Origin of the sequence: Pseudomonas sp. Je.1.5.c (assembly GCF_051129895.1) — a bacterium.
Lineage (GTDB): Bacteria > Pseudomonadota > Gammaproteobacteria > Pseudomonadales > Pseudomonadaceae > Aquipseudomonas > Aquipseudomonas urmiensis.
In genome coordinates, this window is the sequence record NZ_JBCPSP010000001.1 from 169,088 (window position 1) to 277,035 (window position 107,948).

The following is a 107,948-nucleotide window of genomic DNA, read 5'->3' on the forward strand; positions in this document are numbered from 1 at the left end:
ACCACGCACCCTGGAGTACGGCGCCGGACATTACTTGGTGCAGGCGCTGTCGGTGCCGTTCATGTGCGAGACCTTCGCTACCGCTGAGGCGCCGTTACTAGGGGTGGCCGTCGATATCGATCGTGGCGTGCTCAGCGAGTTGGTGCAGAACATGGGCCTTGCCCCCGATGCCGCAGTCGAGGCGCAGACGCCCCAGTCGATGACCTCGGCAGCACTGGACGCGCCGATGCGCGAGAGCGTCGAGCGCTTGCTGCAGTGCCTGCAGGATCCACTGGACGCCAGGGTGCTGGGGCCGGCACGGGTGCGCGAGGTGCTCTATACCGCCTTGCGCGGCCCCCAGGCCGGCGTGCTGCGAGCCTTGGTCGAGCAACAAGGACATTTCGCCCGGATTGGCGCGGCGCTGGCTTATCTGCGTGAGCACTACGCCGAGCCGTTGAGCGTGGAGGCGTTGGCCAGTTGCGCCAACATGAGCGTGTCGACCTTCCATGAGCACTTCAAGCGCTGCACCGACATGGCGCCGATGCAGTACCTCAAACGCCTGCGCCTGCTCAAGGCCCAGCAAATGCTGATCGGCGAAGGCCTGGGCGTGGCGCAGACCGCGCACCGGGTGGGGTACCAGAGCACCTCGCAGTTCAGCCGCGAGTACAAGCGCCAGTTTGCCCATAGCCCAGGCGATGCGCAGCCTTACCAGAGCCTTCCGGTCTAAGTAGCCAATGGGGGCCGCTTTGCAGCCCTTCGCAGCGCAGGCGAGCCCAATCCCACAGGGTTCACTCCCTGATGTTCCGCGTAGTACCTGTAGGAGCGGGCTTGCCCGCGAAGGGCAGCAAAGCGGCCCCATAGCATCACCTTTAGTGGACAAACCAAGCCATGCAACCAATGCATTTGCCCTTTGCCGCGAACCCATGGCATAGATGCGGGTCTGCCTTTACATGTCCGCTTTGCGCCATCGAGGAGTTTCGTGCATGAGCAAGTCCCCCTACGTCCCGCCCAAGGTCTGGCGCAACGACGCAGCCTCCGGCGGTCAGTTCGCCAGTATCAACCGCCCGGTTGCCGGCGCCACCCATGACAAAGCGCTACCGGTAGGTAAACAACCCTTGCAGCTGTATTCGCTAGCAACGCCCAATGGCGTCAAGGCCACCATCTTGCTCGAAGAGTTGCTGGCGCTGGGGCACAGCGGAGCTGAGTACGATGCCTGGCTGATCCGCATCGGCGACGGCGAGCAGTTCTCCAGTGGCTTCGTCGAGGTCAACCCCAACTCCAAGATCCCTGCCCTGCTCGATCGCAGTGTCGAGCCTGCAATCCGCGTGTTCGAGTCTGGTTCGATCCTGGTTTACCTGGCCGAGAAGTTCGGCGCGTTTCTGCCCAAGGCGCCTGCCGCGCGTACCGAAACGCTGAACTGGCTGTTCTGGCAGATGGGCGCCGCGCCCTACCTGGGCGGTGGTTTCGGCCACTTCTATGTGTATGCGCCGGAGAAAATCGAATACGCCATCAACCGCTTTACCATGGAAGCCAAACGGCAACTGGACGTGCTCGACCGGCGCCTGGCCGAGAGCCGCTACCTGGGTGGCAATGAGTACAGCATCGCCGACATCGCCGTGTGGCCGTGGTATGGCCAACTGGTGCGCGGCAACTTGTATGACGCCGCTGAGTTTCTCGCGGTGCAGGAATACCCTAATGTGCAGCGCTGGGCTGAGGAGATCGCCCAGCGCCCCGCGGTCCAGCGTGGCACCCGGGTCAATCGCACCTGGGGTGATGAGGCGAGCCAAGTGCCAGAGCGGCATTCGGCGGCGGATCTGGATTGACCCAAGTGGGGCCGCCAGACAGCGGCCCCACCCAGCGCGTTAGCCCACCAGATGCAGGAAATGCATATGCCGTTCGAAGTGATCGAGAATGTCCCCGATCACTTCATCCTTCGACCAGCCCATCACATCATGATCCTGACCGCCCTCGCGCAGGTGGACTTCGGCGCGGAAGTACTTGCACTCATCGCCCGGCGCATCGCTGCTGACGAAGCTGGGCATGGCATAGGCCTGCGGACGAATCTGGTAGACGAAGGTGTCGTCACTCGGGCCGACCTTGAGCGTCACACTGCCCTCCTCACCCTGCTCCACGCTGCACTCATAGCCCTGGCGCCGCCATTCTTCGGCCACCGCTTCACAGGCCGGCAATCCGACTTCGGTAATGAAGCGCGAGACATGCGCACGACGCGGGAACATCGCCAGCGTGCGCAGGCGCCGCTGCCAGTTACCGGCAGCACGTGAAGCGGTCGGCGAGATGGCCAGCGCTTGATAGCGCAAGTTGCGTTTGGTCGCATCGAGCTTGAGCGCCTTGAGCAAGCCACGGGTGCTGCACAGCAAGGCGATGGTGAACGGCAAGGCACTGGCGATGGTCGCTGTCTGCAACGCCTTCAGGCCATCGGCAAGCAGCAGTGCGATCGCCACCAGGCCCATGCTCGACGCCCAGAAGATGCGCTGGCGAATCGGCGTATTCTCCTGACCGCCCGAGGCGAGCATGTCGACCACCATGGCCCCGGTGTCGGCGGAGGTGACGAAGAACACCACCACCATGATCACTGCCAGGGTGCTGATCACACTGGCGAACGGAAAGTGCTCAAGGAAGGCGAACAGCGCCAGCGAGGTGTCCTTGTTCACCGCCATGGCCAAGTCGTTCAGCCCCTCGTTGAGGATCATATGGATCGCGGTATTGCCGAACACCGTCATCCACAGCAGGGTGAATGCGGTCGGCACCAGCAGCACGCCGGTGACGAATTCGCGGATCGTGCGGCCCCGGGAGATGCGCGCGATGAACAGCCCGACGAAGGGCGACCAGGCCAGCCACCAGCCCCAGTAGAACAGGGTCCAGCCGCCGATCCAGTCCGTCGGCTGGTAGGCATACAGGTTAAGCGTACGGGTGACGATCTCACCCAGGTAGCTGCCGGTGTTCTGCACGAAGGTCTGCAAGATCAGCACAGTCGGCCCCAGCAGCATCACCATCAGCAACAGCAGCACCGCCAAACCCAGGTTGAGCTCGGAAAGCCGGCGAATGCCCTTGTCCAGCCCCGACATCACCGACAAGGTGGCGAGCAAGGTAGTACCGATGATCAGCCCGATCTGGATCGGCGTCGACACCGGCACGCCGAACAACGCATTGAGCCCGGTGTTGATCTGCGCCACGCCAAAGCCCAGCGAAGTGGCCACGCCAAACACCGTGCCGATGATGGCGAAGATATCCACGGCATGACCGATGGGCCCGTAGATACGCTCACCAATCAGCGGGTACAGCGCCGAACGCAAGGTCAGTGGCAAACCCTGGCGGTAGCTGAAGTAGGCCAGGATCAACGCCACGATGGCGTAGATCGCCCAGGCATGCAGGCCCCAGTGGAAGAAGGTGATGCGCATGGCTTCACCGGCGGCCTGCACCGTGCCGCCCTCACCCATCGGCGGATTGAGAAAATGCATCACAGGCTCGGCCACGCCAAAGAACATCAAGCCGATGCCCATGCCGGCAGAAAACAGCATGGCGAACCAGGTGGTGCTGCTGTAATCGGGGGTGCTGTGGTCGGGCCCAAGCTTGATATCGCCATAGCGGCTGATGCCGAGGAACACCACCGTGCCGAGAATGACCGCCACCGCCAGGATGTAGAACCAGCTGACATTGCCGATGATCCACCCCTGGACCTGGGCGAACAGGTTCTGTGCATGCGCTTGAAACACGCTGGCATACAGCACCAGCACCAGCAACAGCACGGCGGAAACCCAGAAAACCGGTGGGTTGATCGTGGACTTGGGGGTCTTGTCTGGCGGTATCGACATCGATGGCAGGCTCCAACGGGGCGCTTCATGCGCACTTTATTCACAAACAAGGGTAAATCCTGACGAGAATTACCGACGTAGTCTGTAGGAAAAAGGCCAGCTGTCTGGCTTTCTACCTACTCTCCGAACACGTTTGCCTGACAGGGTTCGCCGACAAGACTGCCGCGCTGCAAAAATGCTTTTCCCCCGCGCAAGCCTGCGTCGGCTGTGGGCTTCTTGTACACTCGCCTCACTAGCCCCCACCTGTACATTTTGGTGACAGCATGATCGAGGTAACCGAGGTTTCCATTGCCGAGCTGCGCGACGCGCTCACGACTGGCCGTACCACGGCCGTCGAACTCGTCAAGGCCTACCTGGCCCGCATCGACGCCTACGACGGCGCCGACACCGCCACCGCGCTGAACGCGGTGGTGGTACGCAACCCTGAAGCACTCCAGGAGGCCGAGGCCTCCGACGCCCGGCGCGCCCGAGGTGAAAGCCTCGGCCCGCTCGATGGCATTCCCTACACGGCCAAGGACAGCTACCTGGTCAAAGGCCTGACCGCTGCCTCCGGTAGCCCGGCATTCGCCGAGCTGGTCGCCCAGCGCGACGCCTTCACCATCGAGCGCCTGCGCGCGGCCGGCGCCATCTGCCTGGGCAAGACCAACATGCCACCGATGGCCAACGGCGGCATGCAGCGTGGCGTCTATGGCCGCGCCGAAAGCCCGTACAACGCCGCCTACCTTACCGCGCCATTCGCCTCCGGCTCGTCCAACGGGGCCGGCACCGCTACCGCCGCCAGCTTCTCGGCCTTCGGCCTGGCTGAAGAAACCTGGTCCAGCGGTCGTGGCCCTGCTTCGAACAACGGCCTGTGCGCCTATACCCCGTCGCGCGGGGTGATCTCGGTGCGCGGCAACTGGCCGCTGACGCCGACCATGGATGTGGTGGTGCCGTATGCGCGGACCATGAGCGATCTGCTGGAGATCCTCGATGTCGTGGTCGCCGACGATGCCGAAAAACGCGGCGACCTGTGGCGCCTGCAACCTTGGGTGCCGATCCCTGCGGCATCCTCGGTTCGTCCGGCTTGCTACCTCGACCTGGCGGTCGATGCCAGCTCGCTCAAGGGCAAGCGTTTCGGTGTGCCACGCATGTACATCAATGCCGATGAACTGGCAGGCACCTCGGAAAAACCGGGTATCGGCGGCCCGACCGGCCAGCGTATCAACACCCGGGCCAGCGTCATCGACCTCTGGCAGCAAGCGCGCCTGGCCCTTGAGGCCGCTGGCGCCGAAGTGGTCGAGGTGGACTTCCCGCTGGTCTCCAACTGCGAAGGCGACCGTCCCGGTGCACCGACCGTGTACAACCGCGGCATCGTTTCCAAGGCGTTCCTCCACGATGAGCTGTGGGAGCTGTCCGGTTGGGCCTTCGACGATTTCCTGCGGGCTAACGATGACCCCAAGCTCAACCGCCTGGCCGATGTCGATGGGCCGAAGATCTTCCCCCACGATCCCGGCACCCTGCCCAACCGCGAAGATGACTTGGCCGCCGGCATGGACGAGTACGTCAACATGGCCAAGCGCGGCCTGAAAAGCTGGGATCAGATCGCGACCGTCCCGGACGGCCTGCGCGGCCTGGAGCAGACCCGCAAGCTCGACCTGGAAGACTGGATGGACAACCTCGGCCTGCATGCCGTGCTGTTCCCCACCGTGGCCGACGTGGGTCCTGCGGATGCCGACGTCAATCCTGCGTCGGCGGACATCGCCTGGAGTAACGGCATCTGGGTGGCCAACGGCAACCTGGCGATCCGTCACCTGGGCGTGCCTACTGTCACCGTGCCGATGGGCGTGATGGCTGATATCGGCATGCCGGTGGGGCTGACCTTTGCCGGCCGGGCTTATGATGACTCGGCCCTACTGAGCTTCGCCGCCGCCTTCGAGTCGACCGGGTCACGTCGCATCGTGCCGCCGCGCACCCCTGCGCTGGGCTGATTTCGCGTCGTTCTTTTCGCGGGCAAGCCCGCTCCCACAGGGTCTCCACCGCTCTTCAGGCTTGGGGTACCTGTAGGAGCGGGCTTGCCCGCAATAACGCCGGTACTGTTAGCCTCGTTGACTCACCTCTCAAAATTCAACAAACTGTATAAAAATAACATTTTGTTGAATAACTTATGTCCGTCACTCACCTCCAACGCGAACGCCAACTGGTCCTGTCTACGCTCAAGGCTGCTATCGCCGCGATCGGCAGCGTTGCCGGGCGCAACATGGAGATTCTCCTGCACGACCTCGACCAGCCCGAGCAATCGGTGGTGGCAATCGTCAATGGCCACCTTTCCGAACGCGCCGTCGGCAGCCCGATTCTCGCTGCACCCGAGCAGGATCAAGGCTTCCAGGCGCTGATGCGCGCCGCGCACACGCCAGGCTGCGAGCCGGTAGTCCTGCCTGATTATCCCACCACCCTCAAAGGCCGCAGCCTGCGCAGCGCCACCGCTATCCTGCGCGACAGCGAAGGGCATCCGTTCGCCAGCCTGTGCGTCAATGTCGACCACAGTGGCCTGGATGCCGCCCTTGAGTTCCTCCGGCAACTGCAGCCATTGGGCGCGGATCAGGTCTTAAGCACGCCCCTGCCAGCTGACGATCCAGCCGACATGAGCGTGCTGATGGCCGAGATCATTGCCAACGCGCTGCAGTCCTGCGGTCACGCCCGGATGAACAAACAGGCCAAGGTCGAGGCCGTGCGGGTGATGCAAGAGCGCGGTCTGTTCATCGTCAAAGGCGGCGTGGAAAAAGCCGCCGCAGCGCTCGGTGTGACCCGCTACACCGTTTACAACTACCTTGAGCAATTGCGTGGCGAAACCTCGTCCGCTGCTCGTGACGACTGACTTCACGGAGACCGCCATGCCCTTGCACATCCACACCCCGCTGTTTGAATCACGCCCCCTGTCGCTGGCTGCTGGCCGCTCGGTCTGGCTCAAGCTCGATGCCTTGCAGCCTTGCGGCTCGTTCAAGCTGCGCGGGGTGGGCCACGCCTGTGAAGTCCACCACGCTCGTGGCGCGCGCCACTTTGTCTCCTCCTCAGGCGGCAACGCTGGCCTGGCAGTGGCCTATGCCGGGCGTCTGCTGGGCGTACCGGTGACCGTGGTGGTGCCAGAAACCACCACCGAACGCGCTAAGGAGCTGCTGCGCCTGGAAGATGCCAAAGTGCTGGTACATGGCGGCTCCTGGCAGGAGGCCAACGAACTGGCGCAAACCTTGATCGGGCCGAACGACGCCTTCATCCATCCGTTCGACGATCCACTGCTGTGGGCCGGCCACGCGAGCATGATCGATGAAGTTGCCCAGGCGGGATTCAAGCCCGATGCGCTGGTGTTGTCGGTCGGCGGCGGTGGTTTGCTCAGCGGCGTCGTCGAGGGGCTCAAGCGCAATGGCTGGCAGGATGTGCCGGTGCTGGCAGTCGAAACCCAAGGTGCCGCCTCATTGCACGCTGCGGCGCAGGCTGGGCACACAGTAGCGCTAGAGCGGATCGCGTCGGTGGCTACCTCGCTTGGCGCCAAACGTGTAGCGGAACAGGCGATGGAGTGCCTGCGCACTCACCCAGTCGAGAGTCATCTGGTCAGTGACCGCGAAGCGCTGCAGGCCTGCGAGCGGTTCTTGCTCGATCACCGGCTGCTGGTAGAGCCCGCCTGTGGGGCGGCGCTGGCGTTGGCCTATAACGCTCAAGCTTTGGCCAACTATAAGCAGGTGATGGTCGTGGTGTGTGGCGGTGCTACCGCGACCTTGGAACAGATCCAGGCTTGGCTGGCGGCGTGTCCTGACTGATGTCATGGCTGCACTGGCCTCTTCGCGGGCAAGCCCGCTGCTAAAGGGTCCGCGTGGACTTGGAGGTTGTATTGCTCTGACTCAACGCCGGCCATAAACGCTAGGGCGAAGCCTGTGGGAGTGGGCTTGCCCAGGCAAAAAAAGCCCGTGCCAGGCACGGGCAAAACAACACCACCGCACAATCGGTTAGCCGCCAGCGGGTGTTTAGTGATCCATCTCATCCTTGGTGATCTTGCCGGTGTGCGGATCGACATGGAAGTCATACTTCATGCCATCGGCCTTCATCCCCTCACCTTCCCAATGGCCATCGTCGGCCTCGATCTTGGTGATCTGCGTGTAGCCCGCAGCCTTGAGGCTGGCTTCGGCCTGATCCTTGGTGACCTTCCAGTCAGCGCCAGGCTGGTCAGCCCAGGCCGCACTCGCGCCGAGTGCGCCAACCAAGGCAACGCCTGTGAACAGTCGAGTCAGTGCTTTCATCGTGAACGTCCTTTTTGCGTGAAGGTACAAGGTGCGACTGGAGATTTTCGACGAAGGTTCATTCTTTGCACCGGTCGGATTCTCACGGCTCAGGCCGGTGCCACGATTAGGAAGGTCACATTGCTCTGCTCCACTGCTGGCACCGCAGTAGCAATGTGTTACGCAACTCAGACGAAATGCGTCTTCGACCCTTTCGATATGCGGCGCGGGAAGGCACAATGCGTGTCCTTTTTTTGGCCGGCCTGGCCGGGGGCCTTTAAATGATCAAGACGCCGTATTACCTCATCGACAAACAGAAGCTGCTGGGCAACCTGGAGAAGATCGCCTACGTGCGCGAAAACTCCGGGGCCAAGGCCCTGCTGGCACTCAAGTGCTTCGCCACCTGGTCGGTGTTCGACCTGATGCAGCAGTACATGGACGGCACCACTTCGTCCTCGCTCTACGAGCTCAAGCTCGGCCGCGAAAAGTTCGCCGGCGAAACCCACGCCTACAGCGTGGCCTGGGCCGACGATGAAATCGAAGACATGCTGGTCAACTGCGACAAGATCATCTTCAACTCGATCGGCCAGCTGCAGCGCTTTGCCGAGCAGTCCGAAGGCAAGGTCCGCGGCTTGCGCGTCAACCCGCAGGTGAGCAGCTCCGACTACCTGCTGGCCGACCCCGCGCGGCCGTTCAGCCGCCTCGGCGAGTGGGACCCGGAGAAGATCGAGAAGGTCATCGGGCAGATCTCCGGCTTCATGTTCCACAACAACTGCGAGAACGGCGACTTCAGCCTGTTCGACAAGATGCTGGCGCACATCGAAGAGCGCTTCGGCCATCTGCTGCACAAGGTCGAGTGGGTCAGCCTGGGCGGCGGTATCCACTTCACGGGCGCCGACTACGCGCTGGATGAGTTCTGCGCGCGCCTGAAGGGCTTCTCCGAGAAATACGGCGTGCAGGTCTACCTGGAGCCGGGCGAAGCCGCCATCACCCAGAGCGCCTCGCTCGAAGTGACCGTGCTCGACACCCTGTTCAACGGCAAGAACCTGGCCGTGGTCGACAGCTCGATCGAAGCGCACATGCTCGACCTGCTGATCTACCGCCTCGACGCCAAGATGGCCCCCAACGATGGCGAGCACACCTACATGGTCTGCGGCAAATCGTGCCTGGCCGGCGACATCTTCGGCGAGTACCAATTCGAGCGTCCGCTGGCCATCGGCGATCGCCTGTCGTTCGTTGACGCGGCCGGCTACACCATGGTCAAGAAAAACTGGTTCAACGGTCTGAAGATGCCGTCCATCGTGGTCAAGCAACTCGACGGCAGCGTCGAAGTGGTGCGCGAGTTCGGTTTTGAAGACTACGTTTCGAGCCTGTCGTAAGACAGGCCATTTAGTAAGGAGCAAGGGATAAATTGAAGAAGAACGTTCTTATCATTGGTGCAGGAGGTGTCGCCAAGGTGGTGGCCCACAAGTGCGCGCAGCATAACGACGAACTCGGTCGTATTGCCATTGCGTCGCGGAACATCTCCAAATGCCAGGCCATCATCGACAGCGTCAAGGCCAAGGGTAGCCTCAAGGTACCCGCCGACATCCAGGCCTTCTCGCTCAATGCACTCGATGTCGAGGCGACCAAAGCGCTGATCCGCGAAACCGAATCGCAGATCGTGATCAACGTGGGTTCCGCCTTCCTCAACATGTCGGTGCTGCGTGCCTGCATCGATACCGGTGTCGCCTACCTTGACACCGCCATTCACGAAGAACCGGGCAAGATCTGCGAGACTCCGCCCTGGTACGGCAACTACGAGTGGAAACACCTCGAAGAGTGCCAAGACAAGAACATTACCGCCATTCTCGGCGTCGGTTTCGACCCGGGTGTGGTGAACAGCTATGCCGCATTGGCACAGCAGCAGTATTTCGACCAGATCGACTCGATCGACATCCTCGACGTCAATGCCGGTTCCCATGGCAAGTACTTCGCCACCAACTTCGACCCGGAAATCAACTTCCGCGAGTTTACCGGTCAAGTCTGGAGCTGGCAGAACAGCCAATGGACCAGCAACACCATGTTCGAGGTCAAGCGCACCGACGACTTGCCGGTAGTAGGTTCGCAGAACCTGTACCTGACCGGTCATGACGAAGTGCACTCGCTGTCGAAGAACCTGGGCGTTGCCAACGTGCGTTTCTGGATGAGCTTCGGCGAGCACTACATCAATGTGTTTACCGTGCTGAAGAACCTCGGCCTGCTCTCCGAGCAACCGGTCAAGACCGCCGAAGGCCTGGAAGTGGTGCCACTGAAAGTGGTCAAGGCCGTGCTGCCTGACCCCTCCTCGCTGGCCCCGGGCTACACCGGCAAGACCTGCATCGGTGACCTGGTCAAGGGCACCAAGGATGGCCAGCCGCGCGAAGTGTTCATCTACAACGTAGCTGACCACGAAGAAGCCTACGCCGAGACCGACAGTCAGGGTATCTCCTACACCGCCGGCGTTCCGCCAGTGGCGGCGGCCCTGCTGGTCGCGCGCGGTCAGTGGGACGTGCAGCGCATGGTCAACGTCGAGGAGCTGCCAGCTGAGCCGTTCCTCAAGGCGTTGGACGTGATGGGCCTGCCAACCCGCGTCAAAGATGAAAAAGGCGATCGTCCTTGGGACGCGCAAGCCTAAGCAGCACACTGAAGGGGCGCCATCATGGCGCCCCTTCTGCATCTCCCTTGCGCTTACTTGCGCGCCTCCAGGATCAAGTTGAACGGCGTCTGCGTCGCACGCCGGAACTGCTTGAAGCCTGCCTCCTCGAACACCGCCCTGAGCCGCGCCTCGCCCGCTTGCGCACCCAATCCAAGGCCCACTTCCTGGGATAGCGAGTTCGGCGTGCAGATGAACGTGGAGGCTGCATAGAACAAGCGCCCGACCGGGTTGATATTGCCGTCCAGGGTATCTTCGGCGTAGGGCTCGACCAGCATCACCGTGCCGTTCTCCTTGAGCGCGTGATAGGCGTGGCGCGCCGCGCCCACCGGGTCGCCCATGTCATGCAGGCAGTCAAAGAAGCACACCAGATCGTGATCATGGCCTGGATAGTCCTTGGCAGTGGCCTGCTCGAACGCGACATGCTGTTCAAGCCCCGCCTCTTTGGCCCGCTCCCGGGCGGTGAGGATCGAAGGCGCGTGGTAGTCATAGCCGACAAAGCGCGAGGCGGGAAACGCCTGGGCCATGACCAGGGTCGAGGCGCCGTGGCCACAACCGATATCGGCCACCTTCGCGCCTTTCTCAAGCTTACTGACTACCCCCTCGAGTGCCGGTAGCCACTCAGCCACCAGGAACGTGCGATAACCCGGCCGGAAGAAACGTTCGGTGCCGCTGAACATGCACGGGTGATGATCGCCCCAGGCCAGGCCACCGTCACCACGCATGGCGCTCACCAGCTTGTCCTTGTCATGAAACAGCGCCGCCACCACCGCTGCCCCGCCCGCCATGTACACGGGTGAGTCTTCGATGGCCAGGGCCAAGGCGTGTTCCTCTGGCAGCAGGAAAGTCCCGTTGTCGTGGCGCATGTAGCCGGATGCAGCCTGGGCATTGAGCCACTCGCGCACCAGGCGTGGGTGGCAGCCGGTCTTTTGCGCCAGTGCCTGGGGCGTGACCGGCTGGCTGTCGGCCATGGCCCGATACAGCCCCAGCTCATCGCCAAGAATGACATTGGCCAGCGTTGCCGCCGCGCCCATGTCGCCGACCAGCTTGCCCATGAAGTCTTGCAGCTTTGCCTCATCCATGACCTGACCTCCTCTACGCGAAGGCCACCGTCAGCCAGGGAGCACCCACTGCGCGCGGCTACGGGCGGTGGTCGGATCGATAATGGCGACTGTTGCCGGGTGCTGTGCAACAGCCCAAGGCTTTAAGTCTAGCCCTCGGCTTGTGCGACCGGGCGGTTGCCGGATAGACGCGCTGGGCGGCCTGCGCTATCTTCGCGCCGCTGCGCGCCCACTTGCCACTTCCAACCGACCAGGCGCAGCAAAGGACTGCCTTCAATGCCCCAGCTGTCGCAAAGCCGCCTCGTCGCCGTGCTCATCGGTGTAGCCTTCGTCATCTTCGATCAATGGATCAAATTGCTCGCACTGGTCGCCCTCAAGGCGCAGAGCTACAGCTTCGGTAACAGCGTCGCCTGGATGGATGTGAGCCTGAGCCTCAACCCGGGTGCGTTTCTGAGCCTGGGCGCCAACCTTGCCCCCGGTTTGAAGCAACTGATTTTCGTTGTTGCCGTCGGCGTGGTGTGCTGCTGGGCTATCGGCTGGGCCCTGTCGCGCTGGACACGCGCACCGCTCAAGGCGGTGTCGGTGTATTTCATCGCCCTGGGTGGGATATCGAACTTGATCGACCGCGTCGCCCGCGACGGCCACGTGGTCGACTACCTGGTGCTCAATCTCGGGTCGCTGCACACCGGCGTATTCAACCTCGCCGACATCGCCATCATGGCCGGCGCGGTGGTATTGGCGGTGGATGGGCTGACGAAACCGAGCAAGGCCAAGGTTTAGATAGGACTGCATTAGCTAGAGAGTTCGGCTGTCATGAACCAACTGCAGGTCACCGCCGTGCTGCTGGTTCAGCAGACTCAATCAGTCAGTTCCCCCGCGCTTATCCAGGCTCTCAACCAACGCTTTGGCCAGTGCCTTGTCGGAGAACGGGTTCTGCCCAGTGATCAGCTCGCGGTCGACCACCACGTGGGGCGTCCAGGCGTTGGCGTAGTTCATCTGGCCTCCCGCCCCAGCCATGGCGTTGGCCGGGTAGAACAACAACCGTTGATCCTTCAGCGAGCCTTCGAAGACCTGTTCCTCGGGGTCGGAGAAAATGGTCATGCGATAACCCTGGTAGATCCAGTTACTGGCCGCTGGTTTATCGCCGCGAGCCAACGCTGCCTGGTAGCTGGCAGGGTCCTGCTGGGCAGACAACAGCGCAATCGGTCCGTGGCAGATGGCCGCGGTTGGCTTGCCCGCTTGATGGAAATGACGCAACAGCGCGCCAACATCGGGGTTATTGGCCAGATCAATCAACGGCGCATGGCCACCTGGAATGAACAGCCCCGCGTAACGATGCAAATCCCCAGCAAGCACTTCTTTGACTGACAGGGTGTCTTTGATCCCAGGCAGGCTGTCCACCAGCTTGCCGATACGCTGCATTTCTGCGGCGTCACCGCCAAAGTACTGCGGGTCGACCGAGCGTACATCGACGCTGGGCGCATTACCCTTGGGCGTGACCAACACCAGCGTGTAACCGGCCTTTAACAACTGGTCGGCTGGTACGCCGAATTCGTTGAGGTAATAACCGGTGGAGTACTGCTTGGCGTGTTGCAACGGCAGTTGATTTTCGCTGGACAGCAGCACCAGCACTTCGCCCTTGGGCGCGGCGGCGGCGCCACCGGCAAACAGCGCACCGGCAATAGCCAGCGCCAGAGTAGAGGTCTTGTTCATCAGTCTTCCCAGATTCAGGCGAAAGGAGCGGTGTCCAGTGGACGAGCCAGATGGACTTGCGGGGCCCTAACCAGCCAGTCGGCGACAGTGGCGCGATAAGCCTGATAGTGAGCGCTCTGCCGGTGCGCCTCGATGGCAGCGTGGTCGGTGTACAGCTCGAACAGCTCGAACGCCACTTCATCGCCCTCTCGAACGAACAGGTCGTAGCGCAGATTGCCGGGCTCGGCGCGCGAATCGGCAACCAATGAACGCAGGGCTTGCTCTAGCGCATCGCGATGCTCGGGTTTGGGGCAGATGGTGGCAAAAATGCTGATAGGCATGGGGCCTCCTAGTGAGTGGTAACGATCAGTGGGCCTATGCTAACCAGCGCGCTATGATTCGATAATTCGAAAGCGCTTATGCCTGCGATCCAAAAAATGAATATCACTCACAAAGATCTCAATCTATTGCTGGTATTCCACGTGCTCTATCAAGAGCGCAATGCCACCCTGGCCGCCGAGCGCATGGCCCTCAGCCAACCGGCGCTAAGCCATAAGCTCAACAAACTGCGGCATCAGTTCGGCGACCCCTTGTTCGTGCGCGCGCCACGCGGCCTGACGCCGACACCCCGGGCTCACGAGATGGCGCCGCAAGTGCAGCGTCTGGTTGAGGATCTACAGGGTTTCTATGAACGCTGCGACGGCCAGGACTTCCTCACCCGCCCTGCCCGCCTGCATCTGTACAGCACCGACTACATGGAGCAGACGCTACTACCTCGGTTGCTGCCGATCATCCGCAGCCAGGCGCCCAACCTGGTGTTGATCACCCACAACACGCGTGGCCAACTGCCACGCGAAGCCCTGGAAAAAGGCACCTGCGACCTGGCCATCGCCGGCTTCTACACCGACTTGCCGGACACTTTCCACCAGCAGCGCCTGCTCAGCGAAGACTTCGTGGTGCTGGCCGCACGCAGCAACCCACGCCTTGGCGCAGGCATGAGCCTGGAAGCGTTCCTTGCTTGCGAGCATCTGCTGACCACCCTGACCGGTGATCTCGACGGCCTGGTCGACCGCGCGCTGCGCGCTGAAGGGCGCAGCCGGCGGGTGGTGGCCGGGCTGTCCAGCTTCCTGGCGCCGGCCCGCTTGATACGCGGCACCGATCTACTCCTTACCTGCCTGCGGGCAGTGGCGGTCGAAGCCGTCGAGCGTGATCCAGAGCTGTGCATTTACCCCATGCCCTTGCCGTTGCCAACAATCGAGCTCATGCAGATCTGGCACGAACGCACCCACACCGACCCATTACGCAAATGGTTCCGCCAGCAAGTGTGGGAGGTGGCCGCTCAGGCCTGATACTCGACTGCGGGCAAAGCCGGGTGCCGACTTGCCCGCAACAAGCTAACGATCAGGGCGTGGCCACGGGCGTTGGCGCACTACTCGGCACCGCCAGTTGCAGTACCTCGTTGGTATAGGCCCACTCTTTCTCGACCATGTCTGGGTGGTCGTTCAACCGCGTGCCATAGGATGGGATGATCTCACGCAGTTTGGTCTGCCAGGCCGGCGAGGCCATTTTGTCCTTGAACACCCGCTGCATCAGATCGAGCATGATCGGCGGTGCCGTCGAGGCGCCCGGCGAGGCACCGAGCAAGCCGGCGATGCTGCCATCCTTGGCGGCGACCACTTCGGTACCCAGCTTCAGCACACCGCCCTGATCCTTGTCCTTCTTGATGATCTGCACACGCTGGCCTGCCTGCCACAGGCGCCAGTCTTCCTGCTTGGCGTTGGGGAAGTAGGTCTTGAGCGCGTCAAACCGATCAGCATCCGATTGCAGCACTTGGCCGATCAGGTATTGCACCAGATCGAACTCGCGCACCCCTACCCGTACCATCGGCCAGACGTTATGGGTAGACATGCTGGCAAACAGGTCCAGGAGCGACCCTTCCTTGAGAAACTTGGTGGAGAACGTGGCGAACGGCCCGAACAGAATCACCTGCTTGCCATCGAGCACGCGGGTGTCCAGGTGCGGCACCGACATCGGCGGCGCACCGGTCGAGGCGATACCGTAGGCCTTGGCCATGTGCCGCTTGGCGATGGCCGGGTTGTCAGTCACCAGGAACGAGCCGCCGACCGGAAAACCTGCGTAATCCTTGGCCTCATCGATGCCGGCTTTTTGCAGCAGCGGCAGCGCCGCACCACCTGCACCGATGAACAAGAACTTGGTATCCGTGGCCGATTTGCTGCCGTCCTTGAGGTTCTTGTACTCGACGTGCCAAGAGCCATCGTCGTTACGGCTGATGTCCTCCACTTCGGTCGACAGCTTCAAGTCGAAATTCGGTCGAGTTTGTAGGTAGCCGACGTACTGGCGGGTGATCTCGCCGAAATTCACATCAGTGCCGATCGGCGTCCAGGTCACCGCCAATTTCTGATTCGGATCACGCCCTTCCATCATCAACGGCACCCACTTCTTGATCTGCTCCGGGTCCTCGGAGTACTGCATGGGGCGGAACAGCGGGCTGGCCTGCAGCGCCTCGTAACGCCGTTTCAAGAAGCGGATGTTGTCATCGCCCCAGACGAAGCTCATGTGCGGGGTGGAATTGATGAACGAGCGCGGGTTCTTCAGCACCCCGCTCTTGACCTGCCAGGCCAGAAACTGCCGGGTGATCTGGAACGACTCATTGATCTCGATGGCCTTGGAGATGTCGATCTTGCCGTCTTTCTCCGGTGTGTAGTTAAGCTCGGCCAATGCCGAGTGACCGGTGCCGGCGTTGTTCCAGCCGTTGGAGCTTTCCTCGGCGACTTTGTCCAGGCGCTCGACCATCTGCATCGACCAACCCGGTTCCAGTTCATTGAGCCAGATGGCCAAGGTCGAGCTCATGATGCCGCCACCCACCAGCAACACATCGACCCGCTTGGTCTCTGCCGCCTGGGCATTGAATAGGCCGCAGGCCATGACCAGGCTGGCCAACGCCAATTTCGACTTGATCGTGATGTTCATGTCCTCTCCCACGAGGCGCAGCGGGCCTCGATCTGTTCTGCGTGCTTCTCCATGCCCTGCTCCGTCACATTTAGCCTGGAATCAAGCTTAGCTGAGCAATTCACTCGGGCATCATTTGCAGCCCCCGGAACCTGTAGCGGGCTTGCCCCCGATTGCGCACTATCAGGCAACGTTGCCGGCCCTGCAGACGCTATCGCGGGACCTGCGTCTTTCAGCGTTAAGCGAACACAGACGACAACAGGCACTTGCATCCAACCCCTTCTGCAAATACTGTATGAATATTCAGTATTTTGAGTAGACCCCATGCAACTCATCGCCAAACTCGGCATCCTCGCCGACGCTGCCAAATACGACGCCTCGTGCGCCAGCAGCGGTGCGCCCAAGCGCAGCTCGCGTGGCCGCGAGGGGCTTGGCGCCACCGATGGCATGGGCATCTGCCACAGCTACACCCCCGATGGCCGCTGCGTCTCGTTGCTCAAGGTACTGCTGACCAATTTCTGTCTGTACGACTGCCAATACTGCGTCAACCGCCGCTCCAGCAACGTCCCGCGAGCGCGCTTCAGCCCTGAGGAGGTGGTGCGCCTTACCCTGGATTTCTACCGGCGCAACTGCATCAGCGGCCTGTTTCTCAGCTCCGGCATCATCCGCTCGGCCGACTACACCATGGAGCAATTGATCGAGGTGGCGCGCCTGCTACGTGAGGAGCACGAGTTCCGAGGCTACATCCACCTCAAGACCATTCCCGATGCCGACCCCCTGCTGATCGAACAAGCCGGCCGCCTGGCCGACCGGCTCAGCGTCAATGTCGAACTGCCTACCGACGCCAGCCTCAAACGCCTGGCTCCGGAAAAGCACGCCCATACCATCCGCCAGGCCATGGGCACCATCCAGCAAGGCCAGCTGGCAGTAGCTGGCGAACCTCGTGCACCGCGCTTCACCCCGGCGGGACAAAGCACCCAAGTGATCGTCGGCGCCGACGACACCGATGACCGCACCCTGCTGGGCAATGCCGAATCGCTGTACCAGGGCTATGGCCTCAAGCGCGTTTATTACTCGGCCTTCAGCCCGATACCCGACAGCCCCAACAGCGTGCCGTTGGCAGCCCCGCCGCTGCTGCGCGAGCACCGCCTGTACCAGGCCGACTTCCTGATGCGCGGCTATGGCTACAAGGCCGGCGAGCTACTGAGCCAGGCAGGCAACCTGGATCTGGACATCGACCCCAAGCTTGCCTGGGCCTTGGCCAACCGAGAGGTATTCCCGCTTGATGTGAACCGCGCCGAACCTGCGCTGTTGGCGCGCATCCCCGGCATCGGTCTGCGCAGCGTGCAGCGGCTGGTGGCGCTGCGCCGGGAACGGCGCATCCGCTATGACGACCTGATCCAGCTGCGGTGTGTGCTGGACAAGGCTCGCCCATTCATCGTCACCAGTGACTACCGCCCGGCTCAAGCCGAGCTGCGCAGCGGCCTGTTGCGCGCACGCCTGCGCGAACCGCAGGCCCCGGTGCAGATGGGGCTGTGGGGATGATCGCGCTCGATTGCGACAACCATTTTGCCCTGTGGCGCGAACAGGCGCGCACGCTGCTCAGCCACGGCATCGACCCCGCCCAGGTCAGCTGGGCACAAGGTCCGATCGACGATTTGCTCGCCGTGCCGAGGCCATTACCAGAAGGCCGTGGGCCATTCCAAGCGAAAGTACCGGCGGCCCTGTTGAGCCAGCTGGAGCAAGCGGGCCGCTACCACGGCGAGCAGCGCTGGAACCTGCTCTATGAGGTGCTCTGGCGGGTTGCCCACGGCGACCGCACTGCCATGCTCGCAGGTGATCGCCTAGGTAGCGAACTGCACCGGCGGATCAAGCAGGTCAGCCGCGAAGCCCACCACCTGCACGCCTTCGTGCGTTTCGTACCGCTTCCAGCACTGCTCGCCGAGCAGCTGCAGCTTGACCTGGTCGCCTACCATGAACCGGCGCACGACATCCTCGAAAGTGCCAGCAGCCACTTCGCCGATCGCCTCGGCCGCCAGCGCTGGCTGATCGCAACCGATCGCGACGCTGTGCGCTTCGATGGGCAAACCCTGGATTACCGTCGTCAGTGCCCAGAGCAGTGGCGCCAATGGGCGCAGCACGCCGAAGATCCCGGCGCAGAGCTGTGGCGCACCTACTACCGACACACCTTCAACCCGGCCCGGCTCAACCCTGATGCCCTGCGCCTGCACATGCCGGGCAGGTTCTGGCGGCACTTGCCCGAGGGCATGCTGATCCCGCAACTGATGGGCCAGGCTCGCCAAGGCAAGCAGCGCGATGGCCAGGCGCTGGAAGTGGCGCAGCAAGCTGGCAAGCGGATTGCCAAGGCTCGCGATTAGGCCTGCGGCCAACCTTCTCCTGCGCTTTCCCAGCCTTCGCCTGCAAATGTGAAAATTTCCTAAAAAATTGTAGGAAACCAGTCTTTTTTCCTGCGACAAATCCTGACACACTGATTGCTAATCATTCTCAGACGCAGAATTATTTGCTCTTTCAACCCGTCAGGAACCGCTGCTCATGTCGCGCCCTTCTTCGCAACGCCGCTTCAGCCCCTCACGCAATCTACTGGCCATGGCCATCTGTATGGCGACCGTCGCTCCGGCGCTGGCCGAGGAAGCCGACCAGCCTAAGGATCAGGCGCAATCCAATGGTGCGGTAATGGAGCTCGGCGCTACCGAGGTCAGCTCTACCGGTCTGGGCAGCACGACAGAAGGAACGACCTCCTACACCACCGGCGCCATGGCGACTGCAACCAAATTGCCCTTGAGCCTGCGCGAGACCCCACAAGCGGTGACCGTGATCACCCGTCAGCGCATGGACGACCAGGCCATGACCAGCATCAACGATGTGGTCAAGTACAGCCCCGGCCTGTTCCTCAGCCAATCCAGCGGCCCAGGTCGCCAGACGTATTCGGCGCGCGGCTTTGATATCGATAACCTGATGTATGACGGTATCCCCAGCAACTATCAGGGCTGGACAGTCGGCGCCCAGCCGAACCTGGCAATGTTCGACCGGGTGGAAGTAGTGCGTGGCGCAACCGGCCTGGTTACCGGTAGCGGCAACCCCTCGGCAGCGATCAACCTGGTCCGCAAGCGCCCGCTGGCCGAACAGAAAGTCACCCTGACCGGGGCTGCCGGCACTTGGGACAACTACCGCGGCGAGATCGACGCCTCCAGCCCGCTCAACGACAGCGGCACCCTGCGCGGACGAGTGGTCGCCTCTTATCGTGACGCCAACGGTTTCGTCGACAGCATGGAGGAAAGCCATGGCCTGTTCTATGCGATCACTGAAGCGGACCTGAGCGACGACACCACCCTGACGCTGGGTTTCTCCAACCAGAAAGACAAGACCAATTACTTCTGGGGCGCGTCGATGGTCGGCCTGGACGGCCACCACCTGGATTTGCCGCGCTCGTACAACCCAGGCACTGACTGGGAAAACAAAGACCAGGAAATCAACACAGTGTTCGCCGAGGTGCGCCAGCGCCTGGCCAACGACTGGAAACTGCAGGTCAATGCCACCTATAGCGAGCAGGATGCGCTGTTCTCCGGTTCCTATCAGTCGCGCTGGGCCGCCGACCAGTCGCTGCAAAGAACCGTCTACCAGTCTGGCCAGGAAGAAAACCAGGCCGGCCTGGACGCGTTCGCCAGCGGCCCATTCCAAGCCTTTGGTCGCAGCCACGAACTGGTGGTGGGTGCGAGCAAACGCATCTATGACATGACCACCAACAACTACAGCCCCTACAACATGTTCTGGCCGCTCAATGGGCCGAAGCCGAACTTCGTCCACACCGACAACACGCGTGAAGTCACCACCCAGGATGCGGTCTACATGAGCACCCGCCTGAGCCTGGCCGACCCGCTGAAACTGATCCTCGGTGGGCGCCTGGACTGGTACGACTACGACAACCGTGACGACTCCGACGCCAGCTACAAGGTGACCCGCAACGTCACCCGCTATGCCGGCCTGATCTACGATCTGGACGAGCATCACTCGGTGTATGTCAGCTACAGCGACATCTTCAACCCGCAGAGCTCCAAGGACGTCTCCGGCACGCCGGTCAAGCCGATCGTGGGCAAGAACTACGAGGTCGGCATCAAGGGTGAGTACTTCGACGGCGCCCTGAACGCAAGCTTGGCGGTGTTCCGCATCGACCAGGAAAACCGAGCCGTACAAGTCGACGTACCGTGCCCACAACTGGCGTGCTACGAGGCCTCCGGTGAGGTTCGCAGCCAGGGTATCGAGTTGGAGCTGCAGGGCGCACTGACCGAGAACTGGCAGGTCGGCGCCGGTTACACCTATGCCCGCGCGCACACCACCAAGGATGAAAAAAGCCCGGAGAAGGTCAACAAGCAGCTCACCACCGACTTGCCCGAGCGCATGTTCAAGCTCTCGACTGTCTACCGCTTCCAGGGCCCGCTGGAAAAACTGCGCGTCGGCGGCAACGTCTACTGGCAGAGCCGCATGTACAACGACATCGCGCTTAGCGACGGCAGCAACTACCGCTTGATCCAGGGCGCCTATGCCGTCACTGACGTGATGGCCGGCTACCAGGTCAACCAGCACCTGGACCTGCAACTCAATGCCAACAACATCTTCGATCGCAAATACTACTCGTCGATCTCCTCTTCCTGGCAGTACGGCGGCGACACTTATGGCGCCCCACGCAACATGATGCTGACGGCCAAATACAGCTTCTAAGTCATCGCCCCTATCCATTCTGCGCAGGGACGCGCACCTCACCCTCCTCGCTTTGCTCCGCTATCGCTGACCTTTGTCAGCCCACGCGCCCATCACCCTTGATCTGCTGTTAGTACGTCTGAGCCTCGCTTGGCGCACGCCTCAACGGCGGGCTATCGGAATCCACACCTCGACGTAACCGGTCTCACGCCCCGGATCAAAGTCAGGGCTGTAGGCCTCGAACTCAGGCGCATCGGCAAAGCGGTAGTCTGACGCTGGCAGCCACTGATTGAAAATGGTGAACATCGTCTGGTGGATCATCGAAATGTGGCCTTGATGGCGAAACACCGCATAGTCCTGCGGCGCCACCTTGAATGAGCGAAATGACGCTGGCAGCCCATCGATGCGCGACACTTCGATACCGGCGATGTACTCAAAGCTGCCATCCTCCCCAGGGTTGCAGCACAGCCCATAGCACCAACGCCCTACCTGGCCGGGCACCTGGTCCATGTACGGATCGAACGCCTGCCACAGGCCGACGATGCCCTCGTTCTTGTCGAAGGTAAATCGCCCACCTACGCCTGCGATAACCCACTCGCCACGACGCTCGAAACGCGGCTCGGGCAACTCGATCAATTTCAGTTGTTTCATTCTCAGCGGCTCAACCAGGGAAAGGTCATTGTCGGGCTGCTCGCGAACCTGTTTCGGCGTGACGCCAAATTGCTCGCAGAACGCACGGGTGAAGGCTTCGTGGGAGCCATAGCCTGCCGTCAACGCCACCTGCAAGATGTCCGGCTGACCGTTACGCAGCGCCAGGGCCGCGTCGCTAAGCCGACGGGCACGGATGTAGCGCATCACCGGCCAACCGGTGGTCAGCGAGAAATAACGCGACAGGGCGAACGGCGACAGGTCGAAGCGCTGGGCAACCCGGCCCAGGTCGAGCTCCGACTGCAACTCCGACTCGATGAACCACAGGATATTTTCGATACTGCGCATGACGATGCTCCTCCAAAGCAGCGCCGACAGTAGCAAATGTCTGGGGTGGGGATTTGATCGTTCTTGCGCGTTCAACGACCTGCCGACTTTGTACGACGCAGCACGCGACGCTCCTACACGATCGATGCGTGCTGCGCAGATCGTGTAGAAGCGGGCTTGCCCCGCGATAGCGCCACAACTGACCCAACAAGCGCTGGCTTTCAGGTAAACAGCCGCTGCACAAACGCCAGGCGCTTCTTGTATGAACGCCGCGCCTCCAACGCCTGCTCAAGCGTCACCTCAACGAACCGCGCCTGCTGGTTGGGCTGCATCTGGCCGATCAAATCCAGGTCAGCACTGATCACCGTGCCAATCATCGCGTAACCGCCACCGGATACCGCATCCCGGTGCAGGATGATCGGCTCCAAGCCTGCCGGTACCTGGATCGAACCAATCGGGTAGCAACTGTCGACGATATTAGAAGGATCGGAGCCCGCGCCAAAAGGTTGCTCGCGCGGCTGGAAACTCAACGCGCTACCGCCCTTGAAGCGATAGCCGATTCGGTCCGCCTCGGACCCCACCGTCCAGGCATCGCTGAAGAAATCGCGCGCGGCCGTCGCCGTCAAGCGGTCGTAGTACAGACCGGGCACCACCCGCAGCAGCACCTCCCCGCCCAGACTCTGCCGCAGGGCCATCGGCAGGCTGGCACCTGCGCGGCTTTTACCGCTGGCCACACCCACCGGCAACAGGTCGCCCGCCACCAGCTTGCGCCCCTGCCACCCCCCCAGCGCGCCCAACCCGTAGGTGGAGCGACTGCCCAGCACCTGCGGGACATCGATGCCACCGGCCACCGCCAGATAGGCGCGCGCGCCGGCGCGGGGGAAGTCAAAGCGCAACACCTGCCCGGCGCGGACCTTGAACGCCGTGTCCGGATACTGCTCCACCCCGTCCCGGCGCACCGGCATCTGCGCGCCGCACACCGCCACCAGGGCATCGGCCTGGAACTCCAGCTCCGGCCCCACCAGGGTGCATTCCAGCCCGGCTGCGCCGGCCGGGTTGCCGACCAGTTGGTTAGCCGCGCGCAGCGCATATTGATCGAGCGCACCCGATGGCGGGATCCCCAGGTGGTAGTAGCCTTCACGGCCCAGGTCCTGCACCGAGGTGGCCAGGCCAGGCTTGAGTACCTTGATCATGCCAATGCCTCCTGCAGCGACTGGGGATAGCCAACCGGGTCGGCTAAAAAAGCATCCAGGGAGAATTCCACCGAACGGATGCGCAGAGTGAACCGGCCGCTTTCAACCTCATCCACAGCCTGGTCATAGGCATCGCGGTCAATTGGTTTGAACTGGACGATATCGCCCGGCCGGAAGAACACCATGTGTTCCTTGAGGTAATCCAACTGCTGCTGCGGATCGTAGATCGGCGCGGGGGTTACGCCGAACATCTGATAGCCACCTGCCCCGCGCACTGAGTAGATGCAGCCAAAGCACCCGCCATGGCCCAGGGTCAGCTTCGGCGTGTCGGTCCGTGGACGCAAATACTTGGGCACTTGCAGCTGACGTTCACGCTCGACCATCTGGAACATGAACGGCAAGCCGGCAACGAAGCCGACCATCGACACGAACCACGGCGCACCGCTGTGGGCGGCAATGAACGCCTCGACATCGGCCAGGCCATTGATCCGCGCCGCGTACTCAAGGTCGGTGGCGTCTGGGTCCTGATGCCGGTCGCGAAAACGCATCAGCGTTTCATGGGTCCAGGGATCGTTGTACAGCACCGGGATCTCGATGATCCGCGTGTGCAACGAGCGCTCGGCGACGGCCTCGGCCTCCGCGCCCTGCACCGCTTCGAGCAGCGCCTGCGGGGCGATGCGATCAGGATCGAAGCGGATCTGGAACGAGGCGTTGGCCAGGCACACATCGAGCACCCCATCCAGTTGCAGGCGCTCGACCGCGCGGGTCACGGCCATGCCTTTGAAGAAGGCCTCCAGCGACATGCTGTCGCTGACCTCGGCAAACAGGTGTTCGTCGGCGCCAAAGCTGTAGCGGATCGGCGCGTTCATTTCGCGCCTCCGGGGCGAGGCAGTGGAATGATGAAAGCATGCTCGGCCATGACTGTTCCTCTTGGAATACTTGTAGAAAGGCAGGCAAAAACAACGCTGCGGACCCTGGTCTGTATGCGCCAGGTGCCCGTTGACGTCAGCGCGGCGCGCGCACGCTGATCCCCGCAGCATCCAGGGCCTTGCGTGTGGCCTCGACCAGCTGCAGGGCGCCTGGGGTATCGCTATGCAGGCAAATGGAATCGAAGCTGATCGGCAGGTCCTGGCCATCGACCGTACGCACTACCCCCTCTTGGCAGGCCCGCAAGACCCGCTCGGCGACATGGCTTGGCTCATAGCCGCGAACGTTCCGGGTAAACACGATCGAGCCGCTCAGGTCATATTCGCGGTCGGCATAGAACTCGCGAATCACTGGCTGGCCAAGCGTTTGGGCAATGCGGCAGATCACCGAGCCGGGCATGCAGTACAGCAGCAGTTCAGGCTCCAGCCGCTGCAGGTTTTCAACCAGCAAGCGTGCAGCCTCTTCATCGCGCGCCAAGTGCATGTACAGCGCGCCATGGGGCTTGACGTGCTGCAAGGCCACGCCTTGGGCGCGAGCGATCTCGCGCAGGGCGCCAAGCTGGTAGAGCATGTCATCGACCAGTTCCTGCGCCGGGGCATTGATGTGCCGACGGCCAAAGCCGACCAGGTCGCGAAAGCCTGGGTGAGCACCGATAGCCACGCCCAACGCCTTGGCCCGCTCCACCGTACGGCGCATGGTGCCGGGGTCGCCGGCATGAAAACCGGTGGCGATGTTGGCCGAACTGATGAAGGCCATCAGCTCATGGTCGACGCCATCGCCGATGGTCCAGGGGCCAAAGCCCTCGCCCATGTCCGAGTTGAAATCCACGACCTGCATTGTGCGCTCTCCTACGGTGCCTGCTTGTGGGTTGCTGCAGCCCACGTTAAATTCCCCAGCACCCCTTGGGAAGATCTATAAACAGATAGGCTGTCTTCTGAAAAACAGATACCCATTACCGGAGCCTGCATGTCGCTGACCTTGCGCCAGGTGCGCTATTTCGTTGCCACCGCCGAGATCGGCCAGATCTCCCAGGCGGCGCTGCACCTGAACATTTCCCAGTCGGCGGTGACCACCGCGATCAAGGAGCTGGAGGCCATGCTCGGCGCGCTGCTGTTCCAGCGCTCGGCCCAAGGCATGAGCCTGACCGACGCTGGCCGGCATTTTCTCAACCGCGCCTACGTGATCCTGCGCAGCGTCGACGATGCGCTGAACAGCCCGCTGCCGGATGTACGCGCCAGCGGTCTGCTGCGCCTGGCAGCGAGCTACACGGTCATTGGTTACTTTCTGCCGCATCACTTGCAACGCCTGGAGCACTGGCACCCCGATGTGCTGATCGAGGTTCATGAACAGGAGCGCAGCGCCATCGAGCAGGGGTTGCTCGAAGGTCGCTTCGACATGGCCGTGGTATTGACCGCCAACCTTACCCACCCGGATATCGTTTCCGAGACGCTGTTCAACTCCGAACGCCGACTGTGGCTGCCCAGCCATCACCCGCTGTGCGAACGCTCGGCGGTGAGCCTGGCCGATGTCGCCCAGCAACCCTACATCCTGCTTACGGTCGATGAAGCCGAACAAAGCGCGATGCGGTATTGGCAACAGGCTGGGCAGCAACCAGATGTGCGCGTGCGCACAAGCTCGGTCGAGGCGGTGCGCAGCATGGTTGCCAATGGCAGCGGCGTGGCGATTCTGTCGGATCTGGTGCACCGTCCGTGGTCGTTGGAAGGCAAGCGCATCGAGACCGTGACCATCAGCGATCAGGTCACGCCCATGAGCGTTGGCCTGGCCTGGCATCGCGAGCGCGAATTAAGCCCGGCGATGCAGGCGCTGCGCAGCTACTTCCATGCAGCGTTCATGGCGCCGCAGCAGCATTTGGCTCGACGCTAAGCGGGGCGAGGTGCTCGAAGGCCGCTCAGTCAGCGGCGGTGCTTGTCCGCGCCACGCAGATCGATACCGATCCCGCAGCAATGGAGTAGAATTTCGCCATCGCGGACACCGGCTAGCCAGCCGTTCGACCGAGCCCCTGGGATCGGGTTGATATCCCACGCAGTCACGAATCGAGTTGAAACCATGAATCGGCAGAAAAAAATCAAGCAGCTGTTAAAGGCTCACGCGAAAAAAGCCAGCGCCAAACTGGCTCCCAAAAACAAACCTAAATACATCTGCAAAGCAGACCGGGCGAAGTTGGCTGCCCAGGGCGATCAAGACTCAGGCGCCTTGCCAGAGAGCTGATACGGCTGCAACGCCAGCAGCTCACGCACACGCCCGCCCAGGCTGTCGATGTGCACGTCTGAGCGCAACAGTTGCATCCAGCCAACAGGTATGCGCCCTCGTGTTGACGTTGAGCGGTCGCGGCTCGAGCGTCTTGGTTTCATTGCGCGCTGTCGGCAAGCACCTGTGGCAGGTCCATTTCTACTCGCAGTACCAGCGTGTCACCGTCATCAGGGGCAAGGGTTTGAGCGCGCCCCTGCAAGCGCAAAAGCAGGCGCTGGAGAGTGGCATACGCCGACACTTCGCACGGCGCTTGCTCTAGGGCCGGGTACCAGGGCGTCAGCTCCAGGCTCAGGCGCAACAAGCCTCGCGGTTGAATCCGGGTAGCCAGACGCAAGCTCAGGTGCGCCGGCAATGGCCGCAGTTGCAGGTAGCCGCACAGGCCCTCGAGCAATTGCCGGTAGTGGCGAGCATCGATCCACGCGCTTTGCAGTGCACGCAGCCCTGGCCCCAGGTCCAGCTCACAGCCCCGCGCTTGCAGTTGCTGGCGCACCGGCGCCAGGATCGCTTCGGTCAGGTTGCCCAGGTCATGCGCGGCGCGTTGCGCCTGACCTGGGTGGTCATCCTGATCCATCAGGGCATCGACCTTGGCCAGGCACTGGTACATGGCTTGAACGTGTTCTGCCAGGCTTTGCAGAGCTGGGCGCAAGGGCTCATCGCTTAGCGCAAGCACGCGTTGCACAGCGGTTCGAAACACCGCCAGCATTTGCCCAAGTTCCTGGCTGACAGCTGCCAGGGTCGAGCTCTTCAGGTGGCTTTCATAGCGCGCCTCGGCGCCCTCGTGACGCAATATCGAGAGCAGCCGATCGCGCTCGGTGAGGTCACGCATGCCGCCCAGCATGGCCACCAATTGACCGCTCTGGTCGCGAAACGGTGTGCACCAGATATGCATGGCAACCACTTCGCCCAGATGCTCGATCACCGCTTCGGCCAGAAACGGCTCTTGCCGCGCAACCGCCTCGGTGAAGCGCTGCCGTGAACGCTCGCGCAACGGCGCAGGCAACCACAGCGCCTGGTCGATGGTAGAGCCGTAGATCGCTTCGAAACTTTCTCCGGCGTAGGCCAGGTAGCGGCGGTTACACATCAGCAGGCGGCCTGCGAGGTCGCGCACGAACATCGGGTAGGGGGCAGCGTCGAGCAGCGCCCGTAACAAGCCGTGCTCGCGTAGCAGTTGCGGGTCGCTGGAAGGCGCCTGCGCCCTGCTCGCCTCGTCGCCGGCAACCAAGCCATGGCTGCGGGCGACTTCGAGCAACTGGAAATCGTTGCCGACCTTGAGCTTCTGATGCAGACGCGCCTTGTAGGTGCTGATGGTCTTGTAACTGAGGCTGAGCTGCTCGGCGATGTCCTTGTTACTCAACCCTTGGCTGAGCATCTGCAACACGGTGAGTTCGCGCCCGGAAAGCTGGGTCAAGTCATCTTCGCCTGCACCGTCGAGGTCCTGGCGGGCGACTTCACGGGGGAAGTAGCTGCGTCCATGGCTGAGCGCCTGCAGGGCGCTGTGCAATTGGCCAAGCGCTTCGCTCTTGCACACATAGGCATCGGCGCCGGCCTGCAAGGAACGGGCGGCATACAGGCTGGCCTCCTGCACGCTGTACACCAGCAGTTTGATGCCCTGATGACTGGCGCGCAGCCGGCGCAGCAAATCCAGCCCACCCAGCTGCGGCACCAATAATTCCAGAATGACCACCTGCGGGTGCAGCAGCCGGCACTGCTCCAGCGCATCCAGGCCGTTGTCGACTTCGCCCAGTACCTGGTGGCCGGCACGCTCAAGCACAGCCCGCAAGCCGTCACGCACGATCGGCAGGTGATCGACCAACAGCAGCGTGCTCATGGCGCCTTCCCTCTGCGGCAATGGCCGATGCCAAGCATAGACCAGAGCCGCGGACGAGAGTCACTCCTACAAGCAGGTTGTAACGCCTCCGACATTCGCCAGCAGGCGTCCCGCGCAGACTTCAGGCATCCCACTTCAGATGCCCAAGAGGCTGCCATGAACACCGTCAAGCGTCCTGCACACTTCCAACGTACTCGTCTGGGCCGGGCCATTGGCCTGATTCTGGCGGCCCTGTTCAGCGTCAGCCTGATCGAGGCCGAAGCCGAGGACAGCGCCCTCGACCCACCGCTGATGGCTATCGACCCGCCCTCGGCAGCGGGCGCCATGCCCTCCCCTGACTACCTGCAGATCGCCCTGCAAGCCAGTCAGCAGGCACCCCAGTTATTCGCCAGCCGGCTGCTGGGGTCGCCAGCGCCAATCAACCTCAACAGCGCCGATGGCATTGGTGTTTCCAGCGCAGGTGCGCATGACGACGCCACGGTCAACCTGGGCGCGGCCCGCACCACCGGGGTGCTTGCGCAGATGGCCAGCAGCGTCGGCTTCGAGCGCGGTAGCGTCAACAGCAGCGCCCTGACGGCCGCCAACGCCAATGGCCAAACGGGGCTGGCCAGCGATGGCGGCCAGTTGAGTGGCTCTGGGGTGACGGTCACGCTGATACCCAAAGCGGCCAACAGTACGCTGATCACCGCCAGCAACCTGACCGGCGTCAGCGCCAAGAACGCCGGCCAAGTGAGGTTGAACAACAGCACCATCAGCGTCGGTGGCGGCACTAACGGGGTGAACAACCAGGGCCTGGTCGCCACTGGCGCTGGCAGCCAGATCGACCTGGTTGCAAGCGAGGTCAGCACCCTGTCCAAAGGCTCGGTTGGCGTGCTGGCCCAAGGCGGCGGCAAGATCAGCATCAGCGGTGCCAGCGTGATCAGTACCACTGGCGCCAGCAGCCCTACTAGCGCCAGCCATGGCCTGAAAGCCACTGGCAACGCCAGCCTGATCGCTGTCAGCGACAGCGAGATACGCACTGGCGCAGTCGCCGCCAGCGGCGCCCGGGCAGATGACGGCGGGCAGATTCAATTGCAGCGCACCAGCCTCAGCCATACTTCCGCCGCCACCAGCACCAGCAGTACTGCCGTGTTGCATGCGCTCGGCGGCGCCAGCATCAACGCCGATGCGGTCACGGTCAGTTCCAGCGGCAGCTACATCGGCGGCGCCCGCGCCGAAGGCAGCGCCAGCCAGGTTTCGTTGCGCAACAGCAGCGTGGCTGTCAAAGGCTCGGGCACCGTCAATGACTTCGCCTCAGCCGCACGGGCCATGGGCGGCGGCGCCGTGCTGATCGACAACAGCACCCTGAGCGCCGAAGGCACCTACAGCCACGGCGTGTCAGTCGAAGGCAGCGGCTCGCACGCCATTGTCAGCGCCAGTCGGGTCGAGGTCGGCGGTAATCGCGCGCACGGTCTCTACGTCAATGCAGGCGCCACTGCCGAGGTCAGCGACAGTACCCTGCGCCTCGCCCCGGCTGGCAGTGCAGCAGGCCCTTGGGGCCTGGGCGCCTTGGTCGAAGGCAGTGGCTCACGCCTGCTGTTCAACGACAGCCAAGTGCACACCACGCAGAAAACCAGCTACGGGGTACGTGCCCTGGGCGGCGCCGAGCTGCTAATCAACAATGGCCTGATCGATACCCAGGGCAATTACTCAGCAGGCCTGAGTGCAGGTAACTCGACAGTGGTGGCTCATAACCTCACGGTGACCACCTCGGGCGACGACAACGCCATGGGCGTGGTCGCCGACGGCGGCGCGAACATCACCCTGTATGGCGGCTCGGTAACCACCACGGGCAATGGCTCACCGGTACGATCCAACCTGACCTTCCCGCACGCCCTGGCCTCGCGCAACCCAGGGGCTGTGCTCAACGTCTACGGCACCGCCGTGCATACCACCGGCACGCAGGCCTACGGCGCTGCGGTAGACGATGGCGGCAGCCTGTACTTGGAAGGGTTGAGCGTGAAGACCGAGGGGCAGTATGCCATGGGCCTGTATGCCGGCATCGGCACCCTCAAGCCAGGCCAGGTCAGCCTGGTGGCGCACAATGTCAGCGTCCAGACCCTGGGCGACCAAGCGACCGGCGCCATGGTCAGCCGGCAGTATCAGAGCGATACGGCCAGCCTGCAATTGAGCGACTCGAGCATCACAACCAGTGGTGCGTTGTCCCATGGTTTGCAGGCCGAATCCACCGCGCTACTGAGCGCTAGCAACACCACCGTCACCACCCACGGCGAGCGGGCCCTGGGGGCGCTGGCGAACAACCAGGCCAATGTTCAGCTCGATCAGGTCGGGATCAACACCAGCGGCAACCTGGCCCACGCCGCCGTGGCCAAGAACGGTGCGCGCCTCGACGCCCAGCGCAGTGTGATCAACGCCTCCGGTGACCAGGCCGCAGCGCTTTATGCGCAAGGCACCGAACTGCTCAAGGGCCAGGCCACTCTCGACAGCAGCGTACTGCAAAACCGCGACGGGGCCACTGTGGCTGTCGCAGGCGTCGCCGACATCAGCCTGACTGACAGTATCGTCGGTGGCAGCGGCCAATGGTTGAATGTCGACAGCGCCGTGGCCAGCGATGGCAGCAGCATCCCAGACATGGGCACCGGCCAGTGGCAAGGTGTCGGCAGCTCGCTGGCCAGTGCCGGCAACGCCGACATCGATGTCGTAGGCTCGGTGCTCAACGGCGCTGCGCGCACCGCTGCGGGCAGCAGTGCCCAGGTCGATCTGCGCGACAGCAGCCTATGGAACCTGACCGGCGACTCGAACCTCAGCACCCTGCGCAACGAGGCCAGCCTGATCGACTTCAGCGCGCCAGTCGGCGGCAGCTACAAGCACCTGACCGTCAACAACTACCACGGCGCCAATGGCACCTTTGCCCTGAACACGTACCTGTACCGCGACGGTTCGCCCTCGGACAAGCTGGTGGTGGATGGCGGTAAGGCCGATGGCAGCAGCAACCTGTTGATCAAGAACGCAGGTGGCCCCGGCGCGCTGACCCAGGGCAATGGGATTCTTGTAGTCGATGCCATCAATGGCGCGACCACCGATGCTCAAGCCTTCCGCTTGCTCAGCCGGGTCAAGGCCGGCCCTTATGAATACACCCTGCACCGGGCCAGCCTGGATGGCAGCAATCGCCAGGCCTGGTACCTGCGCTCTACTGCTGATGGGGGGCCGGTTGACCCTGTTGATCCAGTCGAGCCGGTGAAACCTGTCGACCCAGTGAAGCCGGTAGATCCGGTGAAGCCTGTAGATCCGGTGAAGCCTGTAGATCCGGTGAAACCCGTCGATCCAGTGGACCCCGTCGATCCGACTGAGCCCGAGCACCCCATCGTTCCAGTTCGGCCACAAGTGCCCAACTATCGCCCGGAAACGACGCTATACCGCGCCTTGCCTTCGATGTTGCTGCACTACAGCCACGCCATGGTCGATACCCTGCATGAGCGGGTCGGTGAAGAGCGCAGGCTCAGCAGCGAGCCACTGCCCGCACAAGCCGCCGAACAATACGGCCCGTCACTGGGCTGGGGCCGGCTGATCTACCGCAAGGGTGAGGACGAGCTGGGCCAAGGTGCCAGCTACGACTACCGGATCCAAGCCTTCCAGGTCGGCACTGACCTGTATCGCAACGAAGACGTCGATGGCAGTACCGATCAGGCCGGTCTGTCGCTCAACGTTGGGCGTATCGCAGGTGACGTCGAGCACACCAATGGCAACAGCGCTGGCGACGACCTGATCCGCGCCTATGGGGTCGGCGGCTACTGGACCCACTTTGGGCCAGAAGGCTGGTACCTCGACGGTGTGCTGCAGTTCAACCGCTTCGACGTGCAAGCCAACCCTAGCGACATGGACACCATGAAAACCCGCGGCCGTGGCGTGACCGCCTCGCTCGAAGGGGGCTATCCGTTCAACCTCAATGAGGACAAGAACCTGCGCATCGAGCCGCAGGCCCAGGTGATCGTCAGCAAGATCAAGGTCGATGACAGCCACGACGACGCCTCTGATGTGCGCTTCGAAGACGTCGACTCGCTGACTGCCCGCCTGGGGGTGCGCATCGACAAGGACAGCCTGCGTGCAGACGACCAGGGCAAGCTGCACCGCACCAACGTCTGGGTGCGCCCCAGCGTCTGGCACGAGTTCAAGGGCAAGAGCAAAACCGAGTTTTCTTCGGCCGATGGCTACATTCCCTTTGGCACCGACATGAGTGGGACCTGGGGTGAACTGAACCTGGGTGTCGACTACCAGGTCGATGAACGCACCACAGTGACTGGCTCGTTGGGTTATCAGAAGGCGTTTGGCAAGGACAGCAGAAGCTATGAAGGGATGATTGGTATCAAGGTCAAGTTCTGATCGACGACGCCCGGCTAAGCCGGGCGTTTTTTATCGAGGGCCTCATCGCCCAGGCGCCTTATCCCCCTCTGCAACCCGCCATTATCAGACAAATCCGATATTCGATAGCGAGTCAGCTACCTACCATACGCGCCCTTTCCCACCATCAGCCAAGCCGACAGAGACAGGTTTCCAATGCAGGCGTGGCGAGTGTCCATAACGCGCGTTGCGCCAGGTGTTGAACATGAGCAGACAATTTTTGCTAGCTATTGCCCTACTCCTCTGGAGCACCGCAGCCAGCGCTGGGCAAAGCGAGCCACAGGGCGATTACTGGTACATCCAGACCAGCGCCTATACCCGCCACTGGAGCCCCGACCCAGAGCACAACAATCACCAACGTCTGATCGGTATCGAACGGGTGTACAGCGATGGGCTGCTCTGGGGCGGGGCGACATTCAAGAACTCGTTCAACCAGCGCTCCTACTATGGCTACGTCGGCAAAGTCTGGGAGCATGAGCGGTTTCCGCTCTATGCCAAGCTCAGTGCAGGCCTGATCCAGGGCTACAAAGGCGAATACAAAGACAAGATCCCGCTCAACCATTTGGGCGTTGCGCCGGTAATCATTCCGGGCATCGGTGCGCATTGGGGGCCGGTGGCTGCAGAGTTTGTGGTGCTCGGCGCGGCAGCGGGAATGGTCAACGTGGGGCTTCGGTTCTAGGGTTCAACGCCGCCTCAATCTTGGCGACGTCGATCTTGCCCATCTGCATCATCGCCTCGAACGCCCGCTTGGCGGCGGCTTGGTCAGGATTGGCAATGGCCTGGATGAGAATCCTTGGGGTGATTTGCCAGGAAATACCCCATTTGTCCTTGCACCAACCACAGACACTCTCCTCGCCGCCATTGCCGACGATGGCATTCCACAAACGATCGGTTTCGGCCTGATCGTCGGTAGCAACCTGGAACGAGAACGCCTCGTTGTGCTTGAACACCGGCCCTCCATTGAGGCCGATGCAGGGAATGCCCATCACGCTGAACTCGACAGTAATCACATCGCCCGCCTTCCCCGAGGGATAGTCGGCTGGGGCCTTATGCACGGCCAGCACCTTGCTGTCCGGGAAGGTCTTGGCGTAGAACTCGGCCGCCTCCTGCGCCGCCCACTCATACCACAGGCAAATAGTGTTCTTGCTGGTCATGGCGGTACTCCTCGATCGGGACAGAGGCATTAGTCTAGTCGCTCGATGTCCGGCAGCCAGGCGCTAAGGCTGCGCGCATGGGCCGGTTTCAACGCTATCATCGAGATGGCCGAGCGCTGAGCGAACCCCGCGCCGACAGGCCTGTCCAACCTGCTCCCATGTGCGACGAGAAGACCCATCGACCATGCATTTCGACCTGATCCAAAGCTTGAGCCTGGCCGGTAAGCCAGAGGTACCCAACGATGACCGGATCGGCTGCGCCGACCAGCATGCCTGGGTCATCGACGGCGCGACAGATTTGGGCCCACCGGGTCTGCTCGGTGAGCGCGGTGGTGCGGCCTGGCTGGCGGCAGCGGCGCAGCGGGCTTTTCACGGGGCATCCGGCGCTTTGCAGCAGGTGTGTGAATCGGTGTTTGTCGCCGTCGCAACCAACTATGCCCAGGCCCAGCGACGCGAACCGGTCGCGGCCTGGGAGCTGCCGCGCGCTGCATTCGCCGCCGTCGCCCTTGAGGGTGCCGAACTGAGCTGTGCCTATATGGGCGATTGTGTCGTGCTGCACCGCAGTGCCCAGGGCATTGGGTTTCTCACCCCCGAGCCGGACCGTGAGGCTGAACGTGCTGAAGCCGCAGCCCTGGGCCCGGGCACCGGGGCATTCGGGGTGCGCACGCCAGCGGTGGTGGCCGACCGCCGGGCTGCCCGTGAGCGACCCAAGGCCGTCTTGAGCATCGATGCGCAGCAAGCCCGAGACGGCACACGCTATGTGCGCAGCGCGGTGTCCGTGGGCGATGAGGTGATTTTGATGAGCGACGGTTTCGCCGCGCTGTTCGATACCTATGACGTCTACGACCCGGCAGGTTTTATCGCGCAGCTCGAGGCGCATGGCTTGGCCGCTCTGGCTCAGACGCTGCGCGCCATAGAACAGGAGGACGCCGCTTGCCTGCGCTATCCGCGCTTCAAGGCCAGTGACGATGCCTCGGCGATCTGGTTGCGGGTCGCCTGATAGCTGATCGACGGGCGGCCAGCACTGTTCGCGAGGGGTGGATTTGAGCATTTTGGGGCAGCGTTGCAGCCCCAAAATCTCGGACCTCAGCCAAAAATCACATAACTCTTGCGCACAGTTTGACGAATCTCCCATGTTCCTTGGCTATCTGGCGGGAAGCACAGGGTATCGCCCGCACAAAACGCCAACGGCGCCCCGCCATCGGGGGTAAAGCTCCCCTCCCCGCTGATGATGTAGCTGTACTCGGCTTGCTTGACCCCACGCCGAAAACTGCCCGGCGTGCACTGCCAAATACCCGTTTCGGCCGCAGCGCCAATCAGGTTGTGCTCACCTGCTGTGCTCGCCTGGGCAATGGTTTCGCCCACGGGTTGGGCCACCGGCGCCGGTTGCGAAAACTGCGCCTCGGTTACCGCCTTGATCAATACCGGTTGCATCAACTACCTCCTAATAAGTCAGAGAACGGCATCGAGCAAGCGATACCAGGCAATGCCCACGCCCAGGTACAAACGCTGCAGGCCATGGAACGGAATCGGTCGGATCGGTGACAGCGGAAACGGAAACTGCTGCGCCTTGCCCAGCAGTCGCTGTGCCAGGTGCCGGCCAAGTGCGGACGACATGGCAATACCTCGACCGTTGTAACCGAGCAGGATGCTCAGACCCGGCGCCGGCTCGTGCAGGTGCGGCATGAAATCCTGGGTCAGGGCAACGCGCCCGCTCCACTGGTATTCGAACTCGACCCCGGCCAGATGCGGGAACAAGCCCAGCACCGAGCGACGCAGGTGGTTCCAGTCGCTGGCAGCCTTGGGCTCGGCAAACGGCCCACGCCCACCGAGCAGCAGTCGGCCTTGGGCATCCTGCTTGAAATACAACAGCAGCCGGCGCGCATCGGAACACACCTCACCGCCAGGCAGCACCGTGCGCCGCAGTGCGTCCGGCAGCGGCCGGGTGGCAACGATGAAACTGTTAGCCGCCAGCACCGTCTGACGCAGCTTTGGCCACAAATCGTCGGTATAGCCATTGGTGGCCAGCACCACGCGCTCGGCGCTGACCGTGCGCCGGGTATCGGTGGTGAGGGTCCAGCCACGGCTGTCACGCTGCAGGCCGGTGACGCGGTTGTGGCCATGGATCTGCGCGCCTTCGGCGATGGCCGCCCTGGCCAAGCCGCGTGCGTAGCTCAGCGGCTGCACGCTACCGGCACGCGGGTCGACCCAGGCGCCCAAATAGTCACAGCTGCCGATGCGCTGGGCAACGCTGCCCTTGTCGAGCATCTCCACCGGCACCCCGCGGCTGCGCCATTGCTGCGCACGGCGCTCGACCGCGCGCATGGCGGCCGGGGTTGCCGCGGGCTGGATCCAGCCCTTGCGGGTGGCGTCGCAGGCAATGTCGTAGTGGCGGATCAGCTCGAACACCTCGTCGGCGGCAGTCCCGGCCACTTCGATCAAGCGCTCGGCTTGCTCGCCACCGTACATGCGCAGCAACTCGTCGGGGTCGTGCTTGAGCCCTGGGATCACTTGCCCGCCGTTGCGTCCGGAAGCGCCCCAGCCGGGCTCGCCGGCATCCAGCACACAGACCCGCGCCCCCTCGCGGGCCAAGTGCAGGGCGGTAACCAGGCCGGTGTAGCCGGCGCCGACCACGGCCACATCGACTTGCTTGTCTTCGGCCAACGGCGGGGTGTGTACGCCAGGGGCGGCCGTGCTCGCCCACAAGGAAGGCGGTAGCGCCAAAGGTCGTGCACTCATGCCACGCCTCCATCAGTGGTCAGCAGGCGTCGCAAGAATTCCTGGGTACGGGGCTGCTGCGGCGCGCCAAGCACCTCGCGCGCCGGGCCTTCCTCGACGATTCGCCCGCCATACAGGAAGCACACCTTGTCGGCGACCTCGCGGGCAAAGCCCATTTCATGGGTGACCACGACCATGGTCATGCCCTCCTCGGCCAGCTTGCGCATCACCGCCAGCACTTCGCCGACCAGCTCCGGGTCCAGCGCTGAGGTCGGCTCGTCGAACAGAATGGCCTTGGGCCGCATGGCCAAGGCCCGGGCAATGGCCACACGCTGCTGCTGGCCGCCCGACAGCTCATCCGGGTAGGCCTCCATGCGATGGGCCAGGCCGACCTTTTCCAGCAGTGCCTTGGCATGTTCGCGGGCCGCCTCGGGGCTTTCCTTCTTTACATAGATCGGCCCTTCCATGACGTTCTGCAGCGCGGTGCGATGGGGAAAGAGGTTGAAGCGCTGAAACACCATCGCCACCTGGGTGCGAATCTCATGGATGGTCTTGGCATTGCGATCGACCCGCTCGTCACTGACCAGGATGTCGCCCCCTTCATAGGTTTCCAGGCCATTGATGCAGCGCAGCAGGGTCGACTTGCCCGAGCCCGATGGGCCGATCAAGCACACCACCTGGCCGCTCTGGACCTCAAGGTCGATGCCTTCGAGAACGCGGGTACTGCCATAGCTTTTGTGCAGCGACTGAATGCTGATCATGCGTGCTTCCTCGTGGCGATCCGCGCCTCGAGACGGCGCAAGGCATACGACAGCGGCAGGCTCAAAGCCAGGTAGAGCAGCGCCACCAGGGTATAGACAGTCATGTTTTCAAAGGTCGATGAGGCTATCAGCTGGCCGGCCCGGGTCATCTCGGCGACGGTGATGGTCGACACCAATGATGAGTCCTTGAGCATCATCACCAGGGTGTTGCCATACGGCGGCAAGGCAATCCGGAAGGCCTGTGGCAGCACCACCCGGCGCATGATCATCGGCCCGCGCATGCCCAGCGACTCTGCCGCCTCGATCTGACCTTGCTGGATAGCCTGGATACCTGCGCGAAAGTTCTCCGCCTGATACGCCGAGTAGGCGATGCCCAAACCGATGATGCCGGCCTGCAGGGCAGTGAGCTGGATCCCGAATTCCGGCAACACGAAGTAGATGTAGAACAGCTGCACGATAATCGGCAGGCCACGGATGATGTTCACCACCGAAACGGCGAACAGGGCGACCGAGCGAACCTTGGACACCATCATCAGGGCGAAGGCCAGGCCAATCAGGGAGCTGAGCAGGAACGAGGCAATCGTGACCTGCACGGTGACCACCGCGCCACTCAAGAGAATGGGCAGGAAGTCCAGAGCATTCTGGAAGAACATAAGCGAGTCCGCGAGAGAGCAATCAGGGAAGAGGCGCCCGCTGCGGGCGCCGTGAGGCGACGATCAGTCCAGGTGCCACTTGTCGATGATGCCGGCCAGGGTGCCGTCGGCCTTGATGCTGGCGATGCCCTGATTGACCCGGGCAAGCATCTGCGGATCGCCCTGGCGCATGATCAGGCACACTTCACCTTTGATCTGCGGCTGATAGCTGTCGACCAGACGGACTTTTTTCAAGGTGCCCTGGGCCATCTGGTAGGCGAGGATCGGATGGTCGCCAAAGCCGGCCTTGATCCGGCCCAGGGCCAGGTCGCGGGTCAGGTCCGCCAGCGAATCGTAGCCGCGCACTTCCTTGAAAATGCCGCGCTTGTTGAGCTCGTCGAGGAAGATGGTGCCGACCTGGGCGCCTACCACTTCGCCTTTGAAATCATCCATGTGGCTATAGGCCTTGGCGTCGTCGGCACGCACGATCAGGCCTTCGCCGTACTCGAACACCGGATCCGAGTACTGCACGACCTTTTCTCGCTCGGGGGTACGCAGCATGGCGGCGGAGATCAGGTCGATCTTTTTCGCGGTCAGCGAAGGGATCAGTGCGGCGAAGGTGGTCTGGGCGATATCCACCTCAAACCCGGAGGCCTTGGCCACCGCTTGGGCGGAGTCGACCATCATGCCCTGGATACTGTTGCTCTTCACATCGAGGAACGTGAACGGCACACCGGTAGCGGTGGCGCCGACTTTGTACGTCTCGGCCTGGGCGACCAAGGAGGTGATGCAACTGGCGGCAAGGGCCAGGGCGCAGGTGAACACACGAAGGCGTGGATACATGGTGAACACTCCCATTTGACGCGGTTTGTTGTCGTTATGCGTTATGGATGCCTCGGGTATCGGCAGGAGGCCTTGCGACCCAATATAATTGATTTACAAAAATCGTAAAGAGATTTATAAATATCGCATATCGATATTAACCAGTGATCCTGCCCAAGGGACGATCCATGAACGATAACGACAACAGCCTGTTCAACCAGTCACTGGAAAAAGGCCTGGCGGTGCTGCGCGCCTTCAACGCCCGCCGGCGCACCATGAACCTGGCCGAGGTGGCCGAGGCCGCTGGCATCAACAAAAGCTCGGCGCAGCGCATGATCCATACCCTGGAAGCCTTGGGTTATGTGAGCAAGCATCCGCAGACCAAGCGCTTCCAGCTCACCCCTGAGGTGATGGAAATCGGCTACAACTACCTGGCTGCCGACACCCTGGTGGACGTCGCCAACCCGTTCCTCGCCGAGCTGGCGCAGACCACCGGGGAAACCACCAACCTGACCGAGCCCGTGCGCAACGACATGCTCTACGTAGCGCGTTTCGTCGGGCCTAAGTTCATCCCTATCCATTTGCCGATTGGCAGTCGTATCCCGATGTATTGCACCGCCTCGGGGCGCGCGTACCTGAGCGCGTTGGACGAGGATGAGGCGATGGCCGTGCTGCGCGCCAGCGATCTGTCTCGGCACACCCAGTACACCCGCACATCGCTGGAAGAGATCCTCGGCGAAATTGCCGAGATCCGCCGCAAGGGCTTTGCCATCAACAATGAAGAGTTGTTCTTGGGCGACATGGCAGTTGCCGCCCCGGTGCGCAACAGTCAGGGCCGGCCGGTGGCATCGGTGCATGTGGTCGCACCGACCAGTCGCTGGTCGCTGGAAGAGGCTGAGCGGCGGCTGGCACCTGCGGCAATCGAGTGTGCTCGGGCGATCAGTACATCGATCAGGACGCTGTGAGTGAGCGCCGGCCTGTTTCCAGTGGTTTGCTGTCAATCAGGCCGATGCTGGACCGATCATCCTTGCTGGGCTGAAGGTGCGGCCAAGGTTTGGTCATCCAGTTGAATGCGGTTACGGCCGCCGCGCTTGGACTCGTACAGGGCAATGTCACCCTGCTCGATCAATGCCGCCAGGCTCGCGGGGGGTCGGTCGAAAAGGTTGGCACCGATGCTCAAGGTGACAGCCGCTGGGGTGGCAAACGATTGCGAAGTGAGCAGCAAGAATTGCTCTCGTAGACTGCTGCCCAGCTCATGAACCCGCGCAGGCGAAGCATTGCCCAGCAGGATCACGAACTCATCGCCGCCCAAGCGCGCGGCCAGCGCACTGGCAGGCAACATGGCGCGGATCATTTCGCTCAGCCCGACCAACAGCCTGTCACCGGCAGTGTGGCCATACAGGTCGTTGACCAGTTTGAAGTTGTCGATATCGATCAGCAGCAATGCCCCCGGCCGGGCCGCGCTTACCTCGTTGATCAGGCGCGGCGCCCGCACTTCCAGGGCGCGCCGGTTATACAGGGCAGTCAGCGGGTCACGCGCGGCCAGCCGGGCGATCTGCTGCTCACGCCGGTAGCGCTCGGTGCCGGTCATCGACAGCGCGATCAGCATGATCGCCATGGCCCCTTCGACCAGCGAGACCTGAATGATTTCGCCGCGCAAAGCGGCCAGGTCGATCAACGTCCCGGGCACCAGCGGCGGGATCATCTTGGCCAGATAAAACAGGCCGTGGCCGAGCAACACGAAACGCAGTTGCACAGCGCCTACGCTCAACGACATGCCATGTGGGCGCAGGAGAAAACTAGCCCTGAGGGTCGGCAGCGCAACCAGCAGCGATTGCACCAGCAACATCACTTTTGACCACAGCGGCCCTTCCGGCAGCAGCAGCATCACCAGCCACGTGATGAACACCAGGTACCAAGCCCGCGACAGACGGGTTTCAGTAAAGCGGGCAACGCCCAGCAAAAAGCAGAAATGCGCAGTGATCAACAGGCCATTGGCAAACCAGATGCCAATCAGCAAAAAGCCGTTGCTGCGCAGTAAAGCGAGGGTGCTGCCCACGCTGATGATGGCGAAACCGGTTGCCCAGTAAAGCAAGGAAGATTCGCGCACGGTGCGCCACTCGACCGCCAGGTACAGCGCCGCAGCGGCGGCCAGGGCGATCGTGATAGTGAGCATGGTAGGTGGATCGAGCGCCATGGAATGACGGGCCTGCCTGAAATTAAGAGTGGAGAAATGTTCAAAACCAGTTTGCGCGGCCCTGCGCCTGTACTGCACGCGCACGATTTCCGTCGTGGCTTACTGCCCATGCATCATCCGCACCAGCGGCTAATACCCTGTCGCTGTTAAGCGGAAAATAGCGCCTGGCGCGTTACTGCTCAGCGAGAAAACTCACCAGTTGCCGACCATGTGAACTGAGCCGCTCCCAGCCACGAAAGCACACGCGCAGTTCCAGGGTCGCCCAGCGTTCCTCCAGCGCGACCCAGCGCACCGCCAGCTCTTGCTCGGCGCGCAACGCCGCAGTTTCCGGGACAATGGCGATGCCTGCGTGCTGGGCGACCAATTGGGCGATGGCTTCAAAGCTTGGCGCGCGAACGCGCACTTTCAGCGGCATCGCCAGGTTCATCGCCAGCTCTTCGACGAAACGCTGCATCGCCCGCTCGCCCGGCAAACACACAAATGCAAAGCCCAGCGCGTCAATCAGCCGCAGCTGCTCCCGCCCGGCCAGGGGGTGGTCGGCCGGGACCAGCAAGACCAAGCGCTCGGTGCGAAACGGCAGCGACACTAAACCGTCGCTTATCAAATTGCCATCATAGACGCCGATCTCGCACTCGTCAGCCAGAACCACACGCAATACGTCAACGCTTTTGTGCTCGACCAACTGCAGGTCGACTTCTGGATAGTCGGCTAGAAACGGGCCGAGCACGGCGGGCAACAAGGTGCTGTTGGTGACTGTGGAAGCGGCCAGGTGCAAGGTGATGCGCCGTTGCCCGGCCAGCTCGTGCAGGGTGTCCTGCAATTTGCGCGCTTCGCCCAGCACTCCTCGCGCCGCTTCCAATACCAGCCGGCCGGCTGGGGTGAGTTGCATACCGTCGGCGCGCCGGGTGAACAGGCTCAAGCCACAGCGTTGCTCGAACAAGCGCAGGCGATTGCTGGCGGCAGAAACGGCCACCGGAAACGTCGCAGCGGCCTTGCTCAAGCTACCGGTAGCGGCAATCGCGGCAAGTAAACGCAGATCGGGAAGATCGAAATGCATTGAGCTTTCTCTAAATGCGAACGCTATGTTCGATTAAAAGCGATTCTAACGTGGATTGCGTTCTGCACAGAATAAGCCCAGTGATAACTGCCTGGATTTGCCATGACCTTTTTGCGCACCCTGCTCACGCGCCAGATCCACAGCGGCAGTTTGTTTGCCGTACTGGCGGCCTTGGGTTTCAGCTTCAAAGCCATCTTCGTCAAACTCGCCTATGCGGCCGGGCCGGTCGATGCGATCAGCCTGCTGGCCATGCGCATGGCCATGGCGTTGCCGTTGTTCGTCTGGCTGGTGTGGTTCAGCGGCCGGCAATCCCCCACTCGGCTGACGCCCGCTGACGGCTTGCGCGTGATCCTGCTGGGGCTGCTGGGTTACTACCTGTCCAGCCTGTTCGACTTCTACGGGCTGCAATACATCAGCGCAGGGTTGGAGCGCCTGATCTTGTTCACCTACCCAACCCTTGTGCTGATCTTCCAGGCCATCGCCCTGCGCGAACGACCCACCACCCGCACCCTGGCGGCAATGGGCCTGTGCTATCTGGGCCTGGGCATCGCCTTCGTGCATGACGTGAGCATCTCTGGCGTTGGCCAGCAAGTGATTCTCGGCTCGCTGTGGGTGTTTGCCAGTGCAGTTACCTACGCCCTGTACTACTCCGGCACCGGCATTGTGCTCAAACGCATGGGTTCGATGCGCATGGCGGGCTTGTGCGGTACGGCCTCGTCGCTGATGGTGTTGGTTCACTACTTGTTGGTGGCGGACATCAATCAGCTATGGCAGCTACCTGCGGCGGTGTGGCTCAACGCGGGACTGATGGCGATCTTTTCCACGGTGCTGCCGATCTACTGGGTGGCCCTGGCGATTCAGCGCATGGGCCCCACGCAAACGGCGGCGGTGGGCAATCTAGGCCCTGTGCTGACAGTGCTGGCGTCGTGGGCGATTCTCAGCGAAGAGATCTCGACGTATCAGGTGCTAGGGCTGGCGTTGGTGTTGTTCGGGGTGACGCGCTTGAAACCCGCGGCCAAGAAAACCGACCTGCCCGCTGCCAAGGAGGCGGCTGCCTGAGCAGGCTTGGGCGTTCAGCGCGTCCCGACGATGATCCCCTGCTCGCGCAGGCCTTCCAGCATCGCCAGGCCTTGGCGTTGAACGTTTTCATCGCCCAGCGCCTGCAAGCGCTGGCGGCCCGTTCCGCTAAGGCCTGCGAGCAACTGATAGGCCATCGGTGCCAGGCGGGCGAAATGCACCTGTAGATCGGCATCGCGGTACACCAGCAGCAAGGTAGGCGCTTGGGGGGCGCTTTGGGGCTGGTAATCGGGGCCGATCTGCTCGACCGGCCAGCGATAGGCAAGCACGCGCGCCACGCATGACAGCAACGGCTCGCCTTCGAGTAGATCGCCGCCAGGCAGATGGGGCGGATCCTCGGCATCACTCAGGTACAACTGCGCCTCGATCCACTCGTAGTGGGCGAGTTCAAGCTGCCACGGCGCATCCGCTTCGATGCCCTGCAGGTAGTCGATGAACGCCTCGGAGATTTCCGTGAACAATGGCGTCTGGCATCGGTAACTGGCATAGAAGTCGCGCACCCTGGCGTGCCATCGGACGTCACCGAGGGTCTGGCGCATGACTGGGAAACTTCCCGCCAGTAGGCCTTCGAGGCTGTTGTAGAACAGCTCCCGGTAGACCTTCAGGCGCCGTGCTTCGATACCCGGTGGCGGTGGATTGTGCTCGGGGTCACGCAGATATCGGGACAGGGTGAATTGCTGGTCACGCAAGGGCTCGCCCATCATGCAGACCTCCGTGCGTGTGCTGCACGCTACCAATACGTGCGGTCTCCTCAAGCAGTTCGGCAAGCGGTGGGTAGTTGAAGTCACGCTCAAGCACCGTCGGCTGGGCTCCAAAACGCTGACACGCCAAAGCGAACAGTGCCCAGACATCTTCTTTTACCGCAGCACCATGGGTGTCCACCTTGAGGTCTGGCGCTTCGTCGTAGTGGCCAGCCACGTGCATGCACGTAACCCGCTGCCGAGGCAGCCCGTTAAGGAACGTCACCGCGTCATAGCGGTGGTTGCAGGCGTTGACGAAGACGTTATTGACGTCCAGCAGCAGGTCACAGTCAGCCTCCTCCAGCACAGCCTGGATGAACGCCAGCTCGCTCATGGCCTGGTAAGGCGCTGCGTAGTAGCTGATGTTTTCCACGGCGATACGTCTGCCCAGCAGATCCTGGGCCTGGCGAATCCGGGTGGCGACATGGCGGACCGCTTCTTCGGTAAAAGGGATTGGCATCAGGTCATACAGATGCCCGTCGTCGCTGCAATAACTCAGGTGTTCGCTGTACAGCGGCACGTCGAAGCGCTCGATGAACTGACGGGTTTGCTTAAGGAATGCCTGATCCAGCGGCGCGCTGGCGCCCAGCGACAACGACAAGCCATGGCAGGTAATGGGGAAACGCTCGGCCAGTTGCGCCAGCGCTTTGCCGTGGGCCCCGCCAACTCCGATCCAGTTCTCCGGCGCGCACTCGAGAAAATCGACCGCACCGTCCTCCATTGCCAGCAATTGCGCCAGCAAACCACGACGCAAGCCAAGTCCGGTACGTAAAGATGTAGGGTTCATAGTAAGCGCTCTCCAGGAGCACGGGACGCTCTGGGCAGAACGTCGGCAAGGGACAAACAAGCGCTGCCGGACAGATCGATCCTCTGCTCCGGCAGCCCCCTTAACCTTGCGCCAACATCAGCGCACGGGCTTAGGCCTTGTCGGCTTTAGCGGCCTTGTCGCCACCACATTTGCCTTCGCCGCACTTGCCTTCAGCGGCTTTTTTGTCGCCGGCTTTTTTATCGCCGCCACACTTGCCTTCACCACACTTGCCTTCGGCGTTTTTGCCCTCGGCGTGCTTGCCGGCTTTATCAGCGCCGCATTTACCTTCGCCGCACTTGCCCTCGCCATCAGTCTTGGCCGCAGCCAGTTGGTAGCCATGGGACAGAGGCTCGACGGCGAATGCACTACCGCCCATTACCATGCCGCCGATCAGAGCAGCGCCCAGCAGGCCAAGGGTATTTTTCGATTGTTTCATGGTGGTGCTCCACTTCGGTTGTGAGATGGAGCCATTTCGCCGCAACGGTGTGTCGCAGGTGTATCGCCGGTGGCGCGGTTTTGTATGAAAGTCGGTCTCAATCCACAGAAGATACAGTGAGATACAAAGGCATCGGCCATTGCCTGGCTGCCGTTCAAACAACCTTTTCAAACGCTTGTATGTTTTTTCGTTGACAGCCCGTCAGCCGCATCCTAACCTCCCAGCAACTTCCACCGGGCCGGACACTTTTGTGGGCAACCTCTATCTGATCCGACATGGCCAAGCCTCCTTCGGCGCTGACGACTATGACGTCCTCTCAGCGGTAGGCGAGCGCCAAAGCCAAGCGTTGGGCGAGCACCTGGCCCAGCTCGGTTTGCGCCTTGACCGCTGCATCGCCGGCAGCCTGCGCCGCCAGCAAGACACCGCGCGTCTTGCCCTGCACGCGATGAGCGGCCACGGTTGCCCAGTGCCGGCGGTCGAAACCGACCCTGCATTCAACGAATTCGATGCCGACGGTGTGATCCGCACCCTGCTTCCCGGCTTGCTGCCAGATGAGCCTGAAGCGCTGCACATCCTGCGTAACGGCACTACCAATCGCAGTGAGTTCCAGCGCCTGTTCGCCCTGATGGTGCAACGCTGGCACGATGGCCAGCACCCTGACGATGGCCTGGAAAGCTGGGCTGCCTTCACCGCAAGGGTTCAAGGCGGTCTGCAACGGGTACTGCAGCGCGCCGGCAGCGGTGAGAATATCGCCATCTTCACCTCCGGAGGCACCATCGCCGCCCTGCTCCACCTGGTGACTCGAATTACCCCCAGTCAGGCCTTTGCGCTGAACTGGCAGATCATCAACACCTCGCTCAGCCAACTGAAGTTTCGTGGCAGCGACGTGACCCTGGCTTCCTTCAACAGCCAAGCACATGTGCAGCTGTTGCGGGCGCCGGAGCTCATCACCTATCGATGAGCCCGGCCTATTGTGTCCCTACGGACGCGAATATTACTTAACAAGGAATACGCCATGAGCGATGTAGCTAAAGCCGTCGAAGCGATGAAAGCAAAGTTCAACCCCGCCGCCGCCGCCGGCCTGGACCTGGTGTTCGGCTTCAACATCACTGACGAAGACAAGCAATATGCGCTGATCGTCAAAGACGGCACCTGCGACATCCAGGAAGGCGAAAACCCAGACGCCAACTGCACCCTGGTGCTCGACAGCGAAACCCTCAAGGGCATCGTCAGCGGCGAGACCGACGGCATGCAAGCGTTCATGGGCGGCAAGCTGCGCGTAGAAGGCGACATGATGCTGTCGATGAAGCTCAGCGAGCTGTTCCCAGGCTAAGCGTCCGGGATGATCGATGAAAAACCGAAGCCTGCGCGGGCTTCGGTTTTTTTTTGCCTGGCCGGGGCATGGCGGCGCGCTTTTCGCGGGCAAGCTCGCTCTCACAGGGATGGTGCTGAACCTACGGTTAGCGGGATGCCTGGGTGGTTGGCGAAGAAAGCAAGACTGCCTGTATGGCTTCAATATCAGGCGCGTTGATCGACCAGCAACACCCACAGCTATATGCCATTGGCACGCTTGTACCAGCATGGAAGCCCCATTAGATTAGCCAATAATCCTCGTTAACGAGAATAAGGATAACGCATGACGCTCACTGACCAGTCCACCCAGGTACGCCCCGGCGAAGAACTCGATGCGACTGTCATCGATCCTTACCTCAAGGCCCACATCCCGAGCTTGCAGGGAAGCCCGGCCATCAGCCAGTTCCCCGGCGGTGCATCCAACCTCACCTACCTGGTCAGCTACCCGAACCGCGAGTTCGTCCTGCGCCGCCCACCCTTTGGCCACAAAGCCAAGTCCGCCCACGACATGGGCCGCGAGTTTCGTATCATCAACCAGCTCAATAGCGGCTTTCCCTACTGCCCCAAGGCCTATGTGCACTGTACCGACGAGTCGCTGATTGGCGGCGAGTTCTACGTGATGGACCGGGTCAAGGGCATCATCCTGCGCTCGGACATCCCCACCGAACTCGATCTGGATGCCAGCCGCACAGAGGCCCTGTGCAAGAGCTTCATCGAGCGTTTGGTCGAGTTGCATCAGGTCGACTACAACGCGTGCGGCCTGGCCGACCTGGGCAAGCCCGAAGGTTACGTACAACGGCAAATCGAAGGCTGGAGCAGCCGCTACGAAAAAGCCCTGACCCCGGACGCACCGCGCTGGGAGAACGTCATCGCCTGGCTGCGCGAAAAAATGCCCGCCGACCATCCACGCCCCGCCATCGTGCATAACGACTACCGCTTCGACAACGTCATCCTCGACGCGGCAAACCCGATGCGCATCATTGGCGTACTGGACTGGGAAATGACCACGATCGGCGACCCGCTGATGGACCTGGGCAACAGCCTGGCCTATTGGATCGAAGCCGATGACCCAGCGCCGGTGCAACTGATGCGGCGCCAGCCAAGCAACGCACCGGGCATGCTCACCCGCCGCCAGTTCGTCGACTACTACGCCGAACGCGCAGGCATCGCTATCGACAACTTCGACTTCTACTACTGCTATGGCCTGTTCCGCCTGGCCGGGATCGTGCAGCAGATCTACTACCGGTTCTACCATGGCCAGACCCAGGACAAGCGCTTTGCCCAGTTCATTCACATGAACAAGCTGCTGGAGCAGATGACCCTGCAAGTGATCGGCAAGTCCGCACTCTGACGACAGACAACAAGGAAAACAGCATGTCCAAGACCCAACTGTTCGACCTCGATGGCAAGATCGCCTTCGTCTCAGGCGCCAGCCGTGGCATCGGCGAGGCCATCGCCCACTTGCTGGCCCAACAGGGCGCCCATGTGATCGTCTCCAGCCGCAAGCTCGAGGGCTGCCAGCAAGTGGCCGACGCCATCATCGAAGCGGGCGGCAAGGCCACTGCGGTGGCCTGCCATATTGGCGAGCTGGAGCAGATCCAGCAGGTGTTTGCCGGTATTCGTGAACAGTTCGGCCGCCTCGACATTCTGGTCAACAACGCCGCCACCAACCCGCAGTTCTGCAACGTGCTCGATACCGACGTGAGCGCCTTTCAGAAAACCGTGGACGTGAACATTCGTGGCTACTTCTTCATGTCGGTCGAAGCCGGCAAGCTGATGCGCGAGCACGGTGGCGGCAGCATCATCAACGTTGCCTCGATCAATGGCGTGTCGCCTGGGCTGTTCCAGGGCATCTACTCGGTGACCAAGGCCGCAGTGATCAACATGACCAAGGTGTTCGCCAAGGAATGCGCCCAGTTCGGCATCCGCTGCAACGCCTTGCTGCCGGGGCTGACTGACACCAAGTTCGCCTCCGCCCTGGTGAAAAACGACGCCATCCTCAACGCCGCCCTGCAACAGATCCCACTCAAGCGCGTGGCCGACCCCAGCGAGATGGCCGGTGCAGTGCTGTACCTGGCCAGCGATGCCTCCAGCTACACCACCGGCACAGCACTGAATGTCGACGGCGGCTTTCTCTCCTGATCAGTCCTTGAGCGCCTGCAGCGTGTAGCTCATCGGCAGGCGCCAGGGCGCTTCGCGCAGGCCGTTTTGCAGCACCGCGGTAATGACCTCGCTATCCGGGCGACATCTCCATTACAACTGGACTATAAACTGCGGACATTTCACCTGCGCACGAAGGGATCTCATGCCAACTCTATACGAGGGCGGCTGCCTGTGCGGCGCCATCCGCTTTGCCGCCGATGCCCCCGCCGCCAACCCACACCATTGCTCCTGCCGTTGGTGCCAACAACATACCGGGGCACTCACCGCCACCTGGGTCGAGTTTGCTCGCAATCAGGTGCGCTGGACCGGGCCTGGCGGTGCGCCCGATACCTGGCGCTCCTCTGATTGTTCCAGCCGCGCTTTCTGCCGCCGTTGCGGCAGCAGCCTCGGTGCCATAGATGACGCCCCGACTGTCGCCTTGCTGCTCGGTTGCTTCGATCAACCCGACAGCCCTGGACTGGAAGCTGTTTTCCACGCCTTCGAGGATTGCTGCCCAGTGTGGAATCGCCCTCTACCCCTTACAGACAAGTAGCGGCTGCGGCCCGACGGCGCAGGGCCGTGCTGTCATTGCTTTGCGCGTAATAATCGACCCGGGTGCCGTTGGCCTCGGGGTAAACGTCGACGAACGCCTGCGCCTCTCGGGTATAGACCGTGTAACCGCCCTGCTTGCGCGGCTGCAGATAGCCGCTGGCATCAACGCCGAACGTGGCCTCTTCCTGCCAACTGAACTGGATGCATTGCGAGACGATCTGCGGGGCCTTCTGTGAAGCCAATTGCGCAGTCGGCGCGCCGCCGCGTGCGGCTTCCATGGTCGATGAAGCACAACCAACCAGCATCAGCGCTACGGCCATCGGCAAAAGTGCGCGCATGTTCGATCCTCGGAGCAAAAAAGAACGCGACTCTAGCACTGGCGGCCATGTCGAGTGAATTGTCCCGAGCAGGTTGTTGTCGCATAGAGGGCATGCCTGCCATTAGGAGATCACTATGAAACTGCGTCCACTGCTATCGGCCCTTCTGCTTAGCGCCACCCTGCCGATCCTGCCCTTGACCGCCACGGCCGCGCCAAGTGCTGAGCAAAGCGTCACCGCGCCAGAAACCCACAACCGCGAACTGCAAGTTGGCGACAAAGCGCCAGATCAGTACAAACGCGACGACGCAGCCATTGCCGACTGGAAAGGCAAAGGCCTAGCCGCCCCGGAAAAGGACAGCCATTGGGTGAAAATGGGCGATCACTATGTGCTGGTGCAGATCACCAACGGCGTGGTGCTGGCCATTCAGCCCGCCTCCTGAGTCAGCACGGGCCGAGCAATGCCGCCATATGCACGGCATTGCGCCCACCGGCCTTGGCTTGGTAGAGCGCAGCGTCGGCCTGGCCGAGCAGGCTGGCGGCGTTGTCCTCGGCAGCGGGGATGCCACACCACAAACCGACACTGAAACGCAGCTCGATGTCATCGCCCGCAAAGCGCGCCGGACTCTGGGCGATCGCCTCACGCAAGCCCTGTAGCGCCGCCATGGCGCCCTCACGATCGGTATTGGGCAACAGCAGCAAGAACTCTTCGCCACCATAACGGCCAAGGCTGTCGGTCAAGCGCAAGCGCTGCTGCAACTGGCGCACGCAGTGGCACAGCACCTCATCACCGGCCAAGTGGCCGTGCAGGTCGTTGATGCGCTTGAAATGGTCGATGTCGATCATCGCCACGGCCAGGCTGCTGTGTTCGCCCCTTGCCCGCTCCAGCTCCACAGCGAAGCGCTCAAGAATCGCCCGGCGGTTGTAGGTGCCGGTCAGCACATCGCGCAAGGCCATATGCTGCAAGCGCGATTCGCTGCGCTCCTTGGCCATCAGCACCAGGCCAATCGAATACATCATCACCGTCACCGTACCAATGGCCACCGATACCGTCTGCTTGAGATTGCTGGTGTCGTAGCGCATGTCCGCCGCCTCCCCCAGCACCACCGCCACGGCGCGCATGCCCAGCCCGACCAGGCTGATCAACGCGCCAATCACCAGCAGCAGGTGCGCCCGGCCTGGCCGCTCGACGTGCCGTCGCGCCCAGCAAAGGATCAACGAGCATTGCAACATCAGCACCAAGGTCGCCAGCAGCATGCGCGGCTCCAAGGTGTCGAGCAGCAGCATCAACCCCAGCAACATGACTGCCGGAATGATAAAGATCGAGCGCCACGGCACCCGCTGTTCACGCACCCGGAACAAGCTCGCCGAATAGAACGCCAGGGCCAGCGACAGCAGGCTGTTACCCAAGCCATAGCTGATCCACAGCGGCGCATGGGCGTACAGCGTATAGCAGACGTACGCCAGGGCATGGGCGAGCAGCCCGCAGCCGGTCAACAGCAGGTTGTCGCGGCGGTTGAACTGGCCGACCAGCAACAGGCAAAAGGCCAGGATGGTCGCGACCAGGGCAACGGCGGCGAACAGCGTCGGGGTATGGGCGATCATCGTGATTCACCGTGTGGCAGACAGCCGTCTTCAATGCGGCCTGGCTCAAGTCTAGGGGCCAGCGCTCACCCCAGCCATGACCGAGCGGGACAGAACAGCAGCCGCCAGGCACATGGCGATGTTGCGCGGGAGAAATATTTTTACCGTGCAGAAACCAAATTGATCGATCCCGGTCTCAGTGGTTACCCCGTAAACCTATGCGGATCAAGGACCTATATCGTGATCACCCGCCTTGCAAGTCTCCCGCTGATTGCCGCGATGCTGCTGGCCGCTGGTTGCCACAGCCATCATTACCACGACGATGATGATGGCTGGCGTGACCGCGACCGCGATCGCGGCCATCACCACCGTCATGACCGTGGTGACGATGATCGCCGCTACCGTGACCGCGATTACCGCTGAAACGTCTTTCCAACCCTGATTTGCCGCCCGTGCCGCGGCACTCTACTTTGATGATTCCTTTGAGGTTCATGAACATGCGTTTGACTCTGCCTTGCGTTGCCCTCGGCCTGCTGCTGTGCCAAGGCGCCTTTGCCGGTGACGGTACTGCGGCCATTGGCGGCGGCCTGGGTGGCGCCCTGGGCAACGTGGTTGGCCAACAAATGGGCGGCAGCACGGGTGCAGCCATTGGCGCCGGCCTGGGCGGCGCCGCCGGCAGTGCGGTAGGTGCCCGCAAGGGCAACCGTACCGAAGCTGCGATCGGTGGTGGCCTGGGTTCGGCCGGCGGCTCGCTGTTGGGCGGCAAGCTCGGCGGCTCGACCGGCTCGACCGTCGGTGCCGGTCTGGGCGGCGCTGCTGGTGGTGCCATCGGCAACCACCTGGGCGACAACAACGGCAGCAAGAAGAAACACAAGCGTCGTCATCATCGCCACTGATCGCCTGCCCCACCCATCGCGGGGGCAAGCCCCGCGATTGGCTTAGCCACAAAAACCCTGCAACACATCAATACACCCTTCACCCCACAATGGCACACTGGCTGCTACTGTCTTTCGTGCCCCCTTGAGTGAAGGAACACCCCCTCCCGATGAACCCTGAGCTGCTCACGGTCCTAGGCCTGCTGGCCGTCGTCGTCCTTTTGTTTGTCATCAACCGACCGCGCATGGACGTGGTCGCGCTGCTGGTGATCGTGTTTCTGCCGCTGTCGGGCATCCTCACCGTTGAGCAAGCCCTGGCGGGCTTTAGCGACCCTAACGTGGTGCTGATCGCGGCGCTGTTCGTGATCGGCGAAGGGCTGGTGCGCACTGGCATCGCCTATCGCATCGGCGAGTGGATGAGTGCCCGTGCCGGCAATAGCGAAGCACGCCTGCTGGTGCTGTTGATGGTATCGGTCGCAGGGCTGGGTTCGGTCATGAGCTCGACCGGCGTGGTGGCAATCTTCATCCCGGTGGTGCTGAGCATTGCCGCGCGCCTGAGCATTTCGCCCAGTCGACTGATGATGCCCTTGAGCTTCGCCGGGCTAATCAGCGGCATGCTCAGCCTGGTCGCCACGCCGCCCAACGTGGTGGTGCACAGCGAGCTGGTGCGGCACGGCGAGCAAGGCTTCACGTTCTTCAGCTTCACCCCGTTCGGCCTGGTCGTGCTGGCTCTGGGCGTGGGCTACATGCTGCTCACCCGGCGTTGGCTCAACGGTGAAGTGCGCAAGGATGGCCGCGTAGAAACCCGGCGCACCCTGCTCGACCTGGTGCTGGACTACAAGCTCAACGGCCGCGAACGCCGCCTGCGCATCCGCCCGCATTCGCCACTGATCGGGCATACCTTGGGCGAGCTGGAGCTGCGCACCCGCCACGGCGCCAACGTGATCGGCATCGAGCGCCAGCATAAATTCACCACCCGGGTGATTACCGCCGACTCCGGCACCGTGCTGCACCAGGGCGACGTGCTGTTGCTGGACCTGTTCGCCAACCGCGACGACCTGCGCAGCCTGTGCCAGACCATGCAGCTCGAACCCCTACACTTCAAGGCCGCCTACTTCATCGACCAATCCCAGGAAGTGGGGATGGCCGAAGTCTCACTGCCACCGGGCTCGCAACTGATCGGCAAAAGCATCCTGGAGCTGGCCTTCCGTAGCCGCTACGACCTCAACGTGGTCGGCCTGCGCCGCGATCAGGCGGCCATCGAGGAGCAACTGGTCGAAGAAAAACTGCGCCTGGGCGACACCCTGCTGGTCGTCGGCCCGTGGAAAGCGGTGCGCCAGCTTCAGAGCCAAGCCAAAGACTTTCTGGTACTGAGCCTGCCTGCCGAGATCGATCAGGTCGCGCCAGCCCGCAGCCGCGCTCCCTTTGCCCTGATCAGCCTGGCGGTGATGGTCGGCCTGATGGTCAGCGGCGTGGTGCCCAACGTGCTCGCCGCGCTGATCGCGTGCCTGCTAATGGGCGCCGGCCGCTGCATCGACATGAACAGCGCCTACCGGGCCATCCATTGGCAAAGCCTGGTGCTGATCGTCGGCATGCTGCCGTTTGCCCTGGCATTGCAGAAAACCGGGGGTATCGACCTGGCCGTCAGCGGCCTGGTCGGGCTGCTCGGCGGCGCCGGGCCTAGCGCGATATTGGCCTGCCTGTTCGTGGTAACGGCGGTGATTGGCCTGTTCATCTCCAACACCGCCACCGCTGTACTGATGGCGCCCGTGGCCATCAGCACCGCCAGCCAATTGGGCATGTCGCCCTACCCATTTGCCATGACCGTGGCCCTGGCAGCCTCGGCGGCGTTCATGACGCCGGTGTCTTCGCCGGTCAACACCCTGGTGTTGGGCCCAGGTCAATATCGCTTTGCCGACTTCATCAAGGTCGGTGTGCCATTTACCGTGCTGGTAATGCTGGTAACGGTGTTGATGGTGCCGTGGTTCTTCGGGCTGTAAAGGGGATGTCAGCGAATAGCGGCAAAATGGCATTATCGGTCAGGATCGTGCCGCCATAATATCCAATTGACATCAACCCTGCTCTCGAAACACACTGATACGAATATGTCCCAGGTGCCTTGAAGTCGTTGTCCTGGATTCCGTCTCCGCTTGCCGGTAGAGCCCATGGTGTTTCCAGCTCATTCGCGCCCATTGCCTCACCTCGCGCTATTCAGCCTGACCTTCATCCTGACCTTGGCTGGGATACTGGCCCGTCCGATCGAATCGCTGTCGCTGTTCTGGCCGGTCAACGCCGTGCTGGCGGGGGTGTTGCTGCGCTATCCACGCCTGGCCAATCCGCTCGGTTTCGTCCTGATCTGGATGGCCATGGTCGGCGCCGACCTTGCCTGTGGCAGTACCTGGCCGCCGGCGTTGTGGTTCAACCTGTGCAACCTGGGCGTGATCGTCACCATCTGGCTGCTGCTGTCGCGCCTGCCGCGTTTGCACCGACGCATGCGCACGCCGCATGGGGTGTTGAGCGTATTCGGTGCCTGCGCAGCGGGCGCGATGGTTGCGGCGAGCATGGCCTGCGTGATGGCGGCGCCGTGGTTCCAGGAGTCGCTGCGCGCCACCTGGCTGGCCTGGTTCAGCGAGCAGTTCTCCACCAGTGTGCTGGTCCTGCCGGCGTTGCTGACCGCGCCAAATACCGGCGCGCTGCTACGCGGCAGCGGTCAGGCGATTCGCCTGGCGCCGATGCTGGTGCTGCTGGCCTCGCTGGCCCTGAGCATCGCCTTCGGCGGGCCGGGCGCCATCGCCTTCCCGATTGCCGCGCTGCTGTGGTGCGCCTGGACCTACTCACCGTTTCTGGTGTCGCTGCTGGCACTGACTGCCGGCAGTACGCTGATCGTTGCCGTGGCGCAAAATCTCATGCATTTCAGCGTGCCGCAGAGCGTTCCAGGGGTGACCACGCTGATGTCAGCGCGCTTAGGCATCGCCATGCTGGTGCTCGGCCCACTGGTGGTCGCCTGTGTCAGCAACACCAACCGCAGCCTGCTCGCCCGCCTGGCCCATCAGGCGACCATCGACCACCTCACCGGCGCCCTCACCCGCAGCGCCTTCACCCGCCGCGCCAATGCCTTGCTCGACAGCCGCCAACAGCACGCCCAGGCGCTGCCGCTGACCTTGATGATGCTCGACATCGATCACTTCAAGACGATCAACGACCGCCATGGCCATGGCGTCGGCGACCAGGTGCTGCGCCAGTTCGCCAACGCCTTGCAAGACCAACTGCACGACGGTGAGCTGTTCGCCCGCCTGGGCGGTGAGGAGTTCGTGGTGATCATTCCAGGCCTTGAGCCAGAACGCGCCAAATTCACCGCCGAACGCATGCGCCGCGCCATCCAGGACTTGCACCTGACCCACAACGACCCGCGCTTGCAGATCACCGTCAGCATCGGCCTGGACGGCTGTACTGCCGACACCCCGGCACCGAGCCTGGACGAACTGCTAGTACGCGCCGACAAAGCGCTGTACCGCGCCAAAGCCCATGGCCGCAACCGCGTCGAACAGGCCGAGCCGCAGCGCCAGGTGGTCTGACTCAGCCAGCCAGCAAGTCCCACGACAACTTGGCGATCAGCACGCACAACAAGATCAGGAACAGCCCACGGACAAACCCTGCACCCTTGCGCACCGCCAGCCAGGTGCCGGTCAGGGCGCCGAGGATATTGCACAGCGCCATGGGCAAGGCGATGGCATACAGCACGTTGCCGGTGGGAATGAAGAACACCAGCGCCGCCAGGTTGGTGGCGATGTTGACCAGCTTGGCCGAGGCCGAGGCGTGCAGGAAGTCCAGGGCAAAGAAGCGGATGAACAGAAAGATCAAGAAGCTGCCGGTACCTGGCCCGAACAAGCCATCGTAAAAGCCGATTGCGCCGCCGATCAGCACCGCCAGGCATTGCTCCTTACGGCCGATCTGCGCTGGCTTGTGCAAGGTGCCGAAGTCTTTCTTGCAGAAGGTATAGACCGCCATCAGCACGATCATCACCAGCACCGCTGGGCGCATCACGCTAGGCGGCACCAGTGAAACGGTCGCCGCCCCGGCGAACGACATGACGAAGGCGCTCAGCGCTGCCGGCACGATCAGGCCCCAATCCAAGCTCACCTTGCGAATGAACGAGCGCGCGGCGAACGCGGTGCCGCACACCGAGGCCAGCTTGTTGGTCCCCAGCAGGGCCGCCGGCTGGGCGCTGGGCAGCACATTGAACAGTGCCGGAATCTGGATCAGCCCGCCCCCACCCACCGCCGCATCGATCAAACCAGCGGCGAAGGCAAACAGCGACAGCAGGACAACATCCATCATGGCGGGGGCTCCAGGCAGTAAAAACAGAGCCCAAGGCTAATCAAAGCCACGCCGTTGTGCTGAAATGCCATATTGCGAAAACTGCAACAAGGAGCCCCTCATGGCATTGGACATGCTGCGTGAAATCCAGGCCTTCGTCAGCGTCGCGCACAAGCGCAGCTTTGTCGCTGCTGCCCGCGCCCTGGGCCGCTCGCCTAGCGCGATTACCCGGGCGCTACAAGCACTGGAAGACAACGCCGGAAGCAAGCTGCTCAACCGCAACGCCAACGCCGTCACGCTGACCGAAGCGGGTGAACGCTTGCTGCCACACGCCGAGCGCTTGCTCGATGTGCAACGCGATGCGGCCGATGAACTGGCGGCGTTGAGTGGTACGGCGCAGGGCTGGATTCGTTTCGCCGCGCCTGAGCTGCTTGGCCAGCAAGTGCTGCCAACGGTCTTGGCTGAATTCTCTCGCCGCCACCCGCAGGTCACCCTGGACGTGCAGTTCAGCGACCAGAGCCTCGACCCGCTTCAAGGCAAGTTCGACTTCGTGGTGCGCGGCGCCTTCCCACAGTCCAGCGAACTGATCGGCTACCCCCTGTGGAGCTACCGTCGGCACCTGTACGCCAGCCCCGACTATGTGGCCCGCGCAGGCCTTGCGCAGGAGCCGGAAGCACTTAGCGAACACGCGCTGATCCTGCACACCGCCCCGCGCATCCTCAAGGCTTGGCATTTTTGCCGCGACGGGCAGATCACCCGCTTGCAGCCACGCCCTCGCTTGCGCCTGAGCGCCGGAAGCGCGGTGTTCCACAGCGCCCTGGCTGGGGCGGGTATCGCACGATTGGCTGACTGGGTGGGTGAGCCACAGGTCGCGGCCGGGCGGCTGGTGCGCGTCTGCCCTAGCTATCACCTGACCTCAAGCAGTGGCGACGACCCACAAATGCATGCCGTATACCCGGCCGGGGAATTGCCGGCGCGGGTGCGCGACCTACTGCAAGCGTTGCGTCGTGGCAAGCCGTGATACAGCAAGCCAATTACTGTTCAAATTCTGCTCAATTTAACAGAGGCCGCAAACGGCCTTACTTACAGCGATTTATCCACAGACCTACCCACGTTTTCTGTGGACAGTTTTCCTTGCACAAAGAACGACTTATCGCGCACGCAGCAACGCCGAATTGGCTTGTTTGACCAATTCGATCCACTCCCCTGCACTGATCACTCCCGAGCGTTCCAGGTCTTCGGCGCAGCGCAAGGCTTGGTCGTAATCATCCTCTTGCAGGCCAGCCTCTGCGAGAAACCGGTTGCGCCACGCCAGCATCGCGGCAGCGCCCTTCTTGCATTCCATGTAGATCTCAACTCCAAGGCAAGTGACGGGTCCTCGAGCGTGGGCCCCTTTGATGGCGGCGGGAGATTACACGAGCCATTCGCACTTGAGAATTGCTTGCAGCTACCACTTATCCAACGGGTACAAAAAAACGGGCAAAAAGCCCGTTGAGAGGTGCAGGCCCGTCTCTGCTGGATAGGACGGACCTCAAGGATAGGGGGTGGCCTCAGGTGGGCGGAATGGTACCCAGCAGGCCAATAAGGATTGTCAGCAGCAGAAAACCACCCAGGAACAGCGAGAGCTTGCCCATTGGAACCTCTACAGTGTGATAACAGAATACCGGAGCTGGCCGATGCGGGTGCAGAGCAGCGCAACTTGCCCAGCGCACACCGGTTTGGAAGGCTGGGCCTGGTAAGCATTTTCGACTTTTCGCTGATACGGTTACAGATGCAGGTTGGTGGAAAAAAAGCGGATCAGATGACCCCGATCAGTCCACCAGGCGCAGCTTCTCGGCCGGCAGCCAACCCAGCTCACCGTTGGCCTCGCGGCGACACCACAGCCACCCATTGAGCGGGCGCAAACCTAGCACCCGCTGCCCCGGATCGACATCCAGTTCGTGAGCACAGTACTGTTCGAGCGCCCTGCCCCGGGCAACACCGAGCCGTTCGATGACCTGCGCCGGCACCCAACCAGGCTCCTGCCCAGCGCAGCTGCACAGGTACCAGTCCTGCCAGTTTTGCTCACCGGCATAGCGGGGGCCGATGTCGAGCATCTCACCTTGGGCAAAACGGATCGGACGCGGGTATTCAGAGCGATGTGCTTCGATCACGACGTACTTCACAAGCCTCTCCCTGGCTAGGCAAAAGGCCGGATCCTAGCAGGCGCTGCGACAAAACCTGACGCACCTGCTCAGAGCGCCATCACCATTTCATGCCAGGCCATGCCGCCATGATCGGAGGCCGACGGCTGCACATAGCGGTAACCCAACTTCTCGTACAGGCCCACATGCTGGTCCTTGCACATCAAGTGAATGCTCGCCTTGCCGCGCTCGCGCATTTGCTCGACGAACCGCGTCATCAGCAAGCCCGCATAGCCACGGCCCTGGAATGCCGGGTCGACCACCACTGACATGATCACCACATTGGCGGCGTGCGGATCATGGCCGACCAGCTCCTTGAACGCCTCATCGGACATCACCACGTGCTCGGCGCAGCCGCTATTGATGAAACCGATCACCTGGCCATCGAGCTCAAGGATCAGAAAACCCTCGGGATACTGCGCAATGCGCGTGGCGATTTTCTCGCGGGTGGCCGCTTCGTCGCCCTCATAGGCGGTCGTTTCGATGTGGAAGCAGCGATCCACGTCCTGGGGCGTAGCTTGGCGAAAGATGGCAGTGCTCATGGAAAAATCCGCAAAACAGTTGAAGGCCGACATGCTAGCGCAACTGAGCACCTTCAGGTTGCTAGCACAGCACCATCGGGCCAGAATCGGCGGGCACTTCAACCCTCTCGATCAGCGGGCCAAGCCTGCAGGAAAACTACTGGATGAGCGTTTGCAAACGACGCACCACGCCTTACGTGATCAATCACCTGGTCGCCTTTGAGGCGGCGGCGCGCCTGGGCAGTTTCCGCGCCGCCGCCCAAGCGCTGCACGTCACCCCCGGCGCGGTGGCCCAGCAGGTGCGCACGCTCGAAGAGAAGCTCGGCCAGGCACTGTTCGAGCGACTGCCACGCGGCTTGAGGCCCAACCGCGCGGGCAGTGAGTATCTGGAGCGGGTCCGCCTGGCGCTGCACATCATCGAAGATGCCAGCCGCGAACTGCTTGAACGCGATGCCCCGCAAGACCCTCATCAAGTGCTGCTGAGCACCACCCCGGCATTCGCCAGCCGTTGGCTGATACCGCGCCTGGGCCGCCTGGCTGCCGCGCACCCGCAGATCGCGCTGATGATCGATGCCTCCGACAGCACCCGCCCGCTCAGCGGCAAAGGCGCGGTAGACATGGCCGTGCGCTGGGGTGCGCCGCCCTTTGCCGATGCCCACGTCCGCCTGCTGCTAGCCGGCCAGGCGGTGCCCGTGTGCGCCCCGTCGCTGCGCGGGGAGCGACGCTGGCAACAGCCAGCAGAACTCAGCGACGTAGCGTTGATTTCAGACAGCCACAACAATTGGAAACGTTGGTTCGATCATTACGGCCTGCCCGGCACCCGCTTCAGCGGCCCGGCCTTCTCCCAGACCATTCTGGCCATCGAGGCCGCCGAGCAAGGCATGGGTATCGCCCTGGTGCCGCAGTTATTGGTCGAGAACGCATTGAAGGCCGGCACCCTGGTGATTGCCCTTGAGGGGCACCAACTGAACAGCGCTGCAGGCTTTCACCTGCTCACGGCCCAGCCGCCCGCAGCGGGCTCTGCGAGCGCGTTGGTCGCGCAGTGGCTGGAGCAGGAAGTATTACAGGACGAGCCTGGTTAACGCCGGGCCTCCACGCTCCTTAAGTGGAGCGAGCCTATTTGCAACATTACGTTTCGCCATTCGCGCCAGAGACAGATAAACGACCTGCCCGGCAAGCACCAGGATCGAGGGAGGCGATATGAACGCAAAGCGGCTTGTTCACTGGCCTGCCGGCGCAAGCCTGAACACACTTAGCAATACCGGCTCACCTAGGCTTGTAGGAAGCTTCTGGTGGCTGAGTAGGATGAAGCCCGCTACAGACCAATCCCTGTATGAAAACGCAGTTTCACTGGCTGGAATTGGCTGATACGGTCCGGATATTCCTACAACGGCATGGATGCCATCAGCCAGAGACAGACATGGAAACGTTTACTACCTCAGCGGTCGCCCTGCAAAAGAACCTGCTTGCCTTGCGCCAACAGCGTGATCACCTGCGAGCGATGGGCAATGATGAACAAGCCGATACCCTTGAAAAGGTGATTGCCGGCATAGAAGCAACCTTAGGCCAGTTACAGGGCCCGTTGAAGCCACCGACCTTGCAGTAGGCTCAGCCGCAGCAGGCAAAAATAATCCCCGCGAACGGGGATTATTGTCAGGCGTGCTTAGTGCTTGGATGCTTTGTCTGGCAGCGCATAGGCGATGATGTAGTCCCCCACATCAGGCGAATGGCTCATCCCACCCGCCGAGATCAGCACATACTGCTTGCCGGTTTTTGGCGAAACGTAGATCAATGGCGCGGCCACGGCGCCCACCGGCAAGCGAGCCTTCCACACCTCTTTACCAGTGGCCGAATCAAGCGCGCGCAGGTAGTAGTCCTGGGTACCGGCGAAGAACACCAGGCCCGATGCAGTCGAGGTCGGCCCGCCCAGCGTCGGCATGCCCAGCGGGATCTGCATGTGGGTCTTGATCCCCAGCGGACCGGTGTCCTGCACGGTGCCCAGGGGCACCTGCCAGACCAGCTTCTGGGTGTTCAGATCAATCGCACTCATGCTGCCAAACGGAGGGGTGTTGCACGGCACGCCCAGTGGAGACTGCAGGATGTCGATTTTCACCCCGCCGTAGATCCCCGCCACTTGTGGCCGAATGGTGCCCATGAAGCCAGGTACTTCATCGGTCGAAACCTTGAAGTTCTTGGTGTTTTCCTGAGTAACCAGCGACATCCGCAACGGCATGCGCATGTCATTGACGAACATCATCCCGGTGTTCTCGTCGATCGAGATGCCACCCCAGTTCATCCCACCCAGCAAGCCCGGCCACTCGATGTAGGGCTTTTCGGTGGGAGGGGTAAAGGGCCCCACGTACACCGAGTCCTTGAACATGATCCGGCAGTACAGTTGATCGAAGGTCGACACGCCCCACATCGACTTCTCGGTCAGCGGCTCGGCGCCAATGACCGGCATCCCTTTGGAGTAAGGCTGGGTTGGCGACAAGTGCTCGCCAACCGCGGCTGGCGAAGTGGGCACCGACCGCTCTTCAACTTCGGTGACCGGCTCACCGGTACGCCGATCCAGGACAAAGATGTGACCTGTCTTGGTGGTCTGGATCAGCACCGGGGTCTTCACGCCCTGGGCATTGTTGATCTCGTAGAGCACCGGCTGCGACGGCAGGTCATAGTCCCAGACATCGTGGTGAACGGTCTGGTAAACCCACTTGGCCTTACCCGTAGAAGCATCCACCGCCACCACTGCCGAACCGTACTTTTCCTTGGCCTGGTTACGATCACCGCCCCAGTAGTCGGGCGGTCCGTTACCGGTAGGCAGATAGACCAGGTTCAGCTCTTTATCGTAGGTCGGTACGGTCCAAACGTTGGGCGTTTCCAGGGTGAACTGGTGCTCGGCCTGGGCTGCATCCTCGCTCTCTGGCGCACCGACATCCCATGCCCATACCAGCGCACCACTGAGTACATCGAAGGCCCGCACTGCACCTGAAGGCTCCTTGGCAACGATATCGCGCACCCAGCCGCCAACCACCGCCAGATGGCCCATGACCACCGGCAGCGACGTGGGGTGGTAGCGCTTGCTGTTCTCGGTCGGGCCCATGCCCTTCTTCAGGTCAACGTAGCCGTTGTCGCCAAAGCTTGGGCAAAGCGTGCCGCTATGCGCATCCAAGGCAAACAGACGGGCGTCGACCGACGATACCAAGATGCGCTGGCGGCATTGCTGCTCATCGCCATAGGCAGCCTTGGCCTGCGCGCTCAGGCTGTCGTCCTTATCGATGTCGTAATAGCCGACACCGCGGCAGGTCACATGCTCTGCACTTTTAGCCTGCGGATCGAATTTCCACAGCGGCGTACCGGTGTCGGCGTCGAGCGCGGTCACCAGGTTTTCTGGGGTGCAGGAGTACAGCACGTTGCCGATCTGCAGCGGCGTGTTTTCGTCTACACCTGCGCCAGCGCCGGTGGTTCTGCGGCCGGTTCTGTAGGTCCAGGCGACTTGCAGCTGGTTGACGTTGTCAGCAGTGATTTGCGTGAAGGGGGCAAACCGCGTGCCGGAAGCGTTGCGGCCAAAGAATTCCCAGTTTTCAGGAGCGCTAGCCAGCACCTTGGCCACATTGGCACCGCCCGCCGCGGCCGAATTGGAAATTGCGCCATGCGGGTAGAATGCAGCTACGAACGCGGCCAGCAACGCCACCAACAGCGCAAAACCCACCCGATTGGCCACACGCCGCGTGCTCACGGAAACACTTGGCAGCGCAGCGCCGACCCACAGGCTCAAGGTCAGGATAATCGCCGGCACTACCAGGCGTGGCAGCAGCTCCCAGTAGCTGAGTTGGCCGACTTCATACAGCGCCCAGACACAGGTCGCCAGGAAGATCGCTACAGAGAGCGCAATGCCCACACGTGCCCGCATCAAGAACAGCACCGCCAGCAGCAAATATGCCACGCCCGCGATCAGGTAGTAACGTGAGCCACCCAGTGCAACCAGCTTGAAGCCGCCATAGATCAGCGCCAGCGATACGGCCAGAACGAGCAGGGCAAATAGCACCCTGGCGCTCGTACGTAGCGGCGACGCTGCGCTTGGGGGGCGTTGGTCATCCGTCATGTTTCTTAAACTCCTTTGGTTAAATCAAACTGCTCGCGCCAGAGGCGAAGGGACTGGGTCGACAGCGTTGGTCGACGACGCGCGAGGGGCTGATCAGCAGCTGAACATTCAAGTCCCGAATTGGACGTGCTTGGGCAGGGGCGAAACCAAGAGGATTTCGAGGGCCGGATCGAAATCGGCCAGAGGAAAGCCGTGTAAACAGATCAGCCTGGGCGAGTGACTGCTACCCCTGTTAATTCAGCGCTCAACGGCGTTCGCACGAAGGCTGGGGGCAGCGTATCGCCTTGGTTAGGGGGGATAAATCCAGGAGATTGAGAAGCAGTATTGGGGGAGATGTAACAATCCGTGTCAGCCGGATCATTCCTGCCACGCGCAAAGCGCGGTTAAGCGCTAAACCTGTGGGAGCGGGCTTGCCCGCGAAGGGCCGCAAAGCGGCCCCAAAGCAGACGACACCGGACTTAAGTGAACAGCATTGCCCTCAAAGGCGGGCTCTATTTGTGATTTTCGGCGCGCAATGCAGCAACATGCCACTATTGAGAAAAGGCGTTTTCCCGATCACGCGAATACGAGCGTCAGCTGTCCCTTAGTGAAAATGTCAGCTGATCAATTTCAGCAGTGCGGCCAACAACCCCTGGGCTTGCTGCTTGTAGCCCTCCCGCCAGCAGTCTGCCCAGTCGACGGGCCGCCCGTGCACGTCCCACTCGGCCAAGGCCAGGGCATTGACGATTTCCAGCTCGAACCAGAGGGCTTGCCAGGCGCAAGCATCCGGTACCAGCGTCGTGTCCTGCCATAGGAACTCGGTTTGAGCGACGAAGCTGGCCCAGGAAAACACGTCCTCATCTGCTTGCCGCGCCAAGGTCATCAGTTGCGACTGGGTGATCATCGATCATGCTCTGGGGATACAAGTGGGGCTGGAGGGCGGTGATCTCGGTTCAGGCATACACCGAGAAGGCGTACCAGCGGGATGCAGGACTACTTGGCAGCGTACATCTTGCAGGTGCCCTGCTCCACCGCCAGTGTCGACAACGGGGAGCCCGACAGCCTGTTAGCCATGTCATCGATTTGAGTCTTGCTGCCCGGTGCCGACCTCAGCGCCATGATCTCGGCCTTCAACGCATCGTCCATCGGTTCGTTGGCCAATGCGTTATCAACAGTGCCGTTCAACCCAGGAATGGCCTTGTTGCATACCTGCTCCATGGCGAGGATAGTCACGGCGGTTTTGTGATTTTCCGCCTTCGAATCGGCGAGGGCCGCATTGGTCATGACCAAAGTAGCCAAGCAAAGCGAAACTGCGGTAATCCGTGCTGAAAACATTGGAAGCTCCTTTTCATCAATAGTGGACGATGCCTGAGGCAGTACCCTAGGTTCGGCATCGGGAAGATCGGACAGCGAAAAGAACCGAAAGTTACAGTGGGCAGGAATCTGCGCTGACCTGCTGCCTCGCTGCAAGATTGATCATCCGTCTAACCTCAAGCTTTTGCACAGACGGTGTAGGAGATCGCAACCTACATTGCTCGCTAAGGCGATATAGGCATTAGCAGAACTGAAATTTGCCAGCAACGTTGCACCACCAGCACTAGAACTCCACCTTGCCCCGACCAGCCTTGACAGTGCTGCGCCTGGCTTTTCCTTCGAGACGGCGGGTCTTGGAGCCAAGGGTCGGCTTGGTGGGGCGGCGTTTTTTCTCGGTCTTGCCGGCTGCAATGATCAACTCGGCAAGACGCGCCAATGCGTCAGTACGATTCTGCTCCTGGGTGCGGTACTGCTGGGCCTTGATGATCACCACACCGTCGCCGGTGATACGACTGTCACGCAGCGCCAGCAGCCGCTCCTTGTAGAACTCGGGCAACGATGAGGCCGGGATGTCGAAGCGCAGGTGCACCGCGCTGGACACCTTGTTGACATTCTGCCCACCCGCACCTTGTGCGCGGATGTAGGTGAGTTCGATTTCGGCATCCGGCAGATGCACGTTATTGGAGATGGTCAGCATGACATGGCCCTTGTGATTGCCCCCATTATCACAGCCTCCCCCGCTCTCCCATAGGACAACACGCAATTGCGGCCGCTGCTGGCGCTCTTACAAACCCCCAGAAACGCAAAAGCCCCGAATAATCGGGGCTTGTACTAAAAATTATGGCGGAAGCGTAGAGATTCGAACTCTAGGATAGTTGCCCATCGACGGTTTTCAAGACCGTGTTATGAGCGCCCAATCCATGCTGCGTCAGCATCGAATTCGATTCCAAAACAAAGACGAAACGGCACGGCTACAGCCCGCATACTGCAAGGGTCGCCGTTTAAGTTTTGGAATCGATTTGTACATCGGTAGAATCGCGTTTTCATTACCTGCGGGAAGCTCACCATGGACATGAAGGCACTCCAGCTGTTTCTCCTACCGTGGCTACGCGTTGACACCTGGCACACCCGACACCCGAACGATGAAGAACGCTTTCACCAGGCCCTGCACGTCACCTTCAAAGAGCTTGGCTATTCGATCGCCTACGAGCAGTTTTATGACGCCATCCACCAAGTGATCGCAGAGCGCCAGCCCGGGCACGAGCTGCACCGGATCAAATCGATTGAGGGGTTTGCGCGGCGCGCGGAGGTTATCAGCTATTACCTCTTCGACGTGCGCAACTGCCAGTAATGCAGCAGTGTGGAAAATCGACCTGTGCGCCGTTAGCGGCCCTCGCTCATCCTGTAGCCAGCAGTCTGTGCTCAACTAACGCTCATTCCAGAATCAATCCAGCGGCCTTTGCCCCGCGCAACTACCTTATTGGCATGGTTACGAAGAATAACTACCACCTCTGCCTCGTACCAATTGCTCTTGGAGGGCAAAAAATGAATCTCGGTGGCAGTCAACTTCCTGACCAACCCCAGAGTCTTATACCTTCGCTAGTTTCAGCTTTGACGTAGAAACTCTTGTCCTCCTATGCGCTTTTGCACCTCACCTTTAACGTCATCATAAGTTACATCATAGAACTGGACTTGGCGCATGACTGTGCTCTGCAGGAAATCGGCTTCGCTCATTGCGTCCAACACTACGCCAGCGAGTTTTCCTAGCTTGCTGAATAAACCCATAACTCACTCCCTCTGGTCCGCCTTTCAAGATTCGCCATCAAACTTCTATACTGGCCGCGCGACACCACTCCTTTTTTAAACCTGTGCGGTCACTCGCGCACGCCTCCGGTCAGCGGGTCAGGGCATCCTACTGCCCGGCGCACTGCTCGCCTGCTGTTCGAGAGTACCATGGTAGGGCTGCTGCCAATCCAGCCTTGGAGAATTGCGCGATATCTGTGCTAGGTAGGTGCCCAGGATCTAGGTGCTTCACTCCGGCGACGTAATGATGCTTTACCCGTGCGGGCCTGGTCGCTATCGGCCCCTAGTTGCCCTTTGTGACGGGCACCTCCCTAACACCAGTCCTCGGCGACTGCCTTTGCGGTCGGCAAGGACAGTAGAGTCTTCCCTGGCTAACTGAAGTTACCGATTTACCGTGTAGAACTGGCGCTGGTGATCTTTACAGCCCATTTTATTCACCACAAATCGCACCTCATAGCGAGAATACTCCCCTGGTGATATGGCGGCGGGACGCGGTCCTTTGTCGACTGCCTTGTTGTAATCCAGCACTGCGTCGCAGGAAATGACTTGGGTGATCACCGTGTTAACCTCTTTGGATTGATTGCGCAGTGCCACCTCCAACTGCGGATCATCCAGTACTACCTCGGTGCGTTCTGGAATGGTCACCAAGGATGCATATTCGCCGGAGGCTGCCCCCATGAACTGCACGCGAATGGTAATCTTGCCATTACGGCCTAGCCGCGGATATCCCGCAAAGCGCACGTTGAATTGATTGGCCGCAGCTAGCTGGGCCTTGGTTCGAGCAACAACTTTGGCCCAGTAAGCATGGGGCGGGTTGGCGGGATCGTAAGCTGGAGCCCCTCTGTCGTAGGGTTTTCCTGCCATTCGCAGCTTCTCTTGCTGCATGAGGTAGCTAGAGCGACAGTTATTGCTCATCGAAACCTCTAGGGGCTGCCCAGACTTCGCACTGTAGAGCATAGCGGCTGCGCAGTCGTATTCGAATTGGCCATTGAGGTACAGGTATGTGCCATTGTTCAGCGGATTCATGGTGTAGTTGAGATCCAGCCCAGATGCGGATACTCCATGTGCCCGTCCCGGCACGACACCGTTAGGAATCAATGAGGCCAGAGAGTTGGCGGCTTCATCAGAAAAGCGAATTTTTGTCGTGCCATCCGGCATACGCTCGGCGGTCATGCACCCTGTCATAGCCATAGCAGCCATGATCGGCAGAAGGGATTTCATCATTTCAGTGTCCTTACTTGAAAGCAGCCTAAAGCTCGCGCAGTTAACTATGTCCGAAAGTGATCGGCGTTATAGCAAGAATATGACAGGCAGCAAAGCGGTGCGTGGAGGACAGCCGGGGCCCTCAGGTAAATACACAGCTAGGTAGGCGTCCGACATGGGGTGATAGCGGTCAGTCGCGATCATCTGCTTTCAACCCACAGCTCACTGCCACCGTCCGTGGCCCTAGTAAAGGCAGGATAGTAATGAATCGAGAGGATCGTCCAGTACCCGCCAGGAAGAACGGTCCCGCTAACCCGCGTAACAGGTAGGCAACGGTTATTACCACGAACGTCGGACGCAGCAGCGGCAAAGGCCTGTTAATCCCAGCCCCGGAGAGCGCATATGCAGCCCATGACAACAGCACCAATGCGATTCCCAGCGTGATGAGCATCTTACGTACCGATTGTGAGGTGCCGGCCAATGGTTCTCGACAGGCCCGCAGTCTGGAAACAAACTGGTAATAATCATGGAAGAGGTGACAGGCATAGCTACTGACTACAACTGGACACTACTCCTAGGGGCTGTGCTAAGCCTCGCGCGGGGGGCGACGCTACATGTGGTAGCTATTTTTATGGGCCGGAGGGATACCGGCTGTTTGGAGCTGGCGAACGTTTTGTCCGTGCAGCCGAAAGAGGCAAAATCCATCCTCCGTTCTGATGGAGCTGCTGCTGAGCCGAAAACGGCCAAGCTCGACTAGAAATGTATTGCTGATCACCGCCTCTCACGAGATGCTAACTATTAGACTTCGCTCAAGAGCTGCTGCGATGGCATAATAGGTTTTTATCTGTCTGGCATCCAGAGAGGGAACTCATGAAGCCTTTCATTTTCCTGTCACTTTTTGCAAGCCTCATGGGGGCAGCATCCGTGCCCGCGCTGGCGGATCAGGATTATCAACAAACCTCATGGCTCAAAGAGCCAACGGAGTTTTTGGGTGTAGATTTGCATAGCGATTTCAACAAGCAGATACCCCTTTGTACTGATAATTCAAGTCGCCCAAAAACACCTTGCCGTCTGGCCACCTCGTCTCCTGATCGCTTTGAGATCCGTGGGTTACCCTATCTGCCAATATCTCCTGGTTATGGGATGGTCGCGGTCGCGCCCCATGGAAAGCTCACAGAGCTCGTACTCAGCGGTAGCGCAAACAGTCTGCATTTAGTAGTCGACATGCTGACCGACAAATTTGGAGAGCCCGGCGTTGTCACCAGCCGCTGGATAAAAATGTCATCAGGTGCCTCCTTCCAGTCTGAAGTGCTGAAATGGGAGGGCGAGAAAGTAGTGATGAAATTTCAGCGCGATGAAGGGAATCTGAGCCGCTATGCGGTGACAGTGTCCGTATTCACAGACGCAACTGAGACGCTAGAGATCCCCGAAACCGCTAAACCTGCAACGCAAGATGGTAATCGGGATTTTTCTAAGATCTGAAAAGCTAACAGTTACAGAGGATGACTTTTCTCTCTTAGTGATGACGTTGAAGCGCGTCATATGAAGCCTCGCAGGAGCGGCCAGCTATTCTGGCTCGGTCATAAGCTTTCGCCAGCTCTCCCGCTCGAGCATCAGCCCGTGTGAGCAGGTCAGAGAGCACCATGGCGGCGCGGGTGGTTGCCTGGCCTCTGGCGATAGCGGCGGTATCCTTGGCGGTGCAACTGACGGTGGCAGCGAGGTTTGCGACTTCGTCGTGCAACCGCTGGCCAGCAGCATCGGCGCCAGCAGCGCCAGCATCAGCAATTGTTCGTTCTTCCTCAGCATGGGCTCTTGCCTCCTCCTGCGCCTGGGCGCGTCGTTGTTCCTCTTCCCGCGCGCTGCGCTCGCCCAGCACCTCAGCCAGGCGGTCACCGCTGTCCCGCTGCGCTGATGCCTTGGCGCACTCCGAACGCTCGACGGACCGGCCGTGCTGGTAGGTGCCCCAGTAGGAAGCCACGATGAGCAGCAGCGCGATTACCCGCACTCCCCAGCCGTTCATGCCAGCGCCCTGCGCAAGCCCTCAGCAAAGATTGCCGGCGGGTATTCGAAGTTGGCGTTCTCGTGTTTGATGATCGCCTGCACCAGGCCGCCTAAGATCTTGGGGTCTTTGATGTTGGCGATTTGATCGGACGGGTCCAGGCCGCAGCGCTCAGCCACAGTGCGGATGTACGCCCCCGTGTCGTTCTCGACCTCCGGCGCCCAACGCTTGATGATGTCCTTGACGGTCCGCAGCTTGTGCTTGTTGTAGTAGGTCTGCAGCAGCTTGCCCAGGGCACGGATGCCGTTCTCGGGGGTGTCGAAGATGACGAAGCGGCCGCCCGGCTCTTTGCCGATCTGGCCCACCCAGTTATTGGCCGGACTGTGATCGATGTTTCCAGGGTTGCGATTGCGCACTCCGCGGGGAAGCGATTGGGTCATGGGTTTTCTCCAGGCAAAAAAATACCGCCAGGCGGCGGTCGGTGGGTTGGGTGCGCATCAGGCTGGCGGTGCGGGCCAGTCGATCTCGCTGGGGTAGCCTTCCTGGTCTGGTAATCGGTTCAGCGTCACGCGGAAGCGCTTCCACTCCTTGAGGGCGGCGGTCTCTGCCTCGGTCGCTTCGTCGAGGTCGACTGCATCCTGCAGGGGAGCAATGGCATCGTCAGCAAGCTTGCGCAGGCGGGCAGTCTCGGCCTGCACCTGCGCCAGATGCTGAGCGGCAGCCTGTGCAGCCTTCATCTCAGCAGTAATCATCTGCGACCAGTCGATGTTGTTATTCATTGGTCATGGCCTCTCTTGCGCCTTCGCTGTAGTGCCTTGCGATGTCATAGACGGGCAGATCAACCGGGCCGTCTTTGGTGATCGAGATTGGCACTGGAAACCGGGTGCTCTCCGGGGCGTTAGGGCCGTGCGGCAGGCGAATGGTCAAATGCAACTCGCCGTCGATTCGCTCGACAGTTCCAGGGAACCAGTCAGAAAGCACCGCGCCCCAGGGTAGGGTTGCCCCTTCCTGAAGCGGGGAGAAATCGAAGGCTTCGCCATTGACATAAAGGATGTCGCCTTGGCGAACCAGCGTTACTTGCTCATCCATACGGACGGGCGAAAGTGCGATTTGCATTAGAACCATCTCCCGGTTGCGATATAGCCCATGCGCCCGCCTGCGGTTGTGGTACCGCCCTGCGCCATTAGGCTTGTGCCCAGATTAGTGCCGCGCTGACACGTCGCGAGACCAAGCATCGTCACCCCGTTTTCAGCGCCTGCGTACCTGCAGCACGGCACCGTGACGGGAACCCCAACAAAGGGCATGGGGTAATTGACGGATTTATAGGCGTAATAATTTAGGGGACCGTAGGCGCCCGAGTTGGTTTGAACACTGACGGTGTCCTCCCAGAAGCAAATCTGGGTTCCATCCGCATACCGGGTGTACTCACCATTGGCATTGCTGCCGCGCTCAACGATGGCGCCAGTAGGAACGCCTCCGCTTTGGCTGACGGAGCCAACGATATCGGCCACGGCTGCCGCCTTTAGTCCCAGACCAGTTCGCGCCTCTACCTGGGTCTTTCCACCAGTACCGCCCTGTGCAACGCTGAGAGCCGTGGTCAGGCCGGACAACGAGGTAATGTCGCTGTTCGCGCCACGGGTGGCGGCCAGGATGTTCTGCCGCAAAGTCTCGATGTTGGTAGCGCCGCCGAACAGGGCGAAGGTCGCCCCGAGCTGGTCCACCAACTGCCGCAGGCGATCAGCGGATTCCTTAACATATCCCTGCATCGGCGCCAGCCCGTACGCGCCAGCCCCTACCGTCGCGCCTTGATAGGCCGGCAGGATGCTCAGCACCGTGCCGCTCGCGATGTTGGTGACCTCATACCATCGACCATCCGGCCCCTGAAACGCATCTCCTACCCGCGCATTCGTGGAAAAGTTGGTGCCGGTACCGGTCACCGTATTTTGGCCAGCCGTGATCGCCACGCTGCCTGCTCTGTACCAGGGCATAGGAGGATCTCCATCGAAAAATTAAAGAGGCTTCATTGGCCTAGAAGCGAACAGTGTTCGGCCGTTTACGCCAACTGGGTTGATACCGTCCCAGTTCTCGCAATACATCTGCAAGATGTTTCGATTGCCGGGCAGGAATCCGCCGAAGTTCACGCGAAAGGGCTGAGTTGTTTGAACAACGTTGGTGCAGGAAAATAGTGCGTTAGCCAGGACATAATCGTCGTAACTACCAGTCCATGCCATTCGCTCGCTGGAAGCGTAATACCCCCCTGCTCCTGTGATCGGATTGCCCGAAGTTGCAAATGAGTTGCTCGCCGGCTGGCTGTTCAAAAGCGCGAGATTCGCCGTCGTCACGAATGTGAGCTCCCCCTCTTCATTTCGAACTGATGCGCCGTATTGCCCCGTCACGCTTCCGAACACCTGATAGGAGGCGCAGAACCACTTGATCTGCATCGGCTGATTCGCAACGCTGCCATGAGCCGACTGGTTGTTGTATGCCTTGAGACGGAAGCCCGTCCAATTACCAGGCGAACCTTTGATGTAGAAGTTACCCGCCATCATGTAATTGACTGCATTCAAGAAAATCAGCGGCCGCTCTGTCGTTCTGATAGGCGTTGGAAAGTTCACATCTCCCCACTGCCGCTGATTTCCCGACCCCATGAAGCCGAAAGTGAATGCTCCGCTCGAATGGACAGAAAGCACCCGGTTCATGGAGTCAATCTGGGTCAGAACGTCGTTGTTCCGTGCTCGGATGCCATAGCTACCGGGCGCAGAAAACGCCTCCCCACCTTGCGACAAAACCATTACTTGCCATGATCTGGTCTGGGGTTGACGCAAGCGTAGCTGACCAGTAGACCAAAAAGCCGGCGGCGACCAGGTGTACTCCCCTCCGTCAAACAGAGCATCAACGACGACGAAGGACTGGGCCTTTATCTCCGGTACAGCAATCGTCTGCTCAAACGCCCCATTTCCCGCGACGGTCATCATCCTCAATGAACGAATTGGAGTGATAGTGGTGTCGAAAGTGACCACGCCTGCCGCGTCCCTCGTTCTAAGTCCATACAGAGCAGCCATCAGGTCAGCCTCCCCAGTGCGCCGCGCTCGATGCTGGTGGCGTCGTAGACGTACACGCCGTTGTTGTTGATCGCCAAGCTGCCGTCGCTGCCCTGCCCGCGTAGGTTGAAGGTGCCGGTGACCATATTCAGCTCGATCAACGGCCTACCAGCAGAGTCGACGGCTTGGGACTTCAAGGTCATGCTCAAGATCAGTTCCTGAATGAAGGCCTTGTTGATGAACGCGGTATTCATGAAGACCTGCCCGTTCTGGACCACGAAGGGTGAAGACAACGTGCCGTTCACACCGTTGACCACAGCGAAGCGGTCCGCCGACACAAGGAACTGGCTCTGTAGGCCGGCCGGGCCGTTCTCGATGCCCAGGCCGATACCCGCCGCCACATATTGCCCTTGCGCATTGACCTGCATTTTGACTGACCACATGGTGCTGGCCTTACCATCCAGGTCGGCCAGGGCCCTGCTGGTGGTCTGCACGGCCGCATTCGTCTGCCCGACCGAAGCATTCAGCTGATCGAGCTTGAGAGCGGTCGCCGACTCGTTGGTGGCCACCACTCGCTCGAGCTGGGTTAGATTCGCCTCGTTTGAGCCCACCCTGGCATCGAACGTCGTCAGCCGCTCGACCAGCGCAAGGTTCTCTGTGGCTCTAACCCTCTTCTCCTCAGCCAATGAAGCCGTACTGTCCCAGCCCTTGAGGGCATCAGCTAGATCACCCTCGCCGTTGTCATCTCTAGAAGATGCCCGCAGCGCTTCGAACGACGAGGCCTGGGCCGTGACCACACCATCCAGCTCGGTGATGTCCACCGTATTGGTTGCCACCTGCTGAGCCAAGCCGTTGGCCGTGATCAGGGATTGTCCAACATCGATCCAGTAAGTGTCGTTCGGTGGTGCATTTGCGCCTGACGAGTCGGCCGGTACCGCCTGCTTGGCCTGGTAGATCTTGCCGTCGGCAACAACCATCTTGTCCTTGGCATAGGCCTCGTTCCGGTCGTAAGCAGTCAGGCTTTCCAGATTGTTGAGTTGTTCCTCCAGCCCCGGAATTTTCTGGATCAGGTCTTGAATATCCTGCCCAAGCTGAGAGTTCCCTATCTTCCCTGTCAGCGCCGCGAGTATGGTGCTCACATCCGTGGATGTAGAAGCCGGCACCTTCAGGAATCCGCTGACGCCGTAGGCGTTTTTCGAGCGGATGAAGTAGAAGTAGTTGGTGAAGAACGCCAGGCCGGTGTGCGCAAGGCTTAGGCCCTGCCCCAGGTACTCAGCCTCGGCCGCCGTTGCCTGCGGGTCCATGCTGTAGAAGTACTCATACGTGCCGCCGTTCAAGCCGTGCTGTACGTTGCTCGGGAACAGCGTGATGCTCTCGATCGTAGACTGTACGGTGCAACCCTCAGGCACCGGCGGGCCGTCGATGTTGACTGTGATGCTCGCCTGCCCCGAGCGAGTCAGCGGCCCCATCGCGACCACGCTCATTGTGTAATAGCCAGAGGGCAGACCGGCGATCGGCAGCTGCAGCGTCGTCTCGGGCACCTGCTGGGCCTGAACCGCAACGTCACCCTGGCGGATGGTGACCGCATATCCGGCGACAATGCCAGCAGGCTGCGTCCAACTCAGCACGCCTTGGGTGACTTCTGCTGTCTCGTCGGGTACCCAGGCCAGGTTGGTCGGGCTGCCTAGGCCGCCGGTTGGCAGGTTGATGAAGCCGATTGGGTTATACGGCCTGCCCACGGCATCGTCGAACTGCGCTGCGTCGTACTGCTGCAGCTGAGCGGTGCACCCTTGGTCAGCCCCCATACTCCAGTTGGTAACGATGAACTCGCCCAGGATGTTGAGCGATGGCAGGTTCACGCGCACGGCACGTCCTGGCCGGCAGTTGTATCCCATAAAGTTCATGGGAATGCTGATGGTGCCGCCTGCGCGCCGGCGGCGCAGCTCGATGTTCGCCAGGCGCTGGGCCTGGTAGGCGTCCGTGACGTAGGAGAAGGTCAGCGTTTCAGCCGCCTCTCCGCCGTCCTCGACCACCCATTCGGCAACGCTGACCTCGGGGTAATCGGTCTCTGTCCACGATTGCGAGGTGTCGATGAAGGTGCCGCGGACCGTATTGATCGCGGCATCATTGGTCGGCTCGGTGCTGCCGGTGATGATACCGATCACCATGTCCTCGGTGACCTCAAAGTCGTAGGGGCCGTAGTAGGCGCCGGCCTGGAACATCCAGCGCCCACCGACCCGGATAGTCCGGCCGCCGCAGGCAGCCTCAAGCTTCTGTAGCACGTTGGTGCGCTGCTCGTCGGCGCCGATCACACAGCTGCTGCGATAGCGCAGGCTGGTAGTGCCGTCTGGGTTGCCGACCGACTCATCGCAGACGTTGGCGCCACTGGCGAAGGTCTCGAACACGATCTCATCGTCCGGGACGCCGCACCGGTTCCGCAGGAACCACAGAATGTGCAGCGCGGTGTTCTCGGTGTAGATGGACATCCCAGTGCGCGGGTCGTAGATATCGTTGCGTCCACGGACGATGAAGCGTGCGTCAGGGATGCCGGACGGGAATTTCTCGGCGCTGTACTTGAGCGATAGGCGCACGAACGACAGCCCGCGGCCGATCTGCTCGTCCTTCCAGTCCGGGCAGTTGGCCTTCAGGAAGGTGTTCACTGCCGTCGGGTTGATCACAAGCTCATAGGAGGCATGTTCGCCATAGGTGGCGATCTCTTCCTCGCCCAGATAGATGTTCTCCAGGGCGTCGACCGGCCCTTCACAGAGGACGTACACCAAGTGCAGCCACTCGCCATCGGCTTGGTCACCGACCTGCTCCTGCGCCCACACCAGCACGCCACCAGTGCTGACACTGCCAAGGATGAAGCGCGCCGGCGCCTTGGACGAGCGGACGGTCTGCGCCGACGGTTCGTTGTCACGCAGCGGTGACTTTGTGTTCAGCTTCTCCTGCTGCTCGGCCGCATAGAACGCCAGGCCGGCACCAATGGCGGCGCCCACCGGGCCACCTTGAACGAAGCCAATGACCGCGCCGATGGCGACCTGAGCAATCTTCTTGACGCCACCGGACATTATTCAACTCTCCAGACTGCAAGCGGTTCGCATACCACGCGGGCCACCCCGTCGTCGGTGGTCGCCCAGAATTCGTTTGCCCAGTACACGGCCATGGAACGGCCACCGGGCGCTTCGTACATGGCAATGTCGCCGCGCTGGATGAATGCCGGCGCAACCCGGGCGAAGCAGGCATCCCATGCCGCCTCAAGGCTACCGTGCTGCTTCTTCAGCGCCCGCTTTGCCCCCGCCTCGGTCTTGTAGGTGCCCCGGTACGCCTCAGCCGGGTCGATACCGCACACCGCCACAGCGCAGTCCGCAGCAAACAGGCAGCAGTCGAATTCGCCCCATGAAAAAGGCCGCTCTAAGGCGGCCTTGATCACTTCGCTGAGGCGTGTGGTCCAGTCTCGGTAGCGCATGGCTATTTCTCGTAGGTGAACGTCGGGGCGTCCTTCTTGGAGCCCCAGTAGATTGGCCATTCGGACATCTGGGCGATGGCGTAGAAGAACCGGTCGCCCTGGTGGCGGGCCCGGTGGTTCTCGTCGGTGAAACGCTCGGTGCCCGTGCGGCTCCACTCGGCCATGCGGTCAACGATCGGGACGGTGATTTTGTTGCCGTCCTCTCCGTTGCCGGCGTAGGAGAAGGTGGCGGCATCCATGCGGCCGGAAAACAGAATGTCGGCTGCGTAGTTGCCCAGCTCGTCGAACACCACAAACATGAGCTTGCCGGATCGACCCCGGCATCCCCGGATGTTTGTCTCGGTGATGATGTAGCTGTCCAGGCCGGTAAGGGCCAGGTCGATCGTCATGGGCGAGTTCGAGTTGTCGCTCTCCTGCGACTGCCCTACCTCGCCGAACTGCCCTACCCCCAGATACGTGATGCCGCCGATTACCAGGTCACCGGTACCCGTGTGCGCGTATACCGGGCCGTCCTCGAAGTCGAGCTGGCAGGCGTACACGCTGAGGAATTTGCCGGTGGCGATGATATCGACCACGCTCTGGCTGAATGGAAACGTCGAGGGCATCAGAAGGCCTCCCTGAACTGGTAGCTGCCACTGGCCACCACCGGCCGCACCGTCATGTTCCACGTGTCCTGGGTCATTCGGCATTCGGCGTAAGGGTTGAGGTATTCGACCGGCGTACCGGCGATCAGCGATTTGCGGATGCGCTTGTTGACCGACACGATGGCCTGGCCTTGGGCGTTGGAGGCAGCTGGCTCCACCACTTCGAACATCTCTCCGGCCACCGTGAGGTAATCCCCAACGGCGAAAACTGGGGTGTTTGCGGCGACGCCGGCCACCGTGATGGCCCTGGCCTGGGCCACGCCTGACACGACGCTGAGGCTTCCCACGCTCACCTTCCGGGTACGGGTGAACGCCGGCAGGTTGAACGTGCCGAAAAGCCCGTCCAGGCGCCCGAGGAACGCTGACAGCTCGCGCTCCTGCTCCCGGGTGAGCAGACCGAACGTCAGGGTGCACTGCCAGTACGCGCCCGGCTGCCCGACGATCTGCTGGGCGTTCGAGAGCGTCGAGGTAAAGGCGCGGCTGTTGTTGACTAAGCCCCACGTCATTTCAGACGGGCGCAGCGATGCCGGCCATTGGATAGCCATGCAGTACTCCTTCTTGCTATCGGTTGCGGGCGATCAGCTGCCGCGCCGGCCCGTTCATCTTGAAGTCGCGCAGCACCAGGTTGTAGCCATCCTGCGCGCCCTTCTGGGCGGCCTGCTGAATGCGGGCCAGGGTCGCTTCGTCTGCGGTGCCTTGCACACTGATGTGCTGGATGATCGATGGCATGGCGCCAGCAGTAGGTGCTGCCGGAACAGGTGCAGCCGCAACCGCAGGGCTCACCCCGACGAAACCGCCACTGGCGTAGCCTTTGGCGTTCAAGCGATCCAAGTAGTCACGAGCCCCGGGCTGACTTACCACCTCTTTGCGGATGACGTATTCACCGCCGTGGACCACGCCCATCGGCTCGAACTTGCCGCCGTCACCGGTGTAGCCGCCAGTCGAAAAGCCAGACCGCGAGATCGTCTCGCTGAACCCGGTCATGGTGCCGCTGCCAGCAGCTGCAGCACCCCCTCCTCCGCCCAGGAACCCAAGAGCGGTACCGAGGAAGCCAGCAGCAGCCTGGCGTACCTGAATACGGATCAGGTCGGCCACCACCTGGTCAGCGAAGTCCTTGAACGACAGCTTGCCGGTCTTCACGAAGTTGACCACGGCGTCTTCCATGTTGCCGAAGGCGTTGCTGAACAGGTCGCGAGTCTGCCCTGCCACATCACTGGCGCTGTCCATGTAGTCTTGGAGAGCGCCGCGGGCGCCGTTGCTCCAGTCTGCCTGGGCCTGATCGATCTGGGCCCAGCCATCGCGCTGTGCAGCAACCCGTTTCTGCAGGAACTCGCGCTCGATATCGATCTGGGCTTGCAGGTCCTGGCGCTGTTTCTCGCCTTGGGCGTTGGCCAGTTCGGTCTGCAGCTGCAGGATGCGGTTGTTCGTCTCCTGCTCAATCCGCAGGCGCTCCTGCATGCGATAGGCGTCCTTCTGGCCCATGCCCACGGCGTCCGCCTGGGCTGCGTACTCCATGCGCTGGGTGGCCAGCTGCCGCTCCATCTGGGCCCGGTACTGCTCGGCCTGGGTCAGGCCCTGCGCGCCCTTGATCGCCGCGGCGTAGTTCATGGACGCCTGGGCCAGCGCCTTGCCGTACTCCTCCTGGCTGATCTTGCCCTTCTTGAAGGCCAGGTCCAGCTGCTGCTGTTCCTTGGTCAGGGCGCGGGCGGCCTGGGATGCAGGGTCGTACTGAGCGTAGAGGCGGGAGAAGGTGTTGAGCGACTCTGATAGCCCATTGCCGGTCGCGGCTTGAGCCTTGGCTGCCTCCGCAGCGGCTTTCTTGGACGCCTTCTCTGCTGCGGCCTTTGCATCCTTTTCTTGGGCGTATTTCAGAAGTAGCTTTTCTTGCTCGGGAAGCAGCTTCCCAAGCTCGCCAGCCTCAATTGCATACCGCACCTTTGCGGCTTCAGTGTTTTCGCCCTCGAGCGCAGCCTGTTTTTTCAGGTTGGCGAGAAGTTTCTCGTACTCAGCATTCACCTTCTTGCCTGGGTCATCCCCTTTCGGTGTCTGGAGAGATGGCTGCGCTGCAGTCTTCTGCATCTGCGCAACTACTGCCCTGAAAGAGGTGGCTCGGCTCTCCAGCCCTGCAATTTCCTTGTCCAGTTCCTCGCGGTTGTAGAACTTGAACTTGAAGAAAACCGTGTCACTCGAGTCGGTAGAGGACAGCTTTGACCTCGCATTCTGCAGGTCTCGAATTCCAGCCAGAGTGACGCTGAGTTCATTGTTCAGCCCGGCCACTGTCTGCTTGTCGTCCCGGAAGAAATCCAGGAACTCGCCTGAGTTGAACCTATCCATAGCCTCTGCCATGGACACGATTCCACGAGCCAGCCGGGCGCTAGCGCCGGTAGCCTCATCAAGCTTCCCGACCGTAGTCACCAGCGAGTTGTTGAATGCCGTTATCGACTGGCTGACCGTGACCTGAAGGCTGCCGCTGAGCTCGTCCACTTTGTCTTTCTGGCTCTGCAGCGCCTTGACGACAGCCTCGGACGTCAGCTTACCCTCAGCCCCCATGGTGCGCAGTTGCCCAATAGAGACGCCGAGACCACGCGCAATCGCCTGGGCGAGCGCCGGTGTTTGCTCCATTATGCTGTTTAATTCATCGCCGCGAAGGGTGCCAGAGGCTAGAGCCTGGCCAAACTGGACCATGGAGGCCTCAGCGGCCTGGGCACTGGCGCCACTCAGTGCCACGGTCTTCGATACTGTCTCGGTGACGCTCTCCACGTCAGCAAAACTAAGCCCAAGCTGCCTCGCATTCTGGGCCACCCTCTGATACACCTCAGCGGTACTTTGGAGCGACTGCCTAGAGTTTTGAGCAACCCTGTAAACGGAATCCTGAGCAAACGCTAATTGCTCCGTGCCTTTGGTCACAAGCCTCAGGCGGTTCGTAAGGTTGGTGTACTGCTCTGAATACTGGGCGATCTTGGAAACGCTGAACGCTGCTGCAAACGGGGCGGCCAGCCCACCAACCACACCGAGGAGCTTATCGGTCTCGGCAGCGAGACCGCCGACCTTTCTCGAGCTTGCATCAGATCTTCGACCTGCACCTTCAATGGACGCCCCAGCTTTATCCATTGCCGGAGCTACACGGTTTCCAGATGACTCAAGAGACTCGAGCTCTTTTCTCATAGATGCTGCGTCACGCTGCGCGCCGCGTGAGTCGATGGTTACGGCAAGGCGCGATTCTTGAGCCATGCAATATCTCCAGGCATAAAAAAACCCGCTCAAGGCGGGTTTATATTCGTTCGGTCTCAGGTCACTCTTTGACCGGCTCTAGGTCAGACTGGCAGTGCTTGCACTTGATTGCTTCCCTTTGGACAACCTCGGCGCAGAATGGGCACTTCCGATAAAGGGAGGAGACACCAAATTTCCTGGCGATCTCGATACTCTTCTGCTCGTCCACCCCCAGCGGGTTTGCCAACCATACTGCGATAAGCCCAATGGCGGGTAAGACAAAGCCCAGGATGAACCAGCCCACAGGGTTTCTGCCCTTCTGCTTTGCGAAATAGGCAGTCACGCCAGCCAACGCCAGCCAGATGATGAACAGTTCCATGAACCCTCCTTGTTGATGAGGGCAATCTACCATTTCACAGTTCGCATGGGTTAGCCTTGTACCCCGGAAATGACTTGGCGGGTTACCTTCGTGAATTGGATCAAGCGTATTTTTTCACCGAAGCGCGCGGACAATGTCACCGATCAGCCCGTGGAAATTTCGGACATTGATGACGACTTGTACCCCAAGGCGGTCCAACTTGTACTAAAAAACAAAACAGCCTCGGTATCGCTCGTCCAAAGGGAGCTGAAAATAGGATTCGCTCGTGCAAATCGCTTCATTGAAACCATGGAAATAGACAGGGTCGTCAGCTCTATAGGCGCTGACGGGCGTCGACATGTCATCTATCCTGGCCAAGCATCTGTGACGCCTCAACAGCCCCCCGCTACGCCGGTTAAGCGCCCAGATGCCGATAGCGCGTTCGATCGTGAGCACTATTTTGTGCCCTTTCCATTCCTAACCACGCCGTACTCGGACCTCGTCCTTGTTGGTACAAAATGTTATCTAGGCGACAAGACATACGAAGAGCTTCTTGCTCGACGCGGTAGATGGGTTCCTTCCACAAAGGAAGGGAAGATTTCCGATGCATTCACCCACACGGATATTGGTCAGCTCGACTTGGCCATTAACGATTACATCAATTTCCTGATTCGAGTCCGATCTGTCGCTGAAAGTGATATCCCAGTCGACACCAAGATAGAAATGATACGCGCTATCTCAGAGCTCACGGGGTCCGAGGGGCATAGCTATTCTGAGTTCGTCCGCGCCCATGGAGGGCTCAGTCATTTCATTGGAAAGCTGATCGGCTGACGCCGGAGCTCGCCGACAAACGCCACGCGCCCCCGCGCCCATTTGATCTACCCTTACCCTCCCCAACCATTCACATGAAGGGTGCGGAGATGCCCGATGCTGAGAAGCGGAGATTTGCCGAGGCGCTGGCACACTGGGCGGAGGATGTCGCTTTGATTCGCGCCAGGGAGCGCGCCGAGGCTATAGCGCAGGCTGAGAACCAGGCAAAGGTGAGGCTTGCAGATGCCTTCCATATCAGCGACCTGTCGAAGCATCACGGGGCGAAACTGCGGCAAAAATGATGATTAGGGCGTGATGCAAAAAGCCCAGCGCGGGGCTGGGCTTTAGAATCACTCGACCAAACCGGTCACCAGTATTTTGACTGGGGTTAGCTTCTTGGCCTTGCCCTTCGGCTCGTAGACCACAATAACGTCAGCTCTGAGCTTGAACTTACCAGCCACATCTTTCGGATCAATGTCTTCGGCAAGCTCGATTGGGATGCGACGATCAACCACACCAGGGATTAACCCACCCCAACCACTGGTTTTGCTGTCCAGGTTAGTAGCTCGGATATGAAGATCCACATCGGGAAGGCGATCTTCGATTTGGTCCCTCGCAACATCTACGCTTGAAGGCGCTACCTGAACCGTCTCCTTGGGAATGACGATCTGCTCATGCCCGTCAAAAACCACCTGAGACTCTTTGTCGGTACGAGCAGGAGCCATGAATCTCACGCTGTCCTTCGCAAGAGCTTTCTTGTCCCTGATAGCTGCATGAACCACTGCGGTGAATTGTTCCGGCGTCATGTTGACCTCGCCAGCGCCGATGTTGATCACCACGTTGTTGTTAGCCTGAATCGTGGCGGCGGCTTCCGGGCTGTTTACGATCTTCGCTGCTGCGAATAGGCCGTACCCTACCATTCCCGCGATTACGGCGGTCAGAAGCGTGTTTCGCACCACGGGATGCTCCTTGAGTTTTTCCCTAATCGAGCCGAGAAACTTCTCCAGCTCCTCCTCATCCTTGAAAAACAGCTTGAGCAGATACTTCGCGTCCAAGCTGCCAGAGTGCAGCTCTTCGACGAAAACTTCAATGTGGTCAATTTCCGCGCCGGTCAGAGCGGAAAGGACCTGGGGGCTTTGCTTGATGATCCTCTCGAAGGCAAGCAACGAGGTAACCACATCAGCGATGGGAATCTCATTCTTTGTTGAGAAGTAAATCTCGTGGCTTGCTTCAAGCACCAACCCAGTCATCAACCCAGCTCCATGGTAAAAGGCGGCAGCATGGTAAAGGGTTGGGGGCACCAATGCCACTATTCCGATGGCATCCGCTGGACACAGGAGGACGAATGGTCTTCCTGTCCACCCATCCACCCTGGACGGAAAGCCAGTACGTGGGCTGATCCGGGGCGTAGTAGCGTTATGCCTCCCAACGAACCGCCCCCGGTCCGTTGCCGGAAAGCCCATGGACAGGAGATCAAATGTCAGATCAAAACGAATTGATTGCCCGGCTCACTGCAGAGCTGAGCAGCCTAAAGGATGAGTTCCAGGCGTTGAAGGCAGGTAACGCGGCCGCTCTGGGAGCTATATCCGCTGCTTTACGTGAGATTCCTGGCTATTCGCCACAGGTAATGGAGCAGATGCTGACTCACACGTTGAAGCACGCATGGCCGATGTCTGGAATCCCCGATAACGAGGCTACAGAAACCGCGTTTTCGGCTCCGCTTCGGTTTCTCCTGAATGATCAGCAGGAGGCTCGATCGTTCTTCCGAGATCAGTGATTTCGGGGAACGTAATCGTTCCTTTGCGCATATCAATACGCACACCATGAACCGAAACCATCACAAACGGTTCATGGCTTGCCTCTGTGCGCTGCTGCATGTCCCTCTCCTGCGGCCTGGCCGCGTCAGTCGTTGCTGTTCTGCTCCGCCCAGTTGGCGCGGAATTCTTCATCCAGGGCGAACACCACTGCCTCGAGCTCGTCACGATCGATGGCGCTCGGATGCCGGGCCAGGTGCTCGCTCACCATGCCTGCGGTGATCGGCGCCGGCGCGGCCATCATGCCGACGTACTGCCTTGACCTGCTGATCGCGTTGTAGGCGTCGAGCAGCTGGTCAGTGACAGGGTCAATCTCCGGGGCCTCCGGAACCGCACCTACTCCGCTCAGGCGCTCGCGTTTCCAGCGCTTTTTCTCGTTCTCTTCGCCCGCCCAGTCGCGGCCCCATCGGTAGACGGCGAGGGCTTTCCCACCGATTCCTTGATGAGCTCCTCGACGCGGTTGGCGATATCGACGCCGGTGCGCAGGGCCAGGAAGTAGACGCTTGGCATCTGCTCGATCAGGGCCTTGCCAAGCTCCGGGGTGTACGGCGCCGGCTCGCCCGGACGCTCGGCCACGTCGACGCCCTGCCAGTCCTTGATCAGGTGGTGCGCCACCAGGTCCATGTAGAGCTCGTCGTCGACCTCGATCTCGGCCTGGGGGATCTGCGCAACACTGAACTGCTTGGTGCCCACGCCGGCCTGGGAATCGATCGCCGCCAAGTGGCGGTTGATCAGCGCGCGGTGCGATCGGTACAAGGGGTCAGCGGCGGAGCCAACCAAGATCTTGGCGCCGGGCGCGAACTCCACCCAGCGCTGGCCGTGGAGGTCCAGCTCAGGCTTTCGAGCGATGGTGAATCCCATGGGTTTCCTCTGCGGTAAGAGGCCCGACACACCGCAGGGCGTGCCGGGCAATGATTACGCCGTGACAGTGATCGCCGCGGTGCCTTTTTTGGTGCCATCCACGGTGCTGGTGGCGGTGATGGTCGCGGTGCCGACAGCCACACCTGTCACGACGCCGGTGGCGCTGACGGTGGCCTTGCTCGCATCGGAGCTGGACCAGGTAACGGTCTGGGTCGCGCCAGCCGGGGCGACGGTAGCGGCCAAGTTGGTAGTAGCACCAACGGCCACGCTGGCGGTCGATGGGGCCACGGTCACACCAGTAGGCGCCGGTGGTGCCGGACGGCGGGTGATGGTCGGCGACACGCGACGGGCGGTGTAGGTCAGCTCTACCTGGATGATGTCGGTAGCGCCGCCATCCGGCCAGGACCCGCTGATCTCCATCTCAGGGATCAGGATGTCGTAGGCGCCGTCGGCATTGCCCAGGGTGAACTCGAAGCTGATCGCGTCACCGGTCTGCTGCTTCTTCCACAGCTCGTAAGCCGTCTTCGACCAACTCAGGGTGATGCTGCCCGAGGGGGTGAAGGTGGTCGGGATGATGTTGCCGGCGAAGGGAGTACCGTTGCCAATGCAGCGCTGAGTCTGTACGGCATTGTCGAACTGCAGGTTGAAGGTATCGACGCAGACGTTGTTGTCGCCGACCTGGACCCCGTTCAGCTTGAGGCCGGAGACGTCTTTGAAGCCGTAGCGCCGCTGGAAGGCCTCGGCCAAAGGCGTCAGGATGAAGTTGCTGTCGTCGGCCTTGTCCTGCCAGCCGGTCGCAGCGAAGGTGGTGGTCACCTCGATCTCACCGTCGTTCGGCACCTGGATGTTCATGGTGGCGACCTGGGCGCCTGTGGCCTTGCCGGCGATGCCGACGTCCGCGGCGTAGTAGCCCAGGCTGAAGCTGATGCGGTCGTTGCCCATGGTCAGGACGTTGTTGTCCCAGTCCTTGCCGAAGCAGGAGGCCATGAACTCGTCCAGCGCGCCGAAGCGCATCTTGGTGCCGATATCGCCGGCTACGTCCACGGTGGTCTGAGCCGTACCCTGCGACATGCGGTCTTCGCCGATCTCGTTGTTCTCGGCGGTGTTGTAGGTGGGCCCGACACCGAAGCTGGTACGCGTCAGCACGTTCCAGGGGCCCGGCGGGGTGGTGCCTGGCGTGACTTCACGAATCCAGGCGGTTGCAACCTTGGCACCACTCGACATGGCGTGATTCTCCTATCAATAGGCGTAAAAAAACCGCCATGTGGCGGTGCAAGTGGTGGGCTCAGTAGGCCCGGTATGGAACGCGGACGTTTACCTGGTACCAGCCGTGACCGTCGTCGCCTACGCTCTGCGGGGACGCCTCGAAGAAGTCGAACGGCCCTTCTGGCGCGCTGTAGTACTGGAACTGGGTGACCAGAGTGTCTACAGCCCGGGTGATTGCCAGGGTGCCGCTGTAGCTGGGCACGAACAGCTGGATGACGACGATTCCTGTCTGGCGCACGCATGGCCCGATTCCGACCTCTGGCGTGCTGCTCAGACCGGGGATGTCCGCTAGGCGGGCCCAGATACTGCGACCAGCAGGATCAAATGGCTTAGGCGGGTTCGGGTAATCCACTGCATCAGCAGGGATACCGGTCCATTGCGCCATGCGCCCGATGACGATGGCGCGGATTTGTTCGAAGGTCATGAATAGGCCTGCGAGACGCCATTGAACGACACCGAATAGACGCCGCCAGGCGCCTGGGTCGAATGGCCGTCCTCTAGTTTCTCGGCATAGGGTAAGTTCGTCTGGATGTAGATGACCGTGAAAGGCTCAAGACCAGATAGCTGACGCTGCCCTTCTGCTATCGTTTCCGATCCAACCTTGTCGATTTTGGTCGTCTGTGTGTAGACAGGCGCCCCGATGCTGACAATGTGGCTCCCTCTGAACCTCCCGCCTGTATAGCCGGGCGGTGGCGGGCTCTTCCAGAGATCAGGATTGCCCACAGGCGAACGCAGAACGATCTCGCCAAGCATCGCCATGGCTATCGCCCTGGATCGCTGTGTCAGCGCATCCTCAACCACGCCGGCGAATGCACTTGGTGGCGTGCTCCACCCTCTCCCCTTGGCCATGGGTCACTTCCTCAGCTGGATCTCGTAATGAGCCTTGGCCGGGTCTATGCCTGGGCTGACGATGCGATACGTGGCCGGCTCGCCAGTGATGAGGTCGGGCGCCGTGATCTGGTGCCCCACAGCCGGCTTGTCGGTGACCTCGTTGGCCAGGCAGATCAGCAGCACGTCGCCCGCCAGGATGTTCAGGCCGTCGATGCGCCGGCTGTCGTAGCTGTCGATCACGCCGCGCCCGGTGTAGGTCACTGGCTGCGACGTGGTGGTCTCGTTTACCGGGTCCCAGACGCCGGGCCCCATGTAGGTACCGGTGAACGTCGATACCGCGTCGGCCAGGTCCTCGTCGAAGGCCTCGGCCAGGTCTGCCTGGATCTCGTCGCGGAGCCCCATGGCTATCCCCTTTTCACAGCAAAGGCGAACGGATTGCTGCGCCAGGGCGTCAGCAGGGCCAATGCCAGCTGCACACAGGCTGGCTGAGCGACAGTGCTGGTCTTGTCGATCGAGCCGAAGGTCTTGCTGGTCGATACCGATCCGGCCTTTACCGTCTTCGCCTCGAGCGAGCCCTCGGTCTGCTGCTGGTAAAGCTTTCCTTGGGAGGAGCACTTGGCCAGCCGCGCGCCTGCCTGCTTCACATCGTCTGGGATGTTGTCCATGTCGATGCCTACCAGGTTGAGCGCAGTCAGATAGGCATTTGCCTCGAAGACCGCCTCGTCCTTCAGCTCTGGAGCTGCCCAGTCAGGCCCAAGGATGGCGTCTACGTCGGCCACAGTGATGTAGGTAGCCATCCGGCCTCCGCTTGAATGATTGGGGCCGCAGCCCCGGTGTTACTGCTGGTTGAGCTCGGCGACCTGTTTCTGCAGCGACTCTTTCGAGGCGTTGGCGCGGTAGGTGACGCCAGCCTTGTCCAGCGCAGCCTTCAGCGCCTCGACCTCAGGATCGGCAGCCGCTGCCTTCAGCGATTCGATCTGCTTGAGCAGATCAGCTTTTTCCTGCTCCAGGTCGATTACCTTCTGCACCTCACCGTCGCGCTCGCGCTTCAGGCTGGCAACTCCAGCATTCACCGCTTCGAGCACCTGGAACAGGCGGCCTGCGGTTTCGCCCAGTTCGCCTTGCGGACGCTCCAGGGCCTGCTCAGCGAACGACTCGACGATCACGCCGATGGACGTCAACTCAGCAGTCAGGCGGTCGATATCGTCCTGTCTCAGTCCGCCAGACTCGACAACCACGGCCACGGCCTTCAGTTCTGGCCGAATGCTGACCTCTGGCACTTCCTTGGCCTCGCCCTTGCGGTTCAGAGCCACGTTTGCGTCGACGATGACCAGGCCGGCTTCCTTGGCCAGAGCTTTCACGTCTTCCTGGTACTGGTGAAACGGGCCTGGCAGGTACCAGATATTGTTCTTGCTCATGAGCTTATCCTCAGTAGGCCGGGCCATATGCCCAGCCCACCGTCAGGGGTTACTTGGAAGCGTCACCGATCAGAGCAACACCAGCGGTGTGCTTGATGCTGGTGGCGGTCTTGTCCCAGTTGGTACCGGTGGCCAGTTCGGCATCGGTCGGAGACTTGCCGCCGGCGGTCACATCCCAGGTGTAGCCCTTGAGGCCAAGGCCGAAGGTGTAGTCGGTCTGCAGCGTGGTCTCGATCCGCTCTTTGCCGTTGGTGGTCTGGACGTTGCTGATGATGTCGCGACCGTCGTGCACCAGTGCAGCACCCTGGACCAGAGACAGGATGATCTCTTTGTCCGGGGTGCCGTCCTGCATCAGAGCCGGGGCATCGGTCACAACCGAGACCTTGCCCAGGATGTCAATTACACGGACGTTACCGGCCTGGAACAGTTGCTGCTGGTTGGCCAGGTTCTGACCCACCAGCTTGTGGTAGGTGGTGCCCTGCATCACCTGGGTTACCAGGTTCTGGCTCGCATCACCGAACTTAGCGTGGGCGTTGTTCAGGCCGGCATAGGTGATGCCGGCGGTGGCCGACACGTCATTGACGGCAGCGGCCTGGGCAGTGATCGCGGCGACCAGGGCGGCGATGGCGGTGTTCAGCTGATCCTTCAGCAGGATCTCGGCGAACGCGCGGGACGCGACCTCGATGCCTTGGGCGGTCGGGCGCTCCAGCCAGGTCATCTGCGAAGGTTCGTAGCGGATCGGACCGAAGCCGCCAGCGACCTTTACAGAGGTGTTTTTCAGCTCGGTCAGGTCGGTGATCGGCGCGGTGCCGTTGGCAGCGTAGCGATCCACGCGGCGCTGGGCAGCGGCCAAGGTTTGGAAGAACGATTCTTGCAAGAAGTCGCCGGTGAAGCCGTCCGGGGACAGCACGATGGCGCCGCGGCTAGCGGCGTTGAACGCAACGAGCATCTGATCCAGCGTCTCGATGGTCGCCGGCATGATGTATTCGTTGAAAACCTGCATTTGCGACAGGGACATGGGTGTATTTCCTTATTTCAATGGAAGGTCTGGGAACCGGTTGGCCAGTGCCGCCGTGCGTTCCTCTTTGGTGCCGCCGATGTTGCCTCTTGCGGCCCCGCCGCCTTTTCCAGCACCCCCGGCCCCGCCGCCGGATGCCTTGCTACCAGCGATCAGCGGACCGAAGGCCGGATCGTTGGTGAATTCTGCTTTCAGCTCGTCCAGCGTTGCCGCCGAGAGCTTGCCGGAGGCGTCCAGCACGACAACGGTAGGTTTACCGTCGCGCTGCTCGACGCTCAGCCGGCGTTCGATGTGGGGAAGCAATGCCTTGGCGCTGCCTGGCACGGCCAGAGCAGTCGCGATCTCGGTGGCGGTGCGGCCCACGGTCAGATCCCGGATCTGAGCTTGAAGGGTGGCGCGTTCGCTTTCGAGAGTGCCGGTCAGTTCAGCTTCGCGGCGGTTGTACTTCTCGGACCACGACTTTTCGAGCTCCTCGACGTTGCCCGACTTGCGGGCAGCCTCTTCGGCCTCGGCGCGCGCCTTTTCTTCGGCTTCGCGGCGGGCTTTCTCGGCGGCCTTCTTCTCGCCCAGGAGCTCCTCCACCTTGGCCTTCAGGCCGGTGACATCCTCCTGCTGCGGCAGACCATCGATGCCGAGGACGAACTTGCCGTCCTTCTCGACATACAGGGCTGCTACCGATTCATCGACGCCTTCGAGGCTGTCCAGTTGGAATTTCAAGGTCATTGCTGTCTCCCAGAGACTTGTGCAGGCCCTGCCTGCGGGGCATAAAAAAGCCCCGCACTAGGCGGGGCTGTTTGTAAGGACTCATTCAGTTGAGTTTTAGAAGTGATAGAGGCTCAAATTTGGCGATAGCCTTGCTAAGGCTTAAGGCTCCCCGCTCAACAAAGTAGAGTTCAAGACCAATAATTCCCTCACCCTCAAAAGCGATCACGAAGCCGTATTTTTCGGCGATATCACGCGCGACTGCAGGATGTTGCTCCAGCGCACCTGGGAGAGGAAGGCCGTAAACCTGTACGTGCGGGCCAATTCTAGACGGCCTTCCCTTTGCCCCAAGTACGGTAAGAGCCGCTTTCACAAAATAACCGCTCCAGACGTCAGCCATGGCATCGCGCAGAGATGCGCTCTCATCTGGAGTGAACCACCGATCTTCAATTAGGCAATACGGCCGAACAGTGTTGATCAGCTGATCCCCAATCACCTTTTTCTCTTCAGTCATTTTGTGGCTCCCATGATTAAAGAGGCATACATATCCCTTACAGCCATGGGGCGCAATATCAATGTGCCAATAGTCGTTCGAATGCCATCGGCTCACGCTCGCGCAGCTCTTTGAGCGTCAGGGTTCTGCCGTCGTCGTCAACGAACCGGTCGATGGTCAGTTCGCCCTTGCTGAACAGTTCATAGCGCGCCGGCCCGAGCACATCCTTCTGGAACGCTACGGGCTGCCGGGCGAGCCATTCGCCGTAGGTGGTCTTGCTGCTGACCTGCTCGGCACCGTCCGGGCCTACCGCTGGGCGAGTTGAGCCAGGGATATCTCGGGCAAACTCATCCTTGAGGACTGGGATCTCGGTGGTCCGGCAGTTCCAGTGGAATGGCGGCGACGGCGCTGTCATGGGAACCACCGTGCCATCCAGCGCACGGCAGAGCGGCGTTGTCCTGCCGTCCAGCGTGGCGACCCGGCGCTTACCCTTCAGGATGTCGTCGTTGCCGGCCATGACCTGCGACCTTGCCGAACTGGCGATATGGTTGGTCATGGTCCGCACCAGTGCCCCGGCCTGGTCGCGCTGCAGCACGCCGAGCGAGGTGAGCCGGCGGGTGATCTGACTTGTCGTCTCACCCAGCGCCGAGCCCATGCGTATCTCGCTGATGATCTCGGCGCTCTTCTTGGTGCCGTATTGGTCGAGCGCACCGGCGATGCTGATGCGCTGCCGGCCCTTGCCGACCTCTAGATCGAGCGGATCGGTCAGCGCTGCGGCGGCGACCTGCTCAATGCTCGGCTTGTTCAGCGGCACGACCGTCTTCACGACCTTGCCCAGCAGGGTCATGTTGAACTCGGCCTCGTACCCGGCGAATTCCGTCAGGTCGAGCACGGCCTGCTGCTTCATCTCGCCGTATAAGCCCGCCAGCTCGCCCTGTAGCTCCTGAACCTGCTTCTCGTACCGTTGGGTGCCGTAACGGCTCAATCCCTCTGATACACGCGATTTGGCGGTGCTGATGGCCTTCGTGATGAACTTGGCCAGGCGCTTGAGGCTGCCGCCGGCGTAGCGCTGCACGTGCACCTGGTGGCGAGTCGCTGCGTCCGACAGGTAGCCGTCACTGCTCATCCTCGCCGCCTCCGGTGTCGTTGCCGGTCACCGGCGGCTGCTGGGCCAGCTCATCGTCGATCAGTTCGTCGGTGCGGTCTGCCTCTAGCACACCACCCTGGCGAAGGTTGGTGCGCAGGTCGGACTTCGCGATGATGCCTTGCTGCCAAAGCTGGACCTGGGCCAGGATGTCCTGGGCGGTCATCGTCTCGTCGAAGAATGACTGGTTGAGCCAGAAGATTGTACCGTCCTCGTCCGGCTCGCCCATCATGAAGCGCTCGGCGTCGAGGATGGCTCGTTTCAGGGCCTCAGACACGTTGCCAGCGATGGTGCCCAGCACACTGTTGTCCGAGCTGTAGCGGATGCGAACGGCCTCTGCTGTCTCTGCGCCGCCCGCCTTCTGGACGATGCGGGCGCCGATCATCAGCATCTGCTCTTCCTTGTCCTTCATCAGCGTGCGGGCCAGCTGGCTCTCGCTTGCCTGGACAAGTTTTGCGTCACCGGACTTACCCAGGTTGTAACCCCGGGTCGATCCGATGTGCATGCCATTGGGGTTCACCTTGGCGAACTCGTCGGCGCTGATGTCGGTGGTGATGAACAGGGTTGGCTGTGAGCTGATAAACCCGCTCTCCTCAACCGTGGCGCTGTTTCCGTAGTGGAGGATGTTCACATCGGCCAGGTCTTCCAGCGGCGACTTGTCGATGCTGGCGTCATTGTTCTGGGCGCCGTAGAAGCTGAACGGGATGTGGTCGAAAGGCTGCCCGTTCTTGTCGAGCGGCGAGACCGGAGTGAAGTTTGTCTTATCCTCGCTGTAGATGCGCTGGACATACCGACCATCAGCCAGCAGCAGCACGCGGTACTGGGTGCTAGTGGTCCGCTCCAGGCTTTCTTGGCTGAATTCTGACACGCACTCCAGCAGGCAGACGTACACCAGACGCTTAACACCATCGATCACCTGCTCATCCCAGTCGATGATCGACTCGGCGTCGTAGTGATGGATCAGCGCCCGCCGGCCCTGCATATCAGCCATCGATGACACGCCGTCAACCGCCGGGAAGTCCACCAAGAAACCGCCGCGGCCGCTATCCAGGCACTCGCCTACCGAATCCTTCGACAGCTGCTCAAGGCTCGTTCCGTCGCCGCTGGCGTTCTCTTTCAGGTAATCGACGCCCGTGGGCAGCTGCAGTTCTGCAGTCTTGCGGAACACTGCGCCCAGCAGGCCAGTGCGCGTACGCCCGGTGACGTTTAGGAACATCGCCCGCTTCTTGTACTGCTTGTACCGCGCCTGGTTCTCGGGAGACTTGTTCTCCGGGTCAGGCATGGGCAGGTAGATATCGTGCTTGCGCACCTCGCGGGCGCCCGCCACGCAGCGCTTGACCAGCTGCCAGCCGGGCAAGGCCTCCGAGTATTCTGCCCGGGGTTGGAAGTTCGGCATGTGAGGCCTCAGAAAGTGAACGAGATTGGAACGTGGGTAACCGGCCTACTGATCGGGTAGTCGTGATGGATGAAGTAGCCACCCGCGTCGTTCGCGTGGTCCACGCCAGATTTCTTGTCAGGCTCGCCGTTGGCCGCCCACACCTGCTGCTCCAAGCCGTCCGCATAGGTCGGGCAGCGCAGCGGGTTGATCAGATAACGGCGTTCGCCATTCGCGTTGCAGAACATGGCGTTCATGGCGTTGATGCGGTCTTTCACCGGAGGGTTGGCGTCGGGGGCGATAACGCTGAACCCGGCTTGGCGCAGGATGGCAATGTCCGTCTCGCTGGCGTTCACCGACTTGCGCGATCCGCCCGAGGCGTCGGGATAGATCCTGATCTCACAGGTCTTCTCGTAGTCGCGTCCGTTGTGCCGCCAGTACCGCTCCTTGATGCGCCGGATCATATCCGGGGTATCGAAGCCATCGATCAGCTCATCCACCGCCCTGGGCTTGCCGTCTGCGCGCTTGACGTGCGTGATGGCGGCCATCTTGCCGACGTTGAAGTCCATGCCGATGAACAGGGGCTCTCCAGGCTCTACTGTGTCGAAGCAGGAATTCAGCTTCCGGTCGTAGGCATGGTAGATCGACCCGGAGTTCAGGTTGACGAACTGGCCATTCAGGTAGGCCAGGATCAGCTGGGCTGGATAAGACTCCATCAGCGACGGGATGTAGTCCAGCGGCAGGTTCAGCTCGTTGTCGAACGTGCTGGCCTGCACCAGGCCGTACATACCCTGCAGGGCCGGCTTCTCACGCAGCTGTTTCACGAACTGCTGATAGACGAACTTGAAACCCTCGGGGGTCGTCGTCACGTCAACGCCGTTCTTCAGCCCGGGCACGTTGTAACGCATCCGAGCAATGATCTTGCGCCAGGCGTGCTCGGCCTTCAGCGCAGGCAGAACATCGAGCTCATCGACCAGGGCGTGCCCGATCTTGAAGCCGACGATGGTCTGCGGCTTCTCCATCGAGCGGCAGATGGTCGTGCTGCGATACTGGCCGCCGCTGTAGAACTCGACCTCCTTGTCGCTCTCCTTCGTCTTGACCTTCAGGCCCCAGTCGAAGGCGACCTCCTCGATGGTCGGGAAGAAGATGTCGCGAATCTGCGGATAGGTCGGGGCGAAGTAGCCGGAGTCGATCCGAGGCCACTCCCAGACGTGCTTGCACAGCGCAGCACAGCCCACCCACGTCTTGCCTGAGCCGAACCCGGCAACGAAGCCACGGAACTTGTTCTCCATCCGGAGGAAATTAGCCTGGGGAACGTTCAGCGACGGCATCAGGCTTCCTCGCATCCACCACGTCGACCTGCACCCGGGTTGGCGGCACGTTGTCGTGGGGATTCTCGTTCTTGGTCTGGCGGTTCACGTAGACGTCGCCGACCTCTTTGGCCGCCTGCTCCAGTAGCTGGGCAGTCAGGGCCATGTTCTTCATGGACTCGGCCTTCTCAGCCATCCTTCCCAGCGCACGGAGCCGGAATGCCCGGTTGGCAATGGGAATCTCAGAGGTTTCTTCGCGGAAACGCTTGCGGGTGTCCTCGAATAGCGTTCGCCACTTGGCCGCAAGGTTCGCCCCCGCGCGCTTGGTTGGGTCGTGCTGCTCGACCTGTTGACGGGTCACATCGATGTCGAATTCTTGCTTGACGGCTTGTGAGACCTGGGTAGGCGTGTCAAAGCACGCCAAAGCCTGAACGATGAAGGCTTTTACATCGCTTGTCAGGGCTGCCATAGGTTGGATTCCGTCTCATGCCTGTCTCACATCAGGCCGACTTGAGCAGACAGGTTCCGCAGGCCCTCGCAATGTTGATCTTGGCCACCTCAGGCGGCCGGCTTGCAGCGTCGATCAGCTGCTGTACGTCAGGGCTGGCACCGTAGCGGCGAACCACGCCGACGAACTCCTCGACGTCGTGCCCACGCATCTCAAGCTTGGGCAGGCCGTCTTGGGTGAATGCCGGGGCGCCGTACTTATCGAGCTTGTGCCCTATGTGATAAAGCTCGTGTTCTATGAGGGCGCAGAACTCAGCCTCGCTGCACTGGGCGCAGTAGTCGCCGGCCAGCGTGATGAGGAACTCCGGCTCTTCGCCGAACCAGTCTCGCATCTGCTGCTCTTGGCGGGCCTTCTGCCAACCACCTGCGCGGATCATCAGCTGCTCAGCCTGGCCAAGCACTGCCCTGCCCTTCCTGGTGAAGGCTGAGGAGGCCCACAGCACGCCGACATTGGCGTCGATGAGGTGAGCGTGCTCTTCGTTGTGGATGCTGCCAGTGGCGGCGAGGATCTCGGTCTTGATCCACTCCCAGACCTCGGGAGCCGGGCGAAGAGTGAGCCAGAGCGACTCCAGTAAATCAGCGGGAGGTTCAGGCTTCATCGTCACTCACCTACGCCTTGCAATGAAGGCACCTAGCGGCTATTGAGTAGTGTCACTCCACGAGGGCCTCACCATGGAAAGCCGCTTTACAGTCGTCGACACAAACTTGATCGCCTACCCGTTTGGGAAGGCCTACCACATCTTCGATAAGAAGCTGAACGCTAAGGCGCGCATACCGCATCCACTACCAGACCTTGGTACCGCAGTACGTCTCTGCGAGGCGCTGAACGGCCTTGATGATCTGTATGGACCAGACCTTGTGGTGCGCAGAGTGCCAAAGGTTGTGGTCAGGGCGATTAAGCCAGGCGAGGCGAACGACTATGCTCCAGGCCAGCTCATGTGGTTCGTAGTCGAGAATCGAATCACGGGCGAGCGGCTCGGTGAGTTCGATCTGGAGCCTGACGCGACCGCCTTGAGGGATCAGCTTTTGGCTAAACAGAACAGCCATTGAGGCGATCAGGCTCTATGCGCCCTACCCCGGCTGGAACACATGGCCACGCCGGGCTACCGCGTACAGGACGATCCCCAGCTTAAGGACAACGCCGTACAAGGTGGGCACATGGCCGTTCATGGCGAGGACGAAGGCGCCGAACGCGCCGATCGCCACCAAGTAGAATGCGATGGCCAGCAGTGGCTCATCCATTGGCCTGATCCGGCGCAGGTAGTCGCACGCAGCGAGAACCACCATCACGCTCAGGAAGGCATTGGCACCGATCAGGAGTGAAATCAGGGTCGAGCTCATCAGGTAGCTCCCTTGGCTCCGAACTGCCCGACGAGCGACTTCAGCACCGGGATGATGTTCATTGCCAGAAGGCCTATCAGAAAGGCCACGCCGTATTGGGTTTCTCCGCTTGCGCCAAGGCTGAAGTAGCTGATGGCTAGCGGGGTGCAGAATACTGCTGATGCGAAGCCGGTGAAGAACGCTGCGACAGCCTGGCCCCTGGTGAGACCTCGCAGGAAGGTCAGGGAGAGGATCGCCCCTGCGAAGCCGCCAATGATCACGCCGTACTTCACCAGCAGGACGCCGGCAGTCGTGCTTGCTGGTTCGGCCATAGGTGATTCCTGGGATATCAGGCCCGGATGAGGGCCTCTTGAGAGCAATAAAAAACCCGGCGCTAGGCCGGGCTCTATGTGACGTTTGCCAAAGGCAAAATTATCAGGATGGCGAAATAGTGCCATCAGCCGCACAATTCCGTCAAGCGGCTGTTTTCATGATTTTTATCGCCGATGAAACGGGCACCAATGCAGCCTTGTCCAGATCGTTGCAGGCGTTGAAACATGCCTCGACGAAGTCCTGCCACTCGCGCTCCCAATTTCTCGAGTCAAGCTCCAAGCCCAACATGCGCAGCAACCACTCACGGAACCCTTCCGGCGTCGGACAAGGATCGATCCCTTCGCTCTGTCCGCCCTGATGCATGCGGCGGTACCGATGCAGCACCCCCAGCGCCACCATGCGGGCCTTCTCGAACTTCTTGGCATACATCCGCGGGCCAGCGGCATAGGCCACGCGGAACATAGCTTCGTGCGCCTCCTCTGCGTCGTCTGCCGTAGCCATCGGGCTGTACATATGCGTACCGAATGCCTTTAGGTGCGCCGGCAGCGTGTCGATCGCCCGCTGAATGTGAGCAGCCAGAGCCTGGTGAGCTTGGTGTCCAGCCTTCCGCTGATTGTCGGTCTTCTGGATCATGCGCCCCAGCAGCCCCATTTCCTGCATCACGGCGCCCTGGCTATCCCGTGGGACGTACAGGGCGTCGTGCCATGCCTGGCGCGCGCTGTTCAGTTGCATCCGCCACCCCCTACACGCTTGCGGCAAGCCGCGATCTTCAACCCCATAGCCAAGGTCAGCAGGCATACCACCACCTGGAGACCGAAGAATGCACATCCGATTAATCCCCAGTTCATGCTGCTTGCTCCTTGAGCTGTTTGGCCTTTGCCCGATATAGGGCCTTGATGCCTTTGAGTTCTTCGATGGTGTAACGCTTGGCCTCATGAGGGCCTTCGAGTCGGTCAACGCGCTCCTGGCCAATCTTCTGGATCAACCGTTCGCGGTAGCCTTGAGCAACAGTCCGGCCTTTGGCGGCGTACTTGCCCGAGCCGCCATTGCAGGACTTGAGCTGCTTGTGGCAGTTGTCCTCGTCGAAGCGAAGCTCTGGGTAAGCGCCTCGACTGAGGAAATGGCCAGCGTCCCACTTACCTCCGGTCAGCCAGTCTTCGCCGGGGCCATAACTACCGCAGCAGATGCAAGGCTCGTCCTTGTCGCGCAGCCGGATGAAGGTGTTGAACTCGATCTGGGCTTCCCGGATGTAATCCGCTCGGCTCTTGAGCTTCTGTTTGCGCACCTGGATCTCGCGGCGCTCCCGCTGGGCGATCGCCTTCCGCGCCACCGCCTGGTTCTCTGGCTTCCTCGCCAGGTCCAGCGCACACGCCACGCTGCAGGCCTTCTGCGTCGACAGCGATGGCCGGAACTTGCAGCCGCAGGCCTTGCACGTCTTCTGCTTCACTTCCTTGAGAGCCGTCCTCATGCGGCCGCCTCCCACTGCTCAGGCATCTGCCCTTTGGGCTCGCTCCAGCTCACACCGCGCTCGGAGCCGAACACGTACATGCACTCGATAACGTCGCCCAGTTCGGCCACGGACATCCGGCGGGTGCTGACGCCAAGCATCACAACGCCGCCGTTGATGCCGGAGGCCATCCGCACCTCTTGGCGGGCAGCAGCGGTCATCAGTGCCTTCCAGTCTTCGCTGTCGAGCTTCTGCATGACGCCGTTCACCGGCCACTCAACCTGGCGGGAGATGTCGGCCAACATGGCCCAGAGTTTTGCGTTCTGTTCCAGGGTTCGGCGGGACTTCACCGGGCGGACGATGATCTCAATAGCCCCAGACACGGAGAGCTCAGTGGCGAACAGGTACGCCAGCCTGCACACGTCACGCACGCGGGACGGGCCGGACGACCAGAAGTGCCGCGGCTTCGCGATAACCTCAGCCATTGGCCACCTCCTTCTTCACCAGCGGCCGCTGCTCAACATCCAGCACATGCCGCAAGGTCTGACGGACCCAGCCAGGCATACCCACTTGGCCAAGGTTCAAGTGGTGGATCATCCAGCTGATGGCCCGGAAGTACTGCGCGCTGGAGTGGCGGATCTTGCGCAGGTCTTCGCCCTGGGCCTTGCACGAGCCGCGGACACTGGCCAGGTTCTGCTCGATCAGCTTTATGTAGTCCTTGGCGCCGTCGAGCTGGCGGTTGAGGCGTTTGATCTCTTCGTCCTGGGCTTGCAGGCGCGCGACCAGAAGGGTCGAATTTGGGTTTTGAGTAGTCATGGCGCCACCTTCATACCCTGGGCCTCGATCGCTGCGCGGCAGTCGTCAATTGCTTCGTCGTAGTGCTCAGCCTCTGGCCGAACAAAGCCGCCTTCGGTGGTGTTGTGCGCGCTTATCTTGGGCGGCAGCTCCACCACCACGGCCTCTCGACTGGCCTGCCAGCCCTTCTGGAACGACTCCCAGTCGGCCTGGGCCATCGGGTCGATGTAGTTGTTGCCCTTCGGCGGCTGGCGGCGATGGTCGCGGGAGTTGGTGCGCTCGAAGGCTTCACGCATTTCGCGCATCTTGTTGGTGTCCATCAGTGCTTCTCCTCGGCAACCACGCGCCCGGCCATCACTTCGTCAAAGGTGCGAAACCCGATCACACTCATGTCCCAGTAGGGCGAGTGGATGTACCGGCCGTAGTCGTCTTTCTCGCCATCGTCGTAGGTCACGGCCAGCAGGTAGTCACCTTCGCCCTTCAGCATGTGGTGCTGCTCTCCAATCTCTTCGTCGGTCTTCAGCTGGGCCTCGATGCTCTGGAGTTGCTCAATGCTCACTTTGCCGCGAACGCCGTAAATGCCGTTCTCCTCCCAGCTCATGCCGAAGACGGAGTACTCGACGATGATCACAGGCTTGTCGCTCGGCCAGGATGCGGTTTCCTCCTGAACGAACTGCTCCCACTTTCGCTTGGCTTCCTGATATCGAGGATCCATCACACCCCCTCCCCGGCCGGCTGCCCGGCGCGCTCGAACTCAACGTGATACCCGCGCTTCTGGCTGCCATCGGCCATCACGACGCGGCGGTCTGCGCCCTTGGTCATGCGTATGATTTCGCGGCCTTCCACGACCTGCGCGAAGCCCTGGCTCTTGAGCTGGGCGACTGTGATTTCTTGTGCAGGGGTCATCAGATGGCCTCCTTGCGCAGGCGCTGCGATTCACCGTCGAACACCAGACCGATGCCGCGACCTTCGCGCAGGCGGTCAACCGAACGCTCGCCCAGCACCTCGCCCAGGCGGCCAGCATCGAGGTTGGAAATCACGATGGTTGGGCGCTGGTCTTCGTAGCGGCCATTGATCACGTTGAACAGGGTGGCCAGCTCGTACTCGCTCGGCTTGGTGGCACCCACTTCATCGAGGATCAGCAGGTCAGGCTCCACCAGACTGGCGAAGGCCTGGGCCTCGGTGTACTCAGCCTTGTCGCCGTAGCTGCCCTTGATGAACTGGAGCATGCTGCTGACGGTGCGGTAGACGGCGGTCATGCTGGTGGTGGTGGCGACTTGCGACGCGATGGCGGCGGCCAGGTGGGTCTTGCCGGTACCGGGTGTTCCGGTCATCACGATGCAACGCCCATCCTCCCGGTGGCGGGCGAACTGGTCGGCGTACTCGCGGCACCGGGTCAGGTTGCGCTGCTGGGTGTCGGTCTCGGCGCGGTAATTGGCGAAGGTCTTGCCCTGGAAGCGGCGCGGGATCAGCGCGGCGCCCAGCTTGCGCTCAAGGCGTGCAGCGGCTCCGCGCTCCCATTCTGCCTGCTTGTCGGCCACTTCCTGGGCGTCGCGGGATTCCTGCGCGCACTTTGGGCAACCGCTCTGGCCAGTCTTGCGGATGATCACCGCGAACTCGCCGTGCTTCTCGCACTGGCCGGCCTGCTTGGCAATCACGCCAAGGCGGCGCTCGATGTCGTTGATGGCGAGGTCTACGGCGCTAAAAGTCATACGAGCCATCTCCCCGGGCGGTCATGCCCTGCGTGTAGTCGATGTCTTGGAACCCGTGGTGACGGGACTGCGCAGCCGGCTGTTGGCGAGTGTCGCGAACTCGGTTGATGACCCAGCTGGCCTTGAATCCCTGCCAGCCAGCGGACAGGGCCTCAGTGATCGCCGCCGAAGCCGATATGCCAGCCTCGGCGCACTTGGCTAGCTCGGTGTTCACGGTCGACCAGACGGTGGCGGTTACGGCGGCCTTCTTCGCCTTGCGCTGGGCCAGCCAGTCGGTCAGCAGTTGCTCGGGGACCTGGTGGGGATTGTCGGCCAGCAGGTTGCTCAGGCCGAACGGAGCTTTGCGCTCAGGCTTGGCTGGCTCAGCCTGGGGGGGCAATGAAATATCTTCCGAAGGAAGATTTTCATAGGGGGTTTTATTCTTGGAATAGAGAAGGGAGTCGTCGATTTTGGTCTGTTTCGACGCATGTCCGATTCGGACGATTTGAGCCGAGTCAGACGATTTGGTCTGTTTCGGCTCTTCGATGAATACCCATTCTTTCGGGTCGCACAAGCCAATATCGCCACGCGCCCCGCCCTCACGGAACAGCACACGGCGCCGCAGTAAGCCCGAGATGGCCTTGGAAATGGTGTCAGGGTGAATGTGGGTAGCCTTGGCGATCGCCGTGGCCGGGATGCGCTGGGCGCCTTCGTTGAAGTTCAGGGTGGCCTTGGCCACGTACAGCACGATCTTCATCTCGCGCGCGGACAGGTCAATGGCCATGAGGCCATCCATCAGTTGATTGTCCATCCGGGTAAACCCCCCGGTATTGCGTAATGGGACGATGTTTGTCATGATCTCTCTCACATATCGCAGTAACGAAAACGCCGACCTCGACCGTCGGCTTTTTTGTGCTCGTTTATCGAGCGCGGAACGCTTGAATCGTCCCGGTCATGGCTCTTGGCCTGGTGCGCCTGGTCAGTTCCTGCTGAATCCCGATCTTCGCCAGCTCCGCCGGAGTCATCCCCCGCTTCGCCGCCTCGGCTTCCAACAGTTTCAACTCACCCGGATCAAGCAGCTCGCCAAGCTCCATGCCTTGTTCTTCTGGCATATCGCCTCCGGTCCCTATCGGGTCCCTGCTGGGTCCCTACGGTTTCGCTTCAGGCCGCTCGGTCGTCGCGGATAGAATTGCCAACAACATCAAGCAGCCAGGACTTCAGGACGTCGCGAGCAAGCACGGCTTTCCTGGTGCGATGGATGCGCGCAGCGCAACGCAGCAGCTCTTCGAATTCGTCATCCAGCAGAACTTTTGTCTGATTTACATGCTTGTGATTGGGTCGCGACAGGTCGCTCATGGCTGTACTGCTCCTTGCGGTTGGGATGGGTTAGGCGGCGGTTTTGGTCGGCGCAGTGACAGCCAGAAGGCGCTGAGCCTTGAACGGCTTGCCATTGGCCTTGGCCAGGGCTGCGATCTTTTCGGCGTAGTTGGTCTCGCCGGTGTATTCGGTGCGCGGGAGGCAACCAGCGGTGAGCCACTTGTAGACGGCGCGCGGCGTTTTCCCGCAAGCGAGCGCAACGGCAGTTACGCCACCTGCGTCATCGATTGCCTTCTTGAGCTCCTGCATGGGGCCTCCAAACGAAAAATGAACTGTCAGTACATATTATGTCGGAACTGAAAGTACATGCAAGCCCATGCGATATTGAACCTATGGTTCATATCGAAGAAGTCCGCGCGGCCTTTGCGTCGCGATTAAAGAAAGCGCTTGATCACAACGGGTTCGCTGCCTGGGGTGCGGGGGCTCGTCTCGCCAATCTCATCGGGGTTACGCCCAAGGCAACCAGCAAATGGTTGAATGGTGAGTCCATGCCTGGCGGGGCGAAGATGCTCGCGCTTGCTGCGGCCCTTTCCGTGCGCGTTGAATGGCTGGAGTACGGCCGTGGCGACATGACCGGACCAGATGAAGCAGGCAATCAGCCGCAGACCACTGCACCCATCAGCAACGCCACCCTTCTCGGCTCTATCTCTGTATGGGACGATGACACCCCTCTGGACGACGACGAGGTCTACGTGCCGTTCCTCAAGGAAGTAGAACTGTCCGCAGGATCTGGACGCACAGTGATCGAGAAGTCGAGCAGCAGAAAGCTCCGCTTCGGCAAGCAGACCCTGCGCAATCAGGGCGTGCAGTTCGACCAGGCCGTGTGCGTGACCGTGCACGGCAACAGCATGGAGCCAGTTTTGCCGGACGGCAGCACAGTGGGCGTCGACAAGTCGTCGACCGCGGTAAAGGACGGGAAGATGTACGCGATCGACCATGGCGGCGAGCTGCGCGTGAAGACGCTGTACCGCATACCTGGGGGCGGCTTGCGCTTCCGCAGCTTCAACCAGGACGAGCATCCGGACGAGGAGTACACCGCGCAGCAGCTGGCCGAGAGCGGGATCAGCGTGCTGGGTAAGGTGTTCTGGTACTCGGTGCTGCTTTGATTTCGTGCTCGCAGGTTACAACCCCATTTAGCAATCAGGATCACGCCTTATGAATGATCATTGCGAAAAAGATGAGCACATGGTCTCTTTCAAGGAAGTAGTCAACCTTACCGCTCCATTGCATGACGCGATCACGGCTTTGGCTGTTTCCGTTATCAAGCTGTCCTCTGTCATAAGCCTAATGGATGACAAGGATGCTCAGAAGGAAGGCTTGGAGGCTTTCGACAATATTGATAATGTGGTTGCCGAGCTTGAGCGCTTCAACGACCTCGTGCTCCAGCTCTCGAATGGAAAAAATACCGATCATGGCTGACAATATCAGGTACCTAATGGAAGAGTACCGCCAAGAAATTGGAGCAGTCTTCAAGCATGGAGGTGGAGAGCCACCGGGAGGCCCCCAATTGGAAGCGCGCGTTTCGGCACTAGAGAAAGCTATCCCTGAGATTAGGGAGAAACTTGTGCGCATAGAGACCCAGCTTGAATCCATGCAATCCGGGATGGCTACGAAGCTCGATATGGCTGGGCTTTCCTCCAAGGAAGAGCTCAATGGCTTGGTGCGTGCGAGCAGCAAAGACATACAAGATCTTGCGGTCGCGTTCCAAAAATCACTGAATGAGCAGACCTGGAAATTCGTTGGAGTGGCAGCCGCTTTGGCAGGGCTAGCATTCACTGCTGCGAAATTTATAGGTCATTGAAAGCCACAACCTTTTAAATCAGCCCGCCTCGGCGGGCTTTTTCATGCCCAGTGGTGCTCAGCGTGCGTAGTCAATCGCGATCGACGCCGCCAGGTCATCGCAATTAGCCGCACCGCTCCTCGCCCTAGCTGTATTCCAGCCGTCTAGATAAATCCGCGCGGCCATGCCCTTAGCCATTCCTGCATAGCGCGGATCCTTATCCGGGATTCGTAGCCAGCCCCTGAAATCGCCTGACCTCATTCCGCTCTTGAAATCGGAGCAGCCTGACTTCCAGATCTCCACGGCGTCTACAGGATCCACATCGGAAGCCTGCGCTGGAGAGGACACCATGGCAAGCAGAGCGCCGGCCATAAAGAATTTTCGCATAGCCACTCCTTTTCCTTGAGACGCAGATTGTAGCAACTACACGTCGCACTGCGCGCATCCCTGGCGCCTGAAGTATCCCTTCCTGTAGCCCGCCTCTGCGCGGGCTTTTCTGTACCCGGAGAAAATTTATGTACTTTTGGTACTTGACCAATATGAACCACTGGTACATATTTACACCCATCGTGGCGCCACTGAGGCCCTCGGGAGGCCCTCAAGCCTCACCGCTCTTTAACAACCAGCGCCATGCCCGACTACCCGGCCCAGCCGGTTAGGTCACTCCCGGCTCCATCGGTGGGAGGTCAGTAAACCGATGAACAAAACCGCACTTGCCTCTACCGGCGACCGGCGATCCGACAGGCCCGACAGCCTGCCCACGCGCAGCCCACTGCGACGGCGGACGAGGTGTTGACCGAACTGAGTGAATGACCTGGTAAGCGGGTGCGGAGAAACACAGATTTCACTGGCTGGCCTTGGCGACAGGGCCTAGCCGGCTCGAATTACTCGCGAACTCATCCTTCTGCGCATTTCCAAAGTGCACAGAGGGATGCGGATGCCCGCATCACGGTTGGAAGGCAATCGTGCCAGGCCAATGATTTTATCGTCAGGAGTAACCCATGACCGTAAACATCAGCAATCTAACGATCACCACCCCCGTGCCAATATCTTCGACAAACCCTGTCGCTCTCGAGGTGAGCGGCGCGGTGGCGATCGCCCAATACCCGAGCGTCGTAAAGGTCTTGAGCGACGGTTCTATCAAGTTCTCGGCACCCACCAAGGGCGCCTCGAGCAAAAGCACGCATCGGACCCGTTGCGAATGGTCCGAATCAACCGACTGGACACTGGCCAGTGCACCGAATCACTGGAATCGTCAGCAGATGACGCTCACCAAGGTCAACTCGGCGCAAAAGGTCGTGATTTCGCAAATGCATGTCCGCGGTGATGACAGCCCTCCAGTGAAGGTGTTCTGGAACAAGGGGAACATCACCATGGGCTTCCGCACCACATACAACCAGACTACCCCCGTTAACTCGACTGTGCTCAAAGGTGTACCGCTCGGAGCGAAGTTCACCGTAAGCATCCACGTCACCGCGAAAGGGCTGGTCACCGTTGCAGCTCAGTGCAACGGAGTATCAGGCTCATCCGGAGCGTTGCAGCTCGACGACACGTGGGACTCTCGTCTGTTTGAGTTCCATGGTGGTGTCTACAACCAGATCGCCTACACCGATGCCACGCCGGCGGAGGATGGCTCAATCTGCGTCATCAGCAGCCTTTCGTTGACCCACAGCTAACTCAATCACAGCCGGAAAGACGGCCCGATGCCCTGCTACCCATCGCAGGCTGCATCGGTGGCCACTCTGAACGCAAGTTGATCGCCGCGAATTGTGAGCGTGGGTAGCGTCTCGCCCATTGGTGAGGTATCCCGACACTCTGTTTGCCCCGGAGAGTGGCCACCGATGCGTCCCGCATCCCCTTCCCTTCAAAACGACCGCATTGGCAGGCGCCAGGCCACCTTTCACGGTGGGTTTGGTCACCCGCGCCTGACGCCTGGCCAATGCGGCCGCACAACCACCAGGAGGACGCCATGGGCGCACTTCGAGAAGCACAATGGCAGTACGACAACCAGTTGCCTCCAGCGGTAAACGAGAGCCCGGCGGAAGAGGCGGAGCGCATCTGGATCGACGACGGCATCGCTGAGCTGATGGCGCGCCGCGACTTCGTGTTTCAGCGCCGCCTGCGGCCACAGCAGGGCGTCACCTTCGAGCGCTTCGCCCAGGCGGTTGATGAGTTCGTGATGAGCCAGTTGTGCCAGTCAGGCATAAGCGGTTCGGTTCTAGGCCGCCTGGTCCTGGCCGCGCGCTGTAAATCATCCGGCGACGCGGCAGCCGCAGCGGACGAAGCTATGAACGTGCCAAACCCTGAATCAATGTTGCAGGAGATCGCCCGGACGCTGCTCAAGCCATTCGCCAAAGAGGGAGTGCTGGCCCAGGCCGAGGACTCGCAATGAGCCCCCACGTTCTGCTCGACAACGAACTGGACGCGCTGGCCGACCCATCAACCCCGGTGAGCTGGTCCGCGATGATCCAAAAGCAACTGACCGAAATGATGGCCGACCAGCGCATCACCATCGAAGAGTTCAACCACTACTGCGGGCGCCTCAACAAGATCGTTGATGGGCGCAAGGAGGTTGCATGACCACGCCTATTTTCCCGTCGATCATCGACGACCAGGTGGCCGAGGCTGCGCAGGCCCTGCCAGATGACCGCATCCTGCTGGTGTTCAAGGGGCTGACCATGGCGGACGCCATGAATCAAGCGCGCTTAGCACACATCGAGAACCCGGCGGCCTGGTCAGGCCGGGCCTACCTCTGCGGCATGTGTACCTTGGCCTACGAGGTCCAGGCGTGACTGGGTACCAGCGGGCCCGCCGATTCGCTACCTGGCGCGGCTCCTTCATAGCCCTCACCTTCTGCACCGGCTGGCTCCTCCTGAGCGCCCTGGCCGGCACCATCACTTCTTGAATTCACACCCGGCGCACGGCGGGCCTTCGGGATAGCCGTACCCCTTCGGGAGCGTAAGCGGCGAGAGCGCGCAACCATCCGCCGCAGCCAGGGCCTGGAGCGTACCTCCGTGCCTGGGTGACCTGGCATTTCCCCTTCCAACTGACGGCGCCGGCCTGGCGCGAGGTTTTCTAATGTCCACTACCAACATGCGCATCTGGGAGCAGGTGCAGACGACCGATACCCGCTTCACCAAAAACGCCGAGGTCGGCGGCCAGAAGATCACCAGCCTGAACGGCACCGCAATGGTCATGAAGGCGACCGAAATGTTCGGCCCAGTCGGGATCGGCTGGGGCTGGAAGGTTCTGGAAGAGCGCTTTGACGACGGACACGAGGTGTTTGCCGGCGAAGGTGACAAGCGAATCTGCCTTGGCCGGGAGATCGGCCACACCGTCAAGATTCAGCTCTGGTTCATGCAGGACGGCCAGCGCGGCGAGGTCGAGCAGTACGGCTGCACCCGGTACCAGTACAAGACCAAGTACGGCATGACCACTGATGGCGAGGCGCCGAAGAAGTCGCTTACCGACGCCATCAAGAAAGCCCTGTCCATGCTGGGCTTCAGCGCCGACGTGTTCCTGGGCATGTTCGATGACGTGAATTACGTGCAGCAGCTGCAGGCCGAGCAGGCGATCGAGCAGGCCGAAGACCGCCAGGCCGAGATCGAGCGCCAACAGCAGGAGCGCCTGGACTTCATCAAGGACACGATCGAGACCATGCAGAAGGCGGTGACGCCGCATGAGCGCAAGAAAATCTACGACCACGCTGTGCGCAAGCTCATCGGCCGCAAGGATGAGAAAGGCGCCGCCCGAATCTCCCTTGAATTGAAGAATCTCGAAGCCGGCAAGCCGCAGGAGGCCGCAGCATGACCCAGCTTTACGCACTCACCGCCCAGATGGCCGAACTCGCCGCCATGTGTGACACCGACGACGAAGGCCTCAAGCAGGCTATTCAGGACACCATGGCCGGCATCCAGGGCGAGTTTGAAGTGAAGGCAGATAACATCGTCATGCTGCGCCGGAACATCGAGGGTGACATCAGCGCGATCGACGCGGAGATTGACCGCCTCAATGAGCTCAAGCGCATCAAGGCCAACAGCGTCACGGCTATCACCGACTACCTTCGCCGAAACATGGATGCAGCCAACATCAAGTCGATCAAGCGTCCGCTGTTCACCATCAGCCTGGTCACCGGTAAGGAGCGGGTCATCGTCGATAACGAACAGGCGGTGCCAGACGACCTGACTTCGGTCGTGACCAAGATCGCGCCGGACAAGAACGCCATCGCCGCAAAGCTCAAAGCCGATCGCGAGCACAACGAAGCCGTCCGCAAGCGCATGGCCGCGGGTGAAGACTGCGAACACGAACTGAGACCTGAGCCAGCCTGGGCGCATTTGGAGTGCGGCGAGAGCTCAATCCGCATCAAGTGAGGTCAGCATGAACCCATCAATCGACCTGGAGGCCGCCAAAGCGGCCTTCCTCTCGTCTGGCGGCCGGATCATTGTGCTGGAGGGGTTCCAGTACGTGCCCTTCCGGCAGCGCCATCACCCTGAGCCGAAGCCGACGCGGGTCAAGCCAGTCAAGCAGGAGCGCGGCGGCGAACGTAAAAGCCGCGCCAAGGCACGCACAGCTCAGATCGAAGAGCTCGCCAAGACCATGACCTGTGGTGAGGTCGCAAAGCTGCTGGGCGAAACCAAGACCGCTCTCTGGGGCGTAGCAGCGCGGGGAGGATTTAGGTTCTTCAGCCCGCCGAAACCGGCCAGACCGGAGAAGGTAAAGACCGAACCGAGCCAGGAGGATCGTGACCTCGCCGACAAGATCATTGCCCTGCGTGGTGCCGGCAAGTCCCGGTGGGGCGTGACTTTGGAGCTGGGCATCGGTAACTGCAGGTTCGCGCGCATTCTTGCCGAGTTCGACATTGACTTCCCGCTCCAGCGGAATCGGGGGTAGGCCATGATCGCCACAATCTCCCAGCCCGTGCCCGCCGTGAAGTACGCGGCGGCCATGGCCAGATCCACTGGTCAGCCTTGGGGCGTATACCGAGGAAACAAGCGTCTACTGGTGGTTATGCCCTCTGGCTCGACGAAGAAAACACCTATTGAGGTGTGCCACCCATGAGACGCATCCAGAAACTCACGCAGCAGCGTCGCCGCCAGTTGCACATACACATCCCGCCCAGCGGATTGAAAGAGGTGCCGTATGGCGATGGACCAGGCAGAGCGCGACCGGCGCCGGCGCGAGAAGTCAGCAAAACACCAGGAAGAAGACCTGCGTTTGAAGGTTCGATCAGGGACTAAACAGGCCCTGCTAGAGCTGATGGAGTGGGCCAGCATAGAGGAACAGGGCGAGGCGATGACGCTGATGATTCACCACATCGAAGCGCTCGGGCATCACGCTCTGTTCAGGATCGCGCGCCACGAAATTGAAGCTCACCGATCTGTGGCGCGGTCTGAGTCGCTGCGGCTGTCAGCCAGGAAGCGAACCGCCCAGCACCTGCGAGCGATATGCGGGTGGGTGGACGCCACCTACAGCCAGATGATCGAGGCGCTGATTCACGGAATTCACGCCCTAGGCCGGATGCACGC

126 protein-coding genes and 1 pseudogene (2 of these 127 running past the window's edge) are annotated in these 107,948 nt (G+C 61.2%); 49 read left to right on the forward strand and 78 right to left on the reverse strand.

Going from position 1 to position 107,948, the window contains the following annotated elements; all coding sequences use genetic code 11:
• Both AAZU54_RS00805 and yghU read left to right on the forward strand, forming a co-directional pair.
• Positions 1-706, forward strand: partial view of an AraC family transcriptional regulator gene (locus tag AAZU54_RS00805; protein WP_186555279.1) — the 3' portion only. 200 nt of this gene lie to the left of the window's left edge; only the last 706 of its 906 coding nucleotides appear in the window; its start codon lies off the left edge, out of view; its stop codon occupies positions 704-706.
• 256 nt (positions 707-962) lie between these two features.
• Positions 963-1,802 carry a glutathione-dependent disulfide-bond oxidoreductase gene (yghU, locus tag AAZU54_RS00810; protein ID WP_312155813.1) on the forward strand — a complete coding sequence of 280 codons (840 nt, stop codon included), beginning with the start codon at positions 963-965 and terminating at the stop codon, positions 1,800-1,802.
• Positions 1,803-1,841: 39 nt separating this feature from the next.
• On the opposite strand, the gene AAZU54_RS00815 is transcribed toward yghU, so the two are convergent.
• Positions 1,842-3,812, reverse strand: coding sequence for a BCCT family transporter (locus AAZU54_RS00815; protein WP_434726325.1), 1,971 nt, complete (start codon positions 3,810-3,812; stop codon positions 1,842-1,844).
• Between the two features lie 263 nt (positions 3,813-4,075).
• Here AAZU54_RS00815 and AAZU54_RS00820 point away from each other — a divergent pair, with 263 nt between their 5' ends.
• The 3 genes from AAZU54_RS00820 (at position 4,076) to AAZU54_RS00830 (ending at position 7,603) form a co-directional block, all read left to right on the forward strand.
• Positions 4,076-5,779, forward strand: coding sequence for an amidase (locus AAZU54_RS00820; RefSeq protein WP_186555144.1), 1,704 nt, complete (start codon positions 4,076-4,078; stop codon positions 5,777-5,779).
• A 176-nt stretch (positions 5,780-5,955) separates the two neighbouring features.
• Positions 5,956-6,666 (forward strand): helix-turn-helix transcriptional regulator, encoded by a 711-nt coding sequence (locus AAZU54_RS00825; protein ID WP_434726326.1) that lies wholly within the window; start codon positions 5,956-5,958, stop codon positions 6,664-6,666.
• A gap of 16 nt (positions 6,667-6,682) precedes the next feature.
• A complete protein-coding gene (locus AAZU54_RS00830) occupies positions 6,683-7,603 on the forward strand; it encodes a pyridoxal-phosphate dependent enzyme (RefSeq protein WP_312151695.1) in 921 nt (306 codons plus the stop codon).
• A 204-nt stretch (positions 7,604-7,807) separates the two neighbouring features.
• Here the strand turns inward: AAZU54_RS00830 and AAZU54_RS00835 are convergent, their stop codons facing one another.
• Positions 7,808-8,080: a PepSY domain-containing protein gene (locus AAZU54_RS00835; protein ID WP_186555141.1), complete on the reverse strand. Its 273-nt coding sequence runs from the start codon at positions 8,078-8,080 to the stop codon at positions 7,808-7,810.
• 260 nt (positions 8,081-8,340) lie between these two features.
• On the opposite strand from AAZU54_RS00835, the gene AAZU54_RS00840 reads away from it, so the two are divergent.
• Together AAZU54_RS00840 and AAZU54_RS00845 are read left to right on the forward strand one after the other, a co-directional pair.
• Complete coding sequence (locus tag AAZU54_RS00840) at positions 8,341-9,438, forward strand: carboxynorspermidine decarboxylase (RefSeq protein WP_186555140.1); 1,098 nt, start codon at positions 8,341-8,343, stop codon at positions 9,436-9,438.
• Positions 9,439-9,470: 32 nt separating this feature from the next.
• On the forward strand, positions 9,471-10,715 hold the full coding sequence (locus tag AAZU54_RS00845; protein WP_186555139.1) for a saccharopine dehydrogenase family protein: 1,245 nt from the start codon (positions 9,471-9,473) through the stop codon (positions 10,713-10,715).
• Positions 10,716-10,768: 53 nt separating this feature from the next.
• Here AAZU54_RS00845 and AAZU54_RS00850 read toward each other — a convergent pair whose 3' ends face one another.
• The gene (locus AAZU54_RS00850; RefSeq protein ID WP_186555138.1) at positions 10,769-11,815 is read right to left on the reverse strand and encodes a class I SAM-dependent methyltransferase; all 1,047 of its coding nucleotides are present in this window, start codon (positions 11,813-11,815) and stop codon (positions 10,769-10,771) included.
• A gap of 255 nt (positions 11,816-12,070) precedes the next feature.
• On the opposite strand from AAZU54_RS00850, the gene AAZU54_RS00855 reads away from it, so the two are divergent.
• Positions 12,071-12,574: a signal peptidase II gene (locus tag AAZU54_RS00855; RefSeq protein WP_186555137.1), complete on the forward strand. Its 504-nt coding sequence runs from the start codon at positions 12,071-12,073 to the stop codon at positions 12,572-12,574.
• Between the two features lie 81 nt (positions 12,575-12,655).
• On the opposite strand, the gene AAZU54_RS00860 is transcribed toward AAZU54_RS00855, so the two are convergent.
• On the reverse strand, positions 12,656-13,507 hold the full coding sequence (locus AAZU54_RS00860) for a type 1 glutamine amidotransferase domain-containing protein (RefSeq protein ID WP_434726327.1): 852 nt from the start codon (positions 13,505-13,507) through the stop codon (positions 12,656-12,658).
• A gap of 14 nt (positions 13,508-13,521) precedes the next feature.
• Positions 13,522-13,827, reverse strand: a complete 306-nt coding sequence (locus tag AAZU54_RS00865) for a putative quinol monooxygenase (RefSeq protein ID WP_434726328.1) — start codon at positions 13,825-13,827, stop codon at positions 13,522-13,524.
• A 96-nt stretch (positions 13,828-13,923) separates the two neighbouring features.
• Here AAZU54_RS00865 and AAZU54_RS00870 point away from each other — a divergent pair, with 96 nt between their 5' ends.
• The gene (locus tag AAZU54_RS00870) at positions 13,924-14,835 is read left to right on the forward strand and encodes a LysR family transcriptional regulator (protein ID WP_186555134.1); all 912 of its coding nucleotides are present in this window, start codon (positions 13,924-13,926) and stop codon (positions 14,833-14,835) included.
• Between the two features lie 52 nt (positions 14,836-14,887).
• On the opposite strand, the gene mqo is transcribed toward AAZU54_RS00870, so the two are convergent.
• Positions 14,888-16,477, reverse strand: coding sequence for a malate dehydrogenase (quinone) (gene mqo, locus AAZU54_RS00875; protein ID WP_186555133.1), 1,590 nt, complete (start codon positions 16,475-16,477; stop codon positions 14,888-14,890).
• Positions 16,478-16,780: 303 nt separating this feature from the next.
• Here mqo and AAZU54_RS00880 point away from each other — a divergent pair, with 303 nt between their 5' ends.
• The 3 genes from AAZU54_RS00880 to AAZU54_RS00890 all read left to right on the forward strand — a co-directional run bounded on the left by AAZU54_RS00880 (position 16,781) and on the right by AAZU54_RS00890 (position 21,193).
• Positions 16,781-18,001, forward strand: coding sequence for a putative DNA modification/repair radical SAM protein (locus tag AAZU54_RS00880; protein ID WP_186555132.1), 1,221 nt, complete (start codon positions 16,781-16,783; stop codon positions 17,999-18,001).
• A complete protein-coding gene (locus AAZU54_RS00885) occupies positions 17,992-18,834 on the forward strand; it encodes a TIGR03915 family putative DNA repair protein (protein WP_434726329.1) in 843 nt (280 codons plus the stop codon). The genes AAZU54_RS00880 and AAZU54_RS00885 overlap by 10 nt, the downstream gene beginning before the upstream one ends.
• 175 nt (positions 18,835-19,009) lie before the next feature.
• Entirely contained in the window at positions 19,010-21,193 is a 2,184-nt protein-coding gene (locus AAZU54_RS00890) for a TonB-dependent siderophore receptor (RefSeq protein WP_186555130.1), read from the forward strand.
• Positions 21,194-21,334: 141 nt separating this feature from the next.
• Here the strand turns inward: AAZU54_RS00890 and AAZU54_RS00895 are convergent, their stop codons facing one another.
• The 4 genes from AAZU54_RS00895 to AAZU54_RS00910 form a co-directional block, all read right to left on the reverse strand.
• A complete protein-coding gene (locus tag AAZU54_RS00895) occupies positions 21,335-22,168 on the reverse strand; it encodes an AraC family transcriptional regulator (protein ID WP_186555129.1) in 834 nt (277 codons plus the stop codon).
• Between the two features lie 200 nt (positions 22,169-22,368).
• Entirely contained in the window at positions 22,369-23,340 is a 972-nt protein-coding gene (locus tag AAZU54_RS00900) for a biotin-dependent carboxyltransferase family protein (RefSeq protein WP_434726330.1), read from the reverse strand.
• A complete protein-coding gene (locus AAZU54_RS00905) occupies positions 23,337-24,209 on the reverse strand; it encodes a 5-oxoprolinase subunit B family protein (RefSeq protein WP_264233414.1) in 873 nt (290 codons plus the stop codon). The genes AAZU54_RS00900 and AAZU54_RS00905 overlap by 4 nt, the downstream gene beginning before the upstream one ends.
• Before the next feature lie 136 nt (positions 24,210-24,345).
• Complete coding sequence (locus AAZU54_RS00910) at positions 24,346-25,104, reverse strand: 5-oxoprolinase subunit PxpA (RefSeq protein ID WP_434726331.1); 759 nt, start codon at positions 25,102-25,104, stop codon at positions 24,346-24,348.
• Between the two features lie 129 nt (positions 25,105-25,233).
• On the opposite strand from AAZU54_RS00910, the gene AAZU54_RS00915 reads away from it, so the two are divergent.
• Both AAZU54_RS00915 and AAZU54_RS00920 read left to right on the forward strand, forming a co-directional pair.
• Positions 25,234-26,151 (forward strand): LysR family transcriptional regulator, encoded by a 918-nt coding sequence (locus tag AAZU54_RS00915; protein WP_186555125.1) that lies wholly within the window; start codon positions 25,234-25,236, stop codon positions 26,149-26,151.
• 183 nt (positions 26,152-26,334) lie between these two features.
• Positions 26,335-26,496 carry a DUF2986 domain-containing protein gene (locus AAZU54_RS00920; protein ID WP_186555124.1) on the forward strand — a complete coding sequence of 54 codons (162 nt, stop codon included), beginning with the start codon at positions 26,335-26,337 and terminating at the stop codon, positions 26,494-26,496.
• Between the two features lie 139 nt (positions 26,497-26,635).
• Here AAZU54_RS00920 and AAZU54_RS00925 read toward each other — a convergent pair whose 3' ends face one another.
• The gene (locus tag AAZU54_RS00925) at positions 26,636-28,366 is read right to left on the reverse strand and encodes a response regulator (protein ID WP_434726332.1); all 1,731 of its coding nucleotides are present in this window, start codon (positions 28,364-28,366) and stop codon (positions 26,636-26,638) included.
• Between the two features lie 156 nt (positions 28,367-28,522).
• Between AAZU54_RS00925 and AAZU54_RS00930 the strand changes: the two genes are divergently transcribed.
• Both AAZU54_RS00930 and AAZU54_RS00935 read left to right on the forward strand, forming a co-directional pair.
• The gene (locus AAZU54_RS00930) at positions 28,523-32,746 is read left to right on the forward strand and encodes an autotransporter outer membrane beta-barrel domain-containing protein (protein WP_434726333.1); all 4,224 of its coding nucleotides are present in this window, start codon (positions 28,523-28,525) and stop codon (positions 32,744-32,746) included.
• A 223-nt stretch (positions 32,747-32,969) separates the two neighbouring features.
• Positions 32,970-33,443, forward strand: coding sequence for a sn-glycerol-3-phosphate transporter (locus AAZU54_RS00935; protein WP_186555122.1), 474 nt, complete (start codon positions 32,970-32,972; stop codon positions 33,441-33,443).
• Here the strand turns inward: AAZU54_RS00935 and AAZU54_RS00940 are convergent.
• Positions 33,421-33,918, reverse strand: coding sequence for a VOC family protein (locus tag AAZU54_RS00940; protein ID WP_186555121.1), 498 nt, complete (start codon positions 33,916-33,918; stop codon positions 33,421-33,423). The genes AAZU54_RS00935 and AAZU54_RS00940 overlap by 23 nt on opposite strands.
• Before the next feature lie 184 nt (positions 33,919-34,102).
• Between AAZU54_RS00940 and AAZU54_RS00945 the strand changes: the two genes are divergently transcribed.
• Positions 34,103-34,918, forward strand: coding sequence for a protein phosphatase 2C domain-containing protein (locus AAZU54_RS00945; RefSeq protein WP_186555120.1), 816 nt, complete (start codon positions 34,103-34,105; stop codon positions 34,916-34,918).
• An 86-nt stretch (positions 34,919-35,004) separates the two neighbouring features.
• Here AAZU54_RS00945 and AAZU54_RS00950 read toward each other — a convergent pair whose 3' ends face one another.
• From AAZU54_RS00950 to AAZU54_RS00970, 5 genes are all read right to left on the reverse strand, one after another.
• The gene (locus tag AAZU54_RS00950; RefSeq protein WP_405129443.1) at positions 35,005-35,352 is read right to left on the reverse strand and encodes a cupin domain-containing protein; all 348 of its coding nucleotides are present in this window, start codon (positions 35,350-35,352) and stop codon (positions 35,005-35,007) included.
• Positions 35,353-35,370: 18 nt separating this feature from the next.
• Positions 35,371-36,657 carry an NAD(P)/FAD-dependent oxidoreductase gene (locus tag AAZU54_RS00955; RefSeq protein WP_186555118.1) on the reverse strand — a complete coding sequence of 429 codons (1,287 nt, stop codon included), beginning with the start codon at positions 36,655-36,657 and terminating at the stop codon, positions 35,371-35,373.
• Positions 36,654-37,397: an amino acid ABC transporter ATP-binding protein gene (locus tag AAZU54_RS00960; RefSeq protein WP_186555117.1), complete on the reverse strand. Its 744-nt coding sequence runs from the start codon at positions 37,395-37,397 to the stop codon at positions 36,654-36,656. The genes AAZU54_RS00955 and AAZU54_RS00960 overlap by 4 nt, the downstream gene beginning before the upstream one ends.
• On the reverse strand, positions 37,394-38,050 hold the full coding sequence (locus tag AAZU54_RS00965; protein WP_186555116.1) for an amino acid ABC transporter permease: 657 nt from the start codon (positions 38,048-38,050) through the stop codon (positions 37,394-37,396). The genes AAZU54_RS00960 and AAZU54_RS00965 overlap by 4 nt, the downstream gene beginning before the upstream one ends.
• Before the next feature lie 63 nt (positions 38,051-38,113).
• Positions 38,114-38,872, reverse strand: a complete 759-nt coding sequence (locus AAZU54_RS00970) for an ABC transporter substrate-binding protein (RefSeq protein WP_434726334.1) — start codon at positions 38,870-38,872, stop codon at positions 38,114-38,116.
• 167 nt (positions 38,873-39,039) lie between these two features.
• On the opposite strand from AAZU54_RS00970, the gene AAZU54_RS00975 reads away from it, so the two are divergent.
• On the forward strand, positions 39,040-39,816 hold the full coding sequence (locus tag AAZU54_RS00975) for an IclR family transcriptional regulator (protein WP_186555114.1): 777 nt from the start codon (positions 39,040-39,042) through the stop codon (positions 39,814-39,816).
• A 56-nt stretch (positions 39,817-39,872) separates the two neighbouring features.
• On the opposite strand, the gene AAZU54_RS00980 is transcribed toward AAZU54_RS00975, so the two are convergent.
• Together AAZU54_RS00980 and AAZU54_RS00985 are read right to left on the reverse strand one after the other, a co-directional pair.
• Positions 39,873-41,048, reverse strand: a complete 1,176-nt coding sequence (locus AAZU54_RS00980; RefSeq protein WP_186555113.1) for a GGDEF domain-containing protein — start codon at positions 41,046-41,048, stop codon at positions 39,873-39,875.
• 172 nt (positions 41,049-41,220) lie between these two features.
• Positions 41,221-42,105 (reverse strand): LysR substrate-binding domain-containing protein, encoded by an 885-nt coding sequence (locus tag AAZU54_RS00985; RefSeq protein WP_312154091.1) that lies wholly within the window; start codon positions 42,103-42,105, stop codon positions 41,221-41,223.
• A gap of 102 nt (positions 42,106-42,207) precedes the next feature.
• Between AAZU54_RS00985 and AAZU54_RS00990 the strand changes: the two genes are divergently transcribed.
• Positions 42,208-43,164 (forward strand): DMT family transporter, encoded by a 957-nt coding sequence (locus tag AAZU54_RS00990; RefSeq protein ID WP_186555111.1) that lies wholly within the window; start codon positions 42,208-42,210, stop codon positions 43,162-43,164.
• 14 nt (positions 43,165-43,178) lie between these two features.
• Here the strand turns inward: AAZU54_RS00990 and AAZU54_RS00995 are convergent, their stop codons facing one another.
• The 3 genes and pseudogenes from AAZU54_RS00995 to AAZU54_RS01005 all read right to left on the reverse strand — a co-directional run.
• Positions 43,179-43,883: an HvfC family RiPP maturation protein gene (locus AAZU54_RS00995; protein ID WP_405129464.1), complete on the reverse strand. Its 705-nt coding sequence runs from the start codon at positions 43,881-43,883 to the stop codon at positions 43,179-43,181.
• Positions 43,864-44,709: an HvfB family MNIO-type RiPP peptide maturase gene (locus AAZU54_RS01000; RefSeq protein WP_434726335.1), complete on the reverse strand. Its 846-nt coding sequence runs from the start codon at positions 44,707-44,709 to the stop codon at positions 43,864-43,866. The genes AAZU54_RS00995 and AAZU54_RS01000 overlap by 20 nt, the downstream gene beginning before the upstream one ends.
• Before the next feature lie 139 nt (positions 44,710-44,848).
• A pseudogene (locus tag AAZU54_RS01005) lies at positions 44,849-45,166 on the reverse strand (HvfA family oxazolone/thioamide-modified RiPP metallophore); the annotation flags it as partial.
• Between the two features lie 250 nt (positions 45,167-45,416).
• On the opposite strand from AAZU54_RS01005, the gene AAZU54_RS01010 reads away from it, so the two are divergent.
• The 5 genes from AAZU54_RS01010 to AAZU54_RS01030 all read left to right on the forward strand — a co-directional run bounded on the left by AAZU54_RS01010 (position 45,417) and on the right by AAZU54_RS01030 (position 49,214).
• On the forward strand, positions 45,417-46,127 hold the full coding sequence (locus AAZU54_RS01010) for a histidine phosphatase family protein (protein WP_186555109.1): 711 nt from the start codon (positions 45,417-45,419) through the stop codon (positions 46,125-46,127).
• Between the two features lie 54 nt (positions 46,128-46,181).
• Positions 46,182-46,499 (forward strand): SCP2 sterol-binding domain-containing protein, encoded by a 318-nt coding sequence (locus tag AAZU54_RS01015; protein ID WP_186555108.1) that lies wholly within the window; start codon positions 46,182-46,184, stop codon positions 46,497-46,499.
• Between the two features lie 303 nt (positions 46,500-46,802).
• Positions 46,803-47,870, forward strand: coding sequence for a phosphotransferase family protein (locus AAZU54_RS01020; RefSeq protein ID WP_434726336.1), 1,068 nt, complete (start codon positions 46,803-46,805; stop codon positions 47,868-47,870).
• Between the two features lie 23 nt (positions 47,871-47,893).
• The gene (locus AAZU54_RS01025; protein ID WP_186555106.1) at positions 47,894-48,661 is read left to right on the forward strand and encodes an SDR family oxidoreductase; all 768 of its coding nucleotides are present in this window, start codon (positions 47,894-47,896) and stop codon (positions 48,659-48,661) included.
• Between the two features lie 163 nt (positions 48,662-48,824).
• Positions 48,825-49,214, forward strand: a complete 390-nt coding sequence (locus tag AAZU54_RS01030; protein WP_186555105.1) for a GFA family protein — start codon at positions 48,825-48,827, stop codon at positions 49,212-49,214.
• Here AAZU54_RS01030 and AAZU54_RS01035 read toward each other — a convergent pair.
• Positions 49,201-49,551, reverse strand: a complete 351-nt coding sequence (locus AAZU54_RS01035; RefSeq protein WP_312153361.1) for a hypothetical protein — start codon at positions 49,549-49,551, stop codon at positions 49,201-49,203. The genes AAZU54_RS01030 and AAZU54_RS01035 overlap by 14 nt on opposite strands.
• A gap of 115 nt (positions 49,552-49,666) precedes the next feature.
• Between AAZU54_RS01035 and AAZU54_RS01040 the strand changes: the two genes are divergently transcribed.
• Positions 49,667-49,972, forward strand: a complete 306-nt coding sequence (locus tag AAZU54_RS01040) for an RcnB family protein (protein ID WP_186555103.1) — start codon at positions 49,667-49,669, stop codon at positions 49,970-49,972.
• 1 nt (position 49,973) lies between these two features.
• On the opposite strand, the gene AAZU54_RS01045 is transcribed toward AAZU54_RS01040, so the two are convergent.
• Positions 49,974-51,134: a GGDEF domain-containing protein gene (locus tag AAZU54_RS01045; RefSeq protein WP_186555102.1), complete on the reverse strand. Its 1,161-nt coding sequence runs from the start codon at positions 51,132-51,134 to the stop codon at positions 49,974-49,976.
• Between the two features lie 222 nt (positions 51,135-51,356).
• On the opposite strand from AAZU54_RS01045, the gene AAZU54_RS01050 reads away from it, so the two are divergent.
• The 4 genes from AAZU54_RS01050 to AAZU54_RS01065 all read left to right on the forward strand — a co-directional run bounded on the left by AAZU54_RS01050 (position 51,357) and on the right by AAZU54_RS01065 (position 55,563).
• Entirely contained in the window at positions 51,357-51,536 is a 180-nt protein-coding gene (locus tag AAZU54_RS01050; RefSeq protein ID WP_186555277.1) for a hypothetical protein, read from the forward strand.
• Positions 51,537-51,610: 74 nt separating this feature from the next.
• Positions 51,611-52,009, forward strand: coding sequence for a glycine zipper domain-containing protein (locus tag AAZU54_RS01055; protein ID WP_186555101.1), 399 nt, complete (start codon positions 51,611-51,613; stop codon positions 52,007-52,009).
• A gap of 149 nt (positions 52,010-52,158) precedes the next feature.
• Positions 52,159-53,988, forward strand: a complete 1,830-nt coding sequence (locus tag AAZU54_RS01060) for an SLC13 family permease (RefSeq protein WP_434726337.1) — start codon at positions 52,159-52,161, stop codon at positions 53,986-53,988.
• A gap of 150 nt (positions 53,989-54,138) precedes the next feature.
• Positions 54,139-55,563, forward strand: coding sequence for a GGDEF domain-containing protein (locus AAZU54_RS01065; protein ID WP_186555099.1), 1,425 nt, complete (start codon positions 54,139-54,141; stop codon positions 55,561-55,563).
• A 1-nt stretch (position 55,564) separates the two neighbouring features.
• On the opposite strand, the gene AAZU54_RS01070 is transcribed toward AAZU54_RS01065, so the two are convergent.
• Positions 55,565-56,326, reverse strand: a complete 762-nt coding sequence (locus AAZU54_RS01070; RefSeq protein ID WP_404689404.1) for a sulfite exporter TauE/SafE family protein — start codon at positions 56,324-56,326, stop codon at positions 55,565-55,567.
• A 100-nt stretch (positions 56,327-56,426) separates the two neighbouring features.
• Between AAZU54_RS01070 and AAZU54_RS01075 the strand changes: the two genes are divergently transcribed.
• Positions 56,427-57,326, forward strand: coding sequence for a LysR family transcriptional regulator (locus tag AAZU54_RS01075; RefSeq protein ID WP_186555097.1), 900 nt, complete (start codon positions 56,427-56,429; stop codon positions 57,324-57,326).
• 129 nt (positions 57,327-57,455) lie between these two features.
• On the opposite strand, the gene AAZU54_RS01080 is transcribed toward AAZU54_RS01075, so the two are convergent.
• The 3 genes from AAZU54_RS01080 to AAZU54_RS01090 all read right to left on the reverse strand — a co-directional run bounded on the left by AAZU54_RS01080 (position 57,456) and on the right by AAZU54_RS01090 (position 59,030).
• The gene (locus tag AAZU54_RS01080; protein ID WP_186555096.1) at positions 57,456-57,650 is read right to left on the reverse strand and encodes a hypothetical protein; all 195 of its coding nucleotides are present in this window, start codon (positions 57,648-57,650) and stop codon (positions 57,456-57,458) included.
• 466 nt (positions 57,651-58,116) lie between these two features.
• Positions 58,117-58,470 (reverse strand): SH3 domain-containing protein, encoded by a 354-nt coding sequence (locus AAZU54_RS01085; protein WP_186555095.1) that lies wholly within the window; start codon positions 58,468-58,470, stop codon positions 58,117-58,119.
• 68 nt (positions 58,471-58,538) lie between these two features.
• A complete protein-coding gene (locus AAZU54_RS01090) occupies positions 58,539-59,030 on the reverse strand; it encodes a GNAT family N-acetyltransferase (protein ID WP_186555094.1) in 492 nt (163 codons plus the stop codon).
• A gap of 143 nt (positions 59,031-59,173) precedes the next feature.
• Here AAZU54_RS01090 and AAZU54_RS01095 point away from each other — a divergent pair, with 143 nt between their 5' ends.
• A complete protein-coding gene (locus tag AAZU54_RS01095; RefSeq protein ID WP_434726338.1) occupies positions 59,174-60,091 on the forward strand; it encodes a LysR substrate-binding domain-containing protein in 918 nt (305 codons plus the stop codon).
• Positions 60,092-60,429: 338 nt separating this feature from the next.
• Positions 60,430-60,615, forward strand: a complete 186-nt coding sequence (locus tag AAZU54_RS01100) for a hypothetical protein (protein ID WP_434726339.1) — start codon at positions 60,430-60,432, stop codon at positions 60,613-60,615.
• 57 nt (positions 60,616-60,672) lie between these two features.
• Here the strand turns inward: AAZU54_RS01100 and AAZU54_RS01105 are convergent, their stop codons facing one another.
• The 4 genes from AAZU54_RS01105 to arfB form a co-directional block, all read right to left on the reverse strand.
• Entirely contained in the window at positions 60,673-63,111 is a 2,439-nt protein-coding gene (locus AAZU54_RS01105; RefSeq protein ID WP_434726340.1) for a membrane-bound PQQ-dependent dehydrogenase, glucose/quinate/shikimate family, read from the reverse strand.
• A 595-nt stretch (positions 63,112-63,706) separates the two neighbouring features.
• A complete protein-coding gene (locus AAZU54_RS01110) occupies positions 63,707-63,994 on the reverse strand; it encodes a hypothetical protein (protein WP_434726341.1) in 288 nt (95 codons plus the stop codon).
• A gap of 89 nt (positions 63,995-64,083) precedes the next feature.
• Positions 64,084-64,425, reverse strand: a complete 342-nt coding sequence (locus AAZU54_RS01115) for a hypothetical protein (RefSeq protein WP_434726342.1) — start codon at positions 64,423-64,425, stop codon at positions 64,084-64,086.
• 262 nt (positions 64,426-64,687) lie between these two features.
• Complete coding sequence (gene arfB, locus AAZU54_RS01120; RefSeq protein WP_186555089.1) at positions 64,688-65,101, reverse strand: alternative ribosome rescue aminoacyl-tRNA hydrolase ArfB; 414 nt, start codon at positions 65,099-65,101, stop codon at positions 64,688-64,690.
• A gap of 369 nt (positions 65,102-65,470) precedes the next feature.
• On the opposite strand from arfB, the gene AAZU54_RS01125 reads away from it, so the two are divergent.
• Entirely contained in the window at positions 65,471-65,755 is a 285-nt protein-coding gene (locus AAZU54_RS01125; protein ID WP_434726343.1) for a hypothetical protein, read from the forward strand.
• Between the two features lie 254 nt (positions 65,756-66,009).
• On the opposite strand, the gene AAZU54_RS01130 is transcribed toward AAZU54_RS01125, so the two are convergent.
• Positions 66,010-66,189, reverse strand: a complete 180-nt coding sequence (locus AAZU54_RS01130) for a hypothetical protein (RefSeq protein WP_434726344.1) — start codon at positions 66,187-66,189, stop codon at positions 66,010-66,012.
• Positions 66,190-66,588: 399 nt separating this feature from the next.
• Positions 66,589-67,431: a hypothetical protein gene (locus AAZU54_RS01135; protein ID WP_434726345.1), complete on the reverse strand. Its 843-nt coding sequence runs from the start codon at positions 67,429-67,431 to the stop codon at positions 66,589-66,591.
• A gap of 849 nt (positions 67,432-68,280) precedes the next feature.
• On the opposite strand from AAZU54_RS01135, the gene AAZU54_RS01140 reads away from it, so the two are divergent.
• Entirely contained in the window at positions 68,281-68,892 is a 612-nt protein-coding gene (locus AAZU54_RS01140) for a hypothetical protein (RefSeq protein WP_434726346.1), read from the forward strand.
• A 34-nt stretch (positions 68,893-68,926) separates the two neighbouring features.
• Here the strand turns inward: AAZU54_RS01140 and AAZU54_RS01145 are convergent, their stop codons facing one another.
• The 12 genes from AAZU54_RS01145 to AAZU54_RS01200 all read right to left on the reverse strand — a co-directional run bounded on the left by AAZU54_RS01145 (position 68,927) and on the right by AAZU54_RS01200 (position 80,152).
• Positions 68,927-69,430: a DUF2514 domain-containing protein gene (locus AAZU54_RS01145; protein ID WP_434726347.1), complete on the reverse strand. Its 504-nt coding sequence runs from the start codon at positions 69,428-69,430 to the stop codon at positions 68,927-68,929.
• Positions 69,427-69,849: a structural protein gene (locus AAZU54_RS01150; protein WP_434726348.1), complete on the reverse strand. Its 423-nt coding sequence runs from the start codon at positions 69,847-69,849 to the stop codon at positions 69,427-69,429. Before AAZU54_RS01150 ends, AAZU54_RS01145 begins: the two co-directional genes overlap by 4 nt.
• Before the next feature lie 57 nt (positions 69,850-69,906).
• Positions 69,907-70,188 (reverse strand): tail fiber assembly protein, encoded by a 282-nt coding sequence (locus AAZU54_RS01155; RefSeq protein WP_434726349.1) that lies wholly within the window; start codon positions 70,186-70,188, stop codon positions 69,907-69,909.
• A complete protein-coding gene (locus AAZU54_RS01160; protein ID WP_434726350.1) occupies positions 70,181-70,525 on the reverse strand; it encodes a hypothetical protein in 345 nt (114 codons plus the stop codon). Before AAZU54_RS01160 ends, AAZU54_RS01155 begins: the two co-directional genes overlap by 8 nt.
• Positions 70,525-71,397, reverse strand: coding sequence for a phage tail protein (locus AAZU54_RS01165; protein ID WP_434726351.1), 873 nt, complete (start codon positions 71,395-71,397; stop codon positions 70,525-70,527). Before AAZU54_RS01165 ends, AAZU54_RS01160 begins: the two co-directional genes overlap by 1 nt.
• A 21-nt stretch (positions 71,398-71,418) precedes the next feature.
• Positions 71,419-72,471 (reverse strand): hypothetical protein, encoded by a 1,053-nt coding sequence (locus AAZU54_RS01170; protein ID WP_434726352.1) that lies wholly within the window; start codon positions 72,469-72,471, stop codon positions 71,419-71,421.
• On the reverse strand, positions 72,471-75,521 hold the full coding sequence (locus tag AAZU54_RS01175; protein WP_434726353.1) for a phage tail tip fiber protein: 3,051 nt from the start codon (positions 75,519-75,521) through the stop codon (positions 72,471-72,473). The genes AAZU54_RS01170 and AAZU54_RS01175 overlap by 1 nt, the downstream gene beginning before the upstream one ends.
• Positions 75,521-75,919, reverse strand: a complete 399-nt coding sequence (locus tag AAZU54_RS01180; RefSeq protein WP_434726354.1) for a DUF6950 family protein — start codon at positions 75,917-75,919, stop codon at positions 75,521-75,523. The genes AAZU54_RS01175 and AAZU54_RS01180 overlap by 1 nt, the downstream gene beginning before the upstream one ends.
• 2 nt (positions 75,920-75,921) lie before the next feature.
• A complete protein-coding gene (locus tag AAZU54_RS01185) occupies positions 75,922-76,524 on the reverse strand; it encodes a hypothetical protein (protein ID WP_434726355.1) in 603 nt (200 codons plus the stop codon).
• Positions 76,524-77,108 carry a hypothetical protein gene (locus tag AAZU54_RS01190; RefSeq protein WP_434726356.1) on the reverse strand — a complete coding sequence of 195 codons (585 nt, stop codon included), beginning with the start codon at positions 77,106-77,108 and terminating at the stop codon, positions 76,524-76,526. The genes AAZU54_RS01185 and AAZU54_RS01190 overlap by 1 nt, the downstream gene beginning before the upstream one ends.
• Before the next feature lie 16 nt (positions 77,109-77,124).
• Positions 77,125-79,794, reverse strand: coding sequence for a phage tail tape measure protein (locus AAZU54_RS01195; protein ID WP_434726357.1), 2,670 nt, complete (start codon positions 79,792-79,794; stop codon positions 77,125-77,127).
• Positions 79,795-79,855: 61 nt separating this feature from the next.
• Positions 79,856-80,152 (reverse strand): hypothetical protein, encoded by a 297-nt coding sequence (locus AAZU54_RS01200; protein ID WP_434726358.1) that lies wholly within the window; start codon positions 80,150-80,152, stop codon positions 79,856-79,858.
• Positions 80,153-80,242: 90 nt separating this feature from the next.
• On the opposite strand from AAZU54_RS01200, the gene AAZU54_RS01205 reads away from it, so the two are divergent.
• Positions 80,243-80,962 carry a DNA translocase FtsK gene (locus tag AAZU54_RS01205; RefSeq protein ID WP_434726359.1) on the forward strand — a complete coding sequence of 240 codons (720 nt, stop codon included), beginning with the start codon at positions 80,243-80,245 and terminating at the stop codon, positions 80,960-80,962.
• A gap of 89 nt (positions 80,963-81,051) precedes the next feature.
• Positions 81,052-81,243 (forward strand): hypothetical protein, encoded by a 192-nt coding sequence (locus tag AAZU54_RS01210; RefSeq protein WP_434726360.1) that lies wholly within the window; start codon positions 81,052-81,054, stop codon positions 81,241-81,243.
• A 48-nt stretch (positions 81,244-81,291) separates the two neighbouring features.
• Here AAZU54_RS01210 and AAZU54_RS01215 read toward each other — a convergent pair whose 3' ends face one another.
• Positions 81,292-82,191: a hypothetical protein gene (locus AAZU54_RS01215; protein ID WP_151924354.1), complete on the reverse strand. Its 900-nt coding sequence runs from the start codon at positions 82,189-82,191 to the stop codon at positions 81,292-81,294.
• Positions 82,192-82,418: 227 nt separating this feature from the next.
• Here AAZU54_RS01215 and AAZU54_RS01220 point away from each other — a divergent pair, with 227 nt between their 5' ends.
• The gene (locus AAZU54_RS01220; protein ID WP_434726361.1) at positions 82,419-82,718 is read left to right on the forward strand and encodes a hypothetical protein; all 300 of its coding nucleotides are present in this window, start codon (positions 82,419-82,421) and stop codon (positions 82,716-82,718) included.
• Positions 82,719-82,843: 125 nt separating this feature from the next.
• Here the strand turns inward: AAZU54_RS01220 and AAZU54_RS01225 are convergent, their stop codons facing one another.
• The 16 genes from AAZU54_RS01225 to AAZU54_RS01300 all read right to left on the reverse strand — a co-directional run bounded on the left by AAZU54_RS01225 (position 82,844) and on the right by AAZU54_RS01300 (position 94,279).
• Positions 82,844-82,999: a hypothetical protein gene (locus AAZU54_RS01225; RefSeq protein WP_434726362.1), complete on the reverse strand. Its 156-nt coding sequence runs from the start codon at positions 82,997-82,999 to the stop codon at positions 82,844-82,846.
• Positions 83,000-83,100: 101 nt separating this feature from the next.
• Positions 83,101-83,616: a hypothetical protein gene (locus AAZU54_RS01230; protein ID WP_434726363.1), complete on the reverse strand. Its 516-nt coding sequence runs from the start codon at positions 83,614-83,616 to the stop codon at positions 83,101-83,103.
• A gap of 54 nt (positions 83,617-83,670) precedes the next feature.
• Entirely contained in the window at positions 83,671-84,840 is a 1,170-nt protein-coding gene (locus tag AAZU54_RS01235; RefSeq protein WP_434726364.1) for a phage tail tube protein, read from the reverse strand.
• Positions 84,841-84,901: 61 nt separating this feature from the next.
• Positions 84,902-85,306 carry a phage tail terminator-like protein gene (locus AAZU54_RS01240; protein WP_186703235.1) on the reverse strand — a complete coding sequence of 135 codons (405 nt, stop codon included), beginning with the start codon at positions 85,304-85,306 and terminating at the stop codon, positions 84,902-84,904.
• Complete coding sequence (locus AAZU54_RS01245; protein ID WP_434726365.1) at positions 85,303-85,731, reverse strand: HK97 gp10 family phage protein; 429 nt, start codon at positions 85,729-85,731, stop codon at positions 85,303-85,305. The genes AAZU54_RS01240 and AAZU54_RS01245 overlap by 4 nt, the downstream gene beginning before the upstream one ends.
• A gap of 3 nt (positions 85,732-85,734) precedes the next feature.
• A complete protein-coding gene (locus AAZU54_RS01250; RefSeq protein WP_434726366.1) occupies positions 85,735-86,115 on the reverse strand; it encodes a glutamate 5-kinase in 381 nt (126 codons plus the stop codon).
• A gap of 2 nt (positions 86,116-86,117) precedes the next feature.
• A complete protein-coding gene (locus AAZU54_RS01255) occupies positions 86,118-86,510 on the reverse strand; it encodes a protein singed (protein ID WP_434726367.1) in 393 nt (130 codons plus the stop codon).
• A 39-nt stretch (positions 86,511-86,549) separates the two neighbouring features.
• A complete protein-coding gene (locus AAZU54_RS01260; RefSeq protein ID WP_434726368.1) occupies positions 86,550-87,131 on the reverse strand; it encodes a hypothetical protein in 582 nt (193 codons plus the stop codon).
• A gap of 49 nt (positions 87,132-87,180) precedes the next feature.
• Complete coding sequence (locus AAZU54_RS01265) at positions 87,181-88,149, reverse strand: major capsid protein (protein ID WP_100633250.1); 969 nt, start codon at positions 88,147-88,149, stop codon at positions 87,181-87,183.
• 12 nt (positions 88,150-88,161) lie between these two features.
• A complete protein-coding gene (locus AAZU54_RS01270) occupies positions 88,162-88,872 on the reverse strand; it encodes a hypothetical protein (protein WP_434726369.1) in 711 nt (236 codons plus the stop codon).
• Positions 88,873-88,957: 85 nt separating this feature from the next.
• Positions 88,958-89,365 carry a hypothetical protein gene (locus AAZU54_RS01275; protein WP_434726370.1) on the reverse strand — a complete coding sequence of 136 codons (408 nt, stop codon included), beginning with the start codon at positions 89,363-89,365 and terminating at the stop codon, positions 88,958-88,960.
• 58 nt (positions 89,366-89,423) lie between these two features.
• The gene (locus AAZU54_RS01280) at positions 89,424-90,470 is read right to left on the reverse strand and encodes a phage minor head protein (RefSeq protein ID WP_434726371.1); all 1,047 of its coding nucleotides are present in this window, start codon (positions 90,468-90,470) and stop codon (positions 89,424-89,426) included.
• The gene (locus tag AAZU54_RS01285; protein WP_434726372.1) at positions 90,460-91,884 is read right to left on the reverse strand and encodes a DUF4055 domain-containing protein; all 1,425 of its coding nucleotides are present in this window, start codon (positions 91,882-91,884) and stop codon (positions 90,460-90,462) included. The genes AAZU54_RS01280 and AAZU54_RS01285 overlap by 11 nt, the downstream gene beginning before the upstream one ends.
• 8 nt (positions 91,885-91,892) lie before the next feature.
• Positions 91,893-93,194 carry a terminase large subunit domain-containing protein gene (locus AAZU54_RS01290; RefSeq protein WP_434726373.1) on the reverse strand — a complete coding sequence of 434 codons (1,302 nt, stop codon included), beginning with the start codon at positions 93,192-93,194 and terminating at the stop codon, positions 91,893-91,895.
• Entirely contained in the window at positions 93,166-93,642 is a 477-nt protein-coding gene (locus tag AAZU54_RS01295) for a DUF2280 domain-containing protein (RefSeq protein WP_434726374.1), read from the reverse strand. Before AAZU54_RS01295 ends, AAZU54_RS01290 begins: the two co-directional genes overlap by 29 nt.
• 31 nt (positions 93,643-93,673) lie before the next feature.
• Positions 93,674-94,279 carry a putative metallopeptidase gene (locus tag AAZU54_RS01300; RefSeq protein ID WP_434726375.1) on the reverse strand — a complete coding sequence of 202 codons (606 nt, stop codon included), beginning with the start codon at positions 94,277-94,279 and terminating at the stop codon, positions 93,674-93,676.
• A gap of 73 nt (positions 94,280-94,352) precedes the next feature.
• On the opposite strand from AAZU54_RS01300, the gene AAZU54_RS01305 reads away from it, so the two are divergent.
• The gene (locus AAZU54_RS01305) at positions 94,353-94,730 is read left to right on the forward strand and encodes a hypothetical protein (RefSeq protein WP_434726376.1); all 378 of its coding nucleotides are present in this window, start codon (positions 94,353-94,355) and stop codon (positions 94,728-94,730) included.
• 21 nt (positions 94,731-94,751) lie between these two features.
• Here AAZU54_RS01305 and AAZU54_RS01310 read toward each other — a convergent pair whose 3' ends face one another.
• The 14 genes from AAZU54_RS01310 to AAZU54_RS01375 all read right to left on the reverse strand — a co-directional run bounded on the left by AAZU54_RS01310 (position 94,752) and on the right by AAZU54_RS01375 (position 100,892).
• Positions 94,752-95,021 (reverse strand): hypothetical protein, encoded by a 270-nt coding sequence (locus AAZU54_RS01310; RefSeq protein ID WP_434726377.1) that lies wholly within the window; start codon positions 95,019-95,021, stop codon positions 94,752-94,754.
• Positions 95,021-95,332 (reverse strand): peptidase M48, Ste24p, encoded by a 312-nt coding sequence (locus AAZU54_RS01315; RefSeq protein ID WP_217190657.1) that lies wholly within the window; start codon positions 95,330-95,332, stop codon positions 95,021-95,023. Before AAZU54_RS01315 ends, AAZU54_RS01310 begins: the two co-directional genes overlap by 1 nt.
• Positions 95,333-95,474: 142 nt before the next feature.
• A complete protein-coding gene (locus tag AAZU54_RS01320) occupies positions 95,475-96,065 on the reverse strand; it encodes a hypothetical protein (RefSeq protein WP_434726378.1) in 591 nt (196 codons plus the stop codon).
• A gap of 112 nt (positions 96,066-96,177) precedes the next feature.
• Entirely contained in the window at positions 96,178-96,801 is a 624-nt protein-coding gene (locus AAZU54_RS01325; protein ID WP_434726379.1) for a recombination protein NinG, read from the reverse strand.
• Complete coding sequence (locus AAZU54_RS01330; protein ID WP_434726380.1) at positions 96,798-97,265, reverse strand: recombination protein NinB; 468 nt, start codon at positions 97,263-97,265, stop codon at positions 96,798-96,800. The genes AAZU54_RS01325 and AAZU54_RS01330 overlap by 4 nt, the downstream gene beginning before the upstream one ends.
• The gene (locus AAZU54_RS01335) at positions 97,258-97,596 is read right to left on the reverse strand and encodes a hypothetical protein (RefSeq protein ID WP_434726381.1); all 339 of its coding nucleotides are present in this window, start codon (positions 97,594-97,596) and stop codon (positions 97,258-97,260) included. The genes AAZU54_RS01330 and AAZU54_RS01335 overlap by 8 nt, the downstream gene beginning before the upstream one ends.
• On the reverse strand, positions 97,593-97,895 hold the full coding sequence (locus AAZU54_RS01340) for a hypothetical protein (RefSeq protein ID WP_434726382.1): 303 nt from the start codon (positions 97,893-97,895) through the stop codon (positions 97,593-97,595). Before AAZU54_RS01340 ends, AAZU54_RS01335 begins: the two co-directional genes overlap by 4 nt.
• Positions 97,895-98,290, reverse strand: coding sequence for a hypothetical protein (locus tag AAZU54_RS01345; protein ID WP_434726383.1), 396 nt, complete (start codon positions 98,288-98,290; stop codon positions 97,895-97,897). The genes AAZU54_RS01340 and AAZU54_RS01345 overlap by 1 nt, the downstream gene beginning before the upstream one ends.
• Positions 98,290-98,481, reverse strand: coding sequence for a hypothetical protein (locus AAZU54_RS01350; RefSeq protein ID WP_434726384.1), 192 nt, complete (start codon positions 98,479-98,481; stop codon positions 98,290-98,292). Before AAZU54_RS01350 ends, AAZU54_RS01345 begins: the two co-directional genes overlap by 1 nt.
• A complete protein-coding gene (locus tag AAZU54_RS01355; protein WP_434726385.1) occupies positions 98,481-99,287 on the reverse strand; it encodes an ATP-binding protein in 807 nt (268 codons plus the stop codon). Before AAZU54_RS01355 ends, AAZU54_RS01350 begins: the two co-directional genes overlap by 1 nt.
• Positions 99,277-100,122 carry a replication protein gene (locus tag AAZU54_RS01360; protein ID WP_434726386.1) on the reverse strand — a complete coding sequence of 282 codons (846 nt, stop codon included), beginning with the start codon at positions 100,120-100,122 and terminating at the stop codon, positions 99,277-99,279. The genes AAZU54_RS01355 and AAZU54_RS01360 overlap by 11 nt, the downstream gene beginning before the upstream one ends.
• Positions 100,123-100,186: 64 nt before the next feature.
• Positions 100,187-100,378: a hypothetical protein gene (locus AAZU54_RS01365; protein ID WP_434726387.1), complete on the reverse strand. Its 192-nt coding sequence runs from the start codon at positions 100,376-100,378 to the stop codon at positions 100,187-100,189.
• A 49-nt stretch (positions 100,379-100,427) separates the two neighbouring features.
• Positions 100,428-100,622, reverse strand: coding sequence for a hypothetical protein (locus AAZU54_RS01370; protein ID WP_434726388.1), 195 nt, complete (start codon positions 100,620-100,622; stop codon positions 100,428-100,430).
• A gap of 30 nt (positions 100,623-100,652) precedes the next feature.
• A complete protein-coding gene (locus AAZU54_RS01375) occupies positions 100,653-100,892 on the reverse strand; it encodes a carph-isopro domain-containing protein (protein WP_434726389.1) in 240 nt (79 codons plus the stop codon).
• 83 nt (positions 100,893-100,975) lie between these two features.
• Between AAZU54_RS01375 and AAZU54_RS01380 the strand changes: the two genes are divergently transcribed.
• The 3 genes from AAZU54_RS01380 to AAZU54_RS01390 are packed head-to-tail and all read left to right on the forward strand — an operon-like array spanning position 100,976 to position 102,444.
• Positions 100,976-101,749, forward strand: coding sequence for a S24 family peptidase (locus tag AAZU54_RS01380; protein ID WP_434726390.1), 774 nt, complete (start codon positions 100,976-100,978; stop codon positions 101,747-101,749).
• A gap of 49 nt (positions 101,750-101,798) precedes the next feature.
• Positions 101,799-102,062: a hypothetical protein gene (locus tag AAZU54_RS01385; RefSeq protein ID WP_434726391.1), complete on the forward strand. Its 264-nt coding sequence runs from the start codon at positions 101,799-101,801 to the stop codon at positions 102,060-102,062.
• Positions 102,055-102,444 carry a hypothetical protein gene (locus AAZU54_RS01390; RefSeq protein ID WP_434726392.1) on the forward strand — a complete coding sequence of 130 codons (390 nt, stop codon included), beginning with the start codon at positions 102,055-102,057 and terminating at the stop codon, positions 102,442-102,444. The genes AAZU54_RS01385 and AAZU54_RS01390 overlap by 8 nt, the downstream gene beginning before the upstream one ends.
• A 57-nt stretch (positions 102,445-102,501) precedes the next feature.
• Here AAZU54_RS01390 and AAZU54_RS01395 read toward each other — a convergent pair whose 3' ends face one another.
• Positions 102,502-102,810, reverse strand: coding sequence for a hypothetical protein (locus AAZU54_RS01395; RefSeq protein WP_434726393.1), 309 nt, complete (start codon positions 102,808-102,810; stop codon positions 102,502-102,504).
• A gap of 614 nt (positions 102,811-103,424) precedes the next feature.
• Here AAZU54_RS01395 and AAZU54_RS01400 point away from each other — a divergent pair.
• The 8 genes from AAZU54_RS01400 to AAZU54_RS01435 all read left to right on the forward strand — a co-directional run.
• Entirely contained in the window at positions 103,425-104,099 is a 675-nt protein-coding gene (locus tag AAZU54_RS01400; RefSeq protein WP_434726394.1) for a polysaccharide lyase family 7 protein, read from the forward strand.
• Positions 104,100-104,392: 293 nt separating this feature from the next.
• On the forward strand, positions 104,393-104,815 hold the full coding sequence (locus AAZU54_RS01405; RefSeq protein ID WP_434726395.1) for a hypothetical protein: 423 nt from the start codon (positions 104,393-104,395) through the stop codon (positions 104,813-104,815).
• Positions 104,812-105,003: a hypothetical protein gene (locus tag AAZU54_RS01410; RefSeq protein WP_016486608.1), complete on the forward strand. Its 192-nt coding sequence runs from the start codon at positions 104,812-104,814 to the stop codon at positions 105,001-105,003. Before AAZU54_RS01405 ends, AAZU54_RS01410 begins: the two co-directional genes overlap by 4 nt.
• Positions 105,000-105,215, forward strand: a complete 216-nt coding sequence (locus AAZU54_RS01415) for a hypothetical protein (RefSeq protein ID WP_434726396.1) — start codon at positions 105,000-105,002, stop codon at positions 105,213-105,215. Before AAZU54_RS01410 ends, AAZU54_RS01415 begins: the two co-directional genes overlap by 4 nt.
• Positions 105,216-105,501: 286 nt before the next feature.
• Positions 105,502-106,233, forward strand: a complete 732-nt coding sequence (locus AAZU54_RS01420) for a hypothetical protein (RefSeq protein ID WP_434726397.1) — start codon at positions 105,502-105,504, stop codon at positions 106,231-106,233.
• Positions 106,230-106,793, forward strand: coding sequence for a siphovirus Gp157 family protein (locus tag AAZU54_RS01425; RefSeq protein ID WP_434726398.1), 564 nt, complete (start codon positions 106,230-106,232; stop codon positions 106,791-106,793). The genes AAZU54_RS01420 and AAZU54_RS01425 overlap by 4 nt, the downstream gene beginning before the upstream one ends.
• Before the next feature lie 7 nt (positions 106,794-106,800).
• A complete protein-coding gene (locus tag AAZU54_RS01430) occupies positions 106,801-107,313 on the forward strand; it encodes a hypothetical protein (RefSeq protein ID WP_434726399.1) in 513 nt (170 codons plus the stop codon).
• Between the two features lie 249 nt (positions 107,314-107,562).
• Positions 107,563-107,948, forward strand: the 5' portion of a protein-coding gene (locus tag AAZU54_RS01435; RefSeq protein ID WP_434726400.1) for a hypothetical protein. It continues 133 nt past the right edge of the window; the window shows 386 of its 519 coding nt (coding positions 1-386); its start codon is at positions 107,563-107,565; its stop codon lies beyond the right edge, outside the window.

Coding starts and splice junctions, on each gene's coding strand:
- AAZU54_RS01070 (WP_404689404.1), bottom strand. CDS start 56,326: ATGATGGATGTTGTCCTGCTGTCGCTGTTTGCCTTCGCCGCTGGTTTG.
- AAZU54_RS01320 (WP_434726378.1), bottom strand. CDS start 96,065: ATGCAACTGAACAGCGCGCGCCAGGCATGGCACGACGCCCTGTACGTC.
- AAZU54_RS00925 (WP_434726332.1), bottom strand. CDS start 28,366: ATGAGCACGCTGCTGTTGGTCGATCACCTGCCGATCGTGCGTGACGGC.
- AAZU54_RS00990 (WP_186555111.1), top strand. CDS start 42,208: ATGACCTTTTTGCGCACCCTGCTCACGCGCCAGATCCACAGCGGCAGT.
- AAZU54_RS00945 (WP_186555120.1), top strand. CDS start 34,103: ATGCATTTCGACCTGATCCAAAGCTTGAGCCTGGCCGGTAAGCCAGAG.
- AAZU54_RS01060 (WP_434726337.1), top strand. CDS start 52,159: ATGAACCCTGAGCTGCTCACGGTCCTAGGCCTGCTGGCCGTCGTCGTC.
- AAZU54_RS00840 (WP_186555140.1), top strand. CDS start 8,341: ATGATCAAGACGCCGTATTACCTCATCGACAAACAGAAGCTGCTGGGC.
- AAZU54_RS01055 (WP_186555101.1), top strand. CDS start 51,611: ATGCGTTTGACTCTGCCTTGCGTTGCCCTCGGCCTGCTGCTGTGCCAA.
- AAZU54_RS01310 (WP_434726377.1), bottom strand. CDS start 95,021: ATGAGCTCGACCCTGATTTCACTCCTGATCGGTGCCAATGCCTTCCTG.
- AAZU54_RS01240 (WP_186703235.1), bottom strand. CDS start 85,306: ATGACCTTCGAACAAATCCGCGCCATCGTCATCGGGCGCATGGCGCAA.
- AAZU54_RS01135 (WP_434726345.1), bottom strand. CDS start 67,431: ATGATGAAATCCCTTCTGCCGATCATGGCTGCTATGGCTATGACAGGG.
- AAZU54_RS01080 (WP_186555096.1), bottom strand. CDS start 57,650: ATGGAATGCAAGAAGGGCGCTGCCGCGATGCTGGCGTGGCGCAACCGG.
- AAZU54_RS01030 (WP_186555105.1), top strand. CDS start 48,825: ATGCCAACTCTATACGAGGGCGGCTGCCTGTGCGGCGCCATCCGCTTT.
- AAZU54_RS01350 (WP_434726384.1), bottom strand. CDS start 98,481: ATGACCCCTGCACAAGAAATCACAGTCGCCCAGCTCAAGAGCCAGGGC.
- AAZU54_RS00915 (WP_186555125.1), top strand. CDS start 25,234: ATGTCGCTGACCTTGCGCCAGGTGCGCTATTTCGTTGCCACCGCCGAG.
- AAZU54_RS01180 (WP_434726354.1), bottom strand. CDS start 75,919: ATGCGCTACCGAGACTGGACCACACGCCTCAGCGAAGTGATCAAGGCC.
- AAZU54_RS01250 (WP_434726366.1), bottom strand. CDS start 86,115: ATGGGGCTCCGCGACGAGATCCAGGCAGACCTGGCCGAGGCCTTCGAC.
- AAZU54_RS00910 (WP_434726331.1), bottom strand. CDS start 25,104: ATGCAGGTCGTGGATTTCAACTCGGACATGGGCGAGGGCTTTGGCCCC.
- AAZU54_RS01190 (WP_434726356.1), bottom strand. CDS start 77,108: ATGGCTATCCAATGGCCGGCATCGCTGCGCCCGTCTGAAATGACGTGG.
- AAZU54_RS01255 (WP_434726367.1), bottom strand. CDS start 86,510: ATGGCTACCTACATCACTGTGGCCGACGTAGACGCCATCCTTGGGCCT.
- AAZU54_RS01185 (WP_434726355.1), bottom strand. CDS start 76,524: ATGCCCTCGACGTTTCCATTCAGCCAGAGCGTGGTCGATATCATCGCC.
- AAZU54_RS00870 (WP_186555134.1), top strand. CDS start 13,924: ATGAATATCACTCACAAAGATCTCAATCTATTGCTGGTATTCCACGTG.
- AAZU54_RS01285 (WP_434726372.1), bottom strand. CDS start 91,884: ATGCCGAACTTCCAACCCCGGGCAGAATACTCGGAGGCCTTGCCCGGC.
- AAZU54_RS01220 (WP_434726361.1), top strand. CDS start 82,419: ATGTCAGATCAAAACGAATTGATTGCCCGGCTCACTGCAGAGCTGAGC.
- AAZU54_RS00905 (WP_264233414.1), bottom strand. CDS start 24,209: ATGAACGCGCCGATCCGCTACAGCTTTGGCGCCGACGAACACCTGTTT.
- mqo (WP_186555133.1), bottom strand. CDS start 16,477: ATGAACATCACGATCAAGTCGAAATTGGCGTTGGCCAGCCTGGTCATG.
- AAZU54_RS01210 (WP_434726360.1), top strand. CDS start 81,052: ATGCCCGATGCTGAGAAGCGGAGATTTGCCGAGGCGCTGGCACACTGG.
- AAZU54_RS00975 (WP_186555114.1), top strand. CDS start 39,040: ATGAACGATAACGACAACAGCCTGTTCAACCAGTCACTGGAAAAAGGC.
- AAZU54_RS01275 (WP_434726370.1), bottom strand. CDS start 89,365: ATGACTGAAGAGAAAAAGGTGATTGGGGATCAGCTGATCAACACTGTT.
- AAZU54_RS01105 (WP_434726340.1), bottom strand. CDS start 63,111: ATGACGGATGACCAACGCCCCCCAAGCGCAGCGTCGCCGCTACGTACG.
- AAZU54_RS01345 (WP_434726383.1), bottom strand. CDS start 98,290: ATGGATCCTCGATATCAGGAAGCCAAGCGAAAGTGGGAGCAGTTCGTT.
- AAZU54_RS01045 (WP_186555102.1), bottom strand. CDS start 51,134: ATGATCGCCCATACCCCGACGCTGTTCGCCGCCGTTGCCCTGGTCGCG.
- AAZU54_RS01265 (WP_100633250.1), bottom strand. CDS start 88,149: ATGTCCCTGTCGCAAATGCAGGTTTTCAACGAATACATCATGCCGGCG.
- AAZU54_RS00865 (WP_434726328.1), bottom strand. CDS start 13,827: ATGCCTATCAGCATTTTTGCCACCATCTGCCCCAAACCCGAGCATCGC.
- AAZU54_RS01115 (WP_434726342.1), bottom strand. CDS start 64,425: ATGTTTTCAGCACGGATTACCGCAGTTTCGCTTTGCTTGGCTACTTTG.
- AAZU54_RS01225 (WP_434726362.1), bottom strand. CDS start 82,999: ATGATGGCCGCGCCGGCGCCGATCACCGCAGGCATGGTGAGCGAGCAC.
- AAZU54_RS00960 (WP_186555117.1), bottom strand. CDS start 37,397: ATGATCAGCATTCAGTCGCTGCACAAAAGCTATGGCAGTACCCGCGTT.
- AAZU54_RS00985 (WP_312154091.1), bottom strand. CDS start 42,105: ATGCATTTCGATCTTCCCGATCTGCGTTTACTTGCCGCGATTGCCGCT.
- AAZU54_RS00835 (WP_186555141.1), bottom strand. CDS start 8,080: ATGAAAGCACTGACTCGACTGTTCACAGGCGTTGCCTTGGTTGGCGCA.
- AAZU54_RS00890 (WP_186555130.1), top strand. CDS start 19,010: ATGTCGCGCCCTTCTTCGCAACGCCGCTTCAGCCCCTCACGCAATCTA.
- AAZU54_RS01360 (WP_434726386.1), bottom strand. CDS start 100,122: ATGACAAACATCGTCCCATTACGCAATACCGGGGGGTTTACCCGGATG.
- AAZU54_RS01215 (WP_151924354.1), bottom strand. CDS start 82,191: ATGACTGGGTTGGTGCTTGAAGCAAGCCACGAGATTTACTTCTCAACA.
- AAZU54_RS00955 (WP_186555118.1), bottom strand. CDS start 36,657: ATGAGTGCACGACCTTTGGCGCTACCGCCTTCCTTGTGGGCGAGCACG.
- AAZU54_RS01260 (WP_434726368.1), bottom strand. CDS start 87,131: ATGAGCAAGAACAATATCTGGTACCTGCCAGGCCCGTTTCACCAGTAC.
- AAZU54_RS01155 (WP_434726349.1), bottom strand. CDS start 70,188: ATGAATAACAACATCGACTGGTCGCAGATGATTACTGCTGAGATGAAG.
- AAZU54_RS01385 (WP_434726391.1), top strand. CDS start 101,799: ATGAATGATCATTGCGAAAAAGATGAGCACATGGTCTCTTTCAAGGAA.
- AAZU54_RS01170 (WP_434726352.1), bottom strand. CDS start 72,471: ATGGCTGCTCTGTATGGACTTAGAACGAGGGACGCGGCAGGCGTGGTC.
- AAZU54_RS01395 (WP_434726393.1), bottom strand. CDS start 102,810: ATGCGAAAATTCTTTATGGCCGGCGCTCTGCTTGCCATGGTGTCCTCT.
- AAZU54_RS01290 (WP_434726373.1), bottom strand. CDS start 93,194: ATGCCGTCGCTGAACGTTCCCCAGGCTAATTTCCTCCGGATGGAGAAC.
- AAZU54_RS01425 (WP_434726398.1), top strand. CDS start 106,230: ATGACCCAGCTTTACGCACTCACCGCCCAGATGGCCGAACTCGCCGCC.
- AAZU54_RS01245 (WP_434726365.1), bottom strand. CDS start 85,731: ATGGCCAAGGGGAGAGGGTGGAGCACGCCACCAAGTGCATTCGCCGGC.
- AAZU54_RS01315 (WP_217190657.1), bottom strand. CDS start 95,332: ATGGCCGAACCAGCAAGCACGACTGCCGGCGTCCTGCTGGTGAAGTAC.
- AAZU54_RS00900 (WP_434726330.1), bottom strand. CDS start 23,340: ATGATCAAGGTACTCAAGCCTGGCCTGGCCACCTCGGTGCAGGACCTG.
- arfB (WP_186555089.1), bottom strand. CDS start 65,101: ATGCTGACCATCTCCAATAACGTGCATCTGCCGGATGCCGAAATCGAA.
- AAZU54_RS00930 (WP_434726333.1), top strand. CDS start 28,523: ATGAACACCGTCAAGCGTCCTGCACACTTCCAACGTACTCGTCTGGGC.
- AAZU54_RS01100 (WP_434726339.1), top strand. CDS start 60,430: ATGGAAACGTTTACTACCTCAGCGGTCGCCCTGCAAAAGAACCTGCTT.
- AAZU54_RS01020 (WP_434726336.1), top strand. CDS start 46,803: ATGACGCTCACTGACCAGTCCACCCAGGTACGCCCCGGCGAAGAACTC.
- AAZU54_RS00935 (WP_186555122.1), top strand. CDS start 32,970: ATGAGCAGACAATTTTTGCTAGCTATTGCCCTACTCCTCTGGAGCACC.
- AAZU54_RS01375 (WP_434726389.1), bottom strand. CDS start 100,892: ATGCAGGAGCTCAAGAAGGCAATCGATGACGCAGGTGGCGTAACTGCC.
- AAZU54_RS01235 (WP_434726364.1), bottom strand. CDS start 84,840: ATGTCGAGTGGTGCCAAGGTTGCAACCGCCTGGATTCGTGAAGTCACG.
- AAZU54_RS00880 (WP_186555132.1), top strand. CDS start 16,781: ATGCAACTCATCGCCAAACTCGGCATCCTCGCCGACGCTGCCAAATAC.
- AAZU54_RS01380 (WP_434726390.1), top strand. CDS start 100,976: ATGGTTCATATCGAAGAAGTCCGCGCGGCCTTTGCGTCGCGATTAAAG.
- AAZU54_RS01325 (WP_434726379.1), bottom strand. CDS start 96,801: ATGAGGACGGCTCTCAAGGAAGTGAAGCAGAAGACGTGCAAGGCCTGC.
- AAZU54_RS01015 (WP_186555108.1), top strand. CDS start 46,182: ATGAGCGATGTAGCTAAAGCCGTCGAAGCGATGAAAGCAAAGTTCAAC.
- AAZU54_RS00895 (WP_186555129.1), bottom strand. CDS start 22,168: ATGCGCAGTATCGAAAATATCCTGTGGTTCATCGAGTCGGAGTTGCAG.
- AAZU54_RS01415 (WP_434726396.1), top strand. CDS start 105,000: ATGACCACGCCTATTTTCCCGTCGATCATCGACGACCAGGTGGCCGAG.
- AAZU54_RS01390 (WP_434726392.1), top strand. CDS start 102,055: ATGGCTGACAATATCAGGTACCTAATGGAAGAGTACCGCCAAGAAATT.
- AAZU54_RS01410 (WP_016486608.1), top strand. CDS start 104,812: ATGAGCCCCCACGTTCTGCTCGACAACGAACTGGACGCGCTGGCCGAC.
- AAZU54_RS01355 (WP_434726385.1), bottom strand. CDS start 99,287: ATGACTTTTAGCGCCGTAGACCTCGCCATCAACGACATCGAGCGCCGC.
- AAZU54_RS01160 (WP_434726350.1), bottom strand. CDS start 70,525: ATGCAAATCGCACTTTCGCCCGTCCGTATGGATGAGCAAGTAACGCTG.
- AAZU54_RS01270 (WP_434726369.1), bottom strand. CDS start 88,872: ATGACCTTGAAATTCCAACTGGACAGCCTCGAAGGCGTCGATGAATCG.
- AAZU54_RS01175 (WP_434726353.1), bottom strand. CDS start 75,521: ATGTCCGGTGGCGTCAAGAAGATTGCTCAGGTCGCCATCGGCGCGGTC.
- AAZU54_RS01295 (WP_434726374.1), bottom strand. CDS start 93,642: ATGGCAGCCCTGACAAGCGATGTAAAAGCCTTCATCGTTCAGGCTTTG.
- AAZU54_RS01280 (WP_434726371.1), bottom strand. CDS start 90,470: ATGAGCAGTGACGGCTACCTGTCGGACGCAGCGACTCGCCACCAGGTG.
- AAZU54_RS01400 (WP_434726394.1), top strand. CDS start 103,425: ATGACCGTAAACATCAGCAATCTAACGATCACCACCCCCGTGCCAATA.
- AAZU54_RS01110 (WP_434726341.1), bottom strand. CDS start 63,994: ATGATCACCCAGTCGCAACTGATGACCTTGGCGCGGCAAGCAGATGAG.
- AAZU54_RS01095 (WP_434726338.1), top strand. CDS start 59,174: ATGAGCGTTTGCAAACGACGCACCACGCCTTACGTGATCAATCACCTG.
- AAZU54_RS00950 (WP_405129443.1), bottom strand. CDS start 35,352: ATGCAACCGGTATTGATCAAGGCGGTAACCGAGGCGCAGTTTTCGCAA.
- AAZU54_RS01145 (WP_434726347.1), bottom strand. CDS start 69,430: ATGAACGGCTGGGGAGTGCGGGTAATCGCGCTGCTGCTCATCGTGGCT.
- AAZU54_RS00830 (WP_312151695.1), top strand. CDS start 6,683: ATGCCCTTGCACATCCACACCCCGCTGTTTGAATCACGCCCCCTGTCG.
- AAZU54_RS00920 (WP_186555124.1), top strand. CDS start 26,335: ATGAATCGGCAGAAAAAAATCAAGCAGCTGTTAAAGGCTCACGCGAAA.
- AAZU54_RS00820 (WP_186555144.1), top strand. CDS start 4,076: ATGATCGAGGTAACCGAGGTTTCCATTGCCGAGCTGCGCGACGCGCTC.
- AAZU54_RS01370 (WP_434726388.1), bottom strand. CDS start 100,622: ATGAGCGACCTGTCGCGACCCAATCACAAGCATGTAAATCAGACAAAA.
- AAZU54_RS00860 (WP_434726327.1), bottom strand. CDS start 13,507: ATGAACAAGACCTCTACTCTGGCGCTGGCTATTGCCGGTGCGCTGTTT.
- AAZU54_RS01075 (WP_186555097.1), top strand. CDS start 56,427: ATGGCATTGGACATGCTGCGTGAAATCCAGGCCTTCGTCAGCGTCGCG.
- AAZU54_RS01300 (WP_434726375.1), bottom strand. CDS start 94,279: ATGAAGCCTGAACCTCCCGCTGATTTACTGGAGTCGCTCTGGCTCACT.
- AAZU54_RS00825 (WP_434726326.1), top strand. CDS start 5,956: ATGTCCGTCACTCACCTCCAACGCGAACGCCAACTGGTCCTGTCTACG.
- AAZU54_RS01195 (WP_434726357.1), bottom strand. CDS start 79,794: ATGGCTCAAGAATCGCGCCTTGCCGTAACCATCGACTCACGCGGCGCG.
- AAZU54_RS01305 (WP_434726376.1), top strand. CDS start 94,353: ATGGAAAGCCGCTTTACAGTCGTCGACACAAACTTGATCGCCTACCCG.
- AAZU54_RS00815 (WP_434726325.1), bottom strand. CDS start 3,812: ATGTCGATACCGCCAGACAAGACCCCCAAGTCCACGATCAACCCACCG.
- AAZU54_RS01040 (WP_186555103.1), top strand. CDS start 49,667: ATGAAACTGCGTCCACTGCTATCGGCCCTTCTGCTTAGCGCCACCCTG.
- AAZU54_RS00855 (WP_186555137.1), top strand. CDS start 12,071: ATGCCCCAGCTGTCGCAAAGCCGCCTCGTCGCCGTGCTCATCGGTGTA.
- yghU (WP_312155813.1), top strand. CDS start 963: ATGAGCAAGTCCCCCTACGTCCCGCCCAAGGTCTGGCGCAACGACGCA.
- AAZU54_RS00940 (WP_186555121.1), bottom strand. CDS start 33,918: ATGACCAGCAAGAACACTATTTGCCTGTGGTATGAGTGGGCGGCGCAG.
- AAZU54_RS01330 (WP_434726380.1), bottom strand. CDS start 97,265: ATGGCTGAGGTTATCGCGAAGCCGCGGCACTTCTGGTCGTCCGGCCCG.
- AAZU54_RS01125 (WP_434726343.1), top strand. CDS start 65,471: ATGGACATGAAGGCACTCCAGCTGTTTCTCCTACCGTGGCTACGCGTT.
- AAZU54_RS01420 (WP_434726397.1), top strand. CDS start 105,502: ATGTCCACTACCAACATGCGCATCTGGGAGCAGGTGCAGACGACCGAT.
- AAZU54_RS00965 (WP_186555116.1), bottom strand. CDS start 38,050: ATGTTCTTCCAGAATGCTCTGGACTTCCTGCCCATTCTCTTGAGTGGC.
- AAZU54_RS00850 (WP_186555138.1), bottom strand. CDS start 11,815: ATGGATGAGGCAAAGCTGCAAGACTTCATGGGCAAGCTGGTCGGCGAC.
- AAZU54_RS01035 (WP_312153361.1), bottom strand. CDS start 49,551: ATGCGCGCACTTTTGCCGATGGCCGTAGCGCTGATGCTGGTTGGTTGT.
- AAZU54_RS00970 (WP_434726334.1), bottom strand. CDS start 38,872: ATGTATCCACGCCTTCGTGTGTTCACCTGCGCCCTGGCCCTTGCCGCC.
- AAZU54_RS01335 (WP_434726381.1), bottom strand. CDS start 97,596: ATGACTACTCAAAACCCAAATTCGACCCTTCTGGTCGCGCGCCTGCAA.
- AAZU54_RS01000 (WP_434726335.1), bottom strand. CDS start 44,709: ATGAACCCTACATCTTTACGTACCGGACTTGGCTTGCGTCGTGGTTTG.
- AAZU54_RS01025 (WP_186555106.1), top strand. CDS start 47,894: ATGTCCAAGACCCAACTGTTCGACCTCGATGGCAAGATCGCCTTCGTC.
- AAZU54_RS01230 (WP_434726363.1), bottom strand. CDS start 83,616: ATGGGATTCACCATCGCTCGAAAGCCTGAGCTGGACCTCCACGGCCAG.
- AAZU54_RS00995 (WP_405129464.1), bottom strand. CDS start 43,883: ATGGGCGAGCCCTTGCGTGACCAGCAATTCACCCTGTCCCGATATCTG.
- AAZU54_RS01140 (WP_434726346.1), top strand. CDS start 68,281: ATGAAGCCTTTCATTTTCCTGTCACTTTTTGCAAGCCTCATGGGGGCA.
- AAZU54_RS01405 (WP_434726395.1), top strand. CDS start 104,393: ATGGGCGCACTTCGAGAAGCACAATGGCAGTACGACAACCAGTTGCCT.
- AAZU54_RS01130 (WP_434726344.1), bottom strand. CDS start 66,189: ATGGGTTTATTCAGCAAGCTAGGAAAACTCGCTGGCGTAGTGTTGGAC.
- AAZU54_RS01200 (WP_434726358.1), bottom strand. CDS start 80,152: ATGGAACTGTTCATCATCTGGCTGGCGTTGGCTGGCGTGACTGCCTAT.
- AAZU54_RS01090 (WP_186555094.1), bottom strand. CDS start 59,030: ATGAGCACTGCCATCTTTCGCCAAGCTACGCCCCAGGACGTGGATCGC.
- AAZU54_RS01165 (WP_434726351.1), bottom strand. CDS start 71,397: ATGCCCTGGTACAGAGCAGGCAGCGTGGCGATCACGGCTGGCCAAAAT.
- AAZU54_RS01430 (WP_434726399.1), top strand. CDS start 106,801: ATGAACCCATCAATCGACCTGGAGGCCGCCAAAGCGGCCTTCCTCTCG.
- AAZU54_RS01365 (WP_434726387.1), bottom strand. CDS start 100,378: ATGCCAGAAGAACAAGGCATGGAGCTTGGCGAGCTGCTTGATCCGGGT.
- AAZU54_RS01340 (WP_434726382.1), bottom strand. CDS start 97,895: ATGGACACCAACAAGATGCGCGAAATGCGTGAAGCCTTCGAGCGCACC.
- AAZU54_RS01150 (WP_434726348.1), bottom strand. CDS start 69,849: ATGACCCAATCGCTTCCCCGCGGAGTGCGCAATCGCAACCCTGGAAAC.
- AAZU54_RS00980 (WP_186555113.1), bottom strand. CDS start 41,048: ATGGCGCTCGATCCACCTACCATGCTCACTATCACGATCGCCCTGGCC.